This window comes from Streptomyces griseus subsp. griseus, assembly GCF_003610995.1.
Lineage (GTDB): Bacteria > Actinomycetota > Actinomycetes > Streptomycetales > Streptomycetaceae > Streptomyces.
The window spans coordinates 6,931,077-7,046,419 of sequence record NZ_CP032543.1 but is presented as its reverse complement, the minus strand read 5'-3'; the positions used below and the strand labels follow the sequence as shown (position 1 = coordinate 7,046,419).

The following is a 115,343-nucleotide window of genomic DNA, read 5'->3' as shown; positions in this document are numbered from 1 at the left end:
GGAAGGACTAGCGCGACCTGGTCATCCGCGCCCACACACAGCTCGGCAGCCCGATCGTGCTTGTGTGGGACAACCTGCGCATGCACCTGGTCGCGCCACTGAGGGAGTTCTTCGAGGCCAACGCCTCATGGCTCACCGTTTCAGCTGCCGACTTACGTCCCGGACCTCAACCCGCAGGAGGGCATCTGGCCCCTGGTCAAACGCAACATCGGGAACCTGGCCGCCGCCGACCTTGGCCAGGTCACCCGCGCCGTGAAGCGCAAGCTCAAGATGCTGCAGTACAGGTCGGATGTGGTCGATAAATGCCTGGCCGGCACTAGCTTGACCCTGCCCGGGGATCATCAAAAGACGCCGAAGAAGCGATCTGACCAGCTGGGCCGCTGAACGTGCCAGGGCAGTCGGCTCGGCCCGTCGTAGTCGCTCTCCAGCAGTTCCTCGGCAACCACGACATAGCCAAGCTCGACCAGCACCCGGTTGGCCTTGGCAAGATCCGCGCCGTCCGGCTCGCCCTCGGTCTGGGCCTCATCCGTTCCGAAGACGGCGCCCGGGTCGTCGGCGCAGACCAGGGCAACTGAGCCGAACTCGCTCAGGCAGACGACGATTCGGGTACCGCATCGGGTTGCGTCCCCGGGCACGATGACGCGTCCGTACTCGCTGGAGTCCTGAGTGTCGTCGTCGGCACCGAGCAGGGCAGGGAGCTGTCCCAGGGCCCAGTCGTCGCCGGGGCCCCATGCCGTGCCGGTGATCAGCCGCCCGGTGGTGGCGTCCGGGTGGTCGGTGATCCGCAGGGTCACCGGGCCTTTGGTGGTGCGGGAAGTTCGCCACCAGGTCCCGTCGGCCTCCTGTAGGCAGGCGGGGTCGCTCCGTCCTCGCCGCAGCACCCGCAGGGTACGGGGCAGGTCATAGGGCGCGGGCGGCGCCCAGCAGCGGCTGGGCATGCACCCACACCACGAGGGGGCTGAGACACCGGCCCCGGAGCGCGTGCTCTGCCAGGGGTGGGGAATCGGCAGAGCCTCGATGGGTTGGTCGCTCCGGGGCCAGGACCTCCTGATACCCGCTCGGGAGCGAACGAGGCGTGTAAGGGCAACCATTCCTGCCACTCGGTGGTCATGTCCTCGCCACCCGCGTGCCGGGTGGGCGCTGGCAAACCTGCCTCGGGATGTTCCCGGGGCCCTGGAGCTTGGGAGAAACAACTTCATGCGTCAACGCACCGCTGTGGCAGGCTTCGCCGGGGCACTCGCCCTGTCCATGCTCACGGCTGGAGGGACCGCCCAGGCGGATGACTTCTCGGGCGACATCAGGATCACGAAGGTAGTCGTCAACGGGGGGAAGGACATCGTCCTGGGAACCACGGCCGTGAAGACGTTCACCATCGTGGTGACCGCCACGGACAACTCGGGCATCGAGGTCGGAAATACCTTCCCGGTCATGGGGCACACGCCCCTGCCGAACGGCGACTATTACGGTCTCGTCATCCCCGACGACATTGCGGGAAAGTGCGTGCGCCAGAGCTTCACCACGACCACCTGCACCCACACGCTGAAAATGAACCCCCGTATCCACCTGGACAACACCACGGCCGGGACCTGGACCGTGAGAGCCCACGTCCTGGCCAACGACGGTGACTACTACACCAAGGATTCCGCCGCGAAGGCGAAGGTCCTGCGCAACTCCAGGCTGACGGTCAACGCCTCGCCGGAACCGGTGAAGAAGAACAAGACGATCACCGTCACGGGCGCCCTGACCCGCGCCAACTGGCAGACCTACAAGTACGGGGGCTACACCAAGCAGCCGGTGAAGCTCCAGTTCAAGAAGAAGGGAACCAGCACCTACAAGACCCTCAAGACCGTCACGACGGACAGCAAGGGCAACGTGAGGACGACGACGAAGGCCACGGCGGACGGCTACTTCCGCTACTCCTTCGCGGGCACGTCCACCACCCCGGCGGTCACCTCCGCGGCGGACTACGTCGACGTGAAGTAACCCCCAGGAGAGTCGTCCGCCCGCCAACCATCGCAGAGGGCCCGCCGGGCCCCTCCGTCCTGTCCGTGAACGACCGCGTCCAACGCTGAGCTGAGCAGCCTGTGACTCGGTCGTTCACGGGGCGCGGTCGCCGTGCTGTCTACTGGGGCGGCAGAGCGGAGCAGGTGGGTGTACAGGGCGTGCGGCATCACGTTGGTGGGGGCGAACACGGTCCAGTGCACATTGCTCTCGCCGGTCTGCCGGGCGAGCGGCACCGCGGCGGCGGCGAGGCGTTCCCGGGCCGCCCACGGGCGGCGGGACCGTGCCTCTGCAACGACCGCAACCAACTTCCAGTGCACCCCCGAGTGCCGCCCCGCCAGGGGCGTCCAGGGCGGCGAGGTCGTGGGAGGTGTCCATCGCGACGTCGGCCGCGTCATGTTCGCTGCCGAGCTGGGCGAGCAGGACGTGGCCCAGGTTCCACCGGGCGGTACCCACCCGCAAGGGGGCGTCGGCAGGGGAACCCCGACTCCCCTTCGCACGTACCGCGGCCGCCATCGTAGCTAACCCCTCACCGCGCCGCTCGAAGCGGGACGACGCACTGACCGTGCGGTGATCACAGGGGGGGGATCCGTGGGTGACGGGGCCGTTCAAGCTGTGGTTGGGTGGCTCGCGGGCTCCTGCGGGGAGCCGGGGAAAGAGGGCGAGTCGTTGGGCGTGGTGGAGTATCCCGAGGGGATGCGGGATGACGGGCTGCCGACGGTGTTGTCCGACCCTGCGCGGCTGGCCGCGCTGGAGGCCAGCGGCATGGTCGGCAGCGCTCCGGAGCAGGTTTTCGACGACCTGGCCAGGCTGGCGGTATCGGTCACGGGTGCTGCGATCTCCGCGATCACGTTCGTGGGAGGCGCTCGGACCTACTGGAAGTCGGTGCCGCACCTGCCGTACGGCGGGTCGGAGCAGTGGCAGAACGGGGTCGGGGAGAGCTTCTGCTACTTCGCCGTCGGGGCGAACGGCCCCTTCGTCGTGGAGGACGCGGCGAAGGACCCGCGGACGGCGGGGCACCAGGCGATCGGGCCGTGGGGGGTCGGATCCTGGGCCGGGTTCCCGATCGTCACCACCGACGGGCACGCCATCGGGACCATGTGCGTCATCGACGCGAACCCACGCCAGTGGCAGCCCCAGGAACTGGAGACGCTCGCCACCCTGGCCCGGGCGGTGAGCAACGAGATCAACCTGCGGATCTCGCTGAGCACCGCGCAGAGCGCTCTGGCCACCGCCAACCGCGCACTGTCGGTCTCACAGGGTCTGGCCCGCAGCCTTCAGGAAAGCCTGCTGCCTCCGGTGCTGCGTCCGGTGCCGGGGATGGATGCCTCGGCCCGTTATCTGGCCGCCACCGGTGACATCGAGGTCGTGGGTGACTTCTACGACCTCTTCAACGCCCGCGGGCCGTGGTGGACCGCCGTGATGGGAGACGTCTGCGGCAAGGGCCTCGAAGCGGCGAAGGTGACCGCCCTGGCCCGCTACACCCTGCGCGCCGACGCCGGTGACCACCTCTCGCCCGCCGAGGTCCTGGACCGGCTCAACACCGCCATGCGCGCCCAGCGCGCACCGCGTTTCCTCACCGCCGTCCAGGCGACCTTCCGCACGACCCCTGCCGGGGCGGCCGGCCGGCTCTGCCTGGCCGGCCATCCTCCCGCACTCATCCGCCGGGCCGACGGCCGCGTCCAGCCCACCGGCCTGCCCGGCACCCTCCTCGGGGTCATGCCCACCGTCCGCCTCACCGATGTCCGCTTCCGCCTCGCCCCGGACGACCTGCTGTTCCTCTACACCGACGGCGCCTGCGAAGCGCGCCCCGACCCCAGCAAGCCCCTGCCCCACCGGCCGATCTTCGACGAGGAGGCCCTGGCCGAAGCCCTCGCCGACACCCGCGGCATGGACGCGGGTGACACCAACGCCCACATCGCCGACATCCTGGCCGGTCACCACGGCGGATGGGCCAGCGACGACACCGCCCTCCTCTCCCTGCGAGTGCCCCCCAGACCCTGATCCCCGAACGGACGAGCGGCAGCCGTGCCTACTCCCGGCGCAAAAAGCACATGAACAGCGCCACATCGGACAGAAGGCACATGACATGCAGGAACGCCGACTCGATGGTCTGCTCGTCAGGATCACCGAGTACACCCGTCCGCACGCATGCGTCCTGGCTCTGCTCGGCAGCACCGGAGCGTGGAACACACCTGCGCTGGAGCAGGCGTTCCACGACGCCGCGGCCACGGAACGCCCGCTCGTGGTCGACCTCACCGGCCTGGACTTCGGCGACGAAGTCCTCCTCGGCGCCCTCATCCAGGCTCACGCCTCCCTAGAAGGCCTCGTCCTGATCAACCCCGCCACCGGCAGCTTCGCCCGCCGACTGCACCGCACCGGTCTCGAAGAACTCTTCAACACCCAGAACACCCTGCCACTCGCCCTGGCCCAGCTGCCCGACCAGCCCAATCCCCGGTGAGACGGCAGCACAGGCCGGGCCGCCGGCACCGCGAACATGGCCCAGTGCACGGCTGGAAACGGGCGAAGGAGAAGTCCAGGACCACGCGGCCGCCGCAGGCCGCCTTCCACCAGGCGGTGTGCCCGGGGCAGTGACCAGCACCTCCGGCGACGCTGCGCCGTGTTACGACTCCTCACCTACGGCGCGAGTCCAAGAGAACTGTTGTCCCACCCCCTCAGATCGACAGAGCCATTAGCCGATGACACTGAGGGGACGCGCCAGGCCGCACTGAGGGGCCCCGCGCCACCGGGGAACGCAGGCGGCACCGTAACCGGCTGTTGGGCCGAGCCAAGGCCGCCATGGCCGCCATGGCCGCCAAGACCGGAAGGCTACTGCGGCTTTCCGGGCATCCAAAGGCGGTAGTGCTCTCAGCCCTGCGGCAAATCTCCTGCGGCCTTTTCCACATACCGGGGATCAGCGGCATCGATGCCTGAGACTTCGGAGACCTCCTCGACCGCCTCACCCTGACGGACCGCAGAGACAGCTTCGAGCTCCACATCCGCACGCGTCGCGTCAGCAGCTACCTCGGCCGTGCCCTGACGTTGAGCAGCCAACTCGATGAACGACTTCGCCACGCCTCCGTGCTCCGCCCGTACAGGTGAGGGCGACCGCCCGCCTTTTGGGGATGACACACCGTCAAACACCGCTAGAACAGTGCGACTTCGTGACCTATGTGTCCGAGCCGGACCATCCCCGCGTCGGCGGGGAGCACCAGGCCGCGGAGCGACCCGGAGTCGTCCCGAACGGAACATCCCTGCGGGCGCGGGGAACGGCTGCCCCCGGTGTACACCTGCATATCCAGGACGCTGCTCCCCGTACGCACGGGGATGGTCCCGGTAAGGGACGTACGTTCCACCCGAGCCGCGGAGTGCTGTTCACCATGGCGTTGGCACGCTGTTGTTGGGGGGTGGAGTCGCGGTCCGGATGTGCCGGTGTAGCGCGTTGGCGTCGGCGTCCAGTCCCTTGTCGGCGTAGATCTGGGCTGCCTCTCTCCAGCAGGCGACGGCTTCGGCCGCGTGCCCGAGGTGATGGAGTGAGGTGGCCAGGATCGTCAGCGGCCGGGCGAGTGTCTCCTCGTGGGATCCGATGGATGTGCGGCCGAGGTCGACCGCGTGCCGGGCGTGGGTGAGGGCTGTGTGGTGGTCGCCGGTGCCTTGCCAGCCTCTGGCCACGGTGGCGAGGGCGCAGGCCTCTCCGTCGGTGTCGCCGATGGCGCGGCGCAGGCGCGCGCTGCGGGTGCCGTGGTCGATGGCCTGGTGATGGTTGCCGAGGTCGGCGTGGAGGTCGGCGAGGTTGCCTTCCGTGACCGCTTCCCATCGTCCGGGGCCGAATCCGCGGCTGAGTGTGAGTGCGTTCTCGAAGTGCCGGAGCGCTTCGGTGAGACGGTTCTGGCGGCGCGTGACCTGGCCGAGTTCGGTGCGTGCGGCGATCTGGAGGTGGATGTTGCCGGTGTCCTGGGCGAGGGTGGCGGCGTGGGTGAGGTCGGGTTCGGCTTCGGGGCGGCGTAGGTGGGCCAGTGCTTCTCCGCGGGCGAGGAGGACGTTGGCTTCCTGTTCTGGTGCGCCGGTCCGCCGTGCGGAGTGAAGGGCTGCTGTGGCGGTGCTGATGCGGTCCTCCCATGCGCCTGTGAGTACGAGGAAGCCGAGGGCGTCGATGAGTTGCACGGCGTGTTGGTCGAGGCGGTGGTCGACGGCGTGGTGGAGCGCGGCGACGAGGTTGGTCCGCTCGGTGGTCAGCCAGTCCCATGCCCGGTCCCGGTCAGTATGGGGGTGGGGGTGAGGGGGCGTGATGAGGGTGGTCGTCAGGCGGGTGCAGGTGGGGTAGATCTGGCGGTCGGCGGTGTGGGCGGTGTGGGTGTACCAGGTGAGGACCGCTTCACGGGCGTGTTGGTGGTCCCGCTCGGTATCGCGGTGGTGGGCGAGTTCGGCTGCGTAGGCCCGCAGGAGGTCGTGGAAGCGGTAGCGGTCGCGGGCGACGGGTTCGATGAGGTGGGCGTCGGCCAGCGCGCTGAGCAGGGATCGGGCTTCTCGGGGTGTCAGGCCGGCGAGGGCTGCGGCCGCGGGTGTGGAGATGTCCGGGCCGGGGTGGAGGCCCAGGTGCCGGAAGAGGCGGGCCTGGGGCGGGGTGAGTTGGTCGTAGGACCAGGTGAACACGGTGCGGACCGCCGCCCGGGGGTCCTGGTTCCGGCTCAGCGCGTCGAGGGCGGAGTCCTCGTCGGTGAGTTCGGCGACGATGTCGGCGACGGTGATGTTCGGGTGGGCGGCTGCGCGCCCGGCGGCGATGCGCAGGGCCAGCGGCAGCCCGGCGCACAGGCCGACGAGGTCGTCGACCGCGGAGGATTCCGTCGCGGCGCGGTGGGGACCGATGATGCCGACGACCAGGGCCGTTGCCTCGGAGTTGGTCAGCACGTCGACGGTGAGCCGGTGGGCTGCTTCAGTGACGACCAGGCCGCTCAGGCTGTCCCGGCTGGTCACCAGCACCATGCACCCAGGGGTTCCCGGTAACAGTGCTCTCACTTGCTCGGAGCTGTTGGCGTTGTCCAGGACGATGAGTATGCGCCGTCCGGCGGCCATGGTGCGGTAGAGCCCGGAGCGGGCGCCGGTCCCGGCCGGTACGGCCGCCGGAGGGACACCGAGCGCGACGAGGAAGTCGTCGAGGACCTCGGCCGCGGTGGCGGGCCTGCCGGGCCCGTACCCGCGCAGGTCAGTGTGGAGTGTTCCGTCGGGGAACCGGTGCTGGACCCGGTGGGCCCAGTACACCGCGAGGGTCGTCTTGCCCACGCCACCCGAACCGTCGAGCGCGGAGATCACCACCGCCTGCCCGCTACCCAGCTCCTCACCCCCCGGCGGGAGCAGAGCATCGAGGGCCGCCAGATGGTCGGTGCGACCGGTGAAGTCGCGGATGGCGTGCGGTAGCTGTCTCGGCGCGGGGGACGCGGACGTGGCGGCGGCGGTCCGGGGGGTGGGCAGGGTCGTAACGGGCCTGGTGCTGTCGCCCCGGCGGGGGCGAGGCGGCCGGCCGGGCTGGGAGTGTCCCGCCAGGATCTGTTCGTGCAGACGCTGCAGGCCAGCTCCCGGGCCGACTCCGAGTTCTTGGACGAGCGACGTACTCAGCCGATGGAAGGCGTGCAGCGCCTCGGCACGCCGCCCGCATCGGTCGAGTGCGGTGATGAGCTGCGCGTGCAGGCCCTCACGCAGGGGATGCGAGAGGGCGAGGTCGCTGAGCTCATCGACGACTTCCTGGTGCTGCCCGAATTCCAGCCGCCATCTCGCGCACAGTTCCAGAGCGCCGAGCCGCTGCTCCTCCAGCCGGGCGGCCGGACCCATCAGTGCCTCGCTTCCCAGCCCGTCCAGGGCCGGCCCACGCCACAGGCCCAGAGCCGACCCGATCATGCTGATGGCCCCGTCGAGGTCGTCTTCTGCTGCGCGGCGGCGGCTCTCGGCGAGCCTCGTAGTGAACTGGAGCGAGTCGAGTTCGTTCTCACGGACGCAGATCCGGTAGCCGGACTCCTCGGTGACGATGAGCAGCCGCTCGCTGTCGTGCAGGCGCTCCCGCAGCACCGACACGGAGTTCTGCACCTGCTTCACCGCTGTATCCGGTGGCTCGTCCCCGAAGACCGCCTCGATCAGTCGGCCCATCGGCACCATCGAATTGGGGGCCGTGAGCAGGCCTGCCAGCAGCCGCTGGCGTCGGGCACCCGCTAACGGCACGCGGTTGCCGTCGGCCCGAACCTCAAGCGGCCCGAGCACCTGGAACTCCACTCTTGCGACCTCTTCCTCGCTGACGGTCACCCAATCGCAGCATAGCGATCACGCAGGGTTCGCGCGGCGGGATCTCTCTCGCATGAGGTGGCCGCGGGTGAGGCAAGCAGGGGTGTGACGAGGCTGCCGGCCTTCGGCGTGGATGCTCTTGGGGTGCGCGTGAGTGTGGCGCGTGGCCGTGGGCGAGTGTCCGCCCACGGCCACTCTGCGGCACCTTGTGGGTCAGGGGATCAGGACGCAGTGGTTCTCGATGACCCTGCCGCTACGGTCCAGTCCCCCGCAGACGGCCAAGCGGCCGCTGCCGGGCTGACCGAGCTGCCGGTTCACGCTGAACACGTGGCGGTCGTCGTTGGCCCTGGAGTTCCGATAGTCGCCGGCGAAGGCCCGCAGTGTCCCCGGCAGTCCGTCCCTGGTGAAGACGGTGATGTCCTGGACGTAGCGGGTGCCCTGGTATGCGGTGGCCACGCAGATGTAGGTCCCGCACGTCTGCTTCGCTGCGGCGCTCGCCGGCGCTGCGGTCACCAGACCTACGGCACTGACCGCGGACAGTACCGCCGCAGTCGTCGCGAAGCGCCACCGCGCGGCCTTCTTCGACGTGGCCCGGTCCTGGTTGGGATGAGTCGCGGTCCCGAATTTCGTCATTGTTCTTCGTCCTCTGCGTTGATGGTGCTCGGAAGTGATCTCGCCCTGCTCCTCTTCGAACGCGCTTGACCGTCGGCCCCGGGCGTGAGTGACAGGGATCGGCGCCTTGGCCCCGCGTCGCGGGGCTGTCTGGCGACTTCGCTCACCGTCTCGACTGCCGTCCCCATAACGTCATCACCGCGTCATCACCGGCCGCGGCTGCCTACGCCGACCCGAGGTCTCATCCCCCGCGTCGCAGAACGTGCCTGATCGGCCGCCACAGCAGCCGGCCTCTGAGCCGCTCCCCGGCGTGCGAGCACTCACAGGATGCTTCCCCCATACCAGCCACCCGTGGTCCTGCGCGGACAGCCCGCTCAACGCCGGTGGTGACGAGGCGATGCCGGCATGGGGACAGCTCCCGGGATGCTTCCCGACGTCGTCACCGAGTCCCGTCCGCCAGGACAGAACTCGCGTACGAGCAACATCAACGCAGTCACTACGAAGAAGGAGACCGACATGAGGAAAGCCCTGCACCAGAAGGCACTCAACCTCACCACGGGCCTGGTACTCGCGGGCAGTTTGCTGGCCGCAGGCTCGGGGCCCGCGCACGCCGCGGAGCCCAGCACCCGAGCGCTGTCATGCACCACTCTCCACCCGTCGTCGGGTGCGGTGAACGTCTGCAAGAGCTGGACACCCAACGGTGACGGGACCTTCTATGGCAAGTGGTCCTCCAGCGGCGCCACTGCTGGCGTGTACCTGCAGGGAAGTTTCGACGGGACCGTGAAGAATCTCGCATCCGAAGGGATCTACGACGGGGTCCGCAAGTTCCTTATCCGCGCCTGCAAGAGCGGCGCGGGCTGCACCGCTTGGTGGTAGTCGCAGCTAAAGGTTGTTGCAGAACGCCTGAGTTAGGGCATTCATCTTGTATGGGTGGGGTGTTGCGGGCTGAGCTGTTGTGGGTGGAGACGTTCACCGGCTTACGGATGGGCCGGTTCGAGAAGTTGGTGAAGGCGGTACGGGAGCGAGGAGGCAATGGTCCCGGTGGCGGCCGGCCGTGGTGCCTGCCGCTGGCGGACCGGGTCCTGCTGGTGGCCGTCTACTACCGCACCACCCTCACGATGCGGCAGCTCGCCCCGCTCTTCGGGGTCTCCCCGGCCACCGTCTGCCGGGTCATCCAGCGCCTGCGGCCGCTCCTGGCGATCGAGCCGGCGCCGCGGCCCGTCGCGGACGTCGAACGGTTGTGGATCGCGGACGGAACCCTCGTCCCGGTCCGTGACCGTACGGTCGCCGCGTCCTCCCGCAACTACCGGTTCTCGGCGAACGTGCAGGTCATCATCGATGCGGACAGCCGCCTGGTGATCGCCTCAGCCCGCCCCGTCCCCGGCAACAAGGGCGACGCCCACGCCTGGCGGGAATCGGACCTGCCCGCCATCGCGGCCGGGACAACGGTCATCGCCGACGGCGCTTACCTGGGCACCGGACTGATCGTCCCGCACCGCAAGAGATCCGGACGCCCGCTCCTGCGCGGCCAGGAGGAGGACAACGCCGAACACCGACGCGTCCGCGCCCGCGTCGAGCACACCTTCGCCCGCATGAAGAACTGGAAAATCCTCCGCGACTGCCGCCAGAAAGGAGACGGACTCCACCACGCCGTCCAAGCCGTCGCCACCATGCACAACCTCGCCATGACCGGCTGAACCGGCAGGCCAAACACCACCCCGGCCTGCCCACACCCACCCTTCTGCAACAACCTTTAGGCCGTGTATCGAAAGTGGATCTTGGGCTGTGAATGATCACGGTTCACGGGGCGGGAAGATCTCACGGACGAGCAGTGGGCGGTGCGGGAGCCGTTGTTGCCGAAGGGTGCCAGGACGGGGCGGCCGCCGGTCTGGCACCGCCGGCAACTGATCGACGGCATACGGTTCCGGGTCCGGACCGGTGTTTCGTGGCGGGAGGTGCCCGCGGCGTACGGCCGTGCGGCCGGATCTACGACCTGTTCCGCCGATGGCAGCGGAAAGGCACCTGGCACCGGGTCCTCACCCGGTGCCAGTCCCTGGCCGATGTGAAAGGTGCGATCGCGTGGGACCTGAGCGTCGACTCCACGGTGTGCCGCGCTCATCAGCGCGCGGCCGGGCCCCGGAAGGAGGGTGACCTGCAGAAGGAGCCGCCGGGCGGCGTATTCACCGAGCCTGGCGATCATGGGCTGGGCGCTCGCTCGGTGGAATCACCACCAAGCTGGATCTGGCCGTCGAGCAGAGCCAGAAGCCCAGATCGATCGTGGTGACCGGGCAGCGCGGGGGCTCGCCGCAGTTCGAACCCGTGGCGGAGAAGGTCCGCGTGCCACGCATCGGCCGGGCCGTCCACTCGTCCGCCCCCCACCGCGTGCAGGCCGACACGGCGTACGCCTCCCGCGAGAACCGTCCCTACCTGCGCTGCCGCGGGATCCGCTGCACCATCCCGGACAAGGCGGATCAGGCTCGCAACCACTAGGATCTCGGCTTCCGCGGCGGCCGGCCGCCGCGCTTCGATCCGGCCGACTACCGTGAGCGCCATGCGGTCGAGTGCGGGATCAACCACCTCAGGAACCGCGCCGTCGCCACCCGCTACGACAAGTTGGCGGTCCGCTACGAGGCGACTGTGCTGGTCGCAGCGATCAACGAATGGCTATGACCCTGTCTCGCGCGTCATCACGTAGGTGTTCCCGATGTCGGGATCGCCGTGGAAGAAGAACAGCTTCAGATCGTCGTTCTGATCGCGGTCCACATAGAAGGACCACGCGTATGTCGATGGGGGTTCAGGAGTCGAGGTGTCAGTGGCCGTCGCGGTGGGCCGGCTCTCCGCCCGGGTGCGGGCTGTCAGCGTAAGTCGAACGACCTGTCCGCCGTTGTCGTCAGTCAGTTGCCAGGTCCCCGTGCCGGAGAGGCGCCAGCCATCCTCGAAGTCGAAGTCCTGGCCGTCGAGCCTCTCGAGAAGAGCCGTTCCGTCCTTGCGAAGCACCACGCGGGTTCCCTCGACGTTTTCCCAGCCCCCAGCGACTTCGCCCGCGGTGGTGTCGTGGATCTCCGTTCCCTCGTAGTACTGATAGGGGCCGGCACACGCAGTCGGAGCAGCCAAAACCACCATCAAGCCACCGAGGGTCGCTTTCCACGCACGCAGCCTGCTTCCGCCCACCACCAGGACCTCCCACCCTCAGCCCGCATCGGCCAACCGATAGGAGTGGGCCGCGGAGAGGTACCTTGCCAGACCAGTTGAACGTGTTCACCTTTGGGGCTGAAGAGTCAGGGCGTACGACCCGGCTCGTGCATCCAGCGTCGCCTGCAGCCGCCGGTGAGCACCGCGAACAACGTTTTCGATACACCTAGGTGCGCATCGCCGCGTGCTCCTGCGGGCTTCCAAGCCCTCGAAGCCGTCACCGAGGACACCCACACCTGGGTCTGGCCGCCGGACCCACCCGGCCTGAAGGACGCCGGACCCCGTCAACCGCCGGTGGTGCTGGATCCGTCCCCCCGGGGGCTGCGGTCACCCAGAGGCGGTGCGAAGGCGGAAGGCCCGGCGCCACCGTGCTTCGTTGGAGACGACCGGCTTGCTCATGGAGGTCCAACAGCCTCACCCACCCGTGATCCGAGACAGCCGCACCGGACCGAGCACCTCCCCTGCTCATCCCCACGCCCAGGTCCGATGCCGCCGGGCGCTCGCGATCACAGAGCGGGAGAGCTTCGGCCGGGGCTGGAGCCGGTTACGGATGCGCGCCGGGGTCGTATCGGTGGCGATGAGGATGCGGATGTGGTCGGTGAAGTCAGGGTCGGTCAGGGGCAGGTCGAAGTCGTCGATGTAGCCGACGGCGGCCGGGGCGTAGTCGATGACGGCCCCGACAGTGGCCGGCACAGCGGCCGGGCCCGCTCTGAGAGCGCCGAGGATGCGCAGGGCGGTGGGCAGCAGGCTCGCGTCCGTGGTGGAAACCTCCTCGAGAGCGTCGCTGACCGCGCCGGGGACCACGTCGGGCTCGACGCCGGGTGCCACGCCGCGGGTGACGGGGCGGTCGGTGGACGGGGTGTTGCGCAGCAGCTCGGTCTGCTCGTGCCACCAGCGCGCGGGGGCGTGTTCGCCCAGGGCGCGGTGGTGGAGGTAGAGACAGTAGGAGGCGGCGGGGTCGCCGGCTCCGGCGGCGTACTGCCACCAGAAGCGGGCGTTCTCCTCGGACTCGGCGAGCTGAAGGATGCAGCCCAGGACCCGGGCGCCGGGGGGCTCGGGCAGCTGCGGGGTGAGGAAGGTGCGCAAGGTGGGCAGCGCGGTGGAGCAGGTGACAACGGCCGCGCAGAGGTTGTGGAGGTTCTCGGCGGCCTCGGCGGCGGTCGGCTCGGCCGAGAGGCCTTCGGCGGCTGCGGGGGTGGGCTCGGAACTCGCGGCTACCGGGGCGGAGATGGGATCAAGCGCCTGGAAACGGGCGAGAACGCGGGCCTCGGCGGCGTCGACGTCGGCCTGGGTGTAGGGAACGGTGACGAGGCGGGCGCGGGAGAGGAATTCGTCGATGTGCGGGGTCATCGCCGCCCTTCCATGGTGCGGTCGGGCCCGAGGATCTCCCGCAGCCGGCGCAGGGAGTGACGGACCGTGGAGCGGACGGTGGCACTGGTCATCCCGAGTACGGCCGCGGCCTCGGGGGCGTTCATGCCCTGGAGGTAGATCATCACCATGACGTCCTGCTGCCGGTCGGTGAGCTGACTCAGGGCACGGAACAAGGCGAGGGACTCGGCGATCTGACCGATCGGGTCGACCGCGTCGCGCAGCGCGACCGTGTCGAAGGCGGCCTCGTCGATCAGCGGAGGTCGGCGGGTGCGGGCGCGGGCGTGGTCGACGACCTTGTTCCGCATGACCGTCCAGGCGAAGGCAGCGGGGTTCTCCGTGAGCAGGACCTGGTCCCAGGTGCGTAGCAGGTGCTCGAAGGTGCTGTCGATGGCCTCCTCGGCGTCCTGGCGGTGGCGGAGGTAGGTCTCGGCGTAGCGGACATAGCTGGCCCGGTTCATCTGGTGGAACGCGGTGAAGGACAGGTCCGGACGGTCGGCTGCGGTCACGGCAGGCGCGGCGGGGGTGTTCCGGCTGCGGCTTCGGGTCACCGGCCGTCTCCCCGCCCGTGACGGGCCATCTCGCCGACACCGGCACGCGCACCTTCGGCGACGAGATGCCGGAGCACGAGCCTGGAGCCGGCACCGACGGTCTGTGGCACCGGAGCGAGGATCATCAAGGCACCTACGAATTGGGACGTCACAGACGTTGGCCCCTCTCCTGGAAAGGTCCGGGCAGCGGCTGGAGTGCCCGGGAGTGCGCCGGAGTGCGCCTTCACCACAACGACGACCCCGAGCGCGCTGGTGTGCAGTGGCAACCCGAAGAATGTCACCCACAGCGAAACCCCGGTGACATACCGGTGTTCCCGACTGCTCATCCGGCGACGACAACCACCCCACGCCACCAGAACGCCGACCTCACCACCAGCAAACCTTCCAACGAAGCCCACTAGAGCGTGAATTCGCGCAAAAAAAGCAAAGAGACAGAGTGACCCACATCACTGCCCATCGACACGGAACGCACGCCACCGCACCCCGCCCAAACACCCGGCACCATCCTCCGAACCTCCAGTGCCCGCCACGCCGTTCAGCACCGGCCGTAACGAAGCCCCGGCGCACGGCGGCCGACGCAACGAAGCAAGGTCACCACATGCGGCCCCAACGAGTGACACACCCTCAGAGACACCTCTGAGTGGATGATTGGATACCTCTGAATACCAGGTGAAAGGGGCTTCCTGGCGCTCGGGGCAGGAGTCGCCGTTCTGGGAAAGCGTCAGGGTGACGGCATTTCCGAACGGCTCGCACGTCCGTAATGGGCGCAACGCCGGGAAGGTTGATGATCACGGTGACGGCCGAGTTCCTCCAGGCCCCTCCAGCTACCAGTACCGCCCCCGCGCGCGCTCCGGCAAGGGCGCTCCAGAGACCCGCCGCAGGTATCCGATCAGGCACTGAGCAGGGGCGCGAGATAGCCGCCCTCGCTGTCGAGGAGGTCGGTCAGCAGGCGGCTCGGGCGCCAGTCCTCGCGGCGTTCCTCGGCCGGGTCGAGGGTGAGGAAGATGTCGAGGTCGCGGAGTTGGTCGAGAACGGCGGCGCCGTGGATCAGGGCTGGGCCATGAACCGGATCCATGTGACGAGCGGCGATCTCCACCGCCGCGGCACCTGCCTCCGAATCGACGTGATGGCCTTCCTCGGACACGCGGGCTTCGCACACCAGCCGGCACAGATCGATCTCGATGGGACCGAGCACTGCGAACTCGAAGTCCAGCAGGGCGACGACCTCACCGTCCCACAGGGCGTTCATCAGGGCGAGGTCCCCGTGGTTGACGGTCTGCGCGACCTCGGGCGCAGCCCGGAAGTAGCCCCCGATGACTTTGTGGAGCTGCGACTGCTGGGCGCTGGAGAGTCCCAGGGCGGCTTCGGCGCGTCCGGCCGCGGCCGTGGCATCGCCGAACGTCGCCGGGACGAAACCCCCGTGTGATGCGACATGCGTCCTGAGAGACGGGGTCGCGTCGTGCACGATCAGGCTTCGGGCCCACAGCTGACGGATCGCCTGTCGTTGCTCCGCAGGTGTCAGCGTCGGCCACGCTTCGTGCAGGTTCTGGCCGCGAACCTCCGCGGTCACGATCCATCCGTGGCCCTCAGCGGTGCCCTCTCCGAGGATCTCCGGGTGCCCGACCTCTCGCGGCAGGGCACGTGCGAGCGCGGCCTCCCGGGCCATGTCGACGGGTGCATACGCGATCCGCACGGCGATACCGTCACCGACCCACGTCGCGTTCGAGTACCCGTTGGCTCGTCGCATCCGCGTGAGGTCGCCGCCGTAATGGGCTGCAACCTGGGTGGCCAAGCCCCGGACAAGGTCTACGCGCAACGGGTCACGACGCTCATCGAGGGGATGAACATCCGCACTGGGCTCTCGCATCATGCGAGCACTTTTCCACAGGCGCGTAGGTGCTGATCCGGCAGGGAAGCGTCGCCACGCTACCCCTGGCTTCGTCCTCGCCAGCGGCACCCCGTACTCCGGGCAATACCGCCGCACCACCCCACCCAAGCCCATACGACCGGCATCAAAGCCTCCGAGCGCTACGACCAGAGATTCCCATCAGGCACTGAGCTCCATGCATGAGACCGCATCAGCCCCTGAGCCACTGAAATGCTTGACGTCGTTCCGCCGCCTCAGCTTCCTGCCTGCCGCTCTGCTCACCGCCACCGCCCTCGCCGCCTCGTGTGCCGAGCCGGTGGAGGCCGACGACCCCAAACCCGCCGCATCCGGCAGCACCACCGCACCGTCCGGCGCGCCCGGCGGAGCGCCGGACAAGGGCGGCCTGCTCCTCGCGGACGCCATCAAGCAGATCCCCGTCGCTGCGGAGAAACGCACCGGGTACGAGCGCGACTCCTTCAAGCACTGGGCCGGCGAGGACGACGACTGCCCCACCCGCCAGAAGGTCCCGATCGCCGAAGCGGTCACCGCTCCGGAGCAGGGTGCCCGGTGCACGCTCAGTGGCGGCAGCTGACTGTCCTCCTACGACGAGGGAGAGGTGACCGACGCGAAGCAGCTCGACACCGACCACATGGTCCCGCTCGCCGAGGCCTGGGACAGCGGCGCCCACGACCGGACGCCCGAGCGCCGCGACGCCTACGCCAACGAAGTCGACGCCCGAAGCTCCCTGGTCGCGGTCACCGCGAGGACGAACCGGTCGAAGGCCGACAAGGACCCGGCCGCATGGATGCCGCCCGCCGAGGCTGCGACATGCACGTACCTGGTCGACTGGACCGCGACGAAGCTCCGCTGGGACCTGAGCGCGGACGCGACCGAGCAGGCAGCCCTCCTCGAACTCGCCGAACCGTGCGCCGACTCGACCGTCGATTACGAACCCGCCTTGTAGAACAGAGAGCGCCCATCCAGTGCGGCTCGCCTCCGCTCGCGCGGAGAGTACTGCATCGTGCCCCTCCCCTGGTCCGTGAGCAGCAGCTCACCTCCGCTCGAGCGGAGATGAGGAGGTCTACGCGGGACAGCTTCGGGGCCATGCCTTGCTGGCGGGGGTGCTTGTCTCGGTCATGTCCCGCCTCCTACCTGCTTCCGTAGGTCATCAGCGAGCTGCGGGCCCCGTAGGCGAGCTGGAGGCCGCGGCGGACGAGGGCCGGGCCGTAGAGCTGTTCGGCTGTCTCGCGGCCCAGGGTGTCGACGGCGACGGTGATCGGTGAGGTGTCGCCCACCATCAGCCGCTGGCGGGCGTCGTTGCGGGTCTCCGCGATCTCGGAGTCGTTCAGGCTTTCGTCGACGGTGGAGTGGACTAGGAGTAGCCGATCACCGGCGAGGCGGGCAGGCCCATGACCGGACCGATGCGGGCCGGTCCGAGCTTGCGGTCCCGACTCAGCGGCAGACCTGCGCCTCGACTTCGGCGGATGTGTCCGATGCGGGGTCCTGGCGGGGCAGCTGGAGCGGTCATGCAGGCTCTCGGCGAAGGCGGCTGGGCGATCAGCCGGATGAACTAGGCACCCCGTCACCCTCAGTAACTCCGCCTGAACCGGTTTTCCGGCATCCGGGCGACAGATGGCCATCATCACCTGACTGTCAATCAGGAAAGCCAGCAAATGGTCAGCATCGATCCGATTGAACCCTGACCCACAAGCTCGAACACGAGACTCGACCTACCACCCCTCAAATCCACTAGGCCCCCGAGCCCCGAGCACAAGACAGATACGAATCGGGCAGGACGGAGTAGCGGCCGCCAGTGGAAGCACGGCCAGCCCGCCCTTGGGTTTCCCCAGGTCAGCGCACTCGTCCGCGTGGCTTCAGCGGGGTCGTGGGCAGTTCCGGGGCGGACAGGCGAGCACCGGCGTAGCCCTGCACCTCGCCGAACCTCGAGCCCTCTTCCCAGTCCTTGCGCGCCTGTGCGATCTCCTCACCGGATCGAGCGATGAAGTTCCAGAACATCACGATCTCCTCCTCGAACGGCTCGCCGCCCAGGAGCATCAGGCCCGCGTCGGAGAGGGCGCGCAGCGGCAGTTCGGTGCGGCCGCAGCCGAGGTAGAGCATCGAGCCCGGCAGGACCGTTACGCCGTCCACCTCGGCCTCTCCGGACATCGACAGGACCGCGTACTCGAAGTCCGGGTCCAGCGGGAGGCGGGCCTCGGCGCCGCTGGTCAGGGTGAGGTCGGCGCCGACGATCGGGGTGTAGGCGGTGCCGGGTGAGGCGGCGCCGTCCAGTTCGCCGAGGATCACGGTGGCGGTGAGGCCAGGGGCGGTGACCGCCGGGAGGTCGGTGTGGTGCTGGAAGTGCGGCTCCACGTTGCGGTATTCGTCGGGCAGCGCCACCCAGAGCTGGGCACCGTGGAGAAACCTGGCGTGCGGCCTCGGGCTCTCCTCGGAGTGGCTGATGGCGCGGCCCGAGGTCATGAGGCCGAGCTCTCGCGGGCGTACGGTCTCCAGGCTGCCCAGGCTGTCGCGGTGCAGGACCTCACCGTCATGGAGCCAGCTGACGGTCTGGAGCCCCATGTGCGGGTGCGGCGGCACCTGCATACCTGGCTCGTCCGCGATGTCGTCGGGCCCGTAGTGGTCGACGAAAGCCCACGCGCCCACCATGCGGCGGCCCAGGTTGGGCAGCAGGCGGCGCACCTCGGTGGACTCTCCGAGCGGTACGCGGCGGGGGGTGAGGAGTTCACGGACCGGCTCGGCGACGACGAAGCCGCGCCCTCCGCAGACAGAGGGAGTGGCCTGGCGATCGAGATTGCTCATGGCGCTCAACCTATTCCCGTACGGGTGTGGCGCGTCGGTACCCACGCCAAAGATTTAGTGGAATGTTCAACCATTATGCGGTGTTGTCCTGGCTGGACGCACGGCGGGAGGGTAACCCAGTGGCCGGCACCGGGCAGGGCCCGCACGATGACGAGGAGGACGCGTGAGCGAGACCTACTACGAGTTCGGCACGGCCGCCGACCGGTGGGACCGGGCTCAGATGTTCTACGAGGCCAAGGAGTACCTGACGGCCGCCCGGATCCTGGGTGGGCTCGTCGAGGAGGCACCGGAGCAGGTCGCGCCTCGGCTGCTGCTGGCCCGCTCCTACTACCACTCCGCCCGGCTCGGCCGCGCCGAGGAGGAGCTGCGCGCCGTCCTGGAGCGCGACCCGGTGGAGAGCTACGCGCGCCTCATGCTGGGGCGGACGCTGGAACGCCAGGGGCGGCGGGCCGAGGCGGCGACGCAGCTGCGGATGGCCGCCGCGTTCGACGGCGACTTCGGGTCGCCGGAGAGCTGACCCGGTCCGTATGCGACCTGCGCGGAGGGACAGGGCCGCACCGGTACCGGTGCGGCTCTGTCCTCCTTTACCCGCCGGTACGAGCACTCGATAATGAGCTCTCCGGGCGAAGGGGCAGGGGGCGGGGAATGTGTAGCTCGACGGACGCCGAATTACGCCGGGCGCGGGTGGCCGCGCTCATCGCATCGGCGGCACTCGCGGTTTCCGGCTGCTCAGGTGGTGGCCAGGGCGGAGCCGAGGGCAGGGGAAAGCCTGGCGCCCGCGCACCGGGGGTGCACAGCTGGACGAGCCGCCCCTGCGAACTGCTCGCGAGCGCGCCGCCCGCCGAGGGGTTCACCGTCGGCTCCACCACCGATTCCGCCGACCCGGATCGCCGGGAGGACATCGGTGAGAAGGGCACCCGGCACCGCTACCGGCAGACCGGCTGCCTGGCCGGTCTCACGGGCCCGGACGGGGCGTCGTGGAAGCTCAGCGCGACCGCCGCCGTGTACGAGGAGGCCGGGCCCGCCCTCCGCGCGTACCGCATCGAGGAAGGCCTCGACCGGGCCCACGGGCGCGGGCCGGAGCGGCTCCACGACGCCGCGTACGAGAAACCGGCCGAGGCCCAGGGGCGCCCCGGCCGCACCCTCCTTCTATGGAACGGCGAACTCCTGCTCTCGGTGACCGCGTACGGCCCGTACGGCAGCGAGGAGCACGACGTACGCGAGGACCTCGGGAGCATCGTCGAGAACACCGCCCGTCGCATGGAGGACGGACTGCGTGTCGGTGACGCACCCTCCCCCACGCCGTCCTGACCCCGGCCGGGGGGGCCGCCCGGCGCTCAGTCCCCCGGGCCCGCGTTCGCCACCCGGCCCAGCCACTCCTTCATCAGCGCCGCCTCGGCCGTACTGAGCCCCGAGCCCTGCGCCTCCCGGAGCAGGGCGCTCAACCGCGCCGCCGCCGACGGGACTTCGGCACCCTGCGGCGTGCCCGCCGCCGCGTCGGGGGTGAGGATCGAAGCGTGCACGGCGTCGCGCACCCGGCGGGACAGGCCGGGGTCGTCGAAGGTCGTGGGGCGGGCGACGAGCATCAGCGCCACCCCCACATTGGCCGACATGACCATCTGCGCGGCCAGCTCGGGCGCGACCCGTATCCGGCCCTGGGCTGCCGCCCGTTCCAGGTCGCGGGTCAGGATGCGGTGCGATTCCAGGGCGGCGGCGGGAGGCGTCCGCATCGCCGGGGAGTTCATCAGGCGGTAGAGGTTCGGGTTACGGACGGCGAACTCCACGTGGCTGTCCCAGCCCCGGCGCAGGTCCTCCACGGGGTCCGCGCTCTCGTCGCGCTCACGTTTCGTCGCGAGATATCGCTCGAAGCCGTGGTCGACGACGGCCGACAGAAGGCCTTCCTTGTCCCCGAAGTGGCGGTAGAGCGCGGGGGCCCCGACCTGGGCCGCCTCGCACACGGCGCGTGTGGAGATGTCACCGTCGGGTGACTCGCCGACCAGATCGGCGGCCACCTGGAGGATGCGGGCCCGTGTGCTCGTGGTGGTGCTCATCGGACGGACGCTATCAAGCCGGGACACGGCGCTCAGACGATGCCGCCGTTGGCCCGGAGGACCTGGCCGTTGACCCAGCGTGCGGGGCCGGCCAGGAAGGAGACCACCTCGGCTATGTCCTGCGGGGTCCCGAGCCGCTCCAGCGGGGGCTGGGCGGCCATCCGCGCGACGGTCTCCTCGTCCTTGCCGTCCAGGAAGAGGGCGGTGGCGGTCGGCCCGGGGGCGACCGCGTTGACCGTGATGTCCCGGCCGCGCAGCTCGCGGGCGAGGATCAGGGTCATCGCCTCGACGGCCCCCTTGGTGGCGGCGTAGGCGGTGTAGCCGGGCAGGGCGAGCGACAGCACGGAGCTGGAGAAGTTGATGACGGCCCCGCCCGCGCGCACCCGGCGTGCCGCCTGCTGGTCGACGACGAAGGTGCCCCGGATGTTGGTGCGGTGCATCCGGTCCAGTACGTCGAGGTCGAGGTCGGCCAGCGGGGCGAGCGCCATCACGCCCGCCGCGTGCACGACCACGTCGACGCCGCCGTATGCCTGTTCCGCGGCGTCGAAGAGATCCGCGACGGCGGTCTCGTCGGCCACATCCGCGCGGTGGGCGATCGCCTCGCCGCCCGCGGCGGTGATGGCGGCGACGGCGGCCTCCGCCTCGGCCCGGTTGCCCCCGTAGCCGACGACGACCGCGAGGCCGTCGGCGGCGAGCCGCTCGGCGCTCTCCCGGCCGATGCCCCGGGAGCCTCCGGTGACGACAGCCACGCGGCGGGGAGCGTTGGTGGTGGAGACGGACTCGGACTGTTCGACGGTCATGACGTTGCTCCTGGCGACAGGGGTCGCGGCGGTTCCGTGCAACCCGACGACATCAACGTTAACACTTTTGCCGTAGCGTCGCTACTCTCTCTGGGTCTCCTGCGCGTAACACCGCTACCGCTGCCCGGAAGCCACCGCGGCTGCCCGCCCGAAACAGCGAGAACCCGCCGGGGTCGACCCCGGCGGGTTCTGTGCTTAACGCGAGCCGTCAGCCCACGGGCGTCGCCGCGCGGGGCGCGTCGGCACCGTTCGCGGAGACCAGCAGCCGCTCGGTGAGGTAGCCGAAGATCAGGCCGAAGCCGGTCCAGAACGTGGCCTGGACGGCGAGTGTGGAGAGCCGGAACTTCCAGAGCAGGGTGGCCGGGAAGTCCTTGCCCACCTCGTCGAACGAGGGCAGGAAGGCGTAGGCGAGGCCGATCACCAGGACGAAGCCGGCGGCCGCCGCGATGGTCGCGTTCCAGTTGCCCAGGCCCGGTGCGAGCCGCTTGCCGATGATCACGGCGGCGACGGCCAGCAGCAGACTGAGGGCGACCATCAGGAAGAACAGCGTGGTGCGCTTCCCGATGGTGTCGGGGTCGCCGACGGCCGGCGGGTTGGCCGGGTACTTCAGGAACGGCACGACGTAGACGGTGAGCAGGGCCGCTCCCGCGACCAGCGCGGCCGTGGCCCGGGGGCCGAACCTGCCGATGCGGCCCAGCGCGTAGGCGAACACGAGGGCGGCGATGCCGCCCGCCGCGACGCCGAAGACCAGCAGTGCGGTGGCGAGCCCGCCGGTCGCCTGCATGGTGCGGCTGACCAGCTCCTCTTCCTCACCGCCACCGTGGGCGGCGTGGCTGTGCGCCTCTTCGAGCGCGATGGCGGCGTCCACCTGCGACTCGCCGAGGAAGTACGCGACGGCGAGGGCCAGCGCACCCGCGATCACGCCCGCGATCATGCCGCGCACGAGCAGAGCTCTGACAGATATGGAGTTCACGAGACTTTCCCTGTTTCCCTTGATTCCTTCGCTGAACCGGATGTCGCGGGTGGCTCAGTGGCAGGGGAAACCGAGCAGGTGACGGCCGTCGTGGACCCATTCGTGGACGCCTTCACCCGAGATGAGGGCGGTGGCGCCCTGTTCGGCGCCGACGAAGTACAGCAGTACGAGCGCCAGGATGCCGACGAAGACAGCCCAGGGAGCGATGGCCTTCGCCGAGATCGGGGTGATCGCGGGTGCGCCGGTTGCGGGAGCGGCGGACTGCGCCATGGCGGAACCTCCTGTGGGAACACGCGTCCCTGTCGTGGTGCGTCGGACGAGGGCGCTGGGTCTGACTTCCCGCACAGGTACGGGTACACAGTGGCGCGACCGTGCCGGACTCTCACCGGACTTCCGTCACACCCTCGTCAAGTTCGACGTGACCATACCGCCTGTACGCAGGCGCCGCCATGGTGCAATCTGCGGAGTTCGGGGCCCCGAAACGCCTGACGGTCAAGGGCGTTGGGGCCTGCCCGGGACAACTTGAGGCAGGAACATGACAGTACGGGTGATGTTGGTCTCACCGGCGATGAACGCGGCGCTCCGGCAGGCCCGCTTCGACGGTGACGCCCCGCTGGATCGGGCCGGTGAGCGGAGCGCGCGGGCGGCGGCCGCCGCCGTGCCGAGGTCCGACGCCGTTCTCAGCGGCCCGTCCGAACGGTGCCTCGGAACCGCGGCCGCTCTCGGTCTCGCCGCCCGCCCCGAACCGGCGCTCACCGGCTGGGACCTGGGGCGCTGGAGCGGCCGGCGCCTCGACGAGGTGGGTGCCGCCGAACCCGCCGCGGTGGCCGCCTGGATGGGTGACCCCTCGGCGGCTCCGCACGGGGGCGAGTCACTGCGGGCGCTGGTGGAGCGGGTGGGCGGCTGGCTGGACGGAGTCCTGGGCACCGAGAAGGGGGGCGTCCTCGCGGTCGCCGAGCCCGCCGTCGTACGGGCCGCCGTCGTGCACGCTCTGGCGCTGCCGCCGGAGACGTTCTGGCGACTCGATGTCGCGCCGTTGGTCCTCACCGAGCTGAGCGGGCGGTCGGGCCGGGTGAACGTCCGGCTGGGGCGCCCGCTCGCCGCGCCTCAGCCCTCCTGAGCGCCGCCCGCCTCCTGCCAGTCGGGCCGCAGCAGCACCGCCGTGGCGACGATGCCGTCCTCCACCCGCCATGTCCCGTCCAGCACCGGCGGCACGGCGGGATCGGTGCGCAGCAGCCGGGCGGTGAAGGTCCCGCCCGCCGCCCCGTCGCCGGGCCGGTCCTCGCCCTCCCGGTGGAACGTCAGGTCCGCCTCGTCGAAGTCCAGCTCGGTCAGGGTGAGCGGGTACCAGGTCTTGAAGACGCTCTCCTTGGCGCTGAACACCAGCCGGTCCCAGTGGATCCCGGCCGCCGCGGTGAACCGCGCACGCTCCGAGGGGCGCACCACCAACTCCCCCACGCCTTCGGGCAGCGGGGCGTGCGGCTCGGCGTCGATCCCCAGCGACAGCACGTCCGCCGCGCGGGCCAGTGCCGCCGCCCGGTAGCCGTCGCAGTGGGTGAGGCTGCCGACGATTCCGTCGGGCCACAGGGGCATGCCGCGTCTGCCGTGGAGTACGGCGACGGGTTCCAGGCCGAGCGGGCGCATGGCCCGCCGCGCGCAGGCCCGCGCGGTCGTGAAGTCGTTGCGGCGTTTGGGCACGCTCCGGGCGACCAGCTCCTCCTCCTCGGGGAACAGGGTCTCCCCCGGCAGGCTCTCCTCGCGGGTCGCCGCGCAGGAGACGTACGCGGGCAGCAGCCTCTCGATCACAGGGAGCCTCCGGAGGTGGCGGTGCCGGTACGGGCGGGAGGCGTGGACTCCTGCTCGTACGGGAGGATCTGGCGAAGCAGACCGCGCGGGTGGCCGCGCTCGCGCCACTCCCGTGGGTAGCCGATCGAGACCTCCTCGAAGCGGACGCCGTCGTACCAGGTCGTCCGGGGGATGTGGAGGTGCCCGTAGACGACGGCGGTGACGTTGAAGCGGCGGTGCCAGTCGGCGGTGAGTTCGGTGCCGCACCACTGGGCGAACTCCGGATACCACATGACCGACGTGGGTTCCCGGACGAGCGGCCAGTGACCGGCGAGGACGAGCGGGATCTCGGGGTCGTGCTCGGCGAGTCTGCGCTCCGTCTCCGCGACCCGGGCCCGGCACCAGTCGTCGCGGGTCGGGTGGGGGTCGGGGTGGAGGAGGTACTCGTCGTTGCAGACGATGCCGGACTCGTGGGCGACGGCCAGCGACTCCTCCTTCGTGTGCGTGCCCGGGGCGCGGAAGGTGTAGTCGTACAGGAGGAACAGCGGCGCGATCGCCACCGGGCCGTCGGGGCCGGGCCAGCGGGGGAACGGGTCCTCGGGGGTGATCACGCCGAGCTCGCGGCAGATCTCGACGAGGTGTTCGTACCGGGCCTGGCCGCGCAGCTGGACCGGATCCTTGTCCAGGGTCCACAGCTCGTGGTTGCCGGGGGTCCAGATCACCTGACCGAAACGTTCCGCGAGGAGGCTCAGCGCCCAGCGTATGTCGTCGGGGCGCTCCGCCACATCGCCCGCGACGATGAGCCAGTCCTCGTCGGACGTGGGGCGGAGGGACTCCACGATGGGCCGGTTGTCGGAGACCGCCGCGTGGAGGTCGCTCACGGCCAGCAGGCGGCCGTCACCCCGTGGGGCGGGGTCGGTGCCGGGCGACGGAACGGCTGAAAGGGCACTGGGCGGTGCGGGATCGCTCGGAGCGGTCATGTGCGCTGGTTCCCCGTTCTGTCGGCCGTCGAGGGGCTCCGTCCGCAGGGTCGGGAGCCACTGGGGGGTCAGCCTCTCATGAGCCTCCGACAGCCGCCTCAGGGTTCGGCCGGGAGCGCGTTCCGGCCAGGCTGAGGCGGGGTCAGCGGTCCTTCTGCGTACGGCGTCTGTTCAGCTCCTCCACCGCGCCGAGCGCGTCGCCGACGGTCGTGTAGTCGACGGCGACGAAGTTCACCGGGCTGCCGCGCTCCGCCTCGCACTCCCGGGCCCGCTCCAGCAGCCAGTCACGGGAGTTGATCCGGCCCGCGTCCGGCCGGCTGCCGCCGCCGTTCGTGACGAAGTGGTTGAGCAGGAAGAGGCGTTTGCCGGTGCCGCCGCGGTTCGGTGCGCAGCTCATCTCGGCGGGGCTGCGGAAGGCGAACGGGGTCTCCATGCCGTACCGGTAGAAGTTGCGGTACCAGGGCGCCGGGCCGTCCGCCTTCTCCGCGAACACCACCAGCCGGCGGCCGCTGTCGATCATCTCCTCCAGCGTCGGCCACGGCTCCTCGGGGTCCTCGGACGGGGTGTGCAGCAACTCCCCGAGCCCCGCCCGGCGGAACGCCTCGGCGGTCTCCTCGGCGCCGATGTCGTCCTGGACGATCAGCGTCACGATCTCGGTGGGGTGGGCGCGCAGCCAGGCGCCGATGTCCTCCAGTGCGGGGCCCAGTTCGATCGCGCCGGCCCGGCAGACGCTGTGGCAGAGCCAGAGGCCCTCGCGCGGCGGGTTGGCCTTGTCGATCGCGGCGGAGATCAGCCGGCGCTGTTCGGGGGTGAACTCGGGGTTGTCCAGTCGGGCGGCGATGTCCTGCGGGCTCTCCCAGTGGTACGTGTCCAGCATGAGCGCCCGCACACCGGTGTTGAGCTGGGTGGTGATGTCGGGGTCCTGGAGGGGGCCGATGAACCGGTCGGCGGTGGTGGACATGGCGTTGTGGGCCGTGAGGTGGGCGACCTCGTCGTAGCGGAGTTCGCAGAGTTCGGCGCTGCCCTGGCAGCGGCGGGGCGCGGACGGGCCGAGTACGGGCGGGACGAGCAGGGCGCCGGCCAGTGCGGCGCAGGTGACGCCCGCGGCCACGCCGCGTACGGCGGTGGGTGTGGGCAGGGTGCGCGGGCGGATCAGGACGGCCCAGCCGGTGGCGGTGAGGAGGGCCCCGCCGACGAGAGCCGTGAGGGCGGCGGTCAGTCCGGTGGCCACCGCCTGGTCCACGGCGTTGCGCTGGAGGTCCCCGGCGAGGGCGGTGACGCTCGGCGGCCAGGAGGCCGGGAGGGTGAGGAAGCGGCCCCCCGTGGCCCACCGGGTCAGCAGGACGGCCGCCGCCGTGAGGATGCCGCCGCAGGCGACGGCCTGTCCCAGCACCATCAGCCGCCGGGCGGAGGCGCGGGGGCCGGTGGCCCAGAGCACCGCGAGGGAGGTCAGCGCCAGCGCGGTGGCGAGGATCTGGAGGTACGTCAGCCACTGGACCCGCTCGCGCGCCTGCTCCAGGGCGTCGAGGTCGTTGCCCGCGGCCGTCAGGGTCGCGGTGAGGTCCCACGTACCGCCCCGGAGTGTGGTGCGCAGGCCGGCGGCGGCGGTCCGTGACCCGTCGGCGAGTGCGGCGGCCGCGGTCGTCGCCAGGGCGGACGATACGTCGCCCCGCCGCAGGGACACTTCGATGTCGGGGCGCAGCTCCGTCCGGTCCCGCTCGGGCACCAGCCTCAGCAGGACATCGGTGGCGCGGGCCGCCTGGCCGTCGGTGAGCGGCAGGGCGGGCAGGGTGGGCGCGCGGCCTTCCCTGAGGGCTTCGAGGGCGGTGGTGAGGTCGTCGGTGAACCGGGCGAAGTCCGGTTCGTCCTGGTCCTGGAGGCTGGCGACCAGGTCGCCGAAGTAGATCCGGGCCAGGTCGGCCAGATTCTGCAGCACCGGGTCGATGTCCACGTTCAGCCGCAGTTCGTCGGTGTCGCCGCGCAGGTGGTCGGTGAGGGCGAGGATCTGCTGGTCGGTCAGGGAGCGGACCGTCTCCGGGGGCAGGACGACCTTGATGTTGGAGGTCACCAGCGCCTCGGGCACGGGCAGGTGGGCGAGGAGGTCGCGGGTGACCGGGGCGATCGCCGGGTCGACGAGCACCTCGCTGTAGAGCCGGTCGTACGCCGACTCCTCGTCCAGGACCGACCGGTAGTAGCCCGGCGACAGGACGGTGGCGCGGACCGTCGAGGTGAGCGCCACCGTCAGCACGCTGAGCGCGGCCAGCACGAACGCCACCACGCGCACCGTCCGCCTGGCCCGGCCCGGGGACATGAGGCCGGGCTGCGGGGGAAGCGGGTACTCCATCGGTGCGGCGATCACTCACTCAGCCTATGCGGATTATCGGCTTTTATGCATGAATGATGAGATTCATGTAGTGAGGAGCTCCGCCGTGCACTCCGTCCACCTGGCCGTACTGATGACGAGTCACAACAGGCGCGCGCGGACCCTGTCGGCGCTGAACGCCCTGGCGTACCAGCAGGGCCTTCCGGCCCACGCCACGATGGGCGTGCACCTGGTGGACACGGGCTCCACCGACGGCACCCCGCAGGCCGTCCGCCTCCACCATCCGGCCGTCGAGGTCATGTCGGTGGGCGCGGACGTCCCCCGTAACCAGGCGTTGCGCATCGCCAGCCGCAACAGCCGCAGCGGCGGAGGCGGCGGTGGCTCGCACAGCGGCAGGCCGGGCGGCCCGAGCCACCGGTGGACGCACCAGCTGTGGCTGGACGACGGGGTGGAGCTCTTCCCGGACGCCCTCGCCGGGCTCCTGGGCGCGGCGGACGCGGTCGGGGCGGGGGCGGTGGTCGTGGGGGCGGTCCGGGGCGCGGACGGGTCCACGGTGTACTCGGGGCGGCGCGGCCGGTCCCTGACGCTGGTGGAGCCGGGCGGCGAGCGGCCCGAGCCGTGCGACACGTACGACGGCCGGGTGGTGCTGCTCCCCCGGGCCGCGTACGACGTGGTCGGGGACCTGGACAAGGTCTTCCCACACCGGATGGGCGACTACGACCACGGTTTCCGCGCCCGGCGCGCCGGGGTCCCCGCCTTCGTCGCCCCCTCGCCCGTCGGCGTATGCGCGCGGGGGCCGGACTCCCCCGGCTCCAGGGAGCCGGGGATCGGGGTGCGGGAGGCGCTGCGGCGGGTCACCTCCGTGGCCGAGCTGCCACCGCAGCAGTGGTGGGTGTACTGCCTGCGCCACACCTGGCCGTGGGCGCCGTTCCTGATGGTGTCCCCGTACGCGCGGACGGCGGCGCGGGCCACGCTGGGGCGGTGGCGGGGGTGAGGGGAACCACCGCCTCCGGGTCAGCTCCTGTCGGCGGTGAGGCCGACGGCGGGGCGGCCGGTGGGCGGCGGGGGCACGGTGGGGCGGCCGGTCGCGGTCCTGGCGGCGTCGGCGCCCCTCGGAGCGGTGCCCGCAGGTGCGGGTGACGTGGGTGGTGCGGGAGGTGTGCGCGGGGCGGCGGTGGCCGGACGGCGGGTGGCGGTGCCCGGCGGGGCCACGTACGCCGGGATCCTGAGCAGGGCGAGGACGGCCAGGGCACTGCCCGCGAGCGGTACGAGGGCGAAGGCGGGGTGCAGCACGCCCGCGTACACCAGCGTGCCGACCGCCACCGCCACGGCCGCCCACAGGCCGAGGAGGACAGCCGTCCCCGGCACGGTGACGCGGAGGCGGCGCAGGCGGTGCGTGATGTGGTCGCCGCAGTCCTGGAGCAGGGGGCGTGAGACGCGACGCCGCGAGATCAGGACGAGGGCGGCGTCGGCGAGGGCGACGGCGGCCAGGACGGGCAGCGCGACCACGGATGCGCGTTCCGACGGGGCCGCCACATGGATCAACGCGCCCGAGGACGACAGGGCGAAGCCGGTGAAGAGCGAGCCGCACGCACCGGGGCGGATGCGTGCGGGGTGCCAGTTGTGGAGCAGGAAACCGATGAGCCCGGCGAGCAGGACGGCGGGGAGCAGGGCGAGTTCCGCGCGGCCCTCGACGGCCGCGCAGGCGAGCAGCCCGGCCGCGGTGACGGCACCGACGGTGGCCAGGACCCCGTCGGAGGTGTCGAGAAGGGCGAAGGCCTGGGTGGCGAGGACGATCCAGATCACGGCCAGGACGCCCGCCACCGGCGAGAACCCGGCGAGGCACACGGCGAGCGTGGCGGCACCCGTCTGGACCGCCGCCCGCAGGGGCACCCCGAGCGGCCGCACATCGTGGACGAGCCCCAGGGCGGCAACGATCCCGGCCCCGGCCAGCAGTCCGGTGACGGCCCGTCCGCCGTCGCCCGCCGCGCCGAGTGCCGAGCCGGCGGCGGCAGCCGTACCGACGCCGAGGACGACCGTGGCGCCGCCCAGTCTGCGCACCACCCCGGCGCGCGAGGGGCGCGCGCCCGGCTCGCGGCCGGTGCCGGAGCGGAGCGCCGTACGGCGGACGCCCTTGGCGAGTACGACCGTGATGAACAGCGCGGCCACACCGGGGGCGATGATCCCAAGCACGTTCACCTGCCCTGCCTTTCCTCGTTCGTGAACAGCGGCGCGCGGGGCGCCGGGCGACCGGTGGAACGCGGCGGCCCGGCGCTCGTCCGGTCGCGGTGTCGGGGTGACGTGGGACGCCAGTCGAGTGGCGGTTCTCCCCAACCTACGGGGCCGATGTCCATATTCACCCTGAATAACACGAAAAAGGTGTCGATTCCCTGATCTCCCGGCCGGGAGGGGCGGAGGGACGCGCTCCTCCGCCCGCGCACTTCAGGCGCGCGGAACCCCGCGGGTGTCCCGGCCGTCCACGTACGTCGTCACGATCTCGATGTCACCGATCCGCGCGGGGTCCACCCGGTGCGGATCGTCGCCGAGGACCACCAAGTCGGCGCGCTTGCCCGGGGAGAGGGTGCCCGCCGTGTCCTCCCAGCGGCAGGCGTGGGCACCGGCGACCGTGTATGCGCGGACCGCCTCCGCGACGCCGATCGCCTCGTGAGCACCGATGAGCCGGCCGGACACGGAGGCCCGTTCGACCATGAACTGGATCGCGCGCAGCGGGGAGCCGTCGGTGACGGGCCGGTCGGAGGAGCCGACGAGGGTGACGCCGTGGTCCAGGAACCCCCGGCCCCGGTACATCCAGCCGGACCGCCCCTCCCCCATCACCGTCGCGTAGTCGTCGCCGAAGTAACGCAGGAAGTTGGGCTGGATCACCGCGCTCACCCCGAGCGCGGCGAAGCGGGGCAGCTGGTCGGGGCGGATCAGTCCGGCGTGTTCGATGCGGTGGCGGGCGTCGGGCCGGGGCTTCAGCTTCTGGGCCTGCTCCAGGGCGTCCAGGGCGAGGTCGGCGGCGCGGTCCCCGATGGCGTGGACGGCGAGCTGCCAGCCTGCGAGGTGGCCGTCGACGATGAGGCGGGTGAGGCGGTCGGGGTCGTCCTGGAGCCGGCCCGTGTCGTCCGTTCCCTCGTACGGGGAGGTGAGCGCGGCCGTGCGCGCCATCATGCCGCCGTCGGTGTAGATCTTCAGGGCGCCCAGGGAGAGCCAGTCGTCGCCGAATCCGGTGCGCACCCCGAGGTCCAGGGCCTGGGTGAAGCCGTCGGCGGCGTGGGCCGCTCGCGTACGCAGGGTGTCCCCGGAGGCCATCAGCTGCACGCGCAGCGGCAGTCGGCCCCGGTCGCGGAGAAGTTGGTAGGCCCCGAGTTCGACGGGGCTGTGGCCCAGCAGCCCGCCGCCGATGCCCGCCTCGGCGCAGGCGGTGATCCCCTCGGCGAGGCAGGCCCGGGCGGCGTGTTCGATGGCGTCGGCCAGTTCCTCCTGGGAGTACGGCAGCCGCAGCCGTCGGGCGGCGGTCATGGCGTTCTCGGCGAGGAAGCCCTCCTCGTGCTCCACCTCGGCCGGCAGAAGCTCCAGGACGGCGGTGTTGACGACGCAGGCGTGTCCGGAGTCGTGCATCAGGAGGACCTTGCGGCCATGGCTGACCCGGTCCAGTTCGGCGGCGGTCAGATGGCGGCCCAGGGCCCGCTGGTCGTAACCGGCGAGATCCAGCCAAGCGCCGGGAGGTGCGGGACGGCGGGCGGCCTCGTCCACGACGGCGAGGATGTCCTCGATCCGCGCGCACGGGGCGATGCTCGGCGTACGGGCCTTCAACCCGGCCCACGCCAGGTGGACATGGCTGTCGATGAAGCCGGGCAGCACGGTCGCGCCCTGGAGGTCGACCACCTCGCGGGCCGGGAGGGCGGTCACGGCCTCGTCCACGCCCACGATCCGGCCGCGCCAGATGCCCAGATCGCGGGCGACCGGACGGTGCGGGTCCATCGTGAGGACGCGGGCGTTCGTCAGCCTCGTACAGAGCATGGGAGGTCCCTCCCCGTCGCGGTCGGACCCACGGCGCACGGCCGGAGAGCGGGCCGGGCCAAGCTAACCCGCCCGCTCCGGCCTGTCGACGCCAGGGTGTTCTTCCAGCCGCAATGGGCTGTCAACCTCTCGGTGAATCATGGCACGTTGTGCTCTTAGGTAAGCCTTGCTTTACTGGGTCGCCGGTCATCGCACTACCAAGGAGGCACCTTCATGCGGGTCGTCATGTTCGGTTACCAGACCTGGGGGCATCGCACCCTGCAAGCGCTGCTGGACTCCGAGCACGACGTGGTGACGGTCGTGACGCACCCGAGAAGCGAGCACGCCTACGAGAAGATCTGGAGCGACTCGGTGGCCGACCTCGCGGAGAAGCACGGGATACCCGTGATCATCCGCAACCGGCCGGACGGCGAACTGGTGGACCGCCTCAAGGAGGTGGCCCCGGACATCATCATCGCCAACAACTGGCGCACGTGGATGCCGCCGGAGATCTACAACCTGCCGGTCCACGGCACGCTCAACATCCACGACTCCCTGCTGCCCGCGTACGCGGGCTTCTCGCCGCTGATCTGGGCGCTCGTCAACGGCGAGCCGGAAGTCGGCGTCACCGCCCATCTGATGGACGAGGAACTGGACGCGGGCGACATCGTCGTCCAGCGGTCGGTCACCGTCGGACCGACGGACACGGCCACCGACCTCTTCCACCGGACGGTCGACCTCATCGCCCCGGTCACCACCGAGGCGCTGGGGCTGATCGCTTCGGGGCAGACCGAGTTCACCCCGCAGGACCGCTCCAAGGCCAGCTTCTTCCACAAGCGGGCCGAGGAGGACATCCGTATCGACTGGAGCTGGCCCGCCGAGGACCTGGAGCGTCTGATCCGCGCCCAGTCCGCTCCCTACCCGAGCGCCTTCACCTTCCACAAGGGGCAGCGGCTCGAAGTCGTCTCCGCTGTCGTGTCCGAGGGCCGCTACGGCGGCACCCCGGGCCGGATCTTCTACCGCGAGGGCGACGGCGTCGTGATCGTCGCCGGAGCCGATGCCCGAACCGGCCGCAACCACGGTCTGGCCATCACCCGCGTACGGACCGGGGACGGCCGCGAACTTCCCGCGACCGAGCACTTCACCTCGATGGGCGGCTATCTCACCGGCCGCCCCTGACGATCGGGACCCTCACCCATGCGTACCGCACGTGCCCGGCACTACCTCATGTGCCGGCCCACCTACTTCGACGTGGTCTACTCCATCAACCCGTGGATGGACCCGAAGAAGCCTGTCGACACTCCACTGGCCATCGCCCAGTGGGAGCGACTGCGCGAGGTCTACCTGAGCCTCGGGCACACCGTCGACACCATCGAACCCGTCCGCGGTCTCCCCGACATGGTCTTCGCCGCCAACGGCGCCACGGTCGTCGACGGGCGGGCCCTCGTGGCGCGCTTCCGCGACGCCGAACGGATCGCCGAGGGGCCCGCGTACCACGACTGGCTGCGCGACAACGGCTTCCCCGACCTGCGCACCGCGAGCGTCGTCAACGAAGGGGAGGGCGACTATCTGCTGGTGGGCGATCTCCTGCTCGCCGGGACCGGGTTCCGCAGCGATCCCCGCTCCCACGACGAGGCCCAGGAGTTCTTCGGCCGGCCCGTGATCGGGCTGACCCTGGTGGACCCCGACTACTACCACCTGGACACCGCCCTCACAGTGCTGGACGAGAGGACGATCGCCTACTATCCGGGGGCCTTCTCCCCCGGCAGCCTCGCGGTCCTGCAACGCCTCTTCCCGGACGCGGTCCTCGCCTCGGCCGAGGACGCGGCGGTGTTCGGGCTCAACGCCACGTCCGACGGGCTGAACGTGGTCCTGCCGCAGAACGCCACGGGGCTCGTGGAGCAACTCCGCGACCGCGGCTTCCGCCCGGTCGGGGTGGACCTGTCCGAACTCCTCAAAGCGGGCGGCAGCGTGAAGTGCTGCACGCTGGAGCTCCGGCCGGCGCGCTGATCCGCCGCTCCCGACGCGCCCCCGCCCGGGCCGACCACCTGGGCGGGGGCGCTGCTCACCCGCCGGGGAGGCCAGGCCTGGTGACGGTCGCTCGGGTGCCGTCGACCGCGCCGTGGTCGCGTACCGCACTGCACGACCGCGCCACCGCGATCGCCGCCCGCTACGGGGCGTCCGCCTGAGCGAGGGGCGCCAGCCGCCGGCTGAGCCGGAGTACGTTCTCGACGGTCCGGGGGTCGTCGGCGCCGCGGAAGAGGGGTACGGGCCGGGCCTCGGGTCCGACGAGGAGGCCGGTACGCCCGTCGAGGGAGGCATCGGTGGCGGCGAAGACGGAGGACCGGGCGGCCACGGACGCAGGTCCGGCGGTGCCGCGTTCGAAGGCGCGGCGGACCAGCGGCCAGAGCAGGCGCAGCGGCGGGGAGACGATCTTCGGCGACGTCATGGTGCCGTCGGTCATGTCGGTGGCCGCTCCCCCGGGGTCGGCCGCGAAGACCGTCACACCGGTGTCGCGGAGGCGTTCGGCCAGATGCACGGTGTAGGCGAGGTTGGCGAGCTTGGCCCGGCCGTACCAGTGGAAGCCGTAGTAACCGCCCGGGGGTTCCACCGCGTCGAAGGTGCGCTTGGCGCTCCTGATCGCGGCGGAGGAGACGTTGACGATCCGGCTGGGCGCGTCGGCCCGGAGCCGGTCGAGGAGCGACTCGGTCAGCAGGTACGGCGAGAGGTGGTTCACGGCGAACGACGCCTCGACGCCGTCGACGTTCCGCTGCCGTTCGGCGAACATCGCGCCGACGTTGTTGACCAGCACCCCGAGCGGTCCTTCGGCGGCCAACCGCGCTGCCAGTGAACGGACTTCGGTGAGGGATGCCAGGTCGGCGGCGACGAATCGCGGTGTGCCTCCGTCCGCGGCCGCCGCGATCTCCTCGACCGCCCTCGCGCCTCGTCCGGCGTCGCGGCCGACCACCGTGACGGCGTAACCGTGCCGCGCGAGCCCCTTCGCGGTCTCCAGTCCGATGCCCCCGGTACCTGCCGTCACGATCGCCCGTCGGCTCATGGCCACCCCTCCACCCACCCTTAAAACGGATGACTATCCGTTTCGATGAGGGCACGCTAGCACGAACGGATGACTATCCGTTTAGCCCGGAGGGATTGAGGCCCTGGGAACGGGGACCCGCCGACGTCAGCGCGGAGGGCGCAGGCCCTCCAGCAGGATGTCCAGGTAGAGGTCCCTGACCTCGCTGCCTCCGGAGCGCACCGCGTGTCCCACGCCGCACAGCAGGCGGCGCACATCATCGGCCTCGACGGAGCTGCGGACCGCACCGGCCAGGCGGACGCCGTCCAGCAGCTCCGTGACCGCCCGGTCGAGTTGGGCCTTCAGGTCCGACGTCCGCGCTCCGGCCTCGCCAGCGGACTCCAGCACGGCCGCGAAGTCGGGGTCGTCCAGCATCCGGTCGAGGGCGAAGCACAGCAGCCGGCGCAGGCCGGTGAGCGGGTCCTCGGCGGCGGCCTTCGCCTCCTCGACCAGCTCCTCGAAGCGCTCCGCCGAGAGCGCCTCCAGCAGGGCGTGGCGGTTGGGGAAGTGCCGGTAGACCGTCCCCACGCCCACGCCGACGAGCCGGGCGATGGCGTTCAGCTGGAGCGAGTTGTCACCGGCGGCCAGCTGTTCGCGGGCGGCCCGGAGGATCCGGGCGCGGTTCCGGGCCGCATCGGCCCTCAGCTCCCTCTCCTGTCCCGCTCCCGGTGTCATCCGGACAGCATAGGCAGGCGGGCAGGGACAGGCGTCCGCCGCACCTGACGCAAACTGTCCGAATCACCATGGGCCGCCGCGACCGGGGTAATAGAGTCGGCCCATGAGTCTGACGCCACGTTTGATCGTCCCGGACCCCGACACAGCCTCGACCTACTACCAGAAGGCCATGGGCGCCGAAGAGGTGTTCCGCGCGCAGGACGACAGCGGTCGGGTGATGGTCGTCGTCCTCCAGATCGGCGGCTCCCCCCTCACCCTGTCCCCGGCGGTGACGGAGTGGGGCTGGCTCTCCCCCGAGGACGTGGGCGGCTCGCCGGTGCTCCTGGAGGCGGAGTTCACCGACCAGGACGCCGTCGCCGAACGGATGGTCGCCGGGGGCGGCACCGTGGTCGTCCCCGTCGAGAACCGCCCGTACGGCAAGCGGGAGGGGCGCCTCCGCGACCCCTTCGGCCACCTGTGGATCATCACCGGCGAGCTGCGCTGACCCACTGACCCCGGCGGTCGGCGACCGCCGCCAGCCCGACAGGGCCTCCTGCACCGCCCGGCGGAGCACCTTCGCGGCGGCAGGAGGCCCTTTCACGTCTTGTCCGTCCTCACGTCCCGGTCGCGTACGCCCTCACCGTCTCACCGGGCCTGCGCGGGCCATGGCGAGGGCCGGTAGGAGTAGGCCTCGGTCCCCTTGCGTACGCCCTGTTTGATGGCGATCGGCAGCATCAGGTCCCGTATCGTGCGGGCGGCCCAGTGGCTGGGGGTCATCACCGCGCCCGTCTGGCGGGCCTGCTTGGCCATCGCGGCGATCCGGTCGCGGCGTGACTCCTCGAAGGCCCGGAACGCCCCTGGCGCGGTGCGGTGTTCGTGCAGGACCAGGGCCAGTTCGTAGGCGTCCTCCATCCCGAGAGCGGCGCCCGCCCCCAGGTGCGGGGCCACCGCGTGCGCGGCGTCGCCCAGTACGGCGGCGCTGCCCCGGTGCCAGGTCCCCAGGGGCGGCACCTCGTAGACCGGCCACCGGCCGACCGGCCCTGTGGAGGCGGTCAGGATCCGCCGGATCACCCCGGGGTCCGGGCGGTGCCGCTCGGCCAGGGCGGCCACCCACTCCGCATCGTCGATCTCGGCCAGTTCGGCGAAGCCGCGCTCGCGGGTCTCCTGGTGGTTCTCGAACCAGCACACGACGCCGGGCTCCACCACCTGGTAGCCGAAGAAGCCGCGCAGTCCGAAGACCATGTGGAACTGGCCGTCGACGGGCAGCTCCCCGGTGCCGATCTCCGACCTGCCCCCGGAGCCGACCACTTTGGTGTAGTCGGCCCCCGGCGCGTCGGGGATCAGCAGCCCACGGGTGGCGGAGTGCACCCCGTCGCAGCCGAGCACGATGTCGGCCTCCGCCTCCGTGCCGTCCTCGAAGCCGATCCGCCAGTGGTCCTCACCGTTCCCGTCCAGCGCGACGAGGCGCTTGTCGCAGTGCAGTTTCGCCCCGGCGTCGGTCGCCGCCTCGCGCAGGGCGCCGCTGAGCTCGCCGCGCATGATGTTGGTCGTCCTCTCCGGATTCCGTGCGAGCTCCCGGCCCTTGTGGTTGGCGAAGGTGATGGATCCGGCCACCGTGCCTTGTTCGAGCACCCGGTCGGCCAGGCCGAGGCGCTCCAGCACGGCGCGCCCGTTCGGGGCGAGGTTGAGGAAGGAGCCGATGTCCTGAACCCGGCGGATGTACGCCTCGTACAGATCCACCTCGAAGCCCAGCCTCACCAGGCAGAAAGCCAGGAGAGGTCCGGTGATGCCGGCACCGACGACGGCGGCTCGTCGGCGCTGTGTGCTGTTCTCGCTCTTCATCGCATGCTCCTGATCATGACCGTGGTCAGCGGTTTCAGATGGTCGGCCCCCGTGGTCCCCCGCGGATCATCCGTAGATCCCCGTACTGAGGTGTCTTGCCGATCAACGGGCCCGCCGCCCGGCCATGTCGTGCTTCTTTCACCCTTTCCCCGGGTGCGCGGGACCCCCGGCGGTGCGGAATCGAGTCCCGCCGTGGCGGAATCCGACCGGCACCGGCCTGGAACCGGGATCCGGCAGGATCTGACGCACGCGGACCGGGGTCGACGTCACGGGGCGCATCGGCATCGAAACCAGGGAGAGAGCGCACTGCGCCGAGGCCACCGGCCTCCGGGTACCAGCTTCCATGTCACGCGATACGGGGGTCACGACCATGGCCATGCTCGCTCACCGACAAGAAGTCAGATTTCTCCGCTGGCCCGTCCAGAGCCACGAACGCGAACGGCTCCGTGAGGCCGGACTGCCCTGCCTGCTGGTGCTGGAGGGCCGGACGGCGCCGCCCGGCGACATCTCTCCCACCGAGGACTGGGTACGTCCTCCGGTGGACCGCCTCGACCTGGCCGCTCGCGTCCACACCCTCCAGCGGCGGACCGGGACCGATTTCGTGCCCGCGCTGGATCCGACCGGGGTCCTCTACTACGGCGGGCACTCGGTGCCGATGTCGGAGGCGCAGAGCGAGATGATGCGATGTTTCCTGGCCGACTTCGGCCATCTGGTCCGCAGGGACCGGCTGAAGGAGGCCCTGAGCCGGATCACCAACGAGGCGGTCACCAGCAACGCCATAGACCTGCACATCATGCGGCTGCGCCAGCGGCTGGACGGTGTCCGTCTGAGCCTGCGCACCGTGTGGGGCCGTGGCTACATCCTGGAGCCCGCCTCCTGAACCACGGTCCCGTACACGGGAGTGTCCGGCCCCTGGCGCCAGGGGCCGGACACTCCCGTGTACGGGAGGATCTACCCGTTCCGCCCCTGGCGGCGCTCGTGCATCTTGCCGCGCAGCTCGTGGAGCTCGGTGAACGGCATCGTGGCCCGGTCCATCAGATACCCGGCACCCGAGGTGCCGGCGGTGCCCCGCTGCTCCCCGATCATCTTGGTCACCAGGCCCACATGGCCGAGCTTCCACTGGAAGTAGCCGTTGCCGACGCGGAGCATCCCCTCGATGACCCGGTGGAGGGAGCCGGCCCCGACCCCGGCTTCGACGATCTCCTCCAGGTCCGCGCCGGTGCGCTCCAGCCCGGTGCGGAAGGCCAGGAACAGCGAGCCCGCGCGCTGGGCGTTGCCCAGCACCCGCTCCAGCTGGTGGGACTGGGTGGACTGGGCGCCGCTGGCCGAGCCGAGGTACCGCCGGAAGTGGGCGAAGTCCTCCAGCGGCAGCCGTTCGAGCGCCATGAGCTGCTCGTGCAGCAGGCGCAGCAGCTCACCGGCCCGGTAGAGCAGGTCGACCGACCGCTCCAGGTCGGCGGTGGTCATCGTCCGGAAGTGGCCCTCGACGGCGGCCAGATCGCCGAGGATCTGTTTCAGCCACAGCTCGCAGGTCTGGTGGCTGACGATGAAGAACTGCTCGGAGAGAACCTTGGTGGGGTCGGTGTCGTCCCCGGCGGTGCGCGGCTCCTGGAGCTGGAGCAGTTCGTCGAGTCTCAGGTAGGCGGCATAGGTCAGCTCGGCCGATGTCACTGCTGCCTCTTCTCGCGGACCAGGCCGACCAGCCGCTCCACCCCGGTGACGAGCTGGTCGCGGTCGACGCAGAACGCGATCCGGACCAGGCCGGAGGCGACCCCGCCGGGACGCAGGGGCTGCATCGCGCCATCATGGCCGAATTCCGGTCGTGCGGAGAATCCGCTGCCGGGGACGACCACGACATCGTGGTCGATCATGAGCTCCGCGGTGAACTCCTCGCCGGTCATACCGGTGGAGGAGATGTCGGCCATGACGTACCAGCCACCGCCGGGCAGCGCGGGCAGCAGCCCTTCGTCGACCAGGCAGGACAGTGCGGCGTCCCGGTTGCCGCGGACGTAGTCGTGGTTGCCGGCGAGGTCACCCGACGCGTCCAGGGCGGCGATCCCGGCGTACTGGACGGGCGCGGAGGGCGCGATGATGTTCGACTCCTGCACCATCCGCATGGTGGTGGCGATCTCCGGCCGCGACACCGCGACGTAACCGAGCCGGTAGCCGGTCATCGCCGGCCCCTTGGAGAAGGTGAAGACGCTGTTGACGAGCCGCTCCCGGGCGGGCCGGTCACGCTCCAGCGCGGCGATCGAGAGGTGGGGGCCGGAGAAGGCGAAGTCCTCGTACGCCTCGTCGCTGATGATCTGCCAGCCGTGCTCGTCGGCGATGTCGTAGAGGGCCCGCTGGAGCGGCAGGCCGGCGACCGCACCGGCGGGGTTCGACGGGGTGTTCAGCAGCAGCAGCCGGGTCGCCGGGGTGGCTACCCGCCGGATCGACTCGGGGTCGGGGGCGAAGTGCTCGTCGAGCCGGTAGAACACCGGGCGGAATCCGGCGAGCAGGGCCTGTTGCAGATGGACGGGCCAGTGGATCTCCGGCAGGAGGATCTCCGCCCCCGGTTCGACGAGGCAGCGCATCAGGGCGACGAGCCCCTGGCACGATCCCGGGGTGACGAAGAGGCGGGAGGGCTCGGTGTCGATGCCGTTGACGACTGCGAGCTTGCCGGCGAGCCGCTCCCGGAGCTCCATGAGCCCCTGTACGTCGATGTAGCGGGCCCGGCCGTCCAGGGCCGCGGCGGCGAATTCCTTGGCCACGGACTCCGGCGGGCCGAAGGCCGGCTCTCCGACGTGCAGCTTGATCAGCCCGGGGTGCTCCCGTTCGCGCTCGTTGGCGATCCGGAAGGACTCGTACAGCCAGGAGGAGGGGATCGACGAGGCCCTGGCGAACCACGGTGGAGCTGTCTGCGTCATCTGATTCATGCCTTTCCGCTGGTGGCAGGACCGGCCGGGACCGGCCGGCGGGTTGGTGCTCCTGGCTGCCGGCTCACGCCGCTCGTCCGCCGTCCACGGACACCAGGGATCCGGTGACCCAGGACGAGGTCTCGGGGTCGATGAGGTGGCACACCCAGGCCGCCACCTCCGAGGCCAGGCCGAAGCGGCCCAGCGGTGTGGCGGCGACGATCCCTTCGCGCAGGGCGTCCGCGCCGTCGCCCGCCGCCATGTCCCACAGGCCGGTGTCGACGGGGCCGGGGAGCACCGCGTTCACCCGGACATCGGGGGCCAGCTCCACCGCCAGCGATCTGGTCAGGGAGTTGAGCGCGGCCTTGCCGGCCCCGTAGTAGGACCTGCCCGGCATCGCCAGGACCCCGCCGACGGAGGAGACGTTGACCACGCAGCCCCGGCTGGTGCGGAGCTGCGGCAGCAGTGCCCGGGTCAGCAGGGCGGGGGCCACCAGGTTGGTGTCCAGCATCGCGCGCAGATCCGTCTCGGTGGCGTCCTCCAGGCGGTCGAAGACGGCGTGCCCGGCGTTGTTGACCAACGCGTCGACCCCGCCGAGGAGTTCGCCGGCGCGATCCGCGATCCGCGCGGCGGCGCCGGGGGCCGTGACGTCGACGGCGTACGGCACCGCCCTGCCCGTACCGTCGGCCCGGGCCTTCGCCGTGACCTCTTCCAGCCGGTCGGCCCGTCGCCCCACCGCGAGCACGTCGGCACCCAGACCGGCCGCGCGGGCGACCACTGCGGCCCCGATGCCCGCGCCGCCGCCGGTGACGACCAGCCGCAGGCCGTCCCATGGACTACTCATGCGTCGTACGACCTCCTTTCGCGTACGCCGGAACTCTCCGTGCCAGGTCCGCCAGCAGGGGGGCGGGGTCGTCGTAGGCGTGGAAGTGCGCTCCGGCCCTGATGCCGACGCTGGCCCTCCCCGTGGTCACCCGGGACCAGTAGCGCCCGGCCCCGGCCGGCACGAGCGGGTCGCCCCGGGCCATGCAGGCGTGCACGTCGCAGCTGAGCGGGACGGGGTCCGGGCAGGCGAGGTAGCGCTCGTGCGCGGCGATGGAGGCGCGCAGCGCGGGGAGCACCAGATCGCGCATCTCCACCTCGGCCGCGATGCCGGGGTCGATGCCGCCCAGGTCGATCAGCCGCTGCCAGAGCTCCTCGTCGGGCAGCAGGTGCTCGTCGCGCGGGGGCCGTGCCGGGTCGCCGGGGGCCCAGGCCGACGAGGCCACGAGCAGCACGACGTCGATACCGGCCGCGGGGCAGCGGCGGGCCACCTCGCACGCGACGGCCGACCCGAAGCTGTGGCCGAAGAGCACCAGGTCCGCCGGTGCCATCCCGGTGAGTGCGGCGACGATCTCGTCGGCGATCGCGCCGACCTCCGTCAGCGGCGGTTCGGCCACCCGGTCGCCGTGTCCGGGGTACTGCGCGGCGCACAGTTCGAGCGCGATGCCGGGGAACACAGCGGGGAGCAGGGGGCGCCAGGCGGTGAAGCCCTCCGCTCGGCCGCCGGAGTGCGGCAGCGCGAGAAGCCGGAGGTCAGGGTGTGGACGGCCCGCCACAGTACGGACAGATCCGCGGTGCACGCCCATGGCCGACCTCCCGTTCGCCGATGCGGACTTGAGCATGGCACCGGCGCGGAGGGCCGCCGCCGAATCCTTCATCATTCATTCAGCGGCCCCTCGGGGGCGGGCGCGAAAGGTGAGGATCGGGGCGACAGTTCACCCCCGTGCAGGCCCGGCGTCCGGGCCGAAAGGAGTCTCCCGGTGGTCTCCTCCGGCAACGCCGCCGTCTCCGGCACTCCGTACGACGACACGTCCGGTGCCGCTCTCGACCTCACCGACCCGGCCGCCTTCATCGAGAACGACCCGCACGCCTACTGGGCCCGGATGCGGAGCGCCGAACCGGTGCGCTGGCACCCGCCGGTGGGCGCCCGCCCGGGCTTCTGGGCGGTGGCCAGGTACGGCGATGTCCAGGACTGCTACAAGGACGCCGCCCGGCTGAGCTCGGCCCGGGGCACGGTGCTGGACGTCCTGCTGCGCGGTGGCGACTCCGCCGGCGGCCGGATGCTGGCGGTGATGGACCGGCCCCGCCACCGCGAGCTGCGCCAGGTGATGCTGCGTTCCTTCTCCCCCCGGGTCCTGGGCCGTGTGGAGGAGGCCGTACGGCAGCGGGCCGATGCCCTGGTCGCCGCCGTCGTCGGCGCGGGCGAGGCCGACGCCGGGCGCGACATCGCCGAGCATCTGCCGCTCAACACCGTGTGCGACCTCCTGGAGCTGCCCGTCACGGACCGGCCCCAGCTGCTCGCCTGGAACAAGCGCGCCCTCTCCTCCGACAGCGTCGAGGAGGACCTCTTCGACGCGCTGGAGGCCCGCAACGAGATCCTGTCCTACTTCGTGGACGTGGTCCGTGAGCGCCGCCGCTCCCACGGCGAGGACGTGATCAGCGTGATCGCCGGTGCCGGCGTCGGGGGCGGGCCGATGAGCGAGGACGACCTCGCGCTCAACTGCTACAGCCTGATCCTCGGCGGCGACGAGTCCACCCGGGTCTCCACGATCGGGGCGCTGCACGCGCTGGGCACGTACGCCGGGGAGTGGCGGCGGCTGCGCGACGGCGAGGTGGAGGTGAGGACCGCGGTGGAGGAGGTGCTGCGCTGGGTGACCCCGGCCATGCACTTCGCCCGTACGGCCACCACCGGTCTGCGGATCGGTCCGGCGGAGGTGGCCGAGGGCGACATCGTCACCCTGTGGAACATCTCCGCCAACAACGACCCGGACGTCTTCGCGGAGCCCCGGCGCTTCGATGCCGGCAGGCGCCACAACCCGCACCTGTCCCTCGGCCACGGGCCGCACTTCTGCCTCGGGGCCTTCCTCGGCCGGCTGGAGCTCGCCGCCGTACTGGACGCGCTGATCCGCCGGGTGCGGCGGATCGAGATCCTGGAGGAGCCGCCCCGGGTCTACTCCAACTTCCTCTTCGGGCACAGCGCGCTGCGGATGCGGCTGGACTGAGCCGCCCCGCCGGCTGCCCGGCGGATGCGGCTGCCCCTCAGCGCGCGGAGAGCAGGCCGCCCAGCTCCGCCATGGTGGGCCGCTCGAAGATGGCCCGTACCGGCAGGGTCATCCCCCAGTCGTCGCGTACGGCCTTGGAGAGCCGCACCGCCAGCACCGAGTGCCCGCCCCGGTCGAAGAAGTTGTCCCCCGGCTCCACCGTGTCCACCTCAAGGACGCGGGCGGCAAGTTCGCAGAGGGCGGCCACCGGGTCGGCCCGGTCCACCGGGCGGGAGGCCGGGACTGCGGCGGGTCCGTCCGGGCGGCGCTCCAGGGCGCGCCGGTCGATCTTTCCGTTGCTGGTCATCGGCAGGGCTGCCGCCACCTCGACGCGGGCGGGCACCATGTGCGCGGGCAACCGCTCGGCGAGCCGCCGCCGCACCCCCTCCGCGAAGCCGTCGGCCGGGTCGGCGGCCGGCACCACGTAGGCGACCAGGCGCGCCGAGTCGACCTCACCGGTGACGACCACCGCGCCGATGCGCACCCCCTCGCAGGCCTCCAGCGCCGCCTCGACCTCGCCCAGTTCCACCCGGAAGCCGCGCAGCTTGACCTGCCGGTCGGCGCGGCCCGTGAAGTACAGCAGGCCGTCCTCGCCCAGGTGGCCGAGATCGCCGGAGCGGTACATCCGGCTGCCGGGCGCGCCGTACGGGTCCGCGACGAAGCGTTCCGCCGTCAGTCCGGGCCGGTGGAGGTAGCCGAGGGCCTCGCCCTCGCCGACGAGATAGAGCTCGCCCTCCTCGCCGGGCGGGCAGGGCTTCAGGGCGGTGTCGAGGACCCGGACCTCGTTGCCGGGCCACGGTTCCCCGATGCTGACCGGTTCGCCCGGCCGGACGGGGCCCGCCATGGTGACCCCCACGGTCATCTCCGTGGGCCCGTACCCGTTGAACATGCGCCGGCCGGGCGCCCACCGTGCCACCAGTGCGGGTGTGCAGGAGTCTCCGGTCGAGAGCACCACCCCGCCGGTCAGCACCCCCTCGGGGTCGGTGGCGGTGAGCGCGACCGGGGGCAGCACGGCGTGGCTGACCTGCCGGTCGATCAGCGTGCGGCGCAGCTCCTCGCCGGGCAGCACCGCGCGGTCGTCGGTGAGCACCAGGGTGGCCCCCGACAGCAGGGCCAGGGTCAGGTCCCAGAAACCGGCGTCGAAGTTGAAGGAGGCCCACTGGAGCACCCGGTCCCCGGGCCCGGCGCCGATCCAGTGCCGCTGCGCCGCCACCAGCCCCGCCAGCCCGGCGTGCGGGATCACCACGCCCTTGGGTGTCCCGGTGGAGCCCGAGGTGTAGATGACGTAGACGGTGTCCTCGGCGCGCAGCGGGCGGCGGCGGTCCGCGTCGGTGACCGGTTCGGCCGGTGGGGAACAGGCGTCCGGGGCGGTGAGGTCGATCGTGTCCAGGCCGGTGACGTCCACCGGCGGCGGCCCGGTGTGCAGCAGGGTCCGCAGCCTCGCGTCGGTGGCCATGTGGCGCAGCAGTTCCGTCGGATAGCCCGGATCGAGGGGTACGTAACCGGCGCCGCTGGTCGCCACCGCGAGGGCCGCCACCACCTGGTCGATGCCCCGGGGGACCGAGATCCCGACGAGGTCGCCGGGGCCGAGACCGGCCGCGAGGAGGCGCCGGGCCAGCCGGTTCACCCGGTCGGCCAGTTCGCCGTAGTCCACGCGGGCGCTCTCGCCCTCCACCGCCGGAAGGTGCGCGTGCCGGGACGCCACCCGCTCGAAGAGGGCGGGAAGGGTGTCTGCCGCGGGCGCGTCGCCGGGGCCGGTCGACGGCCGGGCGTCCGGCCGCACATCGGGCCAGACGCGCTCGACGTAGGCGCCCGCCAGGGCCCGGGTGGTCGCGGGCTGCTCGACCCGCCACCCGGCCGGGGACGGCAGCCGGGCCGGCCACAGCGACCGCTGGCCGAGCGGGTTGCACAGGACCAGGTAGCTCTCGTCGGGCTCTTCGAAGGGGTTGGCCGGCATGGAGCTACCTCCCGTGTGACGGTGCCGCTGGACGGGATCGGGCGCCGTGCGAGGGCGCCGCACGCGACACAGGTGCCCTCACCCTGACCCGGGAGAGCGGCCGGGCCCGGGTGGCGAGAAAGGAACGTGAAGGTCCTCTCAGCTTTCTTTCAGCTCCGGCGGCCGGGGCCGTGAGCGTCGTTACGTTGCCGGACGTGACAGTCACCGAGATCCGTCCGTCCGTGGGCCAGACGCTCCTGTGGTTCCTCGACCGCTACCGCGGCGAGGAGGGCGCGCTCAACTGCCCGGTGCTGTGCCGAGTGCGCGGAGATCTCGACCGCGACAGACTCCGGCAGGCGGTCGACCGGGTGGTCGACCGGCACGAGGCCTTGCGCACCACCTTCACGGGGGGTGGCCGCCGGCTCAAGGCGCTGGTGCACCCGGCCGCGTACCCGGAGATCCAGGAGGCCGACCTCACCGGTGAGCCGGACCCCGGGGCCGCCGCCGACCGGGCGATCGCGAAGGAGCTGGGCACCCGTATCGACGCCACCGGGAGCGCCGTGCGGATCACCCTGTGGCGGCTGGCCGAGGACCACCATGTGCTCTGTCTCAACATGCACCACATGGTCACCGACTCGTGGTCGTGCAATGTGATCTTCGAGGACCTGTGCGCCGCGCTGGAGGGGAAGCCGGCCGCCGAGGCAGCGGCGTACTCCCGGTTCGCCGAGGAGCAGCGCGAGCTGCTGGCCGGGCCGGCCGGCAAGCGGCTCAGCACCTTCTGGGGCGAGCGCCTGAGGGATGTGACGCTGCCGCCGCTGCCGATGCGGGAGGCCACCCCGGGCGCACCGCGTGACACCAGGCTCGTACAGCACGTCCTCCAGGCGCCGACGGTCGCCGCACTCGACGCCCTGGCCAAGCGGGAGCGGTCCACGATGTTCGTGGCCCTGCTCACCGCGTACTACCGCGCGCTGCGGTCGGTCAGCGGCACCGAGGACCTGGCGGTGGCGACGCTGTTCGCCAACCGGGGTGCCGAGCACCGCCGCACGGTGGGCTTCCTGGCCAACATGGTGCTGCTGCGGACCCGGCTCACCGGTGACGACTTCACCGCACATCTGCGGGCCACGCACAGCACGGTGATGGAGGCGTTCGTCCACCAGGCGCTGCCGTTCCAGATGCTCCCGATCAGACTCGGCGGTACGAGCCGGCGGCTGGACGACGTGGTCTTCCAGATGATGGCCGACCCGGTGTACGCGACCCGGGCCGGCGGGCTGGACATCGAGGTCCTGGTCCCCGACGACGTGGCCACCCGCTTCGAGCTGGAGCTGGTCGCGGTGCCCGACCGGGACACGGTGCGGGTGCTGCTCTTCTACAACCCGGACCGCTTCGAGAAGGAGTTCGCGGAGTCCCTGCTCGCCGGGTACGTCGACATCTGCACCGCCGCCGCCCGCGCGGCGGCGCCCCACTCCGACCAGGCCGGGGCGGCTGCCCCGGCCCAGCACGGGAGGCCACGATGACCAGTGAGGCGCCCACCGGACGCGTCCTGTCCGCCGAGGAGATCCGCGACACCGTCGCCGCACGGCTGGAACTGCCCGCCGCCGAGATCGGTTTCGAGGAGGACCTCGTCACCCTCGGCCTGGACTCCCTGGGGATGATGACCCTGGCGGCGGCCTGGCAGGCGGACGGCGTCGAGGTGACCTTCGGCGACCTGGTGGAGGAGCCCACCGTACGGGCCTGGGCCGCGCTGGTGTCCGGGACCGACGACGGAGCGGGCGTACGGCCCGCGGCGGCCGACGGTGACCCGTCTGCCGAGGCCGGGGAGTTCCCGCTGGCCCCGATGCAGCACGCCTACTGGTCGGGCCGGCAGCCCGGGATGCCGCTGGCCACCGGGTCGCACTTCTACTTCGAGTTCGATGTCACCGCCGACGCCGGGCGCTGGCACGGCGCGGTCGCGGCGCTGCGCCGCCACCACCCGATGCTGCGCGCCGCTGTCGGCGCCGACGGCAGCCAGCGGATCCTGCCCGAGTGCCGGGGGCTTGACGAGGTCGTCGACCTGCGCGGCCTCGACCAGGAGGAGCGCGACCGCCGACTGGCCTCCCTGCGCGCGGAGTTGTCCCATCAGACGCTGCCGGTCGCCCGTGGGGGCGGACTCGATGTGCGGCTGGCGCTGCTGCCGGACGGGAAGGGCCGGCTCTTCCTCGACATCGACATGATCGTCTGCGACGCGTCGAGTTTCCGTATCGTCATCGGCGACCTGGCCCGCCACTACCGGGACCCGGACACCGCTCCCCCGCGCCCCGCTCTCACCTTCCCCGAGTACCTCCGGCTCATCGCCGCATCGGGCCGGGAGCCCCGCCCGGCGGATGTCTCCTACTGGCGCGACCGTGCCGAGGAGCTGCCCAACGCACCTCAACTCCCCCTGGCCGTGACGCCGGAGCGGGTCGACCGGGTGCACACCGTGCGGCGCCACGCCTGGCTGGCCCCGGAGACGTACCAGCGGTTGACCCAGCACGCGCGCAGCAGCGGGCTGACGGTGTCGATGGCGGTCGCCGCGGCCTACGCGGACACTCTCGCGGCCTGGAGCGAGGGGCCCGAGTTCCTGCTCAACCTGCCGGTGCTGAACCGGATCCCGGTCCACCCCGAAGTGGGCTCCCTGGTCGGGGACTTCACGGATCTGCTGCTGCTCCGGGTGGCGCCCGACAGCTGCCGCACCTTCACCGAGCGGGCCCGTGCGGTGCAGGAGCAGTACCGCCGCGACGCCGCGCACACGGCGTACGGGGGCACATCGGTCCTCCGCGACCTGGCCCGGACCACCGCCGGAGCCAACCAGCGGGCCGGGGCCGTGTTCACGAGCGCGCTCAGCCTGGGCGAGCTCTTCGACGAGGCGACCCGTGCGGTCCTGGGCGCCCCGGTGTGGATGAGTTCGCAGACCTCGGGCGTGTGGATCGACCTCCAGCTGACCGAGCACGAGGGCGGCATGCTGATCAACTGGGAGACCACCGAGAACCTCTTCGAGGCCGGGGTCCCCGAGGCGATGTTCGAGACCTTCGTCAACCGCGTACGGCTGCTCGCCTCGCAGCCCAGCGCTTGGTGGGAGAGTCTGCCGATCCGGCCGCCCGCACCGCAGCTCCAGGCGCGCCGGCACGCCAACGACACCCGCGCCGAGCTGCCCGGCGGCACCCTGCACGAGGAGTTCTTCCGGCTGGCCGCCGCGAACGGTGACGCACCGGCGGCGCTCTGGGGCGACGGCGAGCAGCTGACCTATGCCGAACTCGACGAGCGGGCACGGCGGTTGGCCCATGTCCTGCGGACGGCGGGCGTGACCTCCGGCGACCGGGTCGTGATCACGCTGCCCAGGGGCGTCGACCAGGTGGTCGCCGTCCTGGCGGTGCACGCGCTGGGCGCGGCCTATGTGCCGGTGGGGACGGACCAGCCGGAGGCGCGCAGGCGCACCGTCGAGGAGCGGGCCGGGGCCCGCTTCGCGGTGACCGACGGCCGGGACCGCGAGGACGCCGAGGGCCGGATCCTGACCGTCGACGTGCGGTGCGCCACCGATCCGGGGGTGCCGCTGCTGGAGCGGCCGGCCGCCGTCTCGCCCGACGACCCGGCCTATGTCATCTTCACCTCCGGGTCGACCGGAGAGCCCAAGGGCGTGGAGCTCACCCATGCGGCGGCCCGCAACACCGTGGCCGCGCTGAACCGGCGCTACACGGCAGGCCCCGCCGACCGCACCCTCTGCCTGTCGGCACTCGACTTCGATCTGTCGGTCTTCGACATCTTCGCCCCCCTCACCTGCGGCGGCGCGCTGGTTCTGATCAGCGACGAGGAGCGGCGCTCACCGGAGGTGTGGCTGCGCCGGGCGGTCGAGAACCGGGCCACCGTCCTCAACTGCGTTCCCGCGCTGCTGGACATGGCGCTCACGACGGCGGAGTCACGGGCGGACCTACGCGAGTGGCCGTTCCGGCTCCAGCTGCTCGGGGGCGACTGGGCGGGACTCGACCTGCCGGGCAGGGTGCACGCGCTGCGCCCGGACAGTGTGTTCGTCGCGCTGGGCGGCACCACCGAGACCGCGATCCACTCGACCGTCCAGGAGGTCACGGAGGTCGACCCCGCCTGGACGTCGGTCCCCTACAACGTGCCGCTGCCCAACCAGGTCTGCCGGATCGTCGACGAGCACGGCCGGGACCGGCCCGACTGGGTGGCCGGTGAGCTGTGGATCGGCGGGGCCGGGGTGGCCCGGGGCTATGTGGGCTCCCCCGACCTGACCGCGGCGAGGTTCGTGCGGGCGGACGGCCGGCGCTGGTACCGGACCGGCGACCGGGCCCGCTACCGGCCGGGCGCCGTGATCGAGTTCCTCGGCCGTGCCGACTTCCAGGTCAAGCTCAACGGCTACCGCATCGAACTCGGCGAGGTGGAGCGGGCGTTGGGTCGGCACCCCGGTGTGCGCGACGTCGTCGCCGTACCGGTTCCTGAGCAGGGCGGCGCGCTGTACGCGCTGGTCACGCCGGCGGGGGCCGACACCGAGGGGGTGCTGGCCACGGCCGCCCTCCAGGTGCCGGAGTACATGGTGCCCGCGCGTGCCGTCGCCACCGACGAACTGCCGCTGAGCCGCAACGGCAAGGTCGACCGCGCCGAGGTCCGGCGGCTGCTGGCCGAGGCGCTGGGCGAGCGGACGTCCGAGGCCGACGCGCCGCGCGGCCGGGCGGAGCAGACCGTCGCCGCCCTCTGGACGGAGCTGCTCGGCGGTACGGAGGCCGGCAGGACCACCAACTTCTTCCATATCGGCGGCGACAGTCTCCAGGCCACCCGCATGCTCGCCGCGCTGCGCCGGGAGGGGTACGAAGGGCGGCTCGGGGACCTGTTCACCCAGCCCACGGTGGGCGGTTTCGCCGCGACCCTGGAAGCGGTCGAGCCCGCCGCTCCCGGGAGCGTCCCGGCCGACCCGGACCGCCGCCACGAGCCCTTCCCGCTCACCGATGTGCAGCGCGCCTACTGGCTCGGCCGCGACCCCGGCTACGCCCTCGGCGGCGTCGCGTCCTACTGGTACTGGGAGTTCGAGAGCGACGACGTCGATCTGGACCGGCTGGAGGCCGCCTGGAACCGGCTGGTGCGGCGGCACGAGATGATGCGCGCCGTGCTGGACGGCGAGGGCGGACAGCGGATCCTGCGCGAGGTTCCGCACTACCGCTTCGCGGTCACCCCCACCACCGCCGCCGACCACGAGAAGGCGGTCGAGGAGCTGGGGGCCATGGAGCAGCAGGTGCTGGACGTGACCTCCTGGCCACTGTTCGACGTACGCGCCGTGCGGCGCGACGACGGGCACACCGTGTTCGGGGTCGGCTTCGACTACGTCGTCCTCGACGCGCTGTCGATCATGACCATCTTCACCGAGCTGTCTGCGCTCTACGCCGACCCCGACCGGGAACTCCCGCCCCTGGAGCTGTCCTTCCGCGACTACCTGCTCGCCGGGCGGACCGACCCGGCGGCCAGGGCGCGGGACGAGGAGTTCTGGCTGGCCGCGATCGAGGAGCTGCCGGCCGCGCCCGCGCTGCCCATGGCCCTGGACCCGGAACACGTCGACCGGCCGCGCTTCGTGCGGGACGAGTTCCGGCTCTCCCCGGAGAGCTGGGCGCGGCTGCGGCGCCGGACCGCCGAGGCGGGGCTGACCGCGTCGACCGTCGTGGCGGCCGCCTTCGCCGAGGTGCTGGCCGCGTGGAGCGCGGAGACCTCGCTGACGCTCAACCTGACGGTCTTCGACCGGCGCGATGCGCACCCGCAAGTGGCCCAGGTGGTGGGCGACTTCACCTCGTTGCTGCTGCTGGGCCACCACAGCGACCCGGACGGCTCCTGGGCCGATACCGTACGGCGGCTCCAGGGCCAGGTCTGGGAGGGCATCGAGCACAACAACGTCTCGACGACCTGGGTGCTCCAGCAGCTGGCCCGGCGCACCGGGGGCGGCCAGATGCTGATGCCGGTGGTGTTCACCTCCACCCTCGGGGTCAGCGCGGACTTCAAGGACCTCACGTTCGGCTTCGGCGAGCTGCGGCGCGGCCTCTCGCAGAGCCCGCAGGTGGCCCTGGACTGCCAGGTGGTGGAGCGCGACGGCGGTCTGGCCGTCAACTGGGACCACGTAGAGGGCCTCTACAGCCCCCAGGTCGTCTCTTCGGCCCTGGAGGCGATGCGCCGCCTCCTGGTGGAGCTGGCGGACAGCGACTGGTCGCGTCCGGCGCCGCCGATCAGGCTCCCCGAGGCCCAGGCGAAGGTCCGCTCCGGGGTCAACGACACGGCCGTCGCCCGCCCCTCCCGTACGCTGCACCAACCGGTCCTCGACCACGCCCGCACCTCCCCCGACGCCGTCGCCGTGCGCTCGGCGTCCGGGTCCGTGCTGAGCTACGCCGAGCTGGCCGGGCGCGCCCTCGCGGTCGCCGGACACCTCCTGTCGCTCGGCGCCCGGCCGGGCGACCCCGTGGTGGTCTCGCTGCCGAAGGGCCCCGACCAGGTGGTCGCGGTGCTCGGGGTTCTCGCCGCCGGCTGCTGCTACGTACCGGTGGGAGTCGGCCAGCCGGCGGGGCGGCGCAACCGGATCGTGCGTTCCGCCGGGGCCCGGCTGGCCCTGGTCGGGGCGGGCCCGGACGCCGGGGAGGAGTGGGACGAGGCGCTGCGGCTGGTACCGGTGGCCGAGGCGATGGGGGCCGAGCCGATGGCGGCGCCCGTGCCGGTCGACCCGGGGCGGATCGCGTACGTCATCTACACCTCGGGCTCCACCGGTGAGCCCAAGGGGGTGGAGATCAGCCACGCGGCCGCCGCCAACACCATCGACGACGTGAACGCCCGCCACGGCGTGGGGCCGGGCGATGTGGCGTTGCAGGTGTCGGCCCTCGACTTCGACCTGTCCGTCTACGACCTGTTCGGGCTGCTCGGGGCGGGTGGCACGCTGGTGACGCTGACCGAGGACATCCGGCGGGAGGCTGCCGCCTGGGCCCGGCTCGCCGCCGAGCACGGGGTCACCGTCTGGAACACCGTGCCGACCCTCCTCGACATGCTGCTGGTGGCCTGCGAGTCGGGCCCCGGCCTGCCGGCCCTGCGGGTGGCGATCGTCTCGGGCGACTGGGTGGGGCTGGACCTGCCCGACCGGCTCCGGGCCGCCGCACCCGACGCCCTCCTCGTCGCCATGGGCGGCGCCACCGAGGCCTCGATCTGGTCGAACGCCTTCGAGGTGACGGCCCTCGACCCGGCGTGGGTGTCGATCCCGTACGGCTATCCGCTGGCCAACCAGTGCTTCCGCGTCGTCGACGATTACGGCCGCGACCGGCCCGACTTCGTCCCCGGCGAGCTGTGGATCGGGGGCGACGGGGTGGCGCTCGGCTACCGCGGGGACCCCGGGCGCACCGCGGCCGCTTTCGTGACGGCCGGCGGTGGGAGGTGGTACCGCACCGGTGACCTGGGCCGGTACCACCCGTCGGGAGTCCTGGAGTTCCTCGGCCGCCGCGACCACCAGGTGAAGGTGCGCGGCCACCGGATCGAACTCGGGGAGATCGAGACCCGGCTGCGTGAGCTGGACGGGGTCGCGAGCGCCGTGGCCTGGGTCGACGGCAGCGCGGGCGCACGCCGCCTGGCCGCGGTCGTCACCCCGGAGCCCGGCACCGGACCGGCACCGGGCGAGGCGGAGCTGCTGGCCGCGCTGGCCGGGCATCTGCCGTCCTACATGCTCCCCGAGCACCTCACCGTGGTCGACCGGCTGCCGCTGAGCGCCAACGCCAAGGTGGACCGCGCCGCCGTCGCCCGCACCTACGGCCCACGCCGCACGGCGGGGGCGCCGCCCGCCGACGACCGGCCGCGCGAGGGCACCGAAAGCGCGGTGGCCGAGGTGTGGGCGGAACTGCTGGCGGCGCCCGAGGTGGGCCGCTCGGCCGACTTCTTCGGCCTGGGCGGCGACAGTCTCGTCGCCACCCGGGTCATCCAGCGGTTCGCGCGGCGCTTCGGCGTGGAGCTCTCGCTGCGGCAGCTCTTCAACCATCCGACCGTCGCCGCGGTCGCCGCCGTCATCGACGGCGAGATCTCCGGCAGCCACCAGCACGAAGCGTCCGTACGACTGGAAGAAGGTGTCCTGTGACCGCCGCCGACATCATCAGCGAACTCGAACAGGTCGGCCTGCACCTCTGGGAGGACGGGGGCAGGCTCCGCTTCCGGGGGCCGGAGGGGGCGATGACCCCCGAGCGCCGGAAGCTCCTCGCCGGACGGCGGGAGGACGTACTGCGGGAGCTGCGCGAGCGCGGCCCGCGGCAGGTGCGGCCGGACCCCGCCTCCTCCCACGAGCCGTTCCCGCTCACCGAGGTCCAGTCGGCCTACCTGCTGGGCCGCCGGGGCGCCTTCGCGTACGGGTCGGTGCCCTGCCACGCCTACGGGGAGCTGGAGTTCGCCGGGCTGGACCGGAACCGGCTGCTGCGGGCCTGGCGCCGGGTGGTCGACCGGCACGAGATGCTGCGCGTGGTCATCGACTACGACGGCTACCAGCGGGTCCTGGAGGACCCGCCCGCCCCGGTCATCGGCTGGCACGACGCGACCGGTCTGCCGGGCCCGGCGGGCGAGGAGGTGCTCGGCGAGGTCCGGGGCCGGCTCTGTGACGAGTCCAAGGACGTCACCGCCTGCCCGCTGTACACCCTGGAGGTCACCGAGCTGGCCGACCGGGCCGTCCTGCACTTCTCGATCGACTTCCTGATCGCCGACTATGTCAGCATCTACCGGCTGCTGGACGAGTTCGGCGCCTTCTACGAGGACCCCGAGGCGGAGCTCCCGGCCCCGGCGATCTCGTTCCGGGACTATCTGCGGGCCGAGCGCGCGGTACGGCAGGGCCCGGCCTACGAACGGGACCGCGACTACTGGCTGGCGCGGCTGGACAGCCTGCCGCCCGCCCCCGAACTGCCGCTGGTCGCCCGGCCCAGCCGGCAGGGCCCGGCGGGGTTCGTCCGCCGCGAGCTGCGCCTGGAGCCCGCCGTCTGGTCGGCGCTGAAGGCCCGCGCCGGGGAGCACCGGATCTCCGCGTCGACGGCGGTGATGGCCGCGTACGCCGAGGTCATCGGCCGCTGGAGCCGCAACCCGCGCTTCACCCTCGATGTGACGGTGCTCAGCAGGCTGCCCCTGCACCCCGATGTCGGCGCCATCGTCGGCGACTTCACCTCCGTGGAGTTGCTGGCCGTCGACGGCGGCTGCGCCGACACCTTCGCGGGGCGGGCCCGCATGGCCGGGGAGCGGCTCTTCGAGGACCTGGACCACCGGCTGTTCTCGGGGGTGGAGGTGCTGCGCGAGCTGACGCGCCGCCGGGGGCAGCAGGGGTCGTTGATGCCCGTGGTGTTCACCAGCGCCATCGGGCTCTCCGACGGCCTGGCCCCGCAGGGGCTGATGCGCTCCGAGATCCGCAACGGCATCAGCCAGACGCCACAGGTCTGGGTGGACTGCCAGGCCATGGAGTCCGGGGGTGCCCTGCTCGTCAACTGGGACGCGCGGGAGGACACCGTGCCCGGCCCGGTGCTCGACGACATGTTCGCCGCGTTCCGTACGCTGCTGCACCGGCTCGCCGGTGAGGACGGCGCCTGGGACGGCGACCCGCTGACGCTCCCCGACCACCAGGCGCGGCGCCGGGCGGCGGTCAACGACACCGCCCGGCCGGTGGGCGAGTCCCTGCTCCACCAGGCGCTGATGGACCAGGCGCGCCGCCGCCCGGAGGCGACGGCGGTGACCGGTCCTGGCGGGAGCATCGACTACGCCACGCTGACCGGCCGGGCCGCCGCCGTGGCCTCGGCGCTCGCCGGGCACGGCCACAAGCCGCACCAGCGCGTCGCGGTGGTGCTGGAGAAGGGGTGGGATCAGATCGCCGGGGCGCTCGGGGTGCTGCTCGCCGGTGGCACCTACGTCCCGATCGAGGCGGGCCAGCCCGATGCCCGGCGCAACAGGATCATCGAGTCCGCCGGCGTCGGCCTGGTGGTCGGCCACAGCTCGGTCGGGGCCCAGCTGCCCGCCGGGGTCGGGCGCATCGATGTGGACCGGCTGCCCGGGGCACCCGCCCCCGGCGCCGAGGCGGTGCAGGTCGCCGCCGGGGACTCGGCGTACGTCATCTTCACCTCGGGCTCCACCGGCGAGCCGAAGGGGGTGGAGATCAGCCACCGGGCGGCGGTGAACACCCTCGACGATGTCTGCCGCCGGTTCGGGATCGGCGAGCACGATGTCGCGCTGGGGCTCTCCAGCCTCGGCTTCGACCTCTCGGTCTTCGACATCTTCGGCGTCCTCGGCCGGGGCGGCACCCTGGTGCTCCCCGACCCGGAGCGCCGTACCGACCCCTCGCACTGGGGTGAGCTGATCGCCGGACACGGTGTGACCGTGCTGAACACGGTGCCGGCCCAGATGATGCTGCTGGAGGAGTATCTGCGCGGCGAGAACCGCGAGTTCGCCGGTGTCCGGCTGGGCATGATGTCGGGCGACTGGATCCCCGTGACGCTCCCGGACGCCGTCCGCGCCCGCCTTCCCCGGGTGGAGCTGTTCAGCCTGGGCGGCGCAACCGAGGCGGCGATCTGGTCGATCGTCCATCCGATCGGCGAGGTGGACCCCCAGGCGCCGAGCATCCCGTACGGCACTCCGCTGGAGAACCAGCGCTTCCATGTGCTGGACGCCTCACTGCGGCCCAGCCCCGACCTTGTCGTCGGTGACCTCCACATCGCCGGTACGGGCCTGGCCGAGGGCTACCTCGGCGACCCGGTGAAGACCGCCGCGAGCTTCCTGGAGCTGCCGGACGGCGAACGGGTCTACCGCACGGGCGACCTCGCCCGCTATCTGCCCGACGGCACCATCGAGTTCATCGGCCGCGACGACCGGCAGGTCAAGATCCGCGGCCACCGCATCGAACTCGCCGAGGTGGAGTCGGCCCTGGCCGCCGACCCGCAGGTCGACGCGGTGGCGGTGGCAACCCAGGGCGAGCGCAACGACCGCAGGCTGGTCGCCTTCGTCTCCCCGGCGCAGACCGACCCGGCCGAGCACGCCGCCGACGCCACCCTGCGGCCCGAAGTCCTCACGGCCGCCGACGAGATCCGTACCGGGGTGGATGTGGCCAAGGTGGTGGAGTTCGCGGCCGTGCTCGACGACGCGGCGCTGCGCCGCATGGTCGACGTCCTGCGCCGGGAGGGCGTGTGGCCCGACGCCGCGGCCCGCCACACCACCTCCGAGGTGATGCGGCTGGCCCGGGTGGCGTCCAAGCACGAGCGGCTGGTGCGCCGCTGGCTGGCCGCGTGTGTGGAGAACGGCTACCTGGACAGGGGCGAGGACGGCACCTTCGGCTGTCTGCGTCTGGTCACCCCCGAGGACGTCGAGGAGGCCTGGGCCGAGGTCGACCGGCTGCTTCCGGAGGCCAACGACCGTCCGGAGCTGGTGGACTACTTCAAGCTCGCCGCCACCCACCTGGCGGAGCTGATGCGCGACGAGCGCGATCCCCTGCGGATGCTCTTCCCCGAGGGCGACCTGAGCATCCATGAGGCCGCCTACATGGAGGGCTTCCTCTCCCGCTACCTCAACCGGCTGGCCACCAGCACCGTACTGGGGGTGGCGCGGCGCAACACCACCGGGCGGCCGCTGCGGGTGCTGGAGGTCGGGGCGGGGGTCGGCGGCACCAGCGTCGACACGATTCCGGCGCTGGACGGCGAGAACGTCCGCTACACCTTCAGCGACGTGTCGCAGTTCTTCCTGAACAAGGCGGGTGAGCGGTTCGCGGACCACCCCTGGGTCGACTACGCCCTCTTCGACTTCAACGAGCCGTTCCGCGAGCAGGGCGTGAAGCCGAACTCGGTGGACGTCATCCTCTGCGGCAACGTCATGCACTACGCGAAGGACGCCCGCGCGGTGCTGCGCCGGATGCGCGAGGCGCTGGTGCCCGGCGGGTGGCTGGTCTTCATCGAGACGACCCGCGACAACTACCAGATCCTGACCTCGATGGAGTTCCTCTTCGACGCCACCGCCGGGGACTTCCAGGACGTACGGCACGGCAAGGACCAGACGTTCATCGGCCGCCACCAGTGGGACGACCTGCTGGCCGAGGCCGGGGCCGATCTTGAGCTGTGCGTCCCGGCGCCGGAGGACGAGCTGGCCCGTATCGGCATGCATGTCTTCGCGGCCCGCTTCAAGACCGACCGCGAACCGGTCGACACCGAGGTGCTGACCCGGCGGCTCGCCGAGCGGCTCCCGGCGGAGATGATCCCCTCGCGCTTCGAGGTACTCGACGCGGTACCGCTTACCGCCAACGGCAAGGTCGACCGCGCCACCCTCGCCGCCTGGGCCGAGCAGCACCGCGGCGCCGGGGCGGCGGCCTCGTCGGACGGGCCGCACGAGGCCGGTGAGCTGGAGCTGGGTGTCGCCGGGGTGTACGCGGAGGTGCTGCGCGAGACGGAGGTCCCGCTGGAGACCAACTTCTATGCCCTGGGCGGGGATTCGCTGCTCGCCGCCCAGCTCGTCACCGCCCTGCGCGAGCAGGTGCCGGCCGCGGCCGAGGTCTTCTTCGACGAGCTGCTGCGCGAACTGCTCGGCGGCGCGTCCGTACGCGAGCTGTCGGCCTTCCTCCAGCAAGGCCGGGCCGGGACCGAGGAGAGCGGGGGGAGCGACGGACTCACCCTGGCCGGAGCGGCGGACGCCCTCGGCAACCCGGTGCACGTCCTGGTCGGCGACGGGCTGGGCGAGGACGCCGAGCGCCTCGCGGCGGGCCTCGGCGAACGCGACCCGGTGGCCGTGGTGCCCCCGGTCCGGGTGGCCGACGGGCAGTCCCTGGAGGACCTGGCCCAGGACGTCGTGACGAAGGTACGCGCGCTGAGCCCGGGCCCCTTCCACCTCATCGGTGCCCACAGCGGAGGCGTACTGGCCCTGGCGGTGGCGCAGCAACTCGTGGAGCTGGGCGCCCCGGTGTGCGGGCTGACCCTGCTGAGCAGCTACCCGCTGCCGGCCACGGTCCACGACGACCTGCTCGAAGAGGCGCTGCTCTGCCTGGACCGGGGGCTTGACCCGGCCGCCCTGGGCTACCCGGACACCGCCGCGCTGGGCCGGGCGCTGACCGTGCTCGCCCCGGCCGGTGACATCCCGCCGGGAGCGCTGGCCGCGCTGGCGGACCGGGAGGAGCCGGAGCTGCGGGCCGTGGGCGAGGTGGCCGCCGCGGCCGCCGCGACCCCGCGCGAGGAGCGCCACGCCGGGATCGCCGGGGCGCTCGGCCGCACCGCCGACGAGATCGCCGGGCGGCTCGTACGGGGCCGTGCGCTGGCGGCCCTCGTCGCCGCCCACGACCCGGGGATCTACACCGGGGAGGCCCGCCTGCTGGTGCACGAGGAGGAGTCCCCGGTCTGGCCCGCCATGGCCGCCGACATGACCGCGCTGTGGGGGTCGGTCTGCGTCGGGGGGCTGCGGCGGGAGACGGTTCCGGGAGACCACTTCACCTGCCGTGGGCTGGTCGCTCCCGGTGTGATCGACCTGCCCGAGGAGGACGCGTGAGCGAGCACATCACCCCGACGGTCGCGGTGGTCGGCGCCTACGGTGCCGTAGGCGCCGCCGCCGTACAGGCGATCGCGGACCGCCGCCCCGACGCCGTCGTCCGGCTCGGCGGGCGCGACCGGGCGCAGGCCGAGTCGCTGCTGGCCAAGTGCGGGCTGCGCGGTGAGGCCGTCGCCGTGGACCTGTACGACGGCCGGTCGCTGGCGGAGTTCTGCCGGGGTGCCCGGGCGGTGCTGAACTGCGCGGGCCCCTCCTACCAGGTCCTGGACCGGGTGGCGTGGGCCGCGGCTGCCGCCGGTGCCGACTACGTGGACCCGGGCGGGGACGAGCCGCTCCTGGAGGCGCTGACACGGCCGGGCACCTTCACCGGCACGGCCGTGATCACCGCCGGGATGCAGCCCGGGCTGACCGGGCTGCTCCCCCGCCACCTCTGCACGACGATGAGCGACCCGCAGCGGCTCACGGCCTATGTCGGCACGATGGACCGGCTCACCCCGGCCGGGGCCGCCGACTATCTGCTCTCCATGGGCGGCGCCTACGGCGAGGCCCGTGGCGCGATCAGGGGCGGAATCCGCGTGGAGCGCGAGCTGGAGCCGAGGACCGGGGTCGAACTGCCCTACGCGGGCAACCGCGTCGACGTCTACCCCTACCTCAGCTTCGAGTCCGCGCGGCTCCCCGAGATCACCGGGCTGAGCGAGATCGACTGGTACAACGTCTTCGACGGCGGTGCGCACATGATGAACTGCCTCAGCAGGCTCCAGGGGGCGATGCGCGGTGAGTCCGGGCTCGCCGAGGCGGCCGAGGAGCTGACGCGCGCGGCGGCCCTGGACCTGTTCGGCAGGGACCCGTTCCAGCTGATGCTCTTCGAGGTCACGGGCGCCGACGACGGGAGGCCCGCCACCCGGAGCCTGGCCCTGCGCGCCGACGACACCTACGCCCTCACCGGGCTGGCAGGTGCGCTGGCGGTGCTGGCCGTGCTCGGCGGCGGGCTCGCCCCGGGGGTGCACTTCGGCTCCGACGTGCTCGACGCCGGCCAGGTGCTCGCCGCCCTGCGGGCCGAGCCGGCCGTCACGTTGCTGGACATCACCGACCGGCCCATCCTCGCGGCCCGGGCCATGGAGGAGGGCGAGCTGTGACCCGGCCGCGCGTCCTGGTGGCCGGCACCGGTTTCGGCCGCGCCTATCTGGCGGCCTTCGAGCGGGCGGACCACGACTTCGAGCTGGCCGGGATCCTCGCTTCCGGGAGCGCCCGCAGCCGCGCCTGTGCCGAGCACTACGGCGTACCGCTGTGGTCGGCGGTCGAGGAGGTGCCGGGCGATGTCGACCTGGCCTGCGTGGTCATCGGCGGGGTGATGAACGGCGGCCCCGGCCCGGCGCTCTCCCAGGCTCTGATGCGGCGCGGGCTGCACGTCCTCCAGGAGCACCCCCTGCACCCCGACGAGCTGGTCGCGTGTCTGCGCGCCGCCACCGAGGCCGGTGTGGTGTTCCGGATGAACACCCACTACCCGCAGGTGGAGCCGGTCCGCCGGTTCATCCAGGTGGCCCGCGACCTGGTGGCCCGGCAGCGGCCGCTCTTCCTCGATGTGACCTGCGCCTTCCAGGTGCTCTACACGGTCTTCGACATCCTGGGCCGGGCGCTGGGGGCGATCCGCCCGCACGGGGTCGACGGGGTGCTCGCGGGCCCGGAGGGGGCGCCGTACCGGAGCCTCACCGGGCGCTTCGGCGGCGTACCGATGTCGTTCCGGCTCCAGAACGAGCTGGTGCCCGCCGACCCGGACAACCACAGCCACCTGTTCCACCGCATCACCCTCGGCACGGACGGCGGCCACCTCACCCTGGTCAACACGCACGGCCCGGTGGAGTGGAGCATGCGCCCGCACATGCCCGGCGACATGAAGGAGCTGGTCCGCTTCGGCGACTCCGCCGCGCCCCATCTCCGGGTGCCGAGCGTGCAGCACCTGGGGCCGGCGGAGGGCGCCTCGTACACCGAGGTACTGCGCGAGCTGTGGCCGCAGGCGACGGCACGGGCGATGCGCGAGGTCTGGGACGACGTGGAGGCGGGCGCCGACAGCCGGGGGCATGTGCAGTACCACATCGCCCTGGCCCGGCTGGCGATGAGCGTGGCCGAGGCGTGCGGGCCGGTCCGGCTGCACCACCCGGAGCCGCCCGAACTGCTGGCGGCGGCAGACCTGTCGGAGGTGAAGCCATGAGCACCGATGTCCCCAACCCCTGGCTGCGCGGCTACTTCCCGCGCCCCCGGGCCCGGCTGCGGGTGGTGTTCTTCCCGCACGGCGGCGGCTCCGCGAGCTTCTACCGCCCGCTGGCCCGTGACCTCCCCGACGAGGTGGAGGGGTGGGTGGTGCAGTACCCCGGCCGGGAGGACCGCATCGGTGATCCCTGCTGCACCGACATGCCGGGGCTCGTGGAGCCGCTGGCCAAGGCGCTGGCGTACCTGGACGACCGGCCGGTGTGGTTCTTCGGGCACAGCATGGGCGCCTCCGTCGCGCACGAGATCACCCGTCTCCTCGGCGCGGTGGGCGGGAGGCTCCCCGAGCGGCTGGTCGTCTCCGGCCGCCCGGGACCGGCCCGGCAGCGGCCCGACGACAAGCACCTGGACGACGAGCGGCTCTGGGACGACGTGTGCTCGCTCGGCGGCACCGACGAGCAGCTGCTGCGGCTGCCGGGCGTACGGGAGATGGCGCTGCCGGCGCTCCGGGCGGACTACCGCCTGGTGGGCACCTACCGTCCGCCGCCCGGCCGCGATCTCTCGGTGCCGCTGAGCGTCTGCTACGGCACCGAGGACCCGGAGGTCGGCGCGGAGGACGCGGCCGCGTGGGCGGCGGCCACCTCCGCCGACACCGAGCTGGTCCGCTTCCCGGGCGGCCACTTCTACCTGCGCGGCGACGCCCAGGCCGAGTTGACGGGCTGGCTGGAACAACGGCTGCGCGGCCACGCCCCCACCGACCCCGCCGGAAGGAACCGAGGATGATCGTACGACCCGTCGTGGAGAAGTACGCCGAGGAGGCCTCCTCCCCCGCGCCGCCCTGGCTGGCCGGGCTGGTCGCCGACACGGAGGCCGAAACCGAGCTGCCCGCCATGATGGTGGGGAGCCTGGAGGGGGAGTTCCTGGCCGCCCTGGTCTTCGCGCTGCGGCCCCGCCGCATCCTGGAGATCGGCACGTTCACCGGCTACTCCGCCCTGTGCATGGCCGAGACGATGCCCGCGGACGCCGAGCTCCTCACCTGCGAGCTGAGCCCGCTCCACGCCTCGATCGCCCGCAAGCACTTCGGGGCCTCGCCCTGGGCCGACCGCATCCACCTGCTGGAGGGCCCGGCCCTCCGGTCGGTGGAGAGCGTGCCCGGCCCCTTCGACCTGGTCTTCATCGACGCCGACAAGACCGGATACGTCGACTACTACGAGGCGGTGCTGCCCAAGCTGTCCCCGCACGGGCTGGTCCTGGCCGACAACGTGCTCCAGTTCGGCGGTGTCGCCAACGAGCGGGACCAACAGCCCGACACCGTGGCGATGCGGGCGTTCAACGCCCATGTCGCCGCCGACGACCGGGTACGGCAGAGCGTGCTCACCGTGCGCGAGGGCGTCACCGTGATCCGCCGGGCCGGCTGAGCGGCCTTCCGTACGGCGACGAGGCCCGGGCCCCTCCCAGGGGTCCGGGCCTCGTCGTGGAGCGGGCGGGCGCTCAGCTCGCGGGCTTGATGTTGTTGTTCGTGTGGAAGAAGTTCGCCGGGTCGTAGGCGGCCTTGATCCGGGTCAGCCGTTCGAAGTTGGTGCCGTACGCGTCCTCGATCCGCTCGGCGGAGTCAGCGCCGAGGTGGTTGGCGTAGACCGCGCCCGTGGTGTACGGCAGCAGCTCGGCGTACACCTTCTCGGTCCACTCGACGGCCTCCTCGTCCTTGGCCGGGTCGGTCCAGGAGGTGAGGATGCTGGTCAGATAGCCCTCGCGGTGCAGGAAGGGGGTCTGCTCCGCCGGTACGTTCGACATCACCCCGCCCATCAGGCCGCCGCCGACCAGACTGCGTTCGGACGGCGCGTTGACGAAGCCGTCGGCCAGGATCCGGAGCGGCTCGTCGCGGAGTTCGGGCAGCAGGAAGGAGCGCGGGTAGTAGCGGTGGCCGGCGACGGTGTTCTCGTCCAGCATCCGCTGCACCGCCACATAGGGCATCAGCCCGCAGTGGTCGAGGAGCGCGCCGGTGCCCAGCCCCCGCATCTGGTCGATCAGGCTCTCGGTGGAGTCGTCGGGGGCCGCGTGCACGAAGCCCAGGCCGATCGCCGGCTCGCCGCCGGGGGCGGTGAGGAAGGCGAAGGAGGTGGTCAGCTCGTCGGGGGCGCTCCGGTTGAACTCGTCCAGCCGCCGGGCCACTTGGACGGTCTGGTCGATGGGGTAGGCGAGCAGGCCCGCCATGCAGTCGCCCTGCGGGTGGAGGTCGAACTCGAAGCGGGTGGCCACACCGAAGTTGCCGCCGCCGCCCCGGATCGCCCAGAAGAGGTCGGGGTGCTCCTCGGCCGTGGTGGTCACCAGCCGGCCGTCGGCGAGGACGAGGTCGGCGGAGACGAGGTTGTCCACGAGCAGGCCGCGGTAGCGGGCGAGCCAGCCGAGGCCGCCGCCGAGGGTGAGCCCGCCGATGCCGATGTAGGACTCCTGGGAGCCGGTGACGGCCAGGCCGAAGCTGGTGGTCTCGGCGTCGACGTCGCCCTGTTCGAGCCCGGGCTGGACGACCAGGCGGCGCCGGGCGGGGTCGACGTGGATGCCGCGCAGCCGCGAGGTGTCCAGCAGCAGGCCGCCCTCGACGGTGCCGGTCCCGGCGAAGCAGTGGCCGCCGCCCTTGATGGCCAGTTCGATGTCGTTGTCGCGGGCGAAGTCGACCACCTTGACGACGTCGGAGGCACCGTCCACCTGGACGATGGCCCCCGGGCTCTTCTGGAAGTAGCCGTTCCAGATCTGCTTGCGCTCGTCGTAGTCGGCGTCCTGCGGGGTGATGGTCCGGCCCCTGATCGCCTCACCCAGCTCCGCGAGCCTGGATTCCGGGATGGCTGTGCCGGTCGCGGTGACGAGTCCCACGTCAGTCCTCCTCATGGGGTTGGCGGGTTCGGCCGGCGCACGCTGGTGCGAGGGGGCCGATCGACTCAGAACGTACGGCGGCCCGGTGGCCCGCGACACGGGGGTGAAAGAGGGTGGAAAGGCGGCCCGGCCCCCGTGGCGCGCTGGCTAGGGTGGCGAACATGTCTGTACTCCGCGCGATGCCCCTGCTCACGGTGAGCGATCTCGACTCCGCAGTGGCGGCCCATGTCCGGGTCACCGGGATGGAAGTGATCATGAATCACGGCTGGATCGCCACCCTCGCCCCGCCCACGGACCACTCCGTGCAGGTCAGCCTGATCACCAAGGACCCCACCGGGCCGGTGAACCCCGCGGCCTCCATCGAGGTCGAGGACCTGGAGGCGGCCCTGGAAGGGGCCCGTTCCGCCGGTCTGGAGATCCTGTACGGACCGGCGGACGAGGAGTGGGGCGTACGGCGGTTCTTCTACAGGGACACCGACGGCAACGTCGTCAACGTCCTCGCCCACCTCTGACCGCCATGTCCCCCGCCTTCCGCCCCACCGCCTCCCGGCCCGGCCTCGGCACACCGCCCGCCCAGCGGGGAGCCTCGACCGCCGAGGGGTCCGCGCAGGCCTTCTCCGTACGGCTCTTCGGCGCCGGGCTCGCCTCGGCCGAGCTGATGACCTGCTTCCTCGGCCTGGAGCTGGGCCTGTACGACGCGTTGCGCCGCACCGGCGCGGCCACGGCCGCCCGGGTGGCCGAGGAGAGCGGTCTCGACGCCCGGATGGTCCGTGAGTGGCTGGAGCAGCAGACCTGCGCCGGCGTACTCACCGTCGACCGGCCCGACGTCCCGCCGGAGGAGAGGCGGTTCACTCTGCCGCCGGCCCACGCCGAGGCGCTTCTCGACGCGGACAGCCCGAACTGGATCGCGCCGCTGGTGGTGATGCCCATCGGCGGCATGGCGGCCGTGCTGCCGCAGCTGGTGGAGGCCTACCGCGATCGTCGCGGCCTCCCCTACGCGGCGTACGGCGAGGCGCTGCGCGGCGGTCAGGCAGGCCTGAACCGGGGGGTCTTCGAGCACCATCTGCCCGGCTGGATCAGCCGCCATCTGCCCGACGTCGAGGCCCGGCTGCGGGTGCCCGGCAGCAGCATCGCCGATGTGGCCTGCGGGTCGGGCCTCTCCACCCTGGCGCTGGCCCGGATGTTCCCCGACGCCGAGGTGCACGGACTCGACCTGGACGAGGCGTCGATCCGGGACGCCGAGGCCAACCTGGCCGCCACCGACCCCGCCGAGGGGCTGCGTGACCGGGTGCGCTTCGGCGCGGGTGACGCGGGCGAGGCCGGTCCCGCGGGCCACACCCTGGTCTGCGTGTTCGACGCCCTGCACGACATGTCCGCCCCCGTCGACGTACTGAAGGCCTGCCGTCGGCTGCTGGCCCCCGGGGGCGCGGTGCTGCTGATGGAGCCGTCGGTCGGCGAGCGGTTCACCCCGGCGGCGCCGGACAGCGAACGCTTCCACTACGCCGTCAGCGTGCTGCACTGCCTGCCGGTCGGGATGAGCCGGACGCCGAGCGCGGCCACGGGCACGGTGATGCGCCCGGAGACCGTCCGCGCGTACGCCGCCGAGGCGGGGATGGACGCCCGGGTGATCGACGTGGGGCACCCGTTCCACCGGCTGTACCGGCTCACGGCGCGCTAGCCGGTCGCGACCGTACGACGGCGGCTCCCGCCCTCCGCGAGGGGGCGGGAGCCGCCGTCGTACGGGAGGGGTCAGGGTGCCTCCGGCCGGTCCTCGGAGAGGCGGCGCGAACCGCGCGGGACGCCGACCTTGCCCGAGCGCAGGTAGTCGGCGACCAGCGCGTTGACCTCGGTGGGCTTCTCCAGCAGGGAGGCGTGCCCGCAGTTGCGGATCTCGGTGTACTCCGCCGTGGGAATCAGCTCCGCCAGCTCCCGCGACAGATGGCGGGGCGCGACGATGTCGTGCTCCATCCCCACGACGAGCAACGGCACCCGGACCTTGGCCACTTCCTCGTCGGAGGGCCGGAAGGCGGTGCTCGCCTCGGCGTGGCCGATGGCGCCGTGGCCGCCCGACTCCGCCAGGCCCGCCAGCCCGTCCAGGTAGGGGGCGATGAACTGGTCGCGGTTGAGCGCGCGCGGCCCGAACAGGTACATCGCCCGGAAGGCGCCCTCCAGCAGGGCCGGGACCTTGTGGCCGTTCTTCAGCCGGTCCACCGCCTCGGCCTGGATGGCCTGCTGGAGCTTGCCGGGCTTCCACGGCACCCCGATGAGCGCGGCCCTCTCGATCAGGTCGGGGCGCCTCATCGCCAGGTCCAGCAGGATCATCGCGCCCACCGAGTAGCCGATGTAGGTGCAGGGCCCCAGCTCCAGCGCCTCGTTGAGGGCGGCGAGGTCCTGTCCGAGCAGCTCCACGGTGTACGGCGGCGGGGTCTCCTCCGACGGATGCACTCCGCGCAGGTCGAAGGTGACGACGCGGTAGCCGGCCTTCGTCAGCTGCGGCACCTGCATGGTCTCGAAGAGGGATGCCTGGTGCTGCCCGGGCACGAGGACGACCACGGGGCCGTCCTCGGGACCGTAGAAGTCGTAGCTCAGCGTGACGTCCGTGGGCAGGGTGATCTTCATGGTGTTCCCTTCTGAGGGCGCTCGGCCGGCGACCGGTGTGTGGGCGCTCAGCCCGCGACCAGGCGCTCGAAGTCCTGACGGGTGGGTCCGACGTGGGCGCGTCGGAGGTCGGGGTGCTCGCGGAGGAAGGCGAGCACCCGGCGGGCCACCTTGCGGTCCGCCATCAGCTCGGCGGGGGTGAGCAGCATGTGGTAGACCCGCTCGGCGGCGATGCGGACGTGCTCGTCGTCCTCGCGCAGGACGGCCAGGGCGGTGAGGACGCGGGCGGTCAGCGATTCGTCGTGCGGTCCGTCGGCGAGTTCGGCGAGCCGGGCGGCGTCGGTGGCGACCTGCTGCTCGAACCACTGCCCCAGGCACCGGTCGGTGCGCTCGTGGGTCTCCAGCGCCCAGGCGGCGGGCTCCTGGTCGAGTCGGTCCAGCTGGTCGGCGACGGTACGGGCGTGGGCCAGGCCGAGCGAGACGCCGCGGCCGAAGGTGGGGTTGGTCTGGACGCAGGCGTCGCCCACCAGGGCGAAGCCGGTGACCAGCGGGGCGCCGTCCGCCTCCAGTGACCGGTGGCGGTTCTCCAGCCCGGCCATCGGCATCGGGTCGCCGACCGGGGCAGCCCCGTCCAGCCACGCGCGGACCGGGGCCACGCTGGCCAGGAAGCGAAGGTAGACCGTGCGGTCCAGCAGCCTCGTCCGGGCGGGGTCGTGGGAGGCCACGGTGGTGGAGAGGTGGAAGCGGCCGTTGTCGCCCGGGAAGGCCAGCACGGTGGCGAAGTCGAGTTCGTGGACCACCGGGGCCCGCAGGGACGGGAAGCGTCGGCCCTCGCCCAGTGCGAACTCCTGGGCGACGTAGGAGAATCCGCACGCCTGGGCCGTCTCCCGGGGTGCGGTGCCGCCGATCGCGGTCAGCCATGCGGCGGCGGTGGATCTGCGGCCGGTGGCGTCCAGCACGACGTCGGCGGTCACCTCCCCGGTCTCCGCGAGGCGGACCCCGTACACCCGGGGGACACCGTCGGGCGCCCCGGCCGAGAGCAGGCCGGTCACCTTGTCGTGCAGCAGCGTGACCGCCGGATCGGCGGTGACCCGGCGCCGTAGCGCGGCCTCGAAGACCAGTCGGCGGCTCAGCAGGCCGAGTTCACCGTCGCCCGTCTCCAGGGTCACGGGCACCGCGCCCCGGCCGGTCAGGTCGGCCAGCACCTCGGGGCACTCCTGGCGGAGCACGCCGATGCCGAGGCCGAGCAGGGCGTGCCCCTGGCGCGCGTGCGGCACCCCGCGCCGCTCCCAGTCGGCCACCTCGGTGTGGGCGTCGCCCTCCGGGGGCGGGCCGTCCCGTTCGGCGAGCACCACCCGGTGTCCGCGGCGGGCGGCGAAGGCGGCCAGCCCGAGACCGGCCACCCCGGCGCCCAGCACGACGATGTCCGCCATGGTCAGCCACGCCTCATCAGCGCCGTGAAGCGGCGCGTGGCCACGACGGTGCACACGGTGGTGATGCCGATCGTCCAGGCCGCGGTGCCGAGCACCGGCGCTGTCAGCGCCCCCTGCGAGGAGAGCCCGGTCAGTGCGTCGGCGGCCAGCGAGACCGGGTTGACGCTCACCGCCGGACGGATCCACTCCGGGAATGCCTCCAGCGGGACATAGCCGGTGGACATCAACGTCAGGACCAGTGTGGGCATCTGCACGTAGCGCACGATGATGCCGGGGTGCTGGGCGACGAGCGCGACGGCGACCGCAAGCGCGCTGCACATCATCCCGAAGAGGGCCACGATCCCGAAGAAGCCGAGGACGGCCGGCAGCCCCTGGGAGAACCGGAAGCCGACGGTGTGGGCGACCAGGGTGACCAGGACGGCCACCCCCATGATCCGTACGAAGTCGCCGCCGATCCGCCCGAAGACGTACGCCCGCATGTCCAGCGGCATCGCGCGCAGCCGGTCGAAGACCCCGCTGCGGATGTCGCTCCACAGGGCGATCGCGGTGGTGAGGATCGAGGAGAACGCCGTGGTGAGGACGATCAGCGGGGCCAGCCGCCGTACGTAGTCGACGTCCTGGGTGTCGCGGACCAGCACGCTGAAGGCGGCCAGCAGCATGAACAGTTGGAGCAGCGGGAAGGCGACGGTGACGATGAGCATCATCCGGTTGCGGACGAACTGCCGGATCACCCGGCCGCCGATGATCACGGAGGCGCCGAGCAGCGTGGTCGGTTCGGGCGAGGGGGGCGGCGCCACCGTCGGTGCCGTCGGTCCGGGCGTCTGCACGGTCATCGGATGGCCACCTTCCGGAACGCGGCGGTCGTGGTCCATGAGAAGAGGGCGATGAGCCCCACCAGCCAGGCCAGGCCGGGCAGCGTCGCACTCCAGGTCAGCTCGGCGGTGGAGAGGGCGCGCAGGGTGTCGATCACCCCGGAGACCGGCGAGGCGGCGACGATCGGCTGGAGCCAGCCGGGGAAGAGGCCGGCCTCGACGAAGCCGGTGGAGAGCACGAGCAGCGGCAGGTACGGAAGGTGGAGCACCGCGCTGAGCGCCTCGGCGTTGCCGATGCGCAGGGCGATGGTGGCGGTGGCCAGCGACAGGGCCACCGCGAAGGCCACGGCGACCACCACGAAGCCGAGGGCGGCGAGTGCACCTCGGTCGAAGCGGAAGCCCGCCAGGTGCCCGGTGAGGGTGATCACGACCGTGCAGAGCAGGCCCTGCAACGCCACCACGGTCAGGTGCGCCAGGCTCATCGCCCGCATGTCGACCGGGCTGGTCAGCAGCCGGGCGAAGACGCCGCTGGTGCGGTCGGCGGAGAGCTCGGTGGCGCTCCCGATGGCCACGAACATCAGCGCCTGCACCAGGACGGTGGCGGTCACGAAGCGGCCGAAGCCGATGCCCCGCTCGTCCAGCATCCCGGCGAAGGTGCAGTAGAAGATGGCGTAGAAGAGCAGTGGCTGCACCACGGTGGCGACCAGGCCGCCGCGTGAGAAGGAGCGGGCGCGCACCCGGTCGAAGAGCACCTCGAAGTCGTGGCGCCAGCCGGGCGGTTGGCCCGGGGCCGGCTGGGTGCCGGGCCGGGTGGCGAGGTCGGGGGCGGCGCTCATCGGGTGGCCTCCTTCTCCAGCGGCTCGGTGAGCGCGAAGAAGACCTCGTCCAGCGTCGGCCTGGTCACCTCGATGTCGGCGATCCGCAGCCCGGTCCGGTCCACCCGGCCGATCACCGTCCCGAGGTCCTCCGGCTGCGACATGGGGACGGTGACCTTGTCGCCCTCGGCGGCGACGCCCGGCAGGTCGCTGAGGGCCAGCCGCACCGCCTCGGTGTCGGCGCCGCTGGTCATGGTGAGCCGGCACATGACGCCGCCCACCTCGCGCTTGAGCTCGTCCGACGAGCCGTCCGCCAGCACCCGGCCCTTGTCGATGACGACGATGCGGTCGGCGAGCTGGTCGGCCTCCTCCAGGTACTGCGTGGTGAGCAGGACGGCCACGCCGCGAGCCGCCTCGTCCCGGACCATGTCCCACAGGAGCTTGCGGCTGCGCGGGTCCAGGCCCGTGGTCGGTTCGTCGAGTACGAGCACGGGCCGGGGGACGACCAGGCTGACGGCGAGGTCGAGGCGGCGGCGCATACCGCCGGAGAGGTAGCCCACCGGGGCGCGGGCCGCCTCGCTCAGCTCGAACCGCTCCAGCATCTCCCCCGCCCGCCGCTGGGCCTCGCCCCGGCCCAGCCCCAGCAGCCGGCCGAAGAAGACCAGGTTCTCGTGCGGGCTGATCTGCTCGTCGAGGGCGGCGAACTGACCGGTGACGGCGATGTTGGCGCGGACCAGGGACGGGTCGGTCCCGGGGTCGTGGCCGAGGACGCGGACGGTGCCGCCGTCGGGCCGCAGCAACGTGGTGAGGCAGTTGATCAGGGTGGTCTTGCCCGCGCCGTTGGGGCCGAGCAGGCCCACCACGGTTCCGGCCGGTATGCGCAGCGAGACGCGGTCGAGTGCGGTGTGTTCACCGAATCGCTTGGTGAGGTCCGTCAGGGCGATCGCCTCGGTCATCGTGGCTCCTTCGTCACGTCGTGCTCGGGTGGGTGGTGGCGATCACGACGGGGTCCTGACCTCCACCTGGCTCAGGACGTAGGCGAGTACCTGTTCCGTGGTCTGGATGGAGCGGCCGGTCTTCTCGTCGATCGGCGGGAGGTCGAAGTCGTCCTCGATCGCGAACGCCATCTCCAGCAGGGCGAGGGAGTGGAAGCCGAGGTCCTCGACCAGGCGCATGTCTCTTCCCGCGTCGAACCGCTCCCGTTCGGGGGCGAGTTGCTCGATGATCGCGAGCACGGTCTCGCGCACCTCTTCACTGGAGTAGGACATGGGTTCTCCTGTTCTTCGGCCGGTCAGGCAGGTGTGTCGGTGGCGGTGGGCACCGCGTCGAAGGCGTGTTCCTGGCTGAGGCGCTGCCACAGCTGCCGGCGGCGGCTCTTGCCGCTGCTGGTGCGCGGGATCGCGCCGCGCGGCACCTGGGCGACATGTCTGCGGGTGCCGGGGCAGGCGGCGGCGAGCACGTCCCCGGCGACCCCGGCGGCACGGGAGTCGAGATCCTCGAGGACCGCCACCGCGTGCGGCCGGCCGCCGGCCTCGCCCAGGACGACGCAGACCCTGCTGAGGTTGAGCCCGGCCTGCCCGAGCATCAACTCGACGTCCTCGGCGAAGAGCGGACGGGCGTTGACCTTGACGCTGTCGCCGAGCCGGCCCAGGACGTAGAACTCGCCGTCCAGCTCGAAGGCGACGTCCCGGGTGAGGAGCCGGCCGTCCTCGAACGCGGTGCCCGAGCCGGGGGGCGATGCGAGGTAGCCGTCGGCCAGCGAGGTTCCGGTGACGACCAGTTCGCCGACGTGGCCTTCGGGCAGCGCCCGCCCGTCGTCGCCGGCCACCTGCACCGTCAGGCCCTCCAGCGCCTCCCCGCAGCCGATCACCTGGACGGTGTCGTGGGTACGGTCGTGCTCCGGGGCGTCGGCCAGGAGGCGGACCCGGGCCCCCACCCGCAGGTCGTCGCGGTGCACCCGGACCACGCGCGGGGTCCGGTCGACCGGCACGCCGGTGACGGCGAGGGTGCTCTCGGCCAGCCCGTAGGCCGGGGTGAGGGCCGCCGGGGCCAGCCCGTGAGGCCGCATCAGTTCGGTGAAGCGGCCAACGAGTGCGGGGTCGACGCGTTCGGCCGCGACGATCACGGCCCGGGTACGGGAGAGGTCGGCGCCTTCGAGGTCGGCGGGGCCGATCCGGTCCACGATGCGCTGGAGGCCGAAGGCCGGGGTGGCGGTGATCGTGGCCGGCTGGGCGACCCGTGCGGCGTCGAAGCGCGTGAGGTACGCCAGCGGGTGGCGCAGGAAGGTCTCGGGCCTGCACACGGCGAGCCGGTTGTTGCCCGAGACCGGCACCACCAGGCAGCCGATGAGTCCCATGTCGTGGTGCATCGGCAGCCAGGAACACCAGGAGTCGTCGGGTCCGGCCTTCTCCCAGGCGCGGATCGCGGCGGTGTTCGCGTCGAGTGCAGCGTGGCCGACCTGCACCCCGCGCGGCCGTCCGGAGCTGCCCGAGGTGAACTGGACGAGCGCGCGGTCGTCCGGGGTGCGGCGGCCCGGGCCGGCGGCGGCGAGCTGTTCCAGGAGCAGTACGCGGGTACGCAGCCCGGCCTCGGCGAGGACCTCCACCAGGTGGTCGTGGTGGACGGCCTCGACGACCACGGTGTCGGCGGCGACGGCGGTGACGACGGTGCGGATGTGCTCGCGGCCCGCCTCGCCGGAGACCCGGGTGGGCGGTGCCAGGACGCTCACCACGCATCCGGCGGCCTGCACACCGTAGAAGGCGGCGATCAGTCCGGGGCCGGTGGAGCAGAGCAGCGGTACGACCGCCCCACGGGGCACGCCCTCCTCGATCAGCCCGCCCGAGATCCGGACCGCCGTGGCGGCGATCTCGGAGTAGGGCCGGTAGACGCTGGACGCCTCGTCGAACATCTCCACCCCGGTGTCGTCGCGGGGCGCGTCGAGCCAGCTCAGCGTGTGGGGTCGGCTCATCTACCACTCCTTAGCGGGGCGCCGGGGGCCGGAATCTCCCCGGCGACGCTGGTGACACTAGGAGCGATCGCCGAGGCGGCCGTCGTCTCTTTCACGGCTCTGTCCGTCTTCGGCCGGATCGCCGGGCGGCCCGGAACACTGGCGCCCATGGATGAGTTCACGCCGTGGAGCGACGAGGACGCCGCCCGCTACCGGGCCGCCGGGATCTGGCGGGGGGTACCGCTGGGCGACGCGCTGACCGCCGTGGCCGGGACCGCCCCCGACCGGACGGCCGCCGTGGACCGCCGACGCCGTATCACCCACGGCGAGGTACGCGCCGAGGCGGACGAGATCGCGCGCGGGCTGCTGGCCGAGGGGGTGAGCCCCGGGGACCGGGTCGTGGTCCAGCTGCCGAACGTGATCGAGTTCCTCACCGTCACGGTGGGGATGTTCCGGGCGGGCATCATCCCGGTGCTCGCGCTGCCGGGGCACCGGGACAGCGAGGTCCGGCACCTGATCGCGGCCTCCGACGCGGTCGGCTATGTCACCGCCGACCGCTTCCTGGGCTTCGACTACCGCACCCTCGCCCGCCGGGCGTCCGCGCTGCCGGGGGTACGCACCGTGATCGTGGCGGGCGACGGCGGGGAGCTGCCGTCGCTGGACCGGGTACGGGCCCGGGGCGCCGGGGCCGGGCCGCTGCCGGAGGTCGATCCGTCGGGCGTCGCGTTCCTGCTGCTCAGCGGTGGGAGCACCGGGAAGCCGAAGCTGATCCCCCGGACGCACGACGACTACCTCTTCAACATCGCCGCCTGTGCGGAGGCCCTGGGGTTCGGCGCCGACAGCGTCTACCTGGCCGCGAACCCGGCGGCGCACAACGCGGCCCTGGGGTGCCCTGGCGTGCTCGGCGCGCTGCTGGTGGGCGGCAAGGCCGTCCTGGCCGCGAGCCCCTCCCCCGACGAGGTGTTCCCGCTGGTGGAGAAGGAGGGGGTCACCCACACCACCGTGGTGCCCGCCCTCGCGGCGCTGTGGTCGCGGGCCGCCGCGGCCCGGCCCGTCGACATGAAGGGGGTCGTCCTCCAGGTCGGCAGCTCCAAGTTCGACCAGCAGGCGGCGGGCCGCACGCAGTCCGCGCTCAACTGCCGGATCACCAACTGGTTCGGCATCGGCGAGGGGCTGCTCACCTACACCCGCCTCGACGACCCGGAGGAGGTGGTGCACGGCACCGAGGGCAGGCCGCTCTCCGGTCTCGACGAACTCCGCCTGGTCGACGAGGAGTTGCGCGAGGTTCCGGCGGGCGCGGTGGGCGAGCTGGTGACGCGCGGCCCGTACACCATCAACGGCTACTGGAACGCGCCCGCGGCGAACGGCACCTCGTTCACCCCCGACGGCTTCTTCCGCACCGGCGACCTGGCCCGGCTCACACCCGAGGGCAACCTGGTGATCGTCGGCCGCGCCAAGGATGTCATCAACCGGGGCGGGGAGAAGGTGTCGGCCGACGAGATCGAGGGGCATCTGCGGAGCCACGAGGCCATCGACGACGCCGCCGTGGTCGCCCGGCCGGACGCGGAACTCGGCGAGGCCGTCCTGGCGTTCGTGGTCCCCGGCCGCCAGGCGGAGCGGGCGCCCACGCTGGTGGAGATCAAGCGGTATCTGGCCGGCCAGGGGTTGGCCGCGTTCAAGCTGCCCGACGAGGTCCGGGAGCTGCCGGTGCTGCCCCGGACCCCCGTGGGCAAGATCGACAAGGTGGCGCTGCGGGCGACGGTGGCCTCCGGTTGATCCGTATGCTGCTGCCGGCGTACGCGGTGGCCCGGGAGACCATAGGTGAGCTGACCGGCCCGGAGCTCTTCGGGGCCGAACGGCGGCAGGCGGCCAGTGCGTTGCCGCTGCGGCTGGCCGAGTACGGAACCGTCCGGCGGCTGGCCCGTGGCTGCCTGGCAGAACTGGGCCACCCGCCCGTGCCACTGCTGCGCGGTGCCGACGGGGCGCCCCGGTGGCCCGCCGGGACGGTCGGCTCCCTGACGCACTGCCGGGGCTACCGGGCGGCGGCGGTGGCCCGGACCCGTGACGCCGACGGGCTGGGCATCGACGCCGAACCGCGCGCCCCGCTGCCGCCCCGGGTGCTGGACCAGGTGGCCTCGGCGGCCGAGCGGGCCCACCTGGCCGAGCTGGCTGCGGGCGGTTCGGATGTGCCGTGGTGCCGGCTGCTCTTCAGCGCCAAGGAGGCGTACTACAAGGTCTGGTATCCGGCGATGCGGTGCTGGCTGGGCTTCGACGACGCCGAGGTCGTCCTCGCCCACGGCCGCCACTCCGGCGGTTTCGTGGTGCGGCCGGTCCCGGGCGGCGCCCGCCGGGTCCGCCGGGACGACGCCGCGTTCGACCCCGCCGCCACCGGCTTTCCGGCCCTGCGGGGGCGCTGGGCCGCCGGAACCGGCACCGTGGTCACCGCGATCGCCGCACCGGCCGGTTCGCTCCCCCGCCCGGGTCAGGCGGGGCGCACCGCCACCGGCAGGCCGCGGTGGGCCCAGTAGGGGAAGCGGAAGCCGCCCTCGCTGGGCTCCCAGACGCCCTCACCGGCCGACTCGATGTCCGCGAAGCGGGCGACCAGCCGCTCGAAGACCACCGCCCCCTCGACCCGGGCGAGCGCCGCGCCCAGGCAGTGGTGGATACCGCCGCCGAAGCTGAGGTGCGGGTTGGGCGACCGGGTCAGGTCGGCCCGCGCCGGATCGGGGAACACCCGCTCGTCATGGTTGGCGGAGGCGAGGAGCAGCACCACCACCCGTCCCTTGCGGATCGTCAGGCCGGCGATCTCGATCGGTTCGGTGGCCAGCCGGGTGGTGGCGTGGATGGGCGCGTCGTAGCGCATGAACTCCTCCAGCGCGCTGGGGACGATGCCCGGGTCGGCCCGCAACTGCCGCTGGGTGTGGGGCTGGTGGACGAAGAGGTCGCCGCCGGTGGCGATCGCGTTGGTGGTCGTCTCGAACCCCGCGTAGTAGACGAACAGCGCGTTGTCGATGATCTCCTCGTCGGTCAGCGGCTCCTCGCCGTCCTTGACCGCGGTGAGCATCCGCGACAGCAGGTCATCGCCCGGCCGGCGCCTGCGCTCGCGGACCAGCCCGGCCATGTACTCCCGCAACTCGACCACGGCCCCGTGCGCCTCGCGCCGCTTGTCCTCCGAGATGAAGACCGCGAACGCCTGGGCGAGCGAGGTGGACAGGCGGGCGATGTCGTCACGGTCGGCGCGCGGGATGTCCAGCAGCTCGCTCATCACCATCATCGGTACGGGCACGGCCAGATCGCGTACGAGGTCGAAGCGGCGCTCCTCGGCGAACCGGTCCAGCAGCCCGTCGACGAGGAGCGCGATGGGCTCGCGCAGGCCGCGGATCATCGCCGGGCTGAGCGACTTGGTGAGCAGCCGGCGCAGCCGGGTGTGGTCGGGCCGGTCGCGGTCGACGACGATGCGCCGCAGATAGTCGTTGGCCGGTCCTTCGCCCACCGAGACCGCCTGGTACTCCTCGGGGAACTCCCGGCCCAGCCGGGGGTCGCGCAGCAGCGCGGAGACCTCCTCGTGGCGGGGGAAGACCCACTGCCCCGGTCCGCCCCGGCAGACCGGGCCGTAGGCGCGGAGGCGGCGGTAGACCGGATAGGGGTCACGCACCGCCCGCGCGTCGTCCAGCAGGAAGCGCGGCATGTTCAGCACCGTGTTCATCGCTGCGTCACCTCCCGGCACCCGCGGGTGCACGGCCGTGGTCCGGTGTTCCCCTGGCGCGCCCAGTCTGCGAGCCCGCCTGGGGGCGGCGGGCCGGGGTGAAGGACTGGCGACAGGTTCCCCGGCCGCCGTCCCGGAGCTGCCAGGCTCAGGGGAGGCCACCCGCGAGCCACCGGAGGTGCCGGCCGTATGCGAGAGCTGCCCGCCAAGTTCGACTCCCGTGATCCCGCCGTGGTCGCGGACCCCTACCGGGTGTACGCCGGCCTCCGTGCGGCGGGCCGGCTGGCCCGGGGCGCCGCGGGCCAGTGGGTGGTCTCGCACCACCAGGACGTGAGCCTGCTGCTGAAGGACCGCCGGCTGGGGCACGAGTACCCGCCGGAGTACCACGAGTTCTCCACGGGGGCGGGGCCCGCCAACGACTTCCTGAAGCGGATCGTGCTGGACCAGGACGCGCCCGAGCACACGTTTCTGCGCGGGATCATGCAGCGTTCGTTCAGCCCGAGGCTGATGCGGCGGCTGGAGGACTATGTCGCGGCCCAGGTGGACCGGCTGATGGCCGAGGCCCGGGAACGCGCCGGATCCGACGGTGCCCTCGATGTGGTGACCGACCTGGCCTTCCCGTTGCCGGTCACCGTGGTCTGCGAACTGATCGGCATCCCCGACGTGGACCGGGCGGCGGTGCGGCCGCACGCCGTGGAGCTGGCCAAGGCGTTCGCGCTCTACGTCCCGCCCGAGGAGCGGGCATCGGCGCACGAGGCGGTCACCTGGCTGCGCTCCTACGTCTCGGCGCTGGTCGACGAACGGGCGCTGCGGCCCGCCGACGACCTGGTGAGCAATCTGCTGGCCGCCCGGCGGACACATCCCGGGTTCGACCGGGAGACCCTGGTGGACAACGTGGTCTTCCTCTTCTTCGCCGGGTTCGAGACCACCACCAACCTGATCTCCACGATCTGGTCGGCGCTGCTCCGACACCCGGAGCAGCTGGCCCTGTTGCGTGGCCGCCCGGAGCTGGCGCCCACGGCGGTGGAGGAGTTCCTGCGCTACGACGCCCCGATCCAGGCCACCGCCCGCTATGTCAGGGAGCCGGTGGAGATCGACGGCCGGACCGTGCGCCCGGGCCGCATCCTGGTGCTGCTCCTCGGCTCCGCCAACCACGATCCGGCCCGGTTCGCCGCCCCCGGGCGGCTGGACATCACCCGCGACCCCAACCCGCACGTCAGCTTCGGCGGCGGGGTGCACCACTGCCTGGGCGCGGCACTGGCCCAGGTGGAGGGGCGCGCGGTGCTGCGCTGGCTGGCGGACGCACCGGTCGTGCCCGCCGTGGCGGGCGAGATCGAGAGACGCCCGAGCGTCACCTTCCGCGCCTACCGCTCCATCCCGGTCAGGCTGGACCCCGCGCCGGTGGCGCGGTGAGGCTCAACGCCTCGGTGGTCAGGGTCCTGCTCTGCTCCAGCAGGCCGGTCCGGCGGCAGGCGGCGGCGAGGCCGAGCAGCGCCGTCCGGAACGACTCGGACGCCTCCGGCCTGCGGGAGCCGTACTCCGTACCGTCGGCAGTGCTGTCGAAGGCCTGACAGCCCTCCGGCGACAGGACGTACCGCAGATTGTGTGCGAGCTGCGCGCCGGGCACGAAGAACCCCTCGTGCCGCGCGGTGCGGAGCGCGGCCAGCATGGCGGGCGACTCCCGCTCGCAGATCTCCGTCGCCTCCTTCCGGCTGCTGATCTCCGGGAGGTACGGGACGGGGCCGGGCCCGGCGTCGGCGGCGCCGCCCTCCCGGCCGAGGAGGGTGCAGCTGCGCCTGCTGACCGCCAGGTGGTAGTCCAGCAGCCGGCGGAGCGCGGAGCGCCGCTTCTCGGTGCGCAGGAACCCCTCGATCTCCCCCATGGCCGCCGTGACACCGGCCACGAGGCCGTGGAGGGAGTAGCGGCCGATCCGGGGCTGCTCCAGGAGGTTCACATCGAGGAGGCTCTCCAGCAGCAGTTCGGCCTGGGGCGGACTGGTGTCCAGCAGGGCGGCCGCCTCATGGGCGTCCATGCTCGCGTCGGGCAGCAGCGTCAGCACGCACAGGGCGTTGCGCTGGGCGGGGGTCAGGGCGCCGAAGGAGAGCTGGAGCACCGACTGCACGCTGCGGTCGCCCGCCTGGAGTTCGCCGGGGCGCCGGTGCACGTCGTCCAGGCGCTCCACCAGGTGGGACAGCGTCCAGGTGGGGCGGGAGCGCAGCTTGGCGGCGGCCAGCCGCAGCGCCAGGGGGAGGCCGCCGCAGTGGGCGATGAGCCGTTCGGTCGCCTCCGGCTCCAGCCCCTCCCCCAGCAGCCTCTCGATGAGCTTGCGGGAGTCGGCCGTGCTCATCCGGGAGACCGGGCAGGGCTCGGTGCCGTCCAGGCCGTAGAGGCGCCGGCGGCTGGTGATCAGGGCCAGGGAGCCGGTGCCGGGCGGCAGCAGCGGCACGATCTGTGCCTCGCTGGCGGCGTTGTCGAGGAGCAGCAGCACCTTGGACTCGGCCAGCAGGGCGCGCCACATGGCCACCTGGCTGTCCAGATCGGCCGGGATGCGCGCCGCCTCGGTCCCCAGCGAGCGGAGCAGCACCTGAAGCACCTCGGCCGGCTCACGGGGCCCCTCGCAAGGGCTGAACCCGTGCAGGTCGACGTAGAACTGGCCGTCCGGGTACTCCTCCGCCAGCCGGTGGGCCGCGTACAGGGCGAGGGCCGTCTTGCCGATGCCGCCCATGCCGTCGACGCAGATGAGCAGGGGCCCGGAACCCCGCGAGCCCGCCCGGGCCGTCCGCAGCAGGGAGTCCGCCTCCTCCTGGCGGCCGACGAAGTCGGTCAGCCCGTGGGGCAGGGTGCAGGTGGCCCGGATGTGCGCCTTCTGGCAGGGCGGTGCCCCGTACCGTCCGTCCACCTCGTGCTGCACCGCCGTGGTGTCCCGCCCGTCCTGCCGGAGCGGTCTGCCGGACCACAGATAGGCGGAGGCATCCCCGCGCAGCACCGCTTCGTGCACCTGGGCCAGGGAGTGGTCGGGGTCGATGCCCAGCTCGTCGCGGAGGAGGGTGCGGATCTCGGCGTACTCGGCGAGCGCGTCGGCCTGTCTGCCCGAGAGGGAGAGCGCGAGCATGAGCAGCGCGCGTAGATCCTCGGCAAGCGGGTGCTGCGCCACCAGATCCCGGAGGTCTCCTATGGCCGGGGCCGGTGGCGACGAGCGCAGCCGCAGGGTGATCAATTCCTTCTGCACCGCGAGCCGTCGTTCCTCCACGACCCGGGCGGCGGCGCGGATCAGGCCGTTGTCCAGCTCGTCGCCCTCGACGACGTCCGCGGCGACATGGCCGCGGAAGAGGGCCAGGGCCGTCTGCAACTCCTCGATGAGCAGCGCTTCGCCGGCTCCGCCCTCGGTCAGTCTGCGGACCCGCAGGCGCCGTTGGTTGAACTCCACCAGGTCGGATTCGGCGGCGCCGACGTCCAGCCGGTAGCCCGGGCCGTCGGTGAGGAGGTAGTCACCCGCGCCCGGGATCGCCTGGCGGAGCTGGGCGACCGCCTTGCGCACCTGGTTCGTGGCGGTCGCCGGGCCGGCCGAGCCCCAGACCGCCTTGGCGAGCCGGAGGGCGCTGAGCACCTCGCCGGGGGACAGCATCAGTACGGTGAGCACCCGGCGTGCCACGGTGCTGGGCAGCCGGGTGGGGACGTCCTCGCAGCGCACCGCGACCGGTCCCAGCACCTGGAATCGCAGGCCCCCCTGCCCCGGAGTCATCCGTTCGGCTCGCAGATCACGGGCTCTCCCGCACGCCGCTCGGCGGGAGTGGAGGCGGACGCCGGACATCGGTGGCCGGCCGATGGTCCTGGCCCTTTCCGTAAGCGCGGGTGCGGTCCGGTGAATCCCCCGGCGGACGGCGCGGCGCGCACGGACTTCAGGCTGTCCATCCATTCCCCCTTGGACCCGCATGTCAGGCTGAAGTCAGCCCATGGTGCCGGGTGTTGATCCCGAGTGCACCTTGGATCCTAACGGGCTATTACCCGGCCGGGAGGTGGTCCACCGTACTTATTGCGGATCAAAGCCTCATCGGGTGACGTGAGGCAGAAACGGAATGCGCCTGCGCGCGCCGTACCTGATTGGTTGAAATCGAATTCAGTTTCCCGTTGCCTTACTTCCGGCAGGGGTTCTCGGACCGGCCGACCACTCCCCCGAGGCCACGCCATCGTCTCCGCGTCCGCGGTGACGCCGCCGGGACCGCCTTCGCCCCGGAGGCCAGGCCGGCGAAGGCACCTGGTCCGATGAGGAAGACTGGGCCCATGAGCGACATCGTCTTCACGCGCCTGAGCGGCTGGATACCGAACGTGATCCGCGAGGACGGTGAGCTGAAGCTGACGCTGGGTGCCGGGGCCGACGCCAACCACGACCCCCGCACGTTCACGTTTCCGATCGGGGAGGACCACCTCGCGGTGATCCAGGACGATCTGTCCAGACACCTGCTGCTGTGGAGTGCGGTTCTCCCGCTGTGCGACGCGGCCGGAACCCGGGGCCCGCTCGACGAGGATGCCGCCGTCGCGCTCCTGGACCCGGTCCTCCTCGCCGAAACCGCGGACGTCGACGCGCTCTTCCGCCGCATCCCGTGGGACCGGGGCCGGCTCATCGCCCATGGCGCCGACATCGGTCTGCTGGAGCGCGGCCAGGTCTGCGCGGCCCTGCGCGCGGCGACGGAGACGTCCGACGGGAAACGGGCTCAGGAGTACCACGCGAACCGCCGTCGCGCCGAACGCGGAACCGTACTCGGCCCACTCGACGCCGCACTTCTGCGGTACACGGGCCAGTACGTGCACGGCGCGACCGTTCCCAGGCGGACGCCCGGTGCCGTCGACCCCGCGCTGCTGCCCGAGGTCGTACGAGTCGTCGCCACCGCCGAGCAGGCGTGCGCCGGAATGCGGATCGGCCGCGATCCGCGACGGGGAAAGCGCGCCACGGACAAGCGCGACTGGGAACGGATGGCGGCGGCGGTCGAGGCGGCCGTGCGCCGCGCGTACCCCGGACTTGCCGATGACGCGGTGCGCACCGTGGGCTTCCTGATGTGCTCGGAGGCGGCGGAGCGCTCCAGGAACACCCCCGTGGAGGACGAGGAGGCGGCGGTCGGCGGTGGGGCGGGGAAGACGGCCCTGTCCTTCACCGACGACAAGGGCGTCGAGAAGAAGTGGCTCCAGGGCGGCCCCCGCTCCGCCGCCGCGGAGTTCTGGGAGTTCGTCGGCGATCGCTCCGCCGGGGACAACGAGGTGTTCACCATCGAGGACGAGGAGATGGGCGAAGGGATCCAGCTCCACTTCTACGCGGACTCCGTCGCCCGGGTCACCACGGTGCGCGAGGGCGTAGGCGGGTCGGATCCGGAGTACCGGGTCGAGTACGGCCTCGTCGACGGGATGGGTGGGTACCGGAAGCTGGTGAGCACGTTCGTCCGGGGTGGCTGCGCCGCACTGGGCCCGTACGGCCCCTGGATGCCGGACGTCGCCGAGTTCGAGCGCGCGCGCCGGCGGCGGCGCGGCGCCGAGTAGTCCCGGCGCTCGACGCCCCGGCGAACGGCCTCCGCACCGCCGGGCCACGGTCGCCCTCGCCGGGCGGCGCGTTCAGGCCCCGGCCTGGAGGCGCAGCCCCGCGAGGGTCAGGTCCAGCGCGGCGCGGAACTGCTCGATGTCGTCGTGCCCGTCGAACTCGTCGACGATCTCGTGCACGAAGGGGAACTCGTCGGTGTCGAGTTCCCGCCACTCCGAGGCGAAGCGGCCGAGGAACTCGTCGCGGCCGACGGCGCCGTCGAGAACCTCCGCGGGCGGCTCCTGCCCCAGGTCGACCGCGGAGCCGACGACGACCGTCGTGATCGCCGAGACGGCGTGGAACCGCTGGCGCGCGGTGAGCTTCAGCCGCAGGGTCGGCTGCCCCAGCTTGTCGTACAGGCGCAGGGAGTTGCCCTGTACGTCGGTGTTGCGCATGAAGTAGTTGCCGAGCCAGGGCCGCTCCAGGATCGCGTCGAACAGCGTCAGCGACATCGCGCGCAGGTCGTCGATCGGGTCGTCGCCGGGCTCGATCGCCTCGATGTCGGCGAGAACGCCACCGATCACGTGGTCGGTGGCGCGGTCGAGAAGCTCGTCCTTACTCGCGACGTACCAGTAGATGCTGGCCACGCCGCCGCCGAGGCGCTGGGCGAGAGCCCGGAACGTCAGGGCCGGAGGGCCCGCCTCATCAAGGAGCGCCACCGCCTCGGTGAGCACGGACTCCATCGAGTGCGAGGCCCGGCGGCGGCCGCCCGCAGCGGCGCGGTTCTGGTGGCGCGGCATGACTTCCGCCTCTCGTTTGCATCTCTATCGAACGCTGTTCTATCGTACCTCATGGAACACCGTTCGATAGTCGATCGGCGTTCGATGGAAAGGAGCGCCGCCATGACGACCGCGATGCTGAAACCCCCCGCTTCCCGTACGTACCCCTCCCTGCGCGCCGCGTGGATCCCGATGGCCGCCCTGTGTCTGGCCTTCTTCGTGGAGATGGTCGACAACACCCTGCTGTCGATCGCGCTGCCCACCATCGGACGCGACGTCGGCGGTGGCACCACTGCGCTGCAGTGGGTCACCGGCGCGTACTCACTGACCTTCGGCGGTCTGCTGCTCACCGCCGGCTCCATGGCCGACCGGCTCGGCCGCCGGCGCGTCCTGCTCGTCGGGCTCGCCGTGTTCGGAGCGCTGAGCCTGTGCGTCGTCTGGGTCACCACCGCGGGTGAGCTCATCGCCCTGCGCGCCGCGCTCGGCATAGCCGCCGCGGCGATGGCCCCGATCACCAACTCACTGGTGTTCCGCCTCTTCGACGACAAGGCGCTGCGGATGCGCGCCATGACGGTGATGATCGTCGTGGGCATGTCCGGCTTCATCCTCGGACCGCTGATCGGCGGCTCGGTCCTGGCCCATGTGCGCTGGGAGTGGCTGCTCGTCGTCAACGCCCCGATCGCTCTGATCGCCTGGATCGGGGTCCGCCTCGGCGTCCCGGCCGACCGGCCCGAGGACCTGACCCGCGACCGGCTCGACGTGCCGGGCGCCGCACTGAGCGTCGCCACCATCGGGCTCGCCTGCTACGCGCTGACCAGCGGCGTCGAGAACGGCTGGCTCTCCGCCCTCACCATCGGCTCGGTCGTGGGCGCGGTGCTCTCCGCGACCGCCTTCATCCGGCACGAGCGCCGCAGCTCCTCCCCGATGCTGGACCTCGGCCTCTTCTCCAACGGCACGGTCCGCGGCGCCGCCGTGGCGCAGATCGGTACGTCCATCGCGATGGCCGGTGTGATGTTCGGGCTCATCCTGCACTTCCAGTACGCGTACGGCTGGAGCCCCGTGCGGGCAGGCCTCGCCAACCTGCCGCTGATCGTGACCATGCTGCTCGCGACACCCCTGTCCGAGGGGCTGGCCCGCCGCTACGGCCACCGCGTCGCCTGCCTGGTGGGCGCGGCCTGTCTGGCCGTCTCGCTGGCGGGACTGTCCTGGGGTGTGGAGCACGGTTACCTCGTCATCGCGCTCTGCATGGTGCTCATGACGATCGGGCTGCGGACCGTCATGACGATCTGCGCGGTCGCGCTCGTCGACGCGATGCCGGCCAACCGCACCTCGATGGGCACCGCGCTCAACGACACCGCGCAGGAGGTCGGCACCAGCGTCGGCACCGCCGTGATCGGCACGCTGATCGCCGCCCTGGTCACCACCCAGCTCCCGGCCGGCGTGTGGAGCGGCGACCTCGTCGCCTCCTTCTTCCACGGTGAACGGATCGCCTACGCCGTACTCGCCGTCGCCGTCGGCCTGATCGCGACGGTCGGCGCGCTGAGCCTCACGGACTCCCGCAGTGTGGAGGAGGCGGCGCCCGCGGAGGCCGCCTGACCGCGCCGCGGTCCGCCTCTTGGGCGGTGGCGATCCGTGCGGCGTGCCGGACCGGTCGGCCATCCCCCCTGGCCACCGCGACCGCCCGCCGCTCCGGCTCTACGCAGCGGAGCCGGTTCCAGGGGGTGGTCAGGGCCGGGTCCGAAACCCTGCCGCGCTCGGCCCGGGGCGCCGTTCACCAGCACACACCCCGTCCCGCCCGGGAGGCTCCCGGGCGGGAAGCGGCCGACGGACGCTACGACACCACCTGCCCCTTGCCGAGGGCGATGACGCCGTTGCGCGACACGGTGTAGAGCTCACGGTCCCGTTCCGGGTTGACGCCGATCGTCGCCCTGGGCGGGACATCGACGTTCTTGTCGAGGATCGCGTTGCGCACGACCGCTCCCCTGCCGACGCGCACACCGTGGTGCAGCACGGAGCCCTGGACCACCGCTCCCTGCTCGACGATCACACCGGGCGAGAGGACGGACCCGGTGACCTGGCCACGGATCACGCAGCCCGGGCTGACGATCGACTCGCCCGCGATGCCTCCGGAGACGAACCGGGCCGGGGCCTGGTGGCCCGCATGGGTGTACATGGGCCAGCGATCGTTGTAGAGGCTGAAGAGTGGCTGCTCGGAGATGAGGTCCAGGTGGGCCTCGTAGTAACTGTCCAGAGAGCCCACGTCCCGCCAGTACCCCCGTTCGCGCTGGGTCTCGCCCGGCACGTGGTTGTCGTCGAAGTCGTAGACGTGTGCGACGCCGCGCTCCGTGAGCATGGGCAGGATGGATCCGCCCATGTCGTGGACGGAGCCGTCGTCCTCGGCGTCCTGGTGGAGGGCGTCCACGAGAACCTTCGTGGAGAAGAGGTAGTTGCCCATCGACGCGAAGACCTTGGTCGGGTCCTCGGGCAGGCCGGGCGGGTCGGAGGGCTTCTCCAGGAAGCGTTCCACACGTGAGCCGTCCGAGGCCGGGGTGATGACGCCGAAGGCGGAGGCTTCCGCACGGGGAACCTTGATCCCGGCGACGGTGACGCCGGCACCGCTCTCGATGTGCCGCTCCAGCATCTGGCGCGCGTCCATCCGGTAGACGTGGTCGGCTCCGAACACCGCTATGTAGTCCGGCTGTTCGTCATGGACGAGATTGAGCGACTGCAGGATGGCGTCCGCGCTGCCCAGGTACCAGCGCGGGCCGAGACGCTGCTGGGCCGGAACAGGCGTGACGTAGTTGCCCAGGAGACTGGACATCCGCCAGGTGGTGGTCACATGGCGGTCCAGCGAATGGGACTTGTACTGGGTGAGGACGCAGATCCTCGTGATGTCGGCGTTGACCAGGTTCGACAGCACGAAGTCGACCAGCCGGTAGGTCCCGCCGAAGGTCACCGCGGGCTTCGCCCGGTCGGCCGTCAGCGGCATCAGCCGTTTTCCCTCTCCTCCCGCAAGGACGATCCCGAGCACCGAAGGTCCAGCGCGCATGGCCACTCCCCCTTCCGAAACACCGGACCGTTCCCGGCTACACCTTTTTGACGATCTCCTCGTACACCTCGACAGTCCGCCGGGCGACTCTGTCCCAGCCGAACTCCCGCACGGCACGTTCACGGCCCGCCTCACCCATCCGCTGGGCCGCCGGACGGTCGGCGAGCACCTGGCCGATCGCCTCGGCCAGGTCTGCCTCGAACCGGGCCGGTTCGTCGGCTTCGTACGGTACGAGCAGTCCGGTGCCGCCGTCGGAGACGACCTCGGGGATGCCGCCGACCGCGGAGGCGACCACTGCCGCGCCGCAGGCCATCGCTTCGAGATTGACGATGCCCAGGGGCTCGTACACCGAAGGGCAGACGAACACGGCCGCTCGGCTGAGGAGTTGGATGACATCGGGACGCGGGAGCATGTCCGGGATCCAGTGGACGCCGTCGCGCGAGCGCCTCAGTTCGCCGACGAGCTCGCGGAACTCGGCCTCGATCTCCGGGGTGTCGGGCGCGCCCGCGCAGAGCACCAGCTGGGCGGCGGGATCGAGCCGGTGGGCGGCGCGCAGCAGATGCGGGACACCCTTCTGGCGCGTGATGCGGCCGACGAACAGGACGAAGGGGCGGTCCGGGTCGATACCCAGGCGGCGCAGTACGTCAGCTCCGGGAGCGGGCCGGTACAGGCGGGTGTCGATTCCGTTGTGGACGACCCTGACCCGGTCGGGATCCAGCTGCGGGTAGCAGCCGAGGATGTCGGCACGCATTCCGTGCGAGACGGCGATCACCGCGTCGGCGGATTCCATGGCGGTGCGCTCGGCCCAGCTGGACAACGCGTAGCCCCCGCCGAGCTGTTCGGCCTTCCAGGGCCGCAGGGGCTCCAGCGAATGGGCGGTCACCACGTGCGGAATGCCGTACAGCAGTCCGGCGAGGTGGCCGGCGAGGTTGGCGTACCAGGTGTGCGAATGCACGAGGTCGCGGCCTTCGAGCGCGGCGGCGATGGACAGGTCCACGGAGAAGGCGCGCAGCGCGTCGTTGGCACCGCCCAGCTCCCGGCTGGGCCGGTGCCGGACCACCCCGTCCGAAGCACCCTCGCCCCAGGAGTGGACCTGTAGATCGGTGAGCGTGCGCAACTCCCGTGCCAGGAACTCGACATGTACACCGGCGCCGCCGTAGACGTCCGGCGGGTACTCACGACTCAGCAGTCCCACCCTCACGACTGACCCCCCTCGTGTCATTGATGACTCTCTTCCCTTGATGGCCACTCACATGCCTGTGCGGGGTGCCCGGATGCGCGTACTCCCGTCGTGCGCCGCCCCGCGTGGACCAGTTCTGCCGGGACGCGCACGCGGTGATCGGTGATCCACCACCGGACCGGCTGCCGCCGGCCCGGTGGGCAGCCTGGCCGCAGTCACCCATCCCCGGTCACAGCGATACGGTGAGAGGCCCACTGGAGCCGAACCGGCCGAGTCGGCGCAACGACCTGGGGGGACCGGAGCCGAGGGGACCGGGCGGAATGGATGTCCTGCGGCGCCACGGAACGCGCACCGAACTCGATGTCCTCCTCGGCCTTTCGGACCGGCCCGAGGGCGAGGCGTAGAGCGAGGGCTCCTTCCCGCCGGGCTCCCTCCCGCCGGGCTTCGCCCTGGCCGTGTCAGTCGCGCTGGACCTGGAACTACCCGAGATCCTGGCCCGGATCAGCAAGACAGGGTGCGTCCCCCACGGTTGCCGGACAGCATCGCGTCGAGGGACCTTGAGCCGCTGAGCTGCGCCCCGATGCCCAGGGCGACCTGGCGGCGGCGCGGGACACGCGGCTCCCTCGGCCACGTCCTCAGCTGCGCGAAGCTGACCGGCCTGCCCCCGGCCGACAACGCGAACGAGCACGGCCCTACGGCCTGGAATGTGCTCCCGTCGCTCCTGGCGCCGGTTCCGCCATCACCCGGGTCCCCCGTGCCCCGAGCGATCCGCGGCGCCGCCCACCGGTTGGGGTCCCTGCTCAGCCCCGGTACGTCTCCAGCAGCCGCAGCCACACCTCGCTGATCGTCGGGTACGCCGGAACCGCGTGCCACAGCCGGTCGACGGGGACCTCGCCCGCGACCGCCACGGTCGCGGAGTGCAGGAGCTCCCCGATGCCGGGGCCGACGAACGTCACGCCGAGCAGGACCTCGCGGTCCAGGTCCACGATCATCCGGGCGCGGCCCTTGTAGCCGTCGGCGTAGAGGCCGGAGCCGGCGACCGAGGCGAGGTCGTAGTCGACCGCGCGAACGCGGTGGCCCGCCTGTTCGGCCTCGGCGAGGGTGAGGCCGACGGAGGCGGCCTCGGGGTCGGTGAAGACGACCTGGGGGACGGCCCCGTGGTCGGCGGTGGCCGCGTGGGGCCCCCAGGGAGACGTGTCCAGGGGTGCGTCCTGCCGGGCGCGGGTGGCGATCGCGGCGCCCGCGATACGGGCCTGGTACTTGCCCTGGTGGGTGAGGAGGGCGCGGTGGTTGACGTCCCCGACCCCGTACAGCCAGTCGGTCCCCTCGACACGGCAGGTGTCGTCCACGGTGAGCCAGGAGCCGGGCTCCAGGCCGACCGTCTCCAGGCCGAGGTCGTCGGTGCGGGGCGCCCGGCCGGTGGCGAAGAGGATCTCGTCGGCCTCGATCCGGCCGCCGTCGTCCAGGACGGCCGTGACCGGGCCGTCGGGCATGGGGCGTTCGAGGGCGGTGACGGAGACGCCGGTACGGATCTTGGCTCCGGCCTCCTCCAGCGCCTCTGCCACCAGCTCGCCCGCGAAGGGCTCCATCTTCGGGAGCAGGCCCTTGCCCCGGATCAGCAGCGTCACCTCGGCGCCCAGCGCCTGCCAGACGGTCGCCATCTCCACGCCGACCACACCCCCGCCGACCACCACGAGCCGGCCCGGCACCTCCTTGGCGCTGGTGGCCTCGCGGCTGGTCCAGGGTCGGGCCTCGGCGATACCGGGCAGGTCGGGGACGACGGCCCTGGTGCCGGTGCACACGGCGACGGCGTGCCGGGCGGTGAGCCGGTGCTCGGCCCCGTCGGGGGCGGTGACGGTGACCTCGCGGGGGCCGGCGAGGCGCCCCGTACCCCGGTAGACATCGGCTCCGACACCCTCCAGCCAGCCGACCTGCCCCTCGTCCTTCCAGTGGCTCGTCTGCTCGTCCCGCTGGGCGAGGACCGCCGCCACGTCGAGGGGGCCCTGCACCGCCGCGCTCAGGCCCGGGACGCGGCGGGCGTCGGCTCGGGCGACCACCGGGCGCAGCAGGGCCTTGCTCGGCATGCAGGCCCAGTACGAGCACTCGCCCCCGATCAGCTCGGACTCCACCACGGCCGTGCTCAGCCCCGCCGCGCGGGCCCGGTCGGCCACGTTCTCTCCCACCGGACCCGCGCCGATGACCACCACGTCGTACGGGGAAACATCCACTGCATCAGTCATGGAATCCAGTCTCGTCGGGAGTGTGCGCACCGGCCACATGGGCAGGCGGAATAGCGCACGCGCAGTCACCGTTGTCCCGGACACGTCCGAACGGGCACAGGAAGAGGTATCTGGAGTATGAGCACCCTAGAGCTCACCAAGGAAAACTTCGATCAGGTCGTCAGTGACAACGGCTTCGTTCTGATCGACTTCTGGGCTTCCTGGTGCGGCCCCTGCCGACAGTTCGCGCCGGTCTACGACTCGGCGTCCGAGCGCCACCCCGACCTGGTCTTCGCGAAGGTCGACACGGAGGCGCAGCAGGAGCTGGCGGCCGCCTTCGAGATCCGGTCCATCCCGACGCTGATGATCGTCCGCGACAACGTCGCGGTCTTCTCGCAGCCCGGTGCCCTGCCCGAGGCGGCCCTGGAGGACGTCATCGGCCAGGCCCGGAACCTGGACATGGACGAGGTCCGCAAGTCCGTCGAGGAGCAGAAGCGGGCGGCGGAGGCCGGGCAGGGGCAGCCGGAGCCGCAGTAGCCGCCCCACCGGCGCACGGCGCGAGCCGAAGGGCCCTGACCCGAGACCGTGGAAGCGGTGTCGCGGGTCGGGGTCCTTCAGCCATGCCCGATCCTCAGCCGGTCGGGCGCATGCCGTCGGCGACGTGCACCGACATGCCCGGGTCCAGTTCCTCTCCGTCGATCAGTACCGCCTCCACCGTGCGGGTCTCCGGGTCGATGTCCGCCTCCATGCCCTCGCCCGTGTACCGGGGGTAGCCGGAGGCGCCCGTCTCGCCGGTCGCGGTCACGACCGCCGAGCGGATCGGCCGTCCGGGGGCCCCGGTCCGCGTCCTGCTGTGGTCGGGGATCAGGAGGAGCTCGTAACTCTGCGGGTGGCTCATGGACCCGACGCTAGACATCCCCCGTACCGAGCGCATGTCGTCGCGCCGGGGGAGGTCAGCTGGACTCGCGGTGCACGGCGCTGGTGCGCAGCAGGTCGTGGTGGACGGGGGCGGCACCCGGGTGGTGGACGAGCCGGTCGATCGTCTCGGCCAGGGGGTGCGGCATGGCGAGTTCCATCCGGACCGTGGAGAGGCGGGGCCGCAGCAGTCGGCCGAGCAGCAGGTCGTCCGCCCCGACGACCGCCGTGTCGCCGGGTATCGCGATGCCCGCGTCCTGAAGGGCCCGCATCAGCAGCATGGCGTACTCGTCGTTGTACGCGAACACCGCGTCCAGGCCCAGCTCCCGCCAGCCGCGCGCCAGCTCGGCCGCCGACTCCTCCTCGTAGTGGAGCGGAAGGGGGCTGATGTGCGCTCCGGCCGGTTCCGCCGTCTGCCGGGCCCCGGCGAGGCGGGGTTCGGAGAACGGGGTGAGGCCCGCCTCGCGGGGCATGACCACCCCGATGCGGCGGCGGCCCCGGGCCAGCAGATGGCCGACCGCGCTGGCGCCCACCCGTCGCTGGTCCATCACCAGCCCGTGGGCGCCCGCCACCGGCTCCGGGCCCAGGGTGATCACCGCTTTGGCGCCGCTGCGGGTGAGGACGGCCGTGCCGTGCGGGGTGAGGGTGACGCCCGGCGGTACGACGACGGCGACGGGCCGCAGCTCGGCCCAGGCCCTCACCGCCTCGTCGTCCGCGAGGCCGGCGCTGCCGTACTGGACGACGGTGTAGTCCAGTCGGCGCAGCCCTGCCTGTAGCTCCTGGAAGAAGCGCTGGTGGAGCGGGCCCGCCGGTATATGGCCGGAGGGCAGCAGGACCAGGCGGCTGTGTCCGGCGCGCAGGCTGCGGGCGGCCGCGTGCGGGACGTATCCGAGCTGCGTGGCAGCCTCCCTGACCCGGTGCCGGGTGGGTTCGCTGATCCGGACGGCGGCGTTGTTGTTCAGTACGTACGACACGGTGGCCCGGGACACTCCGGCGAGGCGCGCGACATCGGCGCTGGTCGGGACGGAGACTTCGGTGCGCTGCTTGGGTAACTGGCTCATGGCGTGCGGCAGTCTTCCAGATCCGCCGGGCCGGTCCGCGCCCCGGGTACGCCTCGCCGCGGCCCCCGTTCGGCGGACCCGCTCCCGGGATGGCGGCGTGCAGGTCCTACGGTGTTGCGATGACGTTCCACCACAGCGCACAGCGCACCGACTCCCCGCCCGTACCTCCTGGCAGCACCGGTCCGACCGCGACCGTCCAGGCCGATCCGCGAGAGGTCGGCCCGGTCCGCACCTCGTACGCGCCCGACCGCGACGGCGACCCCGATCCGGGCGAGATCGTCTGGACCTGGGTGCCGTTCGAGGAGAACGACGGGCGCGGCAAGGACCGCCCGGTGCTCGTCGTGGCCCGGGAGGCCGGGGGCACGGTGCTCGCCGTCCAGCTCTCCAGCAAGCAGCACGACATGGACCACGAGTGGGTGGCGCTGGGCGCCGGTCCCTGGGACAGCTCGGGACGGCCGTCCTGGGCCGACCTGGACCGGGTGCTGCGGGTCCACGAGGACGGGATGCGGCGTGAGGCGTGCGCGCTGGACCGGGACCGGTTCGATTCGGTCACCGGGCGGCTGCGGGAACGGTACGGCTGGAGCTGACCGCCGCTCGCCGGTGGCGGGCGTACGGCGCATGCTGGTTCCGGAGCGGTGCGGCGGCGACCGCTTTTCCGGTGGCTCAGGGGCACTCTTGTGCGATCCCGGGGTACGGGTTTGGGTGGTAGGTACGCAACTGAGAAGGAGGCGCCTCATGTCCTCGGACACACCTGGCGGCCCCGGACCGCGCCCGGACTCCGCCACCCTCGACGAGGGTGCGGCACAGGATTTACTGCGCGGCATATGTTTCAAGACGGGCCCCCCTCGCATCGTGGGGGTGGAACTCGAATGGCTCATCCATGACCAGGAGAATCCCGCCGCCCCGGTCGCCCAGGAGCGGCTGGACGGGGCGGTCGCGGCCCTCCGCGAGCTGCCCCTGAGCGCCGCACTGACGTTCGAGCCGGGTGGGCAGCTGGAGCTCAGCTCCCAGCCGGCCGCCTCCCTGATGGAGTGCGTCGAGACGACCGCGGCGGATCTGGCCGCCGTCCGCGGTTCCCTCGGCCGGTCCGGACTGGCACCGGCCGGGTTCGGTGTGGACCCGTGGCAGACGCCGCACCGCAGGCTGCGCGAGCCGCGGTACGACGCGATGGAGACGGCCCTCGACCGGGCGGGCCCGGCCGGACGGGCGATGATGTGCACCTCCGCCTCCGTGCAGGTCTGCCTGGACGCGGGCGAGGAGGAGCCGGGACCGCTCGGTTACGGGCGGCGCTGGCAGCTCACCCATCTGCTCGGGGCCGTCCTGGTGGCGGCGTTCGCCAATTCGCCGTTCCAGCGGGGCCGCCCGACCGGCTGGAAGTCCACCCGGCAGGCCCTGTGGGCCGATCTCGACCCGGTACGGACGCTGGCCCCGGGCGGCGGGCTGCCGCCGCGTGAGGCATGGGCCGCGCACGTCCTGGACACGACCGTGATGTGCGTCCGTCGCGACGAGGGCCCCTGGGACGTGCCGGAGGGCCTCACCTTCAGGGAGTGGATCCGCACCGGCGCGCCCCGGCCGGCGGTACGGGCCGATCTCGACTACCACATCACCACCCTCTTCCCACCGGTCCGGCCGCGCGGGCACCTCGAACTGCGCATGATCGACGCGCAGAGCGGCGCGGACGGGTGGCTGGTGCCGCTCGCCGTCGCCACCGCCCTGTTCGACGACCCCGAGGCCGCCGAGACCGTGTACCGCACCGTGAAGCCCCTCGCCGAGTCGGCGGGGTCCGACCCCTCGCCGCGCAACCCGCTCTGGACGACGGCCGCCCGTGCGGGCCTGTCCGATCCGGAGCTGCGGGCGGCGGCCACCGTCTGCTTCGACACGGCGCTCACCGCGCTGGGCCGGATGGGGGCGAGCAAGGCCGTGACGGACACCGTGGCGGCCTTCAACGACCGGTACGTGGCCCGGGGCCGATGTCCGGCCGACGACCTGCTCGAACCGGGCGCCCTCGGCCGCCTGAGCCGGCCGACGGATCCCGGCGCCGAGCCGCACACCGGAAGGGTGACCTCAGCATGACCGACGACCGTGCCCCCTCCACCATCACCGCGGACGGCTTCCCGCCGGGCCCCGGGGGCCATGACCCCGAGGCGCTGCGGCAGCGCGCCCTGGACGCGCTGCTGGCCGCCCGAGCCCGGACCGCCACCCTCACCGACAGCGTCGACGACGGTGAACTCACCGCCCAGCACTCCCCCTTGATGTCCCCGCTCGTCTGGGACCTGGCCCACATCGGCAACCAGGAGGAGCAGTGGCTGCTCCGCGCCGTGGGCGGACGGGAGGCGCTGCGCCCGGAGATCGACGGGCTGTACGACGCCTTCGAGCACCCCCGCTCGGCCCGGCCCTCGCTGCCGCTGCTGGCGCCCGCCGAGGCACGCACGTACGCCTCCGATGTACGGGGCAGGGCCCTGGACATCCTGGAGGGCGCCCCGCTGCACGAAGGCGGCCGTCCGCTGGAGCGGGCCGGGTTCGCCTTCGGGATGATCGCCCAGCACGAACAACAGCACGACGAGACCATGCTGATCACCCATCAGTTGCGGAGCGGCCCGGTCGCGCTGACGGCACCGGCGCCGCCCGCACCCACCGACGCCGGCACCCTGCCCGACGAAGTCCTCGTCCCCGGAGGCCCGTTCACCATGGGGACCTCCGCCGAGCCATGGGCCCTGGACAACGAACGGCCCGCGCACCGGCGGGAGGTGGCCGCGTTCCACCTGGACACCGCCCCCGTCACCTGCGGGCCTACCAGCGGTTCATCGAGGACGGCGGGTACACCGACCCCCGCTGGTGGGCGCCCGAGGGCTGGGACATGGTCCGCGAACACGACCTGACCGCACCGCTGTTCTGGCACCGGGACGCCGGCCAGTGGCTGCGCCGGCGGTTCGGGGTGACCGAGCCGGTGCCGGAGGACGAGCCGGTGCTGCACGTCAGCTGGTACGAGGCGGACGCGTACGCCCGCTGGGCGGGGCGGCGGCTGCCCACCGAGGCCGAGTGGGAGAAGGCCGCCCGGCACGACCCCGCCACCGGGCGTTCGCTGCGCTACCCCTGGGGCGACACGGACCCGGCACCCGACCAGGCCAACCTGGGCCAGCGCCATCTGCGTCCGGCGCGGGCCGGTGCGTATCCGGCGGGCCGGGCGCCGTCCGGTGCGGGCCAGCTGATCGGGGATGTGTGGGAGTGGACCTCCAGCGACTTCCTGCCCTACCCGGGGTTCGTGGCCTTCCCCTACCGGGAGTATTCGGACGTGTTCTTCGGCCCGGGCCACAAGGTTCTGCGTGGCGGTTCGTTCGCCGTGGACCAGGTCGCCTGCCGGGGCACGTTCCGCAACTGGGACCTGCCGGTGCGGCGGCAGATCTTCTCCGGGTTCCGCACCGCGAGGGACGCCTGATGTGCCGTCATATCGCCTACGTGGGCGATCCGGTGGCCCTGGGGACCGTGCTCTCCGCGCCGCCGCACTCCCTGGTGCGCCAGTCCTGGGCGCCGCGCCGCCAGCGGTACGGGACGGTCAACGCGGACGGCTTCGGCGTCGGCTGGTACGCGGACGGCGATCCGGTGCCCGGCCGCTACCGGCGCCAGGGGCCGGTCTGGCACGACGAGACCTTCACCGATCTGGCCCGGGTGGTGCGGACCACCGCACTCCTCGGCGCCGTACGGGACGCCACCGAGGCGGGCGCGGACGGGGAGGCCGCGGCCGCTCCGTACGCCGCCGGGCGGCTGCTGTTCAGCCACAACGGCGCGGTGCCGGGCTGGCCGGGCTCCCTCGCGGGTCCCGCCGTCGCCCTGCCCGCGCGCGAGCTGCTCTCCCTGGCCGCCCGCAACGACTCCGCGCTGGTCTGGGCGCTGGTCCTGCACCGCGTCGCGGCGGGGGACGAGCTGGCGACGGCGGTCGCGGAGACCGTCCGGGAGGTCGCCGAGGCCGCCCCCGGCTCCCGCCTCAATCTGCTGGTCACGGACGGCACCGCCATCGTGGCCACCGCCTGGGGCGACTCCCTCTGGCACCTCCACGACCCGGGCCGCTCGGCGGCCGTGGCCTCGGAGCCGTACGACGACGACCCCCGCTGGCGCGAGGTCCCCGACCGCACCCTGCTGGTCGCGACCCCCGCGGAGATCACCCCCACACCGCTCAAGGAGCCCGCCGCGTGAGCCCTTTCCTGCTGACCCGCACCCTGCCGGAGGACGCGACGGACGCGGCGCTGCGCGCCGATGTCCTGAGCGGGCTGACCCGGCACCCGAAGACGCTGCCGCCCAAGTGGTTCTACGACGCGCGCGGCAGCGAGCTGTTCGAGGAGATCACCCGGCTGCCCGAGTACTACCCGACCCGTGCGGAGCGGGAGATCCTGGAGGAGCGTGCCGAGGAGATCGCCGCCGCCTCGGGGGCCCGGACCGTGATCGAGTTGGGCTCGGGCTCCTCGGAGAAGACCCGCCATCTGCTGAACGCCCTGTCGGAGCTGGAGAGTTACGTACCGGTCGACGTGAGCGAGAGCGCGCTGACGGGGGCGGCCGAGGCGCTGCTCACCGAGCACCCCGGGCTCTCGGTGCACGCCCTCATCGCGGACTTCACCGGCGGGCTGGCGCTGCCCGGCACACCGGGACCCCGGCTCGTCGCCTTCCTCGGCGGCACGATCGGCAATCTGCTCCCCGAGGAGCGGGCCGGGTTCCTGCACTCGGTGCGCTCGCTCCTCTCCCCCGGTGACGCGCTGCTGCTGGGCACGGACCTGGTGAAGGACGAGGAGACGCTGGTCGCCGCCTACGACGACGCGTCGGGGGTGACGGCGGCCTTCAACAAGAACGTGCTGAACGTCGTCAACCGGGAGCTGGGCGCGGACTTCCCGCTGGAGGACTTCGAGCATGTCGCCGTGTGGAACCCGGAGCAGCGCTGGATCGAGATGCGGCTGCGCGCCCGGCGTGCGCTGAGCGTGAAGATCCGGGAGCTGGACCTGGTGGTGCCGTTCGAGGCCGGTGAGGAGCTGCGGACGGAGGTGTCGGCGAAGTTCCGCGAGGAGGACGTGCGCGAGGAGCTGGCGGCGGCCGGGCTCCAGCTGGCTCAGTGGTGGACGGATACGGCGGGGCGGTTCGCCCTGTCGCTGGCCACGGCGGTCTGAGCCACCACCGCCACCGCCCGGGGAGCCGTCGTCGTCCGGTCCGTACCGGCGACGGCGGCTTCTGCCGTGCGGGCCAGTGCGCGGCGGCCGGGCTCACCGCTCGCGGGGACTCCGGCGTGCTCGCCCGCCGGGACGGGGGCGAGGACCTCGACCTCGGCGGTGAGTCCGGCCGCCCGCACCACCCGCCACAGGGAGGCGGCGAGCGGGTCGTCCCCGACGAACGCGACCGCTCCGGCGGGACGGTAGGTGATACGGACCGGCCGCACGGAGACCTCCGCGTCGATCGCCGCCTGGAACACGGCCGGCCGGAACACCCCGCCGCTCCCCCGCCCGCACCAGGTGCTGCCCTCGGGGAAGGCCACGACGCGGGAGCCGGAGCGCAGGGCCTCGGCGACCGCGGCCACGGCCCCCGGCAGCGCGCGCAGCCGGTCGCGGTCGATGAAGAGCGTGGAGCCGACCCCGGCGAGCCGTCCCAGCAGCGGCCAGCGCCCGACCTCGCTCTTGGCGAGCATCCGGCCCGGCAGCACGGCGGCCACGAGCGGGATGTCCAGCCAGGAGATGTGGTTGGCGACGACCAGTTCGCCGCCGGGGGCGGAGGCGTACGGGTGCACCCGGACCGCCACCCGTACGCCGAAGGCACGCGGTACGCCCCGCGCCCAGCGCCGTACCAGCCACGTCCGCACAGCCCCCGGGAGCAGCCGCACCGGCAGTGCGCAGGCCACTCCCAGCAGGGTCCACGCGCAGCCGGCCAGGAGCAGCAGGACGGCGGGCAGCCGGGCCCGGACCGCTCCGGTGTGGCGTGCGCAGGTCTGCGGGGTGCAGGGCGCGACAGGGAGCCAGGCGCTCACGTCTCCGGTACCGAGGGTGCTCATGGCTGCGGGACGAGCGAGAGGAAGTGGCGCAGGTAGCGCGGGTCGGTGCGGCGCAGCGAGAGCAGGACGTACAGGTCGGCGACGTTGAACTCGGGGTCGTACGCCGGGGCGCCGCAGACCCAGGCGCCGAGCCGCAGATAGCCGCGGAGCAGAGGCGGCAGGTCGGCCCGGGAGCCGGGGCCCGCGTCGGGGTGGGCGGAGGAGTCCCAGAGGCGGTGCGGGGTGACCCAGTGCTCCTCGGGGCCAGGTGGGCGGTGCGTACGGTGTTCCAGCTGCGGGCGGCGAGGGTGCCGCCGTCGGCCAGGGGCAGGGAGCAGCAGCCGGCCAGCCAGGTGTGGCCCGAGCGCTGCATGTAGCGGGCGAGTCCGGCCCAGACGAGGGCGATGACGGCGCCGTCCCGGTGGGCGGGGTGGACGCAGGAGCGGCCGACCTCGACGAGATCGTCGCGGATGGGCGTGAGGCGGGTGAGGTCGAACTCGCCCTCCGCGTAGAGCCGTCCGGCTATCCGGGCCCGGTCCGGCGGCAGCAGGCGGTAGGTGGCGACGACCTCGTCCGTGGCGGTCTCGCGGACCAGCAGGTGGTCGCAGTAGGCGTCGAACGCGTCGCTGTCGAGACCGGGTTCGGGGCCTTCGAGGCGGGCGCCGAGCTCACCGGCGAAGACCTGGTGGCGCAGGCGCTGGGCAGCGCGGACGTCCTCCTGGCCGGTGGCGAGGCAGACCCGGTAGGCGGCCGGTTCCGGGGAGCGGGGCGCGACGGGGGCCGGGACGGGCGGGGCGGTGGGCAGCACGGTCATGGCAGTCTCCGGGGACGGATCAGCTAGGGCGGCTGCCGGGCTCCGCGGGGTGCGAAGCCCGGCCCCTTACTTCTTCCGTCACCGGCTGGATTCGACGTGTCCGCTGTGGAGCGCGCGGATGTGCGACGGCTGAATCCCCAGGGACTCCGTACGGCCGTCCAGGAGTACCGGCGGGCCGGTCAGCTGCCGGCGAGCATGGCCGTGATGCGCTCCGACGCCTTCTTCGCCTCGGCGGCCGGGTCGGCGCCCGTGAGCACCGCCGTCATGTACGGCTTGATCGGGTTCTCCGCCTCGACCTTGGCCCACTGCGAGGAGTTGGGCGTGGCGCGGCCCTTGCTCGCCCCCTCGGCCATCGCGGCGGTGCCCTCCTCGCCCTCGACGACGTGGGCGAGCTTGGGCTTGTTGGGGACGTAGCTCATGGCGCGGGCCAGCTCGGTCTGCCACTTCTCGCTCGCCAGCGCCTTGACGACGGCGATGCCGGCGCTCGGCTGGTCGGCGTTCTTCGGCACGATGAGGTCGGAGCCGCCGGTGAAGACGGAGCCGGGGGCCTTGGCGGTTTTGCCGGGAATCGGGAAGTAGCCGAGCTTTCCCTTGAGTTCGGGGTTCTGCTGCTCGATGAGCGCGGCGCTTCCGGGGAGCGAGATGATCTGGGCGACGTCACCCTTGGCGAATACGTCGTTCTGCGGCGGCTTCTCCTCGTCGGAGTCCGCCGGCCCCTCGCCGAGCGCCTGGAGTTCCTTGTAGTAGTTCATTCCGGCGAGCGCCTGAGGCGTGTCCAGTGTGCCCCGCCAGTCACCGCCGCCGCCTTCGGCGAGTTCGCCGCCCTCGTCCCAGATGAATCCGGCCAGTACGTACCAGTTCTGGCCGGCCAGGTAAATTCCCTGGTTCCCCTGGGTGTTGAGCTTCTCGGTGTCCTTGATCCATTCGGCTCGCGTCCTGGGGAGGTCGTCCACTCCGGCGGCCTCGAAGATGTCCTTGTTGTAGATCACCACGCGGTTGGCGGCGTACCAGGGGATGCCGTACTGCACGCCGCTGATCTGCCCCGGCTCGGCGAGACCGGGCAGCCAGTCCTCGCTGCCCAGGTCACGCATCGATTCGAGCGTGAGGTCGCGGAGGCCGCCGCTCGCCGCGTACTGCGCGACCTGCGTGTTTCCGACCTCGATCACATCGGGCGCGTCGTCGCTCTCCAGCGCCTCCAGGACCTTGGGGCCGATGCCGCTCCATTCCTGGATCTGGAAGTCCAGCTTGACGGAGGGATTCTCCTCCTCGTACGTGCTGGTGAACTTCTCCAGGAATCCCGCCGAGACGCTGTCCTTCATCAGCCAGACCGTCACCGTGCGGTCCCCGCCACCCGAACCGGAGAAGTAGCCACATCCGCTGAGCGTGACGGACGAAACGAGCGCGACGGCTCCGACGAGTATGCGGTTCTTCACGTAGTCACCTTCTGCGAAACGGCACGACGGAATCGGGACCCGGTGTGGGGGATTGCGGGCGGCGCTCGCACGGGCGTTTGGCTGAATTTTGGTATGGACCAATGAGTAGGTCAAGGCGCACGCTCGTCCCGATTCGCCCCACTCGCCCCCTCGCGCTCCACCCGGGATTGAGGCACGGTGGTCACCAGAGAGGAGACAAACCATGTCCAATCACACCTATCGTGTCACCGAAATCGTAGGAACCTCCGAGGAGGGCATCGACGCGGCGATCCGGAACGGCGTCGCAAGAGCCGCGGAAACGTTGCACAATCTCGACTGGTTCGAGATTAACCAAGTTCGCGGCCATATCGAGGATGGCCGAATCGCGCACTACCAAGTCGGCCTGAAGGTGGGCTTCCGTCTCGACGAAAACGCCTGATCAGCTCCCCTTGTCGCGCTCCTGTCCGTCCTTCAGCGCCTGTGACGGGTCGAACCAGCGGGCCCGCACCACAGGGAATCCGGCCACTTCGGCCGCATCACAGACCAGCTCGTCGTCGACGAGCATCCGCACCTCACGCGACCGGCCCAGCTTCCGGAGGAAGTCCGGCTTCGCCCGGCGGGCCGGCTGGGCCGTTCCGTGTCTGCTCGACGGGCCACAGCGCCCCGCGTCGTGACGGACGCGGGGCGCTGTGGCGCGGGGGCGCCGACCGTCAGGTGCGGTAGGCGTAGTACGCGGCGTTCGGGTAGGACGAGATGATGCTCGTCACCGAACGGCGCAAGGTGTTGGTGGAGTGGTACGTCAGGTACGGCACGCCGTTGGTGCGCGACGTGACGATCATGGTGTGATCCTTGGACCCGTCCTTGTCGAAGTCGACCTGGAGGACGTCGCCGACGTCCATCTGGTAGACGTTGGCCAGGCTGGTGGTGCGCTTGGAGTTCTGCGCGAACCACGACCACTCGTTCACGCCGACGAAGGAGTGCGACTGGATGTCGGCGGTGCCGAACCAGCGCGTGTAGTCGTAGACGTAACCGGGCACGTGCTTCCAGCCGCCCGCCTTGAGGGACTGGCTGACGAAGTTGGTGCAGTCGCCGCCGGCACCGGCCCCGTTGAAGTTGGGGTAGGCGGGGTTGTAGTTCGTCCAGTGCTTCTCCGCGTACGCGGCCATCGCCCGATAGTCGTACTCACCGCCGGTGAGGTTCTTGGGGACGGCCGGCGGGCGCTTCGTGATGGCGGCGCGGGGCGCCGCCGGAGTGGTGGTGGTGGTCTTGACCGCCACGCTCGTGGTCTTCGGCTGGGCGAGCTGGTTGACCGCGAGGTAGCCGTCACCGGTCTCGCGGATCTTCGTGACCTTCCAGGCGCCCTGCGTGTCTGCCGTGAAGGTCAGTTCGTGGTGAGCCTGGAAACCGGTGGTGCCCGGCTCGCCCCCGGTGACCTTCGCATAGGTCAGGGTGGTGTCCTCGGTGACCTTGACGACCGCGGTGCGGCCTCTGACCTGGGTGCGGTCCAGGGTGACCTTGGTGCTGCCGGCGCTGTACTTCTCACCGTTGCGCGCCAGCCGGTTCTTGCGGTCGTCGAGCTGCTTCCGAGCGGCGTTCTCGGTCCGGCCTATGCCGGAGGAGAGCTTCACCTTGCCGGAAAAGCCCTCGGCGATGGCCTTCTTGCCGCCGTGGCGCGGCCGGTCGACCAGCGCGTTGGTGCGGTCGGTGAAGACCGCGTCGGCCAGACTCTGGAAGGCGGCCTTGGTCTCTGCGTCGACCTGGGGCTCGGCCACCGTGGAGGCGCCCGCGTTCCAGTTGGGCAGCAGTGCGACCCCCGCGACGGCCGATGCGGCGGCCGCCGTGAATATCGTTGCCCGGCGTCGCGTGTGCTTCAGTTTTCTTGACTTCACTGGCGTTCTTCCCTCTTTTCCCGGCATGGGGACCGCCGAGTTAAGCGGCATCTTCGCACGCCTTGTGCAGCTGGTGTGAAGGAGGTGGGACGACTGATGCGAGGAGGTTTCCGGACTGTCACCGCAGGGGCGGTTGACGGCCGTTGGCCGGTCACTTCACGACGGTGGACCAGTCCGGGGACTGGGCGGGGTCGAGGCTGCGGAGCCGCTCCAGGGTGGCGGGCTTCTGGACGTCCATCCAGTCGGCGAGCTCCTTGAAGGACACGCACTTGACGTCCTTCTTGGTACACACGTTCTCTATCATGCGATCGACGGCCTTCATGTAGATGCCGCCGTTCCACTCCTCGAAGTGGTTGCCGATGAACAGTGGTGCGCGGCTGCCGTAGTAGACGCGGTTGAACCCGGCCATGTAGGTGTTCAGGGTCTCCTGCTGCCACTGCGGGTGCATGGCCGGGTCACCGTCGGTCTTGCCGTCGGACTGGTTGTAGAGGAAGTTGAAGTCCATGGACAGGCCCTGGTACTTGCCGCCCTCGTACGGGAGCATCTGCAACGGGAAGTCCCATATGCCGTTCTTCTTCTTCGGCCATATCTGGAAGTCTCCGGCCGAGCTCGCGTCGTAGCGCCAGTCGTATTTCTTGGCGGCCTGGAGCAGGTTGGCCTGGCCTTCGAGGCAGGGGGCGCGGCCGCCGGCGACCTCGCGGCGTACGTCGAACGGCAGCGGGTCGAGGTCGGTCCTGCCGGTGTTCGTCTTCCACTTCTCGACGAACCCGTAGAACTGGTCGATCTCGCTCTTCCACTCGGCCACGCTCCAGTCGCCGCCGCCCTTCGGGCCGCAGAAGTGCCCGTTGAAGTGGGTGCCGATCTCGTTGCCGTCCTTCCAGGCCCCGCCCAGCTGCTCCAGGGTGGTGTAGACGTGCTCATCGGTGGGGAAGCTGATGGCCGCGCTACCCCGGGAGTGCTGCGGGGGGTCGTACAGGTCCTTCTTGCCCTTGGGCAGCAGGTAGATCCCGGTGAGGAAGAATGTCATATGGGCGTCGTGCCGGTTGGCCATCTCCCGGTAGTGCGCGAACAGCCCGTCATCGCCCTGGAGGGCGCCGTCCCAGGAGAAGACCACGAACTGCGGCGGCTTCTCGCCGGGCTTGAGGGGCCGGGGCTTGAGCCGCCCCTTCTGCGGGCCGGTGTAGGAGGTTGACCCATCGCCGATCACTTTGACCTTGCCGTCCCAGGCCGGTTCCCCCGAGTCCCCGGACAGCGGTTGGCGCGGCGAGCGGTTCGTCGCGGACGCGGTCGGGGTGGTGTCGTCGTTGCCGGACAGGGTGAAGTAGCCGCCGAGGGTGCAGGCGACGACGAGGAGCGCCGCCACGGCGAGCGTTCTGGGGCGGGCGGGGAGGGGGCGGGGTACAGGGTCTTTGCGGCGTCGGCCCGACGGCTTGTTCATCTGCGGCTCAATCTCTCGGTGGCGTGGACGGTGTCGGTCGCACAGGTGGTCAGCCGAGGGGCCTCAGGGCTTCCGACCAGATGCTGTACGGAACGCCGTCGGCGATCGTGCCGCCCAGTCCCTCCAGCGGTAGGGGTTCGAGGCTCTTGGCCAGGTCGATGCGGTAGACGACGACCGCGGTGGAGACCTTCTTCTCAGTGCCGACGTACCAGGCGGCGGTGTCGCCCTCGGTGGTGCCCCTCTTGCCGGCGACCTTGCCTCCCGCCTTCGCGGCGGTCTCCGGATAAGCGGCGCGGAAGGCGTCCGTCAGGGCGGACTGCACCTCGGCGGCGGTGTCGGCGCCCATGGCCCGGCGTCGGACCGGGGTGTCCATAGCGACCTCGTGGCCGTTGCGGGTCACCTTGAGGATGGTGTACGGCTCGGTGTGCTGGCCTTCGGCGGCGAAGGTGGTGTAGCCGCTGGCCATCCGGATGGCGCTGGGCGTGGAGCTGCCGGTGGTCAGTGCGGGCACCTGGGCGCCGAGGCTGGAGTGCAGCAGTCCGGCGGCCTGGGCGGTGGCGCGGACCTTGTCCAGTCCTGTGTCCATGCCAAGCTGCATGAAGGTGGTGTTGACGGAGGACGCGAGGGCCCGGCGCAGGGGTATCTGCCCGTAGGAGCGCCCGTTGTCGTTCTTCGCGGCGACCTTGCGGCCGCTGCGGTCCCAGTAGGGCCCTTCCGGCGTGGTGACGGGCACCTTGTCGTCGCCGTTGTACACCGTCTCGCCTGTCACCGGCGCAGGGGCGCCGTCGCGGCTCTTGCGTACGCCGTGTTCCAGGGCGGCGGCGTAGACGAACGGCTGGAACGCGGAACCGGCGGGCACGGTGGTCGCATTGGACTCGTTGTAACCCTGCTTGCGGTGGTCAGGGCCGCCGTGGATGGCCAGGATCCGACCGTCGAGAGCGACGGAAGCGGCTCCGTAGTGGACGTGCTTCGCGGCCCCCGGCCTATCCTTGCGGGCCTTGTCGCGGGCAGCGCCAACGGCCTTGGTGAGCTGGTCCATGCGCTTCTTGTCGAACGTCGTGTAGACCTGGTAGCCGCCGCGGTCGAAGTCCTTGTCGGAGATGTGTGCCGTCTTCTTGGCGTGCTGAGTGGCGAGTTCCACCAGATAGTCGCTCTGCTCACCCGTGTTGTAGAGCGGATTGCTCTCCAGCGGCTTCGGGAAGGTCCGGTAGCCGGCGCGCTCCTCCGGCGACAGCTTGCCGATCTTCACCATCCGGTCGAGCGTCCACCGCCACCGCTCCTCTGCCCGGGTGCGGTTGGCCGGGCTGAGCGTCGGATCGTACAGTCCGGCGCCTTTGAGGAGGGCTGCGAGGAAGGCGCCTTCGCTGGCGTTGAGCTCGCTGACGTCCTTGCCGTAGTACGCCTGGGCGGCACGCTGGATGCCGTAGGTGCCGCGGCCGAACCAACTGGTGTTGAGGTAGCCCTCCAGGATCTCGTCCTTGCTCATCTTGTTGTCGAGCTTGAGGGCCATCATGGCTTCGGTGAACTTGCGGCTGTACGTCTGCTCATGGCTGAGGTAGACGTTCTTGACGTACTGCTGGGTGATGGTCGAGCCGCCCTGGGTGCTGCCCTGCCCGAAGGTGCGCAGGATGGCGCGGGTGAGACCCTTGGCCGAGATGCCGGGGTCGCTGAAGAAGCTCTCGTTCTCGGCCGCGAGCACCGCCCAGCGCACGTCCTCGGGAACGTCGTCCAGCTCCATTTCCTGCCGGTGTACCCAGCCGGCACGGGCCATGGGGGAGCCGTCCGCCCAGAAGTAGACGGTGTCCTGCTGGGTGGCGTAGGAGTTGAGGTCGTCCGGGATGTCGGTGACGGCGTAGGCGACGGACAGGGTCAGGGCGCTCAGCCCGAACGACGCGAGGACCGCGCCACCGGTCTGCCGCCAGGAGGGCACCCAGCGCTTCCAGCCGGTCCGTCCGGGCCGGGGGTAGTGCGGCCGCACGCGGCGCAGCCAGGAGCCGAGCGCTGCGACGGCGACGGCGGTGGGGGCGACGACCGCGGCGGTGAGGCGGGCGGCGGGCGCCGGCTTGGGCGCCTTGCGGCGGCGCCGGGCACCCGGCCGGCCAGGTGCGGTGGCTATGGCGTCCGAGCGGGGGGACGCAGGTGATCCGGAGGTATCCGGGGGGGAGTCGCCGGTCGGTGAGATCCACCCGGTGTCCTCCACGTTGGAGGGTATATCGGCGATATCGTCAGATATCTCACGCCGCCCCCCGCCGGGTATCTGCAGTTCTCCGGCCCGGGTGGCGGGTATACCGCCTTCGGGTACGCGGAGCTGCATCGTCTCGTCAGGCGCGGGCCGCTGCCCGAGGGCACGCCTGTGTGCCGAGACGCCCGACTCCGAAGGCTCTCCCTCGCCTTCCGGAACGTGCGCTCCCTGCCCTGCCTGTGTCACGATCGGCCTCTCTCCGTACTTCCCACGCGCGCGTAGGCAGGCAGTACAGACGTACGAGGGCTTGACTCAGTACCGTTTTGGCGGTCGCAAACCCTGACTTCCCCCCCGACCTCACGGGATCACGGCTCTCAAATTACCAGCGTGCTTCGCACGATCTCCACATGATGCTCGGGCGAATCCGGTCACATCATGGCTGACCGGTGTCTGTCGGCCACCGCCCGGGCGCTCCTGGTGGGCGGCGGGCAGCACGCACCGGACGGGTCGGGGGCCGAAGAACCGATTCAAGCAACCGCCACCTTGGCCCCCCGCCGTGAACAGGCGGTCGCGCTGCCCTCCTGGCCCGGCCGGATCGTCCGCGAATCCACCGCCTCGCCGGGCCTCCTCGCCGTACCGGCCTTCTTCGCGGTCCGCGCGGCCGGCCGACCCTACCGGCCCGCACCGCCACCCGCGCCTAGAATCGAACCGTTTGTCCCTCTCACGTACGGAGCCGAGCCCGATGCACTCCCCCCACGATCCGTACGTCCGGGTGCGCGGCGCACGCGAGCACAACCTCCAGGACGTGAACGTCGACATCCCGCGCGACACCCTCACGGTGTTCACCGGGGTCTCCGGGTCCGGCAAGTCCTCGCTGGCGTTCGGGACCCTCTACGCCGAGGCCCAGCGCCGCTACTTCGAGTCGGTCGCCCCCTACGCGCGCCGGCTCATCCACCAGGTGGGCGCCCCCGCCGTCGGGGAGATCACCGGGCTGCCGCCCGCCGTCTCCCTGGAGCAGCGGCGATCGGCGCCCGGGGCCCGCTCGTCGGTGGGAACGGTGACCACGCTCTCCAACTCGTTGCGGATGCTGTTCTCCCGGGCCGGGGAGTACCCGCCCGGCGCCGAACGCCTCGACTCCGACGCCTTCTCCCCCAACACGGCGGCCGGGGCCTGTCCCGAGTGCCACGGGCTGGGACGCATCCACCGCACGGACGAGGAGCTGCTCGTACCCGACCCCTCGCTGTCGGTCCGGGACGGCGCGATCGCCGCCTGGCCGGGGGCCTGGCAGGGGAAGAACCTGCGCGATGTGCTGGACGCACTCGGATACGACGTCGACCGGCCGTGGCGCGAGCTGGCGGCGAAGGACCGGGAGTGGATCCTGTTCACGGATGAGCAGCCGGTGGTGACGGTGCATCCGGTACGGGACGCGGGCCGGATCCAACGCCCTTACCAGGGAACGTACATGAGCGCCCGGCGCTATGTGCTGCACACCTTCGCCGACACCAGGAGCCGCACGCTGCGGGCGAAGGCGGAGCGCTTCCTGACGAGTGTGCCGTGCCCGGTGTGCGGCGGGAGCAGGCTGCGGCCGGAGGCGATGGCGGTGACCTTCGCCGGGCGGACCATCGCGGAGCTGGCCGCGCTTCCGCTGTCCGCACTGGCGGAGGTGCTGGCCGACGCCGGGGCGGGTGGTGAGGAGACGGCCCGGGTGCTGACCGGCGATCTGCTGGCCCGGATCGGGACGGTGACCGAGCTGGGGCTCGGCTATCTGAGCCTCGGCCGCACGGCCCCCACCCTCTCCTCCGGCGAGCTGCAACGGCTGCGGCTGGCCACGCAGTTGCGCTCAGGGCTCTTCGGCGTCGTCTACGTGCTGGACGAGCCGTCCGCCGGGCTGCACCCCGCCGATACGGAGTCCCTGCTCAGGGTGCTCGGCCGGCTCAAGGAGGCCGGGAACTCGGTCTTCGTGGTGGAGCACCAGATGGATGTGGTGCGGCGGGCGGACTGGCTGGTGGATGTGGGCCCGCTGGCCGGGGAGCACGGTGGGCGGGTGCTGCACAGCGGGCCGCCGGAGGGGCTGGCCGAGGTGCCGGAGTCGGCGACGCGGCGGTTCCTGTTCCCCGAGGACGATCAGGACCCCGCGCCGGTACGGGAGCCGCGCACCCCCTCCGGGTGGATCCGGCTCTCCGGGGTGGAGCGGCACAATGTGCGCGGGGTCGACGCGGCCTTCCCGCTCGGGGTGTTCACCGCGGTGACCGGGGTGTCGGGGTCCGGCAAGTCGACCCTGGTGGGCCAGGCGCTGGCCGGTGCGCTGGCGGACCGGCAGGCGGGTGAGGAGGCTGCCGGGGCGGGTGAGCGGTTCTGCGCCTCGGTCACCGGCCTGGAGGCGGTGGACCGGCTCGTCCAGGTGGACCAGAGGCCGATCGGGCGGACGCCCCGGTCCAACCTGGCCACGTACACCGGCCTCTTCGACACCGTACGCAAGTTGTTCGCGCGGACGGAGACGGCGCGGGAGCGGGGCTACACGGCGGGGCGGTTCTCGTTCAACGTGAGTGGCGGGCGGTGCGAGACCTGCCAGGGCGAGGGGTTCGTCTCGGTGGAGCTGCTCTTCCTGCCGAGTACGTACGCGCCCTGTCCGGACTGCCATGGCGCGCGCTACAACGCGGAGACGTTGGAGGTGATGCTGCGGGGCCTGACGATCGCTCAAGTCCTGGATCTCACCGTGGAGTCGGCGGTGGGCTTCTTCTCCGGGACCCCGGCCGCCGAGCGCCCGCTGACCACCCTGCTGGACGTGGGGCTCGGCTATCTGCGGCTCGGGCAGCCCGCCACCGAGCTGTCCGGCGGTGAGGCCCAGCGGATCAAGCTCGCCTCCGAGCTCCAGCGCACCCGGCGCGGGCACACGCTGTATCTGCTGGACGAGCCGACGACCGGTCTGCATCCGGCCGATGTCGAGGTGCTGATGCGGCAGTTGCACGGTCTGGTGGAGGCGCACAACACGGTGGTCGTCGTGGAGCACGACATGGCCGTGGTGGCGGGCGCGGACCACGTCATCGACATGGGGCCGGGCGGCGGCGACCGGGGCGGGCGGATCGTGGCGTCCGGTACGCCTCAGGAGGTGGCGCGGGCGGCGGAGAGCCGTACCGCACCCTATCTGGCGAAGGCGCTGGGGAGGTGATCCCGTACGGTCCGGAGTTCACGACCGTACGGGATCACCTCCCCTGTCAGCGGCGGACCTTGCGCGTCGCCCGCAGCCACTCCTTGTTCATCGCCGCGATCGACGGCAGCGGAATGCCCTTCGGGCAGGCGGTCGCGCACTCGCCGGTCAGGGTGCAGCCGCCGAACCCCTCCTCGTCCATCTGCGCCACCATGTCCAGCACGCGGGTCTCCCGCTCCGGGGCGCCCTGCGGCAGGACGTTGAGGTGGTTGACCTTGGCGGCCGTGAACAGCATCGCCGAGCCGTTGGGGCAGGCCGCGACGCAGGCGCCGCAGCCGATGCATTCGGCGTTCTCGAAGGCGAGTTCGGCGTCCGGCTTGGGCACCGGGGTGGCGTGCGCGTCGGGCGCGGTGCCGGTCGGGGCGGAGATGTAGCCGCCGGACTGGATGATCCGGTCGAAGGAGGAGCGGTCCACGACCAGGTCCTTGACGACCGGGAAGGCCGAGGCCCGCCACGGTTCGATGTCGATCGTGTCGCCGTCGGCGAAGGACCGCATGTGGAGCTGGCAGGTGGTGGTGCGCTCCGGGCCGTGGGCGTCGCCGTTGATGACGAGGCTGCACGCGCCGCAGATGCCCTCACGGCAGTCGTGGTCGAAGGCGACGGGCTCGTCCCCGGCGAGGATGAGCTCCTCGTTGAGGGTGTCCAGCATCTCCAGGAACGACATGTCCTGGGAGATCCCGTCGACTTCGTAGGTGGCCATGGCGCCGGGCGTCTCGGCATTCTGCTGGCGCCAGACGCGCAGGGTGAGCTTCATGCGTAGCTCCGCTGAGTGGGGTGGACGTACTCGAAGACGAGGTCTTCCTTGTGCAGGACGGGGGCGCCACCGGTGGTGGTGAACTCCCAGGCGGCGGCGTACGAGAACTCCTCGTCGCGCCGCTCGGCCTCGCCCTCGGGGGTCTGGGACTCGGCGCGGAAGTGGCCGCCGCAGGACTCGGCGCGGTGCAGGGCGTCGAGGCACATCAGCTCGGCCAGTTCCAGGTAGTCGACGATGCGGTTCGCCTTCTCCAGCGACTGGTTGAACTGTTCACCGGTGCCGGGCACCTTGATGCGGCGCCAGAACTCCTCCCGGATCTCCGGGATCTTGGCGAGCGCCTTCCGCAGTCCGTCCTCGGTGCGGGCCATTCCGCAGTGTTCCCACATGAGTTCACCGATCTCGCGGTGGAAGGAGTCGGGGGTGCGGTCGCCGTCGACGGAGAGCAGCAGGTTGATCCGGTCCTCGGTCTCCGCCACCACCTCGGCCACGGCCGGGTGTTCGTCGTCGACCTTCTCGGTGTGCGGGTTGCGGGCGAGGTAGTCGTTGATGGTGGAGGGCAGGACGAAGTAGCCGTCGGCGAGGCCCTGCATCAGCGCGGAGGCGCCGAGCCGGTTGGCCCCGTGGTCGGAGAAGTTCGCCTCGCCGATGGCGAAGAGGCCGGGGATGGTGGTCGAGAGGTCGTAGTCGACCCAGAGGCCGCCCATCGTGTAGTGCACGGCGGGGTAGATCCGCATCGGGACCGTGTAGGGGTCCTCGTCGGTGATCCGCTGGTACATGTCGAAGAGGTTGCCGTACTTGGCCTCGACCGCCTTGCGGCCCATCCGGCCGATGGCCTCCGCGAAGTCCAGGTAGACCCCTTGCCCGCCGGGACCGACACCGCGTCCCTCGTCGCAGACGTTCTTGGCGGCGCGGGAGGCGATGTCGCGGGGCACCAGGTTGCCGAAGGCCGGGTAGATGCGTTCCAGGTAGTAGTCGCGCTCGTCCTCGGGGATCTGGTCGGCCGGCCGGTCGTCGCCCTTGGCCTTGGGGACCCAGATACGGCCGTCGTTGCGCAGCGACTCGCTCATCAGGGTGAGCTTGGACTGGTGGTCGCCGGTGCGCGGGATGCAGGTGGGGTGGATCTGGGTGAAGCAGGGGTTGGCCATGTAGGCGCCGCGCCGGTGGGCCCGCCAGATCGCGGTGGCGTTGGAGTTCATGGCGTTGGTCGACAGGTAGAAGACGTTGCCGTAGCCGCCGGTGGCCAGGACGACCGCGTCGGCGAAGTAGGTGTCGATCTTCCCGGTGACCAGGTCGCGGGCGACGATCCCGCGCGCCTTGCCGTCGACCACGACGAGGTCCAGCATCTCGGTACGGGCGTGGAGTTCGACGCCGCCCGTGGCGATCTGCCGGGAGAGCGCCTGGTAGGCGCCGAGGAGGAGCTGCTGCCCGGTCTGGCCGCGCGCGTAGAACGTACGGGAGACCTGGACACCGCCGAAGGACCGGTTGTCGAGGAGGCCGCCGTACTCGCGGGCGAAGGGGACGCCCTGGGCGACGCACTGGTCGATGATCTCCACCGAGATCTGCGCCAGCCGGTGGACGTTGGACTCGCGGGCGCGGAAGTCGCCGCCCTTGACGGTGTCGTAGAAGAGGCGGTGGATGGAGTCGCCGTCGTTGCGGTAGTTCTTCGCCGCGTTGATGCCGCCCTGGGCGGCGACCGAGTGGGCGCGCCGGGGCGAGTCCTGGAAGCAGAACTGGACGACGTGGTAGCCCTGTTCGGCCAGGGTGGCGCCGGCCGATCCGCCGGCCAGTCCGGTGCCGACGACGATGACCGTATGTTTGCGCCGGTTGGCCGGGTTCACGAGCTTGGCTTGGAAGCGGCGGGTGTCCCAGCGCTCGGCGACGGGTCCTTCGGGCGCCTTGGTGTCGACGACGGGCTCGCCCGTGGCGTAGTGCGTGTAGTCGGGCATGTCAGCTCACCACTCCGGTCATGACGGCGACGGGTACGGAGATGAAGCCCAGGGTCAGCACCGCCGCGAGGACGTTGGCGAGGGTCTTCAGGACGCGGTCGCGGGTCGCGTTGCCGACGCCGAGCGTCTGCGCGGCGCTCCAGAAGCCGTGCTGGACGTGGAGGCCCATGGCGAGCACGGCGACGATGTAGATGACGTTGCCGTACCAGGTGGAGAAGGTGTCGATGACGTTCTGGTACGGGTGTCCGGCCTGGAAGCCGGTGTGGACGGTGCCGGTCGTCAGGTCGAGGATGTGCCAGACGATGAAGAGCGCGAGGATGATGCCGCCCCAGCGCATGGTCCGGGTGGCGTAGCTGGCGCGGGCCCTCTTGTGGACGTACTTCGCCGGGCGCGCTCTGATGTCGCGGCGGCTCAGCTGGTACGCGGAGATGCCGTGCAGCACGACGGCGGCGACCAGCCCCACGCGGACGATCCACAGCGCCCACTCGTAGTGCAGGATCGGCTCGCCCATGGTGCGCAGCCAGTGGGCGTAGCCGTCGAACTCACCGGGTCCGAAGAAGATCTTCAGGTTCCCGACCATGTGGGCCACGAGGTACCCGAGCATGATCAGGCCGGAGACGGCCATGATGGTCTTCTTGCCGACGGTCGAGTCCCAGAGCGTACGCGTCATCGACGGCCGTCGGTCCGTCCGCGTTGCCAATGCCATGGACCTGACGGTAGGGGCCCTGAACTGATCAGTCCAAGACATGGAGCGGCTGATCTTCATAGGCTTTACCTATCGGACGACGGTAGCCTCGGTGTATGCACTTCCAGCAGCTCACCTATTTCGTGGCCGTCGCCGAGACCCTGCACTTCACCCGGGCCGCCGAGGCCGTGCATGTCTCGCAGCCCTCGCTCTCCCAGCAGATCCGGGCCCTGGAGAGCGAGCTGGGCGCCGAGCTGTTCAGCCGGGCGCGGGGCAACATCGCCCTCACCGACGCGGGCGAGGCCCTGCTGCCGCTGGCCCGGCGGATCCTCGCCGATGCGGAGACCGCGCGCCACGAGGTGCAGGAGCTGGTGCAGCTGCGCAGCGGCCGGGTGCGGCTGGGGGCGACGCCGAGCCTCTGTACGGGGCTGCTGCCCGATGTGCTGCGTGCCTTCCACGACCGCCATCCGGGGGTGCGGCTGCTGCTGGAGGAGGGCGGTTCGCACGACCTCGTACGGCAGCTGGCGCGCGGCGCTCTCGACCTGGCGCTGGTGGTGCTGCCGCTGCCCGCCGCCTCCCCCGCGCTGACCACGGTGGAGCTGCTGCGGGAGGACCTGGTGGTGGTGTCGTCCGCCGCCGAACCCGCGCCGGGGCGCGGTGGCCGGGTGCGGGTCGCGGATCTCGAAGGGGCGCCGCTGGTGATGTTCCGGCACGGCTACAACCTGCGGGAGCTGACGCTCGCCGCCTGCCGGGCCGAGGGGTTCGATCCCTCGTTCACGGTGGAGGGCGGTGAGATGGACGCGGTGCTCGGGTTCGTCCGGGCGGGGCTCGGCATCGCGGTGGTGCCGAGCATGGCCGCCAACCGGGCGGGCCCTGACCTGCGGAAGACCCCGCTGGCCGGACCGGGGCTGCGGCGCACGATCGCTCTCGCGCACCGCAGCGACGTGGCTCCGCCCCGGGCGGCCCGGGAGCTCCAGCGGATGCTGCTGGAGCACGGGCCGGGGGTCGGCTGACTCCCCCCGCCCGGTGCCCCTACGCCTCAGACCGCGTCGGCCAGCAGCAGCGAGTGGATGCGGTCCGGGGCGCCCGGACGCGCGTAGTACCAGCCCTGGGCGGTGTCGCAGCCCAGCCGGCGCAGCTGCTCGGCCTGCGCCCCCGTCTCCACGCCCTCCACCGTGACGGCCAGCTCCAGGCTGTGGGCCAGCGAGACGATCCCCTCGACGATCTTCAGGTCGACCGGGTCCGCCGGGTGCTGCTGCATGCCCTGGGTGAAGGAGCGGTCCAGCTTGAGGACGCTCACCGGCAGCCGCCGCAGGTTCGCCAGGTTCGAGTAGCCGGTGCCGAAGTCGTCCAGCGCGATGTCGACGCCCATCTCCGCGAGCTGCCGCAGCGGCTTGAGGAGATCGTCGTCGGCGCCGATCAGGGCGGACTCGGTCACCTCCAGGCAGAGCGCACCGGGTTCGAGGCCGGAGCGCTCCAGTACGTCGACGGTCTCGGCGACCAGCCGGGGGTGGTGCAGCTGGGTCGGCGAGAGGTTGACGTTGATCCGCAGCGGGCCGCCGTCGCTGTGCCGCTCCTGCCAGAAGTTGGCCTGCCGGACGGACTCCTCCAGCACCCAGCGGCCGAGCGGCACGATCAGCCCGGTGTGCTCGGCGAGCGGGATGAACCTGTCGGGGCCGAGCACCCCGTGCTGCGGATGGCACCACCGTACGAGCGCCTCGGCGCCGTGCACCGTGCCGTCGCCCAGGTGGACGAGCGGCTGGTACTCGATGAAGAACTCGCCCCGGTCCAGCGCGGCGGGCAGTGCGGTGGTCAGCCCGTGGCGGGTGATGGCGCGGGCGTCGGCCTCGGCGTCGGCGAGTTCGAAGCGGTTGCCGCCCGCCGCCTTGGCCCGGTACATGGTGATGTCGGCGCTGCGCAGCACCTCGGCGGCGCTGCGCTCCCCGGCCGGGCCCTCCACAATCCCGATCGAACCCCGGACGGTCAGCTCGCGGCCGTCCAGCCGGACCGGGGTGGCGAGCACGTGGAGGATGCGGCCGGCCAGCTCGCCCACCGCGTCGGCGGTGTCCGGGCCGGTGGTCAGGGCCACGAACTCGTCGCCGCCGAGCCGGGCGACCATCTCGCCGGGTGCGGTGGCGCAGCTCTGGAGCCGGTCGGCGACCTCGACCAGGAGCCGGTCGCCGGCCGCGTGGCCGAGGCTGTCGTTGATGGCCTTGAAGCCGTCGAGGTCCAGGTAGCAGAGGCCGAAGCGGCCGCCGTCCTTGCCGGAGAGCACCTTCTCCAGACGCTCGAAGAACAGGGTCCGGTTGGGCAGTCCGGTGAGCGCGTCATGGGTGGCCTCGTACCGCAGCCGCAGGTTGAGCAGACGGCGCTCGGTGGTGTCCTCCATCAGCGCCAGCTGGTACTGGGGGCGGCCCTCGGGGTCGCGCAGCAGCGAGACGGTGAGGTTGGTCCACAGGACGGTGCCGTCGTTGCGGTAGTACGCCTTCTCGACCCGGTAGTGGTCGCGCTCCCCCCGTACCAGCTCGTTGTAGAACTTCCACACCTGCGGCGAGTCCTCGGGGTGGACCCACTCGTTCACCCTGTGGCTGCGGACATGGTGCTCCAGGCCGCCGAACATCTTGGTGAGGGTGTCGTTGATCTCCAGGATGTTGCCGTCGAGGTCGGCGATGCCGATGCCGACGGCGGCGTCCTTGAAGACCGCGCGGAAGCGCGCCTCGGTGGTGTGGAGGGCCTGTTCGGCATTCGAGCGGGCGGTGAGAGCCGAGCGGGCGATGGCCTCCTGCTCGGCGAGGGTCCGCTCGCGCAGGGCCTGGGAGAAGCCGGAGGCGAGGGTGTGCTGGATCCGGGCGCACCGGGCGCGGGCGTCCTCGGTGGACAGCTCGCCGGGGCCGTTGCCGCCGCAGTACAGCACGAGGTAGGAGTCGACGACCCCGAGCGTGGAACTGAGGGCGTCCGGGTCGGTGCAGTGCGCGTCGACCAGTGCCGCGCCGATCCGGGCGGCGGGCGAGGCGTCGAACGGGTGGGCGTGCAGGGTGAGGCTGAGCTCGCGGGCCAGCGGCAGCAGGTGCTGCTCGAACTCGGGCCGGGTCAGGGAGGTGGCCGTCAGGGGGAAGATGGCCCGGCTCCAGATCGTGGCGAACCTCCGGAGCCGGCCTTCGGGACCGTCCGGTTCCGCGTCCTGCTCACCGGACGCCTGGGCGGGAATACTCACGCCTTACGCCCGACCCCGCCGAAGCCCGAGAAGGCGTACGGGTCTTCCTGCTCCGGGGACTGCGGGGTGTCGGGCCGCCACTCGGGCATCGACACGAGACCGGGCTCCACCATCTCGTACCCCTCGAAGAACGCGCCGATCTCCTCGTGCGTCCGCATGATGAGCGGGTTGCGGATGGTGCGGTAGACGCCGACCGTGCCGTCCGCCTCCTCCTTGGAGAGCGGGATGCCCTCGTACGAGGCGTGGGTCAGGATGAGGAGGCTGCCGGGGGCCAGCGCGTCGCGCAGTCCGGCGACCGCCGCGCGGGGGTCGTCGGCGTCCTCGATGAAGTGGAGCACCGCGACGAGCAGCAGGGCCACCGGGCGGTCCAGATCGAGCAGTCCGGTGACCGCCGGGTTCTCCAGGATCTCCTGGGGGCGGCGCAGATCGGCGGCGGCTATGACGGCGTGGTCGTTGCCCTCCAGCACCGCCTGGCTGTGGGCGACGGCGACCGGGTCGTGGTCGACGTAGGCCACCCTGGCCCGCGGGTCGGCGGCCTGGGCGACCTCGTGGACGTTGCCGAAGGTCGGGATACCGGAGCCGATGTCCAGGAACTGGTCGATCCCCGCGTCGACGGCATACCGCACGGTCCGGCGCATAAAGGCCCGATTCGCCTGCATGATCTTGGGGAGGCCCGGCAGGAACTCCATGGCCTTCCGCGCGGCTTCCCGGTCGACCTCGAAATTGTGCGATCCGCCCAGATAGAAGTCGTACATGCGGGACACGCTCGGCACCGAGATATCTATGCCTTGCGGTGCCCAGGCGGGACGCTCCATCGATGTCTCCAACAAGTTCGCCACGGCGATCCGGCCATGTTCATGGTCAGTGTTGACCAGAGGCTACTGATCGACCGCCAAGAGAGCGAGTGGAAACGGAAATTAGCGATCCGTTATTGGTCACACTCCGGTGGCAACAACGACCGGTCCGTCGCTGCGCGTACACATGCAGCGACGGACCGGAGCTTCACCCACGGATTCCCGGTGGTTCGGGGCTACTTGAGAGCTACTGGACGGTTACTTCTGTGCACCGACGAGCTTGGAGTCGGGTGAGACCGCGAACCATGTGCCGCCGACTCC

At 71.8% G+C, this 115,343-nt stretch carries 94 protein-coding genes and 4 pseudogenes (1 of these 98 only partly in view); 41 read left to right on the top strand and 57 right to left on the bottom strand.

The genetic code is table 11. From position 1 onward, the window contains the following. Window positions 1–341: 341 nt before the first annotated feature. The gene (locus D6270_RS33530) at window positions 342–794 is read right to left on the bottom strand and encodes a hypothetical protein (protein WP_204117026.1); all 453 of its coding nucleotides are present in this window, start codon (window positions 792–794) and stop codon (window positions 342–344) included. 403 nt (window positions 795–1,197) lie between these two features. On the opposite strand from D6270_RS33530, the gene D6270_RS31500 reads away from it, so the two are divergent. The 3 genes from D6270_RS31500 to D6270_RS31485 all read left to right on the top strand — a co-directional run bounded on the left by D6270_RS31500 (window position 1,198) and on the right by D6270_RS31485 (window position 4,462). Further along, complete coding sequence (locus D6270_RS31500; RefSeq protein ID WP_109162317.1) at window positions 1,198–1,983, top strand: calcium-binding protein; 786 nt, start codon at window positions 1,198–1,200, stop codon at window positions 1,981–1,983. Window positions 1,984–2,616: 633 nt separating this feature from the next. Continuing rightward, window positions 2,617–4,005, top strand: a complete 1,389-nt coding sequence (locus tag D6270_RS31490; protein ID WP_109162319.1) for a GAF domain-containing SpoIIE family protein phosphatase — start codon at window positions 2,617–2,619, stop codon at window positions 4,003–4,005. A gap of 85 nt (window positions 4,006–4,090) precedes the next feature. After that, window positions 4,091–4,462, top strand: a complete 372-nt coding sequence (locus D6270_RS31485; protein ID WP_109162320.1) for an STAS domain-containing protein — start codon at window positions 4,091–4,093, stop codon at window positions 4,460–4,462. A gap of 407 nt (window positions 4,463–4,869) precedes the next feature. Here D6270_RS31485 and D6270_RS31480 read toward each other — a convergent pair whose 3' ends face one another. The 3 genes from D6270_RS31480 to D6270_RS31470 form a co-directional block, all read right to left on the bottom strand. Beyond that, complete coding sequence (locus D6270_RS31480; RefSeq protein WP_109162321.1) at window positions 4,870–5,076, bottom strand: hypothetical protein; 207 nt, start codon at window positions 5,074–5,076, stop codon at window positions 4,870–4,872. Between the two features lie 300 nt (window positions 5,077–5,376). Further along, complete coding sequence (locus tag D6270_RS31475; RefSeq protein WP_158650561.1) at window positions 5,377–8,292, bottom strand: AfsR/SARP family transcriptional regulator; 2,916 nt, start codon at window positions 8,290–8,292, stop codon at window positions 5,377–5,379. A 192-nt stretch (window positions 8,293–8,484) separates the two neighbouring features. After that, on the bottom strand, window positions 8,485–8,904 hold the full coding sequence (locus tag D6270_RS31470; RefSeq protein WP_225977008.1) for a hypothetical protein: 420 nt from the start codon (window positions 8,902–8,904) through the stop codon (window positions 8,485–8,487). A 495-nt stretch (window positions 8,905–9,399) separates the two neighbouring features. On the opposite strand from D6270_RS31470, the gene D6270_RS31465 reads away from it, so the two are divergent. The 4 genes from D6270_RS31465 to D6270_RS33520 all read left to right on the top strand — a co-directional run bounded on the left by D6270_RS31465 (window position 9,400) and on the right by D6270_RS33520 (window position 11,373). After that, window positions 9,400–9,759, top strand: coding sequence for a hypothetical protein (locus D6270_RS31465; protein ID WP_109162323.1), 360 nt, complete (start codon window positions 9,400–9,402; stop codon window positions 9,757–9,759). 50 nt (window positions 9,760–9,809) lie between these two features. Beyond that, complete coding sequence (locus D6270_RS31460; RefSeq protein ID WP_109162324.1) at window positions 9,810–10,580, top strand: transposase; 771 nt, start codon at window positions 9,810–9,812, stop codon at window positions 10,578–10,580. A gap of 141 nt (window positions 10,581–10,721) precedes the next feature. After that, on the top strand, window positions 10,722–10,949 hold the full coding sequence (locus tag D6270_RS33525) for a transposase (protein WP_225977007.1): 228 nt from the start codon (window positions 10,722–10,724) through the stop codon (window positions 10,947–10,949). 271 nt (window positions 10,950–11,220) lie between these two features. Next, window positions 11,221–11,373, top strand: a complete 153-nt coding sequence (locus D6270_RS33520) for a hypothetical protein (RefSeq protein ID WP_225977006.1) — start codon at window positions 11,221–11,223, stop codon at window positions 11,371–11,373. A gap of 174 nt (window positions 11,374–11,547) precedes the next feature. Here the strand turns inward: D6270_RS33520 and D6270_RS31450 are convergent, their stop codons facing one another. The 4 genes from D6270_RS31450 to D6270_RS31435 all read right to left on the bottom strand — a co-directional run bounded on the left by D6270_RS31450 (window position 11,548) and on the right by D6270_RS31435 (window position 15,786). Further along, entirely contained in the window at window positions 11,548–12,057 is a 510-nt protein-coding gene (locus tag D6270_RS31450) for a hypothetical protein (RefSeq protein WP_109162325.1), read from the bottom strand. A gap of 483 nt (window positions 12,058–12,540) precedes the next feature. Next, a complete protein-coding gene (locus tag D6270_RS31445; protein ID WP_109162326.1) occupies window positions 12,541–13,425 on the bottom strand; it encodes a hypothetical protein in 885 nt (294 codons plus the stop codon). Continuing rightward, complete coding sequence (locus D6270_RS31440) at window positions 13,422–13,994, bottom strand: RNA polymerase sigma factor (RefSeq protein ID WP_109162327.1); 573 nt, start codon at window positions 13,992–13,994, stop codon at window positions 13,422–13,424. The genes D6270_RS31445 and D6270_RS31440 overlap by 4 nt, the downstream gene beginning before the upstream one ends. 889 nt (window positions 13,995–14,883) lie before the next feature. Then, window positions 14,884–15,786 carry a phosphotransferase gene (locus D6270_RS31435; RefSeq protein WP_204117027.1) on the bottom strand — a complete coding sequence of 301 codons (903 nt, stop codon included), beginning with the start codon at window positions 15,784–15,786 and terminating at the stop codon, window positions 14,884–14,886. Between the two features lie 310 nt (window positions 15,787–16,096). Here D6270_RS31435 and D6270_RS33870 point away from each other — a divergent pair, with 310 nt between their 5' ends. Continuing rightward, a complete protein-coding gene (locus D6270_RS33870; RefSeq protein WP_204117028.1) occupies window positions 16,097–16,453 on the top strand; it encodes a hypothetical protein in 357 nt (118 codons plus the stop codon). A 24-nt stretch (window positions 16,454–16,477) separates the two neighbouring features. Beyond that, the gene (locus D6270_RS33865; protein WP_109162329.1) at window positions 16,478–16,825 is read left to right on the top strand and encodes an HNH endonuclease family protein; all 348 of its coding nucleotides are present in this window, start codon (window positions 16,478–16,480) and stop codon (window positions 16,823–16,825) included. 184 nt (window positions 16,826–17,009) lie between these two features. Here the strand turns inward: D6270_RS33865 and D6270_RS33510 are convergent, their stop codons facing one another. From D6270_RS33510 to D6270_RS31415, 3 genes and pseudogenes are all read right to left on the bottom strand, one after another. Continuing rightward, complete coding sequence (locus D6270_RS33510; RefSeq protein ID WP_162600258.1) at window positions 17,010–17,159, bottom strand: hypothetical protein; 150 nt, start codon at window positions 17,157–17,159, stop codon at window positions 17,010–17,012. An 89-nt stretch (window positions 17,160–17,248) separates the two neighbouring features. Next, window positions 17,249–17,393 (bottom strand): annotated as a pseudogene (locus D6270_RS33505) (IS481 family transposase); the annotation flags it as partial. Between the two features lie 319 nt (window positions 17,394–17,712). Continuing rightward, window positions 17,713–18,678, bottom strand: coding sequence for a pirin family protein (locus D6270_RS31415; protein ID WP_109162330.1), 966 nt, complete (start codon window positions 18,676–18,678; stop codon window positions 17,713–17,715). 163 nt (window positions 18,679–18,841) lie between these two features. Here D6270_RS31415 and D6270_RS31410 point away from each other — a divergent pair, with 163 nt between their 5' ends. After that, on the top strand, window positions 18,842–19,195 hold the full coding sequence (locus D6270_RS31410; protein ID WP_109162331.1) for a tetratricopeptide repeat protein: 354 nt from the start codon (window positions 18,842–18,844) through the stop codon (window positions 19,193–19,195). Window positions 19,196–19,467: 272 nt separating this feature from the next. Next, window positions 19,468–19,989, top strand: coding sequence for a hypothetical protein (locus D6270_RS31405; RefSeq protein ID WP_225977005.1), 522 nt, complete (start codon window positions 19,468–19,470; stop codon window positions 19,987–19,989). Between the two features lie 26 nt (window positions 19,990–20,015). Here the strand turns inward: D6270_RS31405 and D6270_RS31400 are convergent, their stop codons facing one another. From D6270_RS31400 to D6270_RS31385, 4 genes are all read right to left on the bottom strand, one after another. After that, window positions 20,016–20,729: a TetR/AcrR family transcriptional regulator gene (locus D6270_RS31400; RefSeq protein WP_109162333.1), complete on the bottom strand. Its 714-nt coding sequence runs from the start codon at window positions 20,727–20,729 to the stop codon at window positions 20,016–20,018. A 32-nt stretch (window positions 20,730–20,761) separates the two neighbouring features. Further along, window positions 20,762–21,529 carry an SDR family oxidoreductase gene (locus D6270_RS31395; protein ID WP_109162334.1) on the bottom strand — a complete coding sequence of 256 codons (768 nt, stop codon included), beginning with the start codon at window positions 21,527–21,529 and terminating at the stop codon, window positions 20,762–20,764. Between the two features lie 208 nt (window positions 21,530–21,737). Then, window positions 21,738–22,463: a CbtA family protein gene (locus tag D6270_RS31390; protein WP_202418634.1), complete on the bottom strand. Its 726-nt coding sequence runs from the start codon at window positions 22,461–22,463 to the stop codon at window positions 21,738–21,740. Window positions 22,464–22,556: 93 nt separating this feature from the next. Next, window positions 22,557–22,772, bottom strand: a complete 216-nt coding sequence (locus D6270_RS31385; RefSeq protein ID WP_015612945.1) for a CbtB domain-containing protein — start codon at window positions 22,770–22,772, stop codon at window positions 22,557–22,559. A 265-nt stretch (window positions 22,773–23,037) separates the two neighbouring features. Here D6270_RS31385 and D6270_RS31380 point away from each other — a divergent pair, with 265 nt between their 5' ends. Further along, complete coding sequence (locus D6270_RS31380; protein WP_109162336.1) at window positions 23,038–23,622, top strand: histidine phosphatase family protein; 585 nt, start codon at window positions 23,038–23,040, stop codon at window positions 23,620–23,622. Here D6270_RS31380 and D6270_RS31375 read toward each other — a convergent pair. From D6270_RS31375 to D6270_RS31365, 3 genes are all read right to left on the bottom strand, one after another. Next, window positions 23,610–24,308 (bottom strand): 4'-phosphopantetheinyl transferase family protein, encoded by a 699-nt coding sequence (locus D6270_RS31375; RefSeq protein ID WP_109162337.1) that lies wholly within the window; start codon window positions 24,306–24,308, stop codon window positions 23,610–23,612. The two genes, D6270_RS31380 and D6270_RS31375, sit on opposite strands and share 13 nt — an antisense overlap. Then, entirely contained in the window at window positions 24,305–25,267 is a 963-nt protein-coding gene (locus tag D6270_RS31370) for a metallophosphoesterase family protein (protein WP_109162338.1), read from the bottom strand. The genes D6270_RS31375 and D6270_RS31370 overlap by 4 nt, the downstream gene beginning before the upstream one ends. 142 nt (window positions 25,268–25,409) lie before the next feature. After that, entirely contained in the window at window positions 25,410–27,578 is a 2,169-nt protein-coding gene (locus D6270_RS31365; RefSeq protein ID WP_204117179.1) for a PI-PLC domain-containing protein, read from the bottom strand. A gap of 118 nt (window positions 27,579–27,696) precedes the next feature. Between D6270_RS31365 and D6270_RS31360 the strand changes: the two genes are divergently transcribed. Beyond that, window positions 27,697–28,584, top strand: a complete 888-nt coding sequence (locus D6270_RS31360; RefSeq protein ID WP_109162339.1) for a glycosyltransferase family 2 protein — start codon at window positions 27,697–27,699, stop codon at window positions 28,582–28,584. A 20-nt stretch (window positions 28,585–28,604) separates the two neighbouring features. Here the strand turns inward: D6270_RS31360 and D6270_RS31355 are convergent, their stop codons facing one another. Next, window positions 28,605–29,789 carry an MraY family glycosyltransferase gene (locus D6270_RS31355; RefSeq protein WP_109162340.1) on the bottom strand — a complete coding sequence of 395 codons (1,185 nt, stop codon included), beginning with the start codon at window positions 29,787–29,789 and terminating at the stop codon, window positions 28,605–28,607. Between the two features lie 243 nt (window positions 29,790–30,032). After that, window positions 30,033–31,613, bottom strand: coding sequence for an amidohydrolase (locus D6270_RS31350; RefSeq protein ID WP_109162341.1), 1,581 nt, complete (start codon window positions 31,611–31,613; stop codon window positions 30,033–30,035). A gap of 213 nt (window positions 31,614–31,826) precedes the next feature. Here D6270_RS31350 and D6270_RS31345 point away from each other — a divergent pair, with 213 nt between their 5' ends. Continuing rightward, on the top strand, window positions 31,827–32,771 hold the full coding sequence (locus D6270_RS31345) for a methionyl-tRNA formyltransferase (RefSeq protein ID WP_109162342.1): 945 nt from the start codon (window positions 31,827–31,829) through the stop codon (window positions 32,769–32,771). Between the two features lie 18 nt (window positions 32,772–32,789). Further along, entirely contained in the window at window positions 32,790–33,602 is an 813-nt protein-coding gene (gene ddaH / locus D6270_RS31340; protein ID WP_109162343.1) for a dimethylargininase, read from the top strand. Window positions 33,603–33,762: 160 nt separating this feature from the next. On the opposite strand, the gene D6270_RS31335 is transcribed toward ddaH, so the two are convergent. Both D6270_RS31335 and D6270_RS31330 read right to left on the bottom strand, forming a co-directional pair. Further along, window positions 33,763–34,650 carry an SDR family NAD(P)-dependent oxidoreductase gene (locus D6270_RS31335; RefSeq protein WP_109162344.1) on the bottom strand — a complete coding sequence of 296 codons (888 nt, stop codon included), beginning with the start codon at window positions 34,648–34,650 and terminating at the stop codon, window positions 33,763–33,765. Window positions 34,651–34,776: 126 nt separating this feature from the next. Beyond that, on the bottom strand, window positions 34,777–35,343 hold the full coding sequence (locus tag D6270_RS31330) for a TetR/AcrR family transcriptional regulator (RefSeq protein ID WP_109162345.1): 567 nt from the start codon (window positions 35,341–35,343) through the stop codon (window positions 34,777–34,779). A 103-nt stretch (window positions 35,344–35,446) separates the two neighbouring features. Here D6270_RS31330 and D6270_RS31325 point away from each other — a divergent pair, with 103 nt between their 5' ends. Next, window positions 35,447–35,827, top strand: a complete 381-nt coding sequence (locus tag D6270_RS31325; protein ID WP_225977004.1) for a VOC family protein — start codon at window positions 35,447–35,449, stop codon at window positions 35,825–35,827. A gap of 140 nt (window positions 35,828–35,967) precedes the next feature. Here D6270_RS31325 and D6270_RS31320 read toward each other — a convergent pair whose 3' ends face one another. Further along, a complete protein-coding gene (locus tag D6270_RS31320; RefSeq protein ID WP_109162347.1) occupies window positions 35,968–37,164 on the bottom strand; it encodes an FAD-dependent oxidoreductase in 1,197 nt (398 codons plus the stop codon). A gap of 370 nt (window positions 37,165–37,534) precedes the next feature. Here D6270_RS31320 and D6270_RS31315 point away from each other — a divergent pair, with 370 nt between their 5' ends. Further along, entirely contained in the window at window positions 37,535–38,044 is a 510-nt protein-coding gene (locus D6270_RS31315; protein ID WP_225977003.1) for a helix-turn-helix domain-containing protein, read from the top strand. A gap of 71 nt (window positions 38,045–38,115) precedes the next feature. Here the strand turns inward: D6270_RS31315 and D6270_RS31310 are convergent, their stop codons facing one another. The 4 genes from D6270_RS31310 to D6270_RS31295 all read right to left on the bottom strand — a co-directional run bounded on the left by D6270_RS31310 (window position 38,116) and on the right by D6270_RS31295 (window position 41,659). After that, window positions 38,116–38,835 (bottom strand): tryptophan 2,3-dioxygenase family protein, encoded by a 720-nt coding sequence (locus tag D6270_RS31310; protein WP_109162349.1) that lies wholly within the window; start codon window positions 38,833–38,835, stop codon window positions 38,116–38,118. Continuing rightward, entirely contained in the window at window positions 38,832–40,073 is a 1,242-nt protein-coding gene (locus D6270_RS31305; RefSeq protein ID WP_109162350.1) for a pyridoxal phosphate-dependent aminotransferase, read from the bottom strand. The genes D6270_RS31310 and D6270_RS31305 overlap by 4 nt, the downstream gene beginning before the upstream one ends. Before the next feature lie 73 nt (window positions 40,074–40,146). Then, entirely contained in the window at window positions 40,147–40,905 is a 759-nt protein-coding gene (locus D6270_RS31300; RefSeq protein ID WP_109162351.1) for an SDR family NAD(P)-dependent oxidoreductase, read from the bottom strand. Further along, the gene (locus D6270_RS31295) at window positions 40,898–41,659 is read right to left on the bottom strand and encodes a thioesterase II family protein (RefSeq protein WP_225977002.1); all 762 of its coding nucleotides are present in this window, start codon (window positions 41,657–41,659) and stop codon (window positions 40,898–40,900) included. Before D6270_RS31295 ends, D6270_RS31300 begins: the two co-directional genes overlap by 8 nt. 204 nt (window positions 41,660–41,863) lie before the next feature. Between D6270_RS31295 and D6270_RS31290 the strand changes: the two genes are divergently transcribed. Next, the gene (locus tag D6270_RS31290; protein ID WP_109162352.1) at window positions 41,864–43,105 is read left to right on the top strand and encodes a cytochrome P450; all 1,242 of its coding nucleotides are present in this window, start codon (window positions 41,864–41,866) and stop codon (window positions 43,103–43,105) included. Between the two features lie 37 nt (window positions 43,106–43,142). Here D6270_RS31290 and D6270_RS31285 read toward each other — a convergent pair whose 3' ends face one another. Beyond that, window positions 43,143–45,101, bottom strand: coding sequence for an amino acid adenylation domain-containing protein (locus tag D6270_RS31285; protein WP_109162353.1), 1,959 nt, complete (start codon window positions 45,099–45,101; stop codon window positions 43,143–43,145). Between the two features lie 194 nt (window positions 45,102–45,295). On the opposite strand from D6270_RS31285, the gene D6270_RS31280 reads away from it, so the two are divergent. Genes D6270_RS31280 through D6270_RS31250 form a run of 7 tightly spaced genes read left to right on the top strand, consistent with a single transcriptional unit; the run spans window position 45,296 to window position 62,212 of the window. After that, complete coding sequence (locus D6270_RS31280; RefSeq protein ID WP_225977001.1) at window positions 45,296–46,594, top strand: condensation domain-containing protein; 1,299 nt, start codon at window positions 45,296–45,298, stop codon at window positions 46,592–46,594. Next, window positions 46,591–53,190, top strand: a complete 6,600-nt coding sequence (locus D6270_RS31275; RefSeq protein ID WP_109162354.1) for a non-ribosomal peptide synthetase — start codon at window positions 46,591–46,593, stop codon at window positions 53,188–53,190. The genes D6270_RS31280 and D6270_RS31275 overlap by 4 nt, the downstream gene beginning before the upstream one ends. Continuing rightward, window positions 53,187–58,589, top strand: coding sequence for a non-ribosomal peptide synthetase (locus tag D6270_RS31270; RefSeq protein WP_109162355.1), 5,403 nt, complete (start codon window positions 53,187–53,189; stop codon window positions 58,587–58,589). The genes D6270_RS31275 and D6270_RS31270 overlap by 4 nt, the downstream gene beginning before the upstream one ends. After that, window positions 58,586–59,725 carry a saccharopine dehydrogenase NADP-binding domain-containing protein gene (locus tag D6270_RS31265; RefSeq protein WP_109162356.1) on the top strand — a complete coding sequence of 380 codons (1,140 nt, stop codon included), beginning with the start codon at window positions 58,586–58,588 and terminating at the stop codon, window positions 59,723–59,725. The genes D6270_RS31270 and D6270_RS31265 overlap by 4 nt, the downstream gene beginning before the upstream one ends. Further along, window positions 59,722–60,798 (top strand): Gfo/Idh/MocA family oxidoreductase, encoded by a 1,077-nt coding sequence (locus D6270_RS31260; RefSeq protein ID WP_109162357.1) that lies wholly within the window; start codon window positions 59,722–59,724, stop codon window positions 60,796–60,798. Before D6270_RS31265 ends, D6270_RS31260 begins: the two co-directional genes overlap by 4 nt. Then, complete coding sequence (locus tag D6270_RS31255) at window positions 60,795–61,577, top strand: thioesterase II family protein (RefSeq protein WP_109162358.1); 783 nt, start codon at window positions 60,795–60,797, stop codon at window positions 61,575–61,577. The genes D6270_RS31260 and D6270_RS31255 overlap by 4 nt, the downstream gene beginning before the upstream one ends. Then, entirely contained in the window at window positions 61,574–62,212 is a 639-nt protein-coding gene (locus D6270_RS31250) for an O-methyltransferase (protein WP_109162359.1), read from the top strand. The genes D6270_RS31255 and D6270_RS31250 overlap by 4 nt, the downstream gene beginning before the upstream one ends. Window positions 62,213–62,285: 73 nt before the next feature. Here the strand turns inward: D6270_RS31250 and D6270_RS31245 are convergent, their stop codons facing one another. Next, a complete protein-coding gene (locus D6270_RS31245; protein WP_109162360.1) occupies window positions 62,286–63,665 on the bottom strand; it encodes an FAD-binding oxidoreductase in 1,380 nt (459 codons plus the stop codon). 161 nt (window positions 63,666–63,826) lie between these two features. On the opposite strand from D6270_RS31245, the gene D6270_RS31240 reads away from it, so the two are divergent. Both D6270_RS31240 and D6270_RS31235 read left to right on the top strand, forming a co-directional pair. Next, a complete protein-coding gene (locus D6270_RS31240; RefSeq protein WP_225977000.1) occupies window positions 63,827–64,177 on the top strand; it encodes a VOC family protein in 351 nt (116 codons plus the stop codon). A 5-nt stretch (window positions 64,178–64,182) separates the two neighbouring features. Next, window positions 64,183–65,343 (top strand): class I SAM-dependent methyltransferase, encoded by a 1,161-nt coding sequence (locus tag D6270_RS31235; protein WP_109162361.1) that lies wholly within the window; start codon window positions 64,183–64,185, stop codon window positions 65,341–65,343. A 71-nt stretch (window positions 65,344–65,414) separates the two neighbouring features. Here the strand turns inward: D6270_RS31235 and D6270_RS31230 are convergent, their stop codons facing one another. The 7 genes from D6270_RS31230 to D6270_RS31200 are packed head-to-tail and all read right to left on the bottom strand — an operon-like array spanning window position 65,415 to window position 72,291. Beyond that, window positions 65,415–66,284 carry an alpha/beta fold hydrolase gene (locus tag D6270_RS31230; protein ID WP_109162362.1) on the bottom strand — a complete coding sequence of 290 codons (870 nt, stop codon included), beginning with the start codon at window positions 66,282–66,284 and terminating at the stop codon, window positions 65,415–65,417. Window positions 66,285–66,331: 47 nt separating this feature from the next. Next, a complete protein-coding gene (locus D6270_RS31225) occupies window positions 66,332–67,696 on the bottom strand; it encodes an NAD(P)/FAD-dependent oxidoreductase (RefSeq protein WP_109162363.1) in 1,365 nt (454 codons plus the stop codon). 2 nt (window positions 67,697–67,698) lie between these two features. Next, window positions 67,699–68,529 (bottom strand): ABC transporter permease, encoded by an 831-nt coding sequence (locus D6270_RS31220; RefSeq protein WP_109162364.1) that lies wholly within the window; start codon window positions 68,527–68,529, stop codon window positions 67,699–67,701. Further along, window positions 68,526–69,344, bottom strand: a complete 819-nt coding sequence (locus D6270_RS31215) for an ABC transporter permease (protein WP_109162365.1) — start codon at window positions 69,342–69,344, stop codon at window positions 68,526–68,528. The genes D6270_RS31220 and D6270_RS31215 overlap by 4 nt, the downstream gene beginning before the upstream one ends. Beyond that, the gene (locus D6270_RS31210) at window positions 69,341–70,279 is read right to left on the bottom strand and encodes an ATP-binding cassette domain-containing protein (protein WP_109162366.1); all 939 of its coding nucleotides are present in this window, start codon (window positions 70,277–70,279) and stop codon (window positions 69,341–69,343) included. The genes D6270_RS31215 and D6270_RS31210 overlap by 4 nt, the downstream gene beginning before the upstream one ends. 42 nt (window positions 70,280–70,321) lie before the next feature. Then, on the bottom strand, window positions 70,322–70,591 hold the full coding sequence (locus tag D6270_RS31205; RefSeq protein ID WP_109162367.1) for an acyl carrier protein: 270 nt from the start codon (window positions 70,589–70,591) through the stop codon (window positions 70,322–70,324). A gap of 23 nt (window positions 70,592–70,614) precedes the next feature. Further along, the gene (locus tag D6270_RS31200) at window positions 70,615–72,291 is read right to left on the bottom strand and encodes an AMP-binding protein (protein ID WP_109162368.1); all 1,677 of its coding nucleotides are present in this window, start codon (window positions 72,289–72,291) and stop codon (window positions 70,615–70,617) included. Between the two features lie 147 nt (window positions 72,292–72,438). Between D6270_RS31200 and D6270_RS31195 the strand changes: the two genes are divergently transcribed. Then, the gene (locus tag D6270_RS31195; RefSeq protein ID WP_225976999.1) at window positions 72,439–74,046 is read left to right on the top strand and encodes a (2,3-dihydroxybenzoyl)adenylate synthase; all 1,608 of its coding nucleotides are present in this window, start codon (window positions 72,439–72,441) and stop codon (window positions 74,044–74,046) included. A gap of 5 nt (window positions 74,047–74,051) precedes the next feature. After that, window positions 74,052–74,798, top strand: coding sequence for a 4'-phosphopantetheinyl transferase family protein (locus tag D6270_RS31190; protein ID WP_225976998.1), 747 nt, complete (start codon window positions 74,052–74,054; stop codon window positions 74,796–74,798). Here the strand turns inward: D6270_RS31190 and D6270_RS31185 are convergent. Continuing rightward, window positions 74,753–75,976 (bottom strand): cytochrome P450, encoded by a 1,224-nt coding sequence (locus D6270_RS31185; RefSeq protein ID WP_109162371.1) that lies wholly within the window; start codon window positions 75,974–75,976, stop codon window positions 74,753–74,755. The two genes, D6270_RS31190 and D6270_RS31185, sit on opposite strands and share 46 nt — an antisense overlap. Window positions 75,977–76,165: 189 nt before the next feature. Between D6270_RS31185 and D6270_RS31180 the strand changes: the two genes are divergently transcribed. Then, window positions 76,166–77,389 (top strand): cytochrome P450, encoded by a 1,224-nt coding sequence (locus D6270_RS31180; protein WP_109162372.1) that lies wholly within the window; start codon window positions 76,166–76,168, stop codon window positions 77,387–77,389. On the opposite strand, the gene D6270_RS31175 is transcribed toward D6270_RS31180, so the two are convergent. Beyond that, window positions 77,358–79,685: an AfsR/SARP family transcriptional regulator gene (locus D6270_RS31175; RefSeq protein ID WP_109162373.1), complete on the bottom strand. Its 2,328-nt coding sequence runs from the start codon at window positions 79,683–79,685 to the stop codon at window positions 77,358–77,360. The two genes, D6270_RS31180 and D6270_RS31175, sit on opposite strands and share 32 nt — an antisense overlap. A gap of 572 nt (window positions 79,686–80,257) precedes the next feature. On the opposite strand from D6270_RS31175, the gene D6270_RS31170 reads away from it, so the two are divergent. Further along, on the top strand, window positions 80,258–81,505 hold the full coding sequence (locus tag D6270_RS31170) for a DUF6357 family protein (RefSeq protein WP_109162374.1): 1,248 nt from the start codon (window positions 80,258–80,260) through the stop codon (window positions 81,503–81,505). A 72-nt stretch (window positions 81,506–81,577) separates the two neighbouring features. Here D6270_RS31170 and D6270_RS31165 read toward each other — a convergent pair whose 3' ends face one another. Next, on the bottom strand, window positions 81,578–82,225 hold the full coding sequence (locus tag D6270_RS31165) for a TetR/AcrR family transcriptional regulator (RefSeq protein WP_109167200.1): 648 nt from the start codon (window positions 82,223–82,225) through the stop codon (window positions 81,578–81,580). Window positions 82,226–82,384: 159 nt separating this feature from the next. Here D6270_RS31165 and D6270_RS31160 point away from each other — a divergent pair, with 159 nt between their 5' ends. Then, entirely contained in the window at window positions 82,385–83,857 is a 1,473-nt protein-coding gene (locus tag D6270_RS31160) for an MFS transporter (RefSeq protein WP_109162375.1), read from the top strand. A gap of 235 nt (window positions 83,858–84,092) precedes the next feature. Here the strand turns inward: D6270_RS31160 and glgC are convergent, their stop codons facing one another. From glgC to D6270_RS31145, 3 genes are all read right to left on the bottom strand, one after another. Then, complete coding sequence (glgC, locus tag D6270_RS31155; RefSeq protein ID WP_109167201.1) at window positions 84,093–85,310, bottom strand: glucose-1-phosphate adenylyltransferase; 1,218 nt, start codon at window positions 85,308–85,310, stop codon at window positions 84,093–84,095. 37 nt (window positions 85,311–85,347) lie between these two features. Continuing rightward, window positions 85,348–86,511 (bottom strand): glycogen synthase, encoded by a 1,164-nt coding sequence (gene glgA, locus D6270_RS31150; RefSeq protein ID WP_109162376.1) that lies wholly within the window; start codon window positions 86,509–86,511, stop codon window positions 85,348–85,350. A 779-nt stretch (window positions 86,512–87,290) separates the two neighbouring features. Continuing rightward, window positions 87,291–88,730 carry a dihydrolipoyl dehydrogenase family protein gene (locus D6270_RS31145; RefSeq protein ID WP_109162377.1) on the bottom strand — a complete coding sequence of 480 codons (1,440 nt, stop codon included), beginning with the start codon at window positions 88,728–88,730 and terminating at the stop codon, window positions 87,291–87,293. A 117-nt stretch (window positions 88,731–88,847) separates the two neighbouring features. Here D6270_RS31145 and trxA point away from each other — a divergent pair, with 117 nt between their 5' ends. After that, a complete protein-coding gene (gene trxA / locus D6270_RS31140; protein ID WP_109162378.1) occupies window positions 88,848–89,246 on the top strand; it encodes a thioredoxin in 399 nt (132 codons plus the stop codon). A gap of 94 nt (window positions 89,247–89,340) precedes the next feature. Here trxA and D6270_RS31135 read toward each other — a convergent pair whose 3' ends face one another. After that, a complete protein-coding gene (locus D6270_RS31135; RefSeq protein ID WP_093689442.1) occupies window positions 89,341–89,607 on the bottom strand; it encodes a hypothetical protein in 267 nt (88 codons plus the stop codon). A 55-nt stretch (window positions 89,608–89,662) separates the two neighbouring features. Next, complete coding sequence (locus tag D6270_RS31130) at window positions 89,663–90,685, bottom strand: LacI family DNA-binding transcriptional regulator (protein WP_109162379.1); 1,023 nt, start codon at window positions 90,683–90,685, stop codon at window positions 89,663–89,665. A 119-nt stretch (window positions 90,686–90,804) separates the two neighbouring features. On the opposite strand from D6270_RS31130, the gene D6270_RS31125 reads away from it, so the two are divergent. From D6270_RS31125 to egtD, 5 genes and pseudogenes are all read left to right on the top strand, one after another. Continuing rightward, on the top strand, window positions 90,805–91,272 hold the full coding sequence (locus D6270_RS31125; RefSeq protein ID WP_109162380.1) for a type II toxin-antitoxin system PemK/MazF family toxin: 468 nt from the start codon (window positions 90,805–90,807) through the stop codon (window positions 91,270–91,272). A 148-nt stretch (window positions 91,273–91,420) separates the two neighbouring features. Then, window positions 91,421–92,758 carry an ergothioneine biosynthesis glutamate--cysteine ligase EgtA gene (egtA, locus tag D6270_RS31120; RefSeq protein ID WP_109162381.1) on the top strand — a complete coding sequence of 446 codons (1,338 nt, stop codon included), beginning with the start codon at window positions 91,421–91,423 and terminating at the stop codon, window positions 92,756–92,758. After that, window positions 92,755–94,121: pseudogene (gene egtB, locus D6270_RS31115) on the top strand (ergothioneine biosynthesis protein EgtB). Before egtA ends, egtB begins: the two are co-directional and overlap by 4 nt. Next, window positions 94,121–94,876 carry an ergothioneine biosynthesis protein EgtC gene (gene egtC / locus D6270_RS31110; protein ID WP_109162383.1) on the top strand — a complete coding sequence of 252 codons (756 nt, stop codon included), beginning with the start codon at window positions 94,121–94,123 and terminating at the stop codon, window positions 94,874–94,876. The pseudogene egtB and the gene egtC overlap by 1 nt, the downstream one beginning before the upstream one ends. Then, window positions 94,873–95,835 (top strand): L-histidine N(alpha)-methyltransferase, encoded by a 963-nt coding sequence (gene egtD / locus D6270_RS31105; protein WP_109162384.1) that lies wholly within the window; start codon window positions 94,873–94,875, stop codon window positions 95,833–95,835. Before egtC ends, egtD begins: the two co-directional genes overlap by 4 nt. Here the strand turns inward: egtD and D6270_RS31100 are convergent. The 3 genes and pseudogenes from D6270_RS31100 to D6270_RS31090 form a co-directional block, all read right to left on the bottom strand. Continuing rightward, window positions 95,778–96,683, bottom strand: coding sequence for a lysophospholipid acyltransferase family protein (locus D6270_RS31100; protein ID WP_109162385.1), 906 nt, complete (start codon window positions 96,681–96,683; stop codon window positions 95,778–95,780). The two genes, egtD and D6270_RS31100, sit on opposite strands and share 58 nt — an antisense overlap. Before the next feature lie 20 nt (window positions 96,684–96,703). After that, window positions 96,704–97,500, bottom strand: a pseudogene (locus D6270_RS31095) (GNAT family N-acetyltransferase). 179 nt (window positions 97,501–97,679) lie between these two features. After that, the gene (locus D6270_RS31090) at window positions 97,680–98,933 is read right to left on the bottom strand and encodes an extracellular solute-binding protein (RefSeq protein ID WP_109162387.1); all 1,254 of its coding nucleotides are present in this window, start codon (window positions 98,931–98,933) and stop codon (window positions 97,680–97,682) included. Window positions 98,934–99,135: 202 nt separating this feature from the next. Here D6270_RS31090 and D6270_RS31085 point away from each other — a divergent pair, with 202 nt between their 5' ends. After that, the gene (locus D6270_RS31085; RefSeq protein ID WP_018513053.1) at window positions 99,136–99,351 is read left to right on the top strand and encodes a dodecin; all 216 of its coding nucleotides are present in this window, start codon (window positions 99,136–99,138) and stop codon (window positions 99,349–99,351) included. Here the strand turns inward: D6270_RS31085 and D6270_RS31080 are convergent. The 4 genes and pseudogenes from D6270_RS31080 to D6270_RS31065 all read right to left on the bottom strand — a co-directional run. Then, window positions 99,352–99,540 (bottom strand): annotated as a pseudogene (locus D6270_RS31080) (hypothetical protein); the annotation flags it as partial. A gap of 82 nt (window positions 99,541–99,622) precedes the next feature. Continuing rightward, a complete protein-coding gene (locus D6270_RS31075; RefSeq protein WP_109162388.1) occupies window positions 99,623–100,801 on the bottom strand; it encodes an amidase domain-containing protein in 1,179 nt (392 codons plus the stop codon). Window positions 100,802–100,952: 151 nt separating this feature from the next. Continuing rightward, window positions 100,953–102,239: a polysaccharide deacetylase family protein gene (locus D6270_RS31070; protein WP_109162389.1), complete on the bottom strand. Its 1,287-nt coding sequence runs from the start codon at window positions 102,237–102,239 to the stop codon at window positions 100,953–100,955. Window positions 102,240–102,288: 49 nt separating this feature from the next. Beyond that, a complete protein-coding gene (locus tag D6270_RS31065; RefSeq protein ID WP_204117029.1) occupies window positions 102,289–104,553 on the bottom strand; it encodes a transglycosylase domain-containing protein in 2,265 nt (754 codons plus the stop codon). Window positions 104,554–105,163: 610 nt separating this feature from the next. Between D6270_RS31065 and uvrA the strand changes: the two genes are divergently transcribed. Next, window positions 105,164–107,590: an excinuclease ABC subunit UvrA gene (gene uvrA, locus D6270_RS31060; protein WP_109162390.1), complete on the top strand. Its 2,427-nt coding sequence runs from the start codon at window positions 105,164–105,166 to the stop codon at window positions 107,588–107,590. Between the two features lie 46 nt (window positions 107,591–107,636). Here the strand turns inward: uvrA and D6270_RS31055 are convergent, their stop codons facing one another. The 3 genes from D6270_RS31055 to D6270_RS31045 are packed head-to-tail and all read right to left on the bottom strand — an operon-like array spanning window position 107,637 to window position 111,035. Beyond that, window positions 107,637–108,383 (bottom strand): succinate dehydrogenase/fumarate reductase iron-sulfur subunit, encoded by a 747-nt coding sequence (locus tag D6270_RS31055; RefSeq protein ID WP_030575228.1) that lies wholly within the window; start codon window positions 108,381–108,383, stop codon window positions 107,637–107,639. Next, entirely contained in the window at window positions 108,380–110,329 is a 1,950-nt protein-coding gene (locus tag D6270_RS31050) for a fumarate reductase/succinate dehydrogenase flavoprotein subunit (protein WP_109162391.1), read from the bottom strand. The genes D6270_RS31055 and D6270_RS31050 overlap by 4 nt, the downstream gene beginning before the upstream one ends. Before the next feature lies 1 nt (window position 110,330). Next, window positions 110,331–111,035, bottom strand: coding sequence for a succinate dehydrogenase cytochrome b subunit (locus tag D6270_RS31045; protein WP_109162392.1), 705 nt, complete (start codon window positions 111,033–111,035; stop codon window positions 110,331–110,333). Between the two features lie 95 nt (window positions 111,036–111,130). Between D6270_RS31045 and D6270_RS31040 the strand changes: the two genes are divergently transcribed. Next, window positions 111,131–112,027: a LysR family transcriptional regulator gene (locus D6270_RS31040; RefSeq protein ID WP_109162393.1), complete on the top strand. Its 897-nt coding sequence runs from the start codon at window positions 111,131–111,133 to the stop codon at window positions 112,025–112,027. Between the two features lie 26 nt (window positions 112,028–112,053). On the opposite strand, the gene D6270_RS31035 is transcribed toward D6270_RS31040, so the two are convergent. From D6270_RS31035 to D6270_RS31025, 3 genes are all read right to left on the bottom strand, one after another. Next, a complete protein-coding gene (locus tag D6270_RS31035; protein ID WP_109162394.1) occupies window positions 112,054–114,228 on the bottom strand; it encodes a putative bifunctional diguanylate cyclase/phosphodiesterase in 2,175 nt (724 codons plus the stop codon). Continuing rightward, on the bottom strand, window positions 114,225–115,043 hold the full coding sequence (locus D6270_RS31030; protein ID WP_109162395.1) for an SAM-dependent methyltransferase: 819 nt from the start codon (window positions 115,041–115,043) through the stop codon (window positions 114,225–114,227). Before D6270_RS31030 ends, D6270_RS31035 begins: the two co-directional genes overlap by 4 nt. A 237-nt stretch (window positions 115,044–115,280) precedes the next feature. Then, window positions 115,281–115,343, bottom strand: the final stretch of a protein-coding gene (locus D6270_RS31025; protein ID WP_109162396.1) for an SCO0930 family lipoprotein. The gene runs 897 nt beyond the window's last position; the window shows 63 of its 960 coding nt (coding positions 898–960); its start codon lies off the right edge, out of view — the gene reads right to left on this strand; its stop codon occupies window positions 115,281–115,283.

Coding starts and splice junctions, on each gene's coding strand:
- D6270_RS31345 (WP_109162342.1), top strand. CDS start 31,827: ATGCGGGTCGTCATGTTCGGTTACCAGACCTGGGGGCATCGCACCCTG.
- glgC (WP_109167201.1), bottom strand. CDS start 85,310: ATGCGCGCTGGACCTTCGGTGCTCGGGATCGTCCTTGCGGGAGGAGAG.
- D6270_RS31230 (WP_109162362.1), bottom strand. CDS start 66,284: ATGAAGATCACCCTGCCCACGGACGTCACGCTGAGCTACGACTTCTAC.
- D6270_RS33510 (WP_162600258.1), bottom strand. CDS start 17,159: ATGGTGGGCGACACCTCACCGATCACCGTCGCCGTCGACACCCTGGGC.
- D6270_RS31465 (WP_109162323.1), top strand. CDS start 9,400: ATGAGGAAAGCCCTGCACCAGAAGGCACTCAACCTCACCACGGGCCTG.
- D6270_RS31285 (WP_109162353.1), bottom strand. CDS start 45,101: ATGCCGGCCAACCCCTTCGAAGAGCCCGACGAGAGCTACCTGGTCCTG.
- D6270_RS31200 (WP_109162368.1), bottom strand. CDS start 72,291: ATGAGCCGACCCCACACGCTGAGCTGGCTCGACGCGCCCCGCGACGAC.
- D6270_RS31220 (WP_109162364.1), bottom strand. CDS start 68,529: ATGACCGTGCAGACGCCCGGACCGACGGCACCGACGGTGGCGCCGCCC.
- D6270_RS31330 (WP_109162345.1), bottom strand. CDS start 35,343: ATGACACCGGGAGCGGGACAGGAGAGGGAGCTGAGGGCCGATGCGGCC.
- D6270_RS31160 (WP_109162375.1), top strand. CDS start 82,385: ATGACGACCGCGATGCTGAAACCCCCCGCTTCCCGTACGTACCCCTCC.
- D6270_RS31460 (WP_109162324.1), top strand. CDS start 9,810: ATGGGTGGGGTGTTGCGGGCTGAGCTGTTGTGGGTGGAGACGTTCACC.
- D6270_RS31350 (WP_109162341.1), bottom strand. CDS start 31,613: ATGCTCTGTACGAGGCTGACGAACGCCCGCGTCCTCACGATGGACCCG.
- D6270_RS31185 (WP_109162371.1), bottom strand. CDS start 75,976: ATGAACACGGTGCTGAACATGCCGCGCTTCCTGCTGGACGACGCGCGG.
- D6270_RS31370 (WP_109162338.1), bottom strand. CDS start 25,267: ATGACCGCTCCGAGCGATCCCGCACCGCCCAGTGCCCTTTCAGCCGTT.
- D6270_RS31135 (WP_093689442.1), bottom strand. CDS start 89,607: ATGAGCCACCCGCAGAGTTACGAGCTCCTCCTGATCCCCGACCACAGC.
- D6270_RS31040 (WP_109162393.1), top strand. CDS start 111,131: ATGCACTTCCAGCAGCTCACCTATTTCGTGGCCGTCGCCGAGACCCTG.
- D6270_RS31380 (WP_109162336.1), top strand. CDS start 23,038: ATGACAGTACGGGTGATGTTGGTCTCACCGGCGATGAACGCGGCGCTC.
- D6270_RS31500 (WP_109162317.1), top strand. CDS start 1,198: ATGCGTCAACGCACCGCTGTGGCAGGCTTCGCCGGGGCACTCGCCCTG.
- egtC (WP_109162383.1), top strand. CDS start 94,121: ATGTGCCGTCATATCGCCTACGTGGGCGATCCGGTGGCCCTGGGGACC.
- D6270_RS31445 (WP_109162326.1), bottom strand. CDS start 13,425: ATGACCCCGCACATCGACGAATTCCTCTCCCGCGCCCGCCTCGTCACC.
- D6270_RS31240 (WP_225977000.1), top strand. CDS start 63,827: ATGTCTGTACTCCGCGCGATGCCCCTGCTCACGGTGAGCGATCTCGAC.
- trxA (WP_109162378.1), top strand. CDS start 88,848: ATGAGCACCCTAGAGCTCACCAAGGAAAACTTCGATCAGGTCGTCAGT.
- D6270_RS31170 (WP_109162374.1), top strand. CDS start 80,258: ATGAGCGACATCGTCTTCACGCGCCTGAGCGGCTGGATACCGAACGTG.
- D6270_RS31335 (WP_109162344.1), bottom strand. CDS start 34,650: ATGAGCCGACGGGCGATCGTGACGGCAGGTACCGGGGGCATCGGACTG.
- D6270_RS31045 (WP_109162392.1), bottom strand. CDS start 111,035: ATGGCATTGGCAACGCGGACGGACCGACGGCCGTCGATGACGCGTACG.
- D6270_RS31305 (WP_109162350.1), bottom strand. CDS start 40,073: ATGACGCAGACAGCTCCACCGTGGTTCGCCAGGGCCTCGTCGATCCCC.
- D6270_RS31030 (WP_109162395.1), bottom strand. CDS start 115,043: ATGGAGCGTCCCGCCTGGGCACCGCAAGGCATAGATATCTCGGTGCCG.
- D6270_RS31395 (WP_109162334.1), bottom strand. CDS start 21,529: ATGACCGTCGAACAGTCCGAGTCCGTCTCCACCACCAACGCTCCCCGC.
- D6270_RS31205 (WP_109162367.1), bottom strand. CDS start 70,591: ATGTCCTACTCCAGTGAAGAGGTGCGCGAGACCGTGCTCGCGATCATC.
- D6270_RS31130 (WP_109162379.1), bottom strand. CDS start 90,685: ATGAGCCAGTTACCCAAGCAGCGCACCGAAGTCTCCGTCCCGACCAGC.
- D6270_RS31065 (WP_204117029.1), bottom strand. CDS start 104,553: ATGCAGCTCCGCGTACCCGAAGGCGGTATACCCGCCACCCGGGCCGGA.
- D6270_RS31325 (WP_225977004.1), top strand. CDS start 35,447: ATGAGTCTGACGCCACGTTTGATCGTCCCGGACCCCGACACAGCCTCG.
- D6270_RS31225 (WP_109162363.1), bottom strand. CDS start 67,696: ATGGCGGACATCGTCGTGCTGGGCGCCGGGGTGGCCGGTCTCGGGCTG.
- D6270_RS31385 (WP_015612945.1), bottom strand. CDS start 22,772: ATGGCGCAGTCCGCCGCTCCCGCAACCGGCGCACCCGCGATCACCCCG.
- D6270_RS31470 (WP_225977008.1), bottom strand. CDS start 8,904: ATGACGAAATTCGGGACCGCGACTCATCCCAACCAGGACCGGGCCACG.
- D6270_RS31320 (WP_109162347.1), bottom strand. CDS start 37,164: ATGAAGAGCGAGAACAGCACACAGCGCCGACGAGCCGCCGTCGTCGGT.
- D6270_RS31085 (WP_018513053.1), top strand. CDS start 99,136: ATGTCCAATCACACCTATCGTGTCACCGAAATCGTAGGAACCTCCGAG.
- D6270_RS31210 (WP_109162366.1), bottom strand. CDS start 70,279: ATGACCGAGGCGATCGCCCTGACGGACCTCACCAAGCGATTCGGTGAA.
- D6270_RS31195 (WP_225976999.1), top strand. CDS start 72,439: ATGGATGAGTTCACGCCGTGGAGCGACGAGGACGCCGCCCGCTACCGG.
- D6270_RS31180 (WP_109162372.1), top strand. CDS start 76,166: ATGCGAGAGCTGCCCGCCAAGTTCGACTCCCGTGATCCCGCCGTGGTC.
- D6270_RS31050 (WP_109162391.1), bottom strand. CDS start 110,329: ATGCCCGACTACACGCACTACGCCACGGGCGAGCCCGTCGTCGACACC.
- D6270_RS31190 (WP_225976998.1), top strand. CDS start 74,052: ATGCTGCTGCCGGCGTACGCGGTGGCCCGGGAGACCATAGGTGAGCTG.
- egtA (WP_109162381.1), top strand. CDS start 91,421: ATGTCCTCGGACACACCTGGCGGCCCCGGACCGCGCCCGGACTCCGCC.
- D6270_RS31125 (WP_109162380.1), top strand. CDS start 90,805: ATGACGTTCCACCACAGCGCACAGCGCACCGACTCCCCGCCCGTACCT.
- uvrA (WP_109162390.1), top strand. CDS start 105,164: ATGCACTCCCCCCACGATCCGTACGTCCGGGTGCGCGGCGCACGCGAG.
- D6270_RS31055 (WP_030575228.1), bottom strand. CDS start 108,383: ATGAAGCTCACCCTGCGCGTCTGGCGCCAGCAGAATGCCGAGACGCCC.
- D6270_RS31275 (WP_109162354.1), top strand. CDS start 46,591: ATGACCAGTGAGGCGCCCACCGGACGCGTCCTGTCCGCCGAGGAGATC.
- D6270_RS31235 (WP_109162361.1), top strand. CDS start 64,183: ATGTCCCCCGCCTTCCGCCCCACCGCCTCCCGGCCCGGCCTCGGCACA.
- D6270_RS31215 (WP_109162365.1), bottom strand. CDS start 69,344: ATGAGCGCCGCCCCCGACCTCGCCACCCGGCCCGGCACCCAGCCGGCC.
- D6270_RS31400 (WP_109162333.1), bottom strand. CDS start 20,729: ATGAGCACCACCACGAGCACACGGGCCCGCATCCTCCAGGTGGCCGCC.
- D6270_RS31070 (WP_109162389.1), bottom strand. CDS start 102,239: ATGAACAAGCCGTCGGGCCGACGCCGCAAAGACCCTGTACCCCGCCCC.
- D6270_RS31165 (WP_109167200.1), bottom strand. CDS start 82,225: ATGGAGTCCGTGCTCACCGAGGCGGTGGCGCTCCTTGATGAGGCGGGC.
- ddaH (WP_109162343.1), top strand. CDS start 32,790: ATGCGTACCGCACGTGCCCGGCACTACCTCATGTGCCGGCCCACCTAC.
- D6270_RS31250 (WP_109162359.1), top strand. CDS start 61,574: ATGATCGTACGACCCGTCGTGGAGAAGTACGCCGAGGAGGCCTCCTCC.
- D6270_RS31415 (WP_109162330.1), bottom strand. CDS start 18,678: ATGAGCAATCTCGATCGCCAGGCCACTCCCTCTGTCTGCGGAGGGCGC.
- D6270_RS31485 (WP_109162320.1), top strand. CDS start 4,091: ATGCAGGAACGCCGACTCGATGGTCTGCTCGTCAGGATCACCGAGTAC.
- D6270_RS31365 (WP_204117179.1), bottom strand. CDS start 27,578: ATGTCCCCGGGCCGGGCCAGGCGGACGGTGCGCGTGGTGGCGTTCGTG.
- D6270_RS31255 (WP_109162358.1), top strand. CDS start 60,795: ATGAGCACCGATGTCCCCAACCCCTGGCTGCGCGGCTACTTCCCGCGC.
- D6270_RS31145 (WP_109162377.1), bottom strand. CDS start 88,730: ATGACTGATGCAGTGGATGTTTCCCCGTACGACGTGGTGGTCATCGGC.
- D6270_RS31390 (WP_202418634.1), bottom strand. CDS start 22,463: ATGATCGCGGGCGTGATCGCGGGTGCGCTGGCCCTCGCCGTCGCGTAC.
- D6270_RS31315 (WP_225977003.1), top strand. CDS start 37,535: ATGGCCATGCTCGCTCACCGACAAGAAGTCAGATTTCTCCGCTGGCCC.
- D6270_RS31300 (WP_109162351.1), bottom strand. CDS start 40,905: ATGAGTAGTCCATGGGACGGCCTGCGGCTGGTCGTCACCGGCGGCGGC.